A 112,583-nucleotide genomic window follows, 5' to 3' on the forward strand; every position below is an offset into this window, starting at 1 on the left:
CCGCGGCGGCGGCGGGCGGGGCGAGCCTGACCGGATCGATCGGCGACATGCTGTTCCAGCAGGCGGTGGAATACCAGTATCAGGCGATGTCGATCCGGGCCGAGGCCGGGATGCGCGCGCAGGGGTTGCGGCAACAGGCGCAGGGCAAGCGACGCGCGGGCGATGCGGCGCTGTTCGGCGGGGTGCTGCGCGCCGGCGCGAGCGCGATCGAGGGCGTGCGCGCCGAGCGATCGGCGTCGCGGCTGGAGGCGGCGGAAGCGCGAGGCCGGGCCAGTGCGCTGGCGCCGAGCGGATCGATCCCGGTGCCGCGCCAGACCGGGCCCTTCACGTGGAGCGACAGCGAGACCGGAAAATGGGGCGGGCCGGCGCGCCGCAGCCAGAGCGTGGGGATTCGCTGATGGCGCTGACCCCGCAGCTGGCGCAGGGGCCGCGCCTGGGTTCGATTCCGCTGCCCGAGCGCGGGCCGTCGATCGCCGAAGCCGCGGCGACGATCCCGCAGGCGCTGGCCAACGCTAATGCGCGCGACCGGCAAGTCGATGCTCGCGAAGCGCAGATCGCGCATGAGATCGCGTTGCGCGAACAGGCCGACCGGCGATCGACGCAGGTCAGCCAGGGCATCGTGGCGATGGAGGAAGGCCGCGTCGCGTTCGAGCGGCGGCGCGACGATCTGCGCAAAACCGGCGACCTGACGGGCTATCGCGGCGAGGCCGACAAGGCGTGGGGCGAGTGGTCGGCGGAATTTCTGGCCGCGCTGCCCGCCGATCCCGAGGTGCGCCAGCATTTCACCGCGCCGCTGGCCCGGATGGGCGCGACCTTTGCGCGCGACGACGATGCATGGCTTGGCGGGCAGAAAGCGGGGCTGGACGCGCAGGCGCTGACGCAGCTGGCCAATTCGCACGCGGTGGCGGCGATGGGCGGGTACAAGGATGCCGCCGCGATCGAGGAACGGCGCAAGACATTCGTCGAATTTCTGGACACCAAGCGGCTCGATCCCAACCGCCGCGCGCTGGCGCTCGACGCCTACGAAAAGGCGGTGCGCAGCTCGGTCATCGACGGGGCGGAGAATGCCGGGGACGTGGCGGCGATGCGCGCGTTCGGGGCCGATGCCAGCTTCATCACCGTGCTGGGCAAGGACTATGCGGACACTGTGAACGACCGTGCCGGGGCGGTCGAGCGCGCGCAGGCGGTGCAGGCGCGGGCGGCGGCGGCGGCGGCGGAAGAGAAGGCCGGCGAAGCGATGGCGGCGCTGTCGCAGACGATCGAGATCGGCGGCACGGTGGCGCAGAAGGATGCCGAGGCGGCGATCGCGGCGGCGCGCGCGGCGAAGGTGCCCGAGGATCGCATCATCGCGTTCCAGGGCAAGCTGGCGACGCAGAGCATCAACAAGGCGTTCGGCCCGGCGGCGGACCCCGATGGCAGCAGGACGCGGGCCGAGCTGATGTCGCTCAACCGCACCGCGCAGCAGCGCGAGCTGACCAGCGACGAGAGCATCCGGCATCAGCGGCTGACCGCGCTGCAGGGCAAGCGCCGCGCGGACGATGCCGCGCTGCTCAAGCCGATGGCGAACAAGACCGCGCAGGGCGATCTGACGGTGCTGGGCGAGCTGCGCGGGCGTAGCCGCGACGAGCGGTTCGCGGTGGCCGAGGAAGTGCGGCCGGGGCTCGGCTATATCGGGCTGCTCGATGGCGCGACGCGGCAGGCGGCGCTGGAAGGCTATTACGACCTCAAGGCCAATCCCGACCTGATCAAGACCAAGGGCAAGAATGGCGGGCTGACCGACCCGACCAAGGCGGCATTCCGCGCACATCTGGGCGTGACGGCGGGGCAGATGCCGGAAAGCGCGGTCGAATCCTATCGCGGCGTCGCCAACGCGATCTATGCCAAGCTGCAGAAGGATGGCGGGCAGAGCGGGTGGGATGCCCGGCTGTATGCGCATGCCGTCAACAAGGCGATGGGCGCGCGCAAGGGCGATGACGGCGTGTGGCGCGGCGGCATCGGGCTGGTCGGCAACCGGCACGTCTGGCTGCCCGATTGGGGCAGCGCACGCGATGTCGAGGCGATGATCGCGCGCAACCCGTTCGCCAATGCGACCTATGACGGCACGCGCGCGGTGGACAAGCGCGACGTGATGGCGAATTTCACGCCGGTGCTCGACGCGGGCGGCGGCCCCGGCGAGCCGGCCTATTATGTGTTCATCAACGCCGCCGGGCAGGAACTGAAGCGCAAGGGCACGCGCGAATCCTATCGCTTCATGCTCGTGCCGGGCGCGCGCTGATGGGCCTGCCTACGCAAGCCCGGCGGCTGCCGCGCAACCGCCCCGGTGCCGAACCGCCGCCGCCACCCGCACCGGGGTTTTTCGAAGGTGTCTATGCGTCGGCGCGCGCGCCCGATGCACGGGCGATGCGCAATGCCCGGATCGACGAAGCCGAACAGGATGCGATTGCCGATGTCGCGCAGCGGCTGATCGCAGAGGGCGTCGATCCGGCGAGCCTGCGCCGCCAGAATTGGGCCGAAGGGTTTCAGGACCGGCTGCGCGGCACGTGGTCGGTCGATGCGGTGCTGGGCGAAGCGGCGAAGCGCCGCACGTCGAACCCCAAGGTCTATGGCGCGATCGAGGTCGATCCGGTGAAGTTCCGCGCGGCGATCGCCGCGCCGATCGACCCGGACTATCGCGATGTGCTCGACACCGCCGAGCGCGCGACCACGGCGCAGTCGATCGTCGGCGGATTGTGGGGCGGCGCGGCGGAACCCGAGAATGTCGCGACGATGGGCATCGGTGCGGGCGGCAAGGCGATCGCCGAGACGATCGTGCGCAACGTGGTGCTGCAGAGCCGTGTCGAGGCGGTCAGCGCGGTGCCGCGCGCGCTCGACAAGGCGGCGCGGGGCGAGGACACCAGCACGGGCACGTTGCTGGCGGAAAGCGCTATGGGCATTGCCGGTGCGGGCGTGCTGTCAGGCGTGGGCAAGGCGGTCGAGCTGGGTGTGCCCAAGGCGGGCGACGCGCTGGCGTCGGGCCGCGAGCGCGCGATCGCGGCGCTGTGGGACCGGCTGCCCGAAACGGTGCGCGCCAAGTGGGGCAGCGCGGCGAAACTGCCCGACGACGAGCTGCCCGGCCTGGCCGAGCTGGTGATCGGGCGCGACAACCTGACCGTCGACGAAAAGGCCGCGATCGACGTGCTGACGCGCGAGGCGGAGATCGAGCGCGGCAACCCGTTCATTCCCGATGGCGCGGGGGTGGCGGCGCACCGAGAGGGGCTGGGCGAGGCGATGCGTCGGATCCTGTCGGCGATGCCGGATGCGCCGCCGGTCAAGCCAGCGCTGCCGAGTGGAAGCCCGGTGCCGCGGCTGCGCGGCGGAACGGCGATCGGCACGGGCACGGTGGGCGTCGAGGGCGGGACGGTGCTGAAATCGCGCATCCGCACGGTCGAGAGTGGCGGCAGCAATGTCGCGAAGAACCCGAACAGCAGCGCGCTGGGGCCGTATCAGTTCATCCGCTCGACGTGGCTGACGCTCTACAAGCAACGCTTCGGCGCGAGCGAGGGCGACGATGCGATCGCGGCGAAGCGCACCGATCCCAAGATCAACGAGCTGCTGATCGACGATCTGATCGGGCTGAACGCGCGGGCGTTGCAGCGCGCCGGTCATGCCGCCGATGCGGGCAACCTGTATCTGGCGCATTTCGCGGGCGAGGCGGGTGCGCGCAAGCTGTTGGGGGCCGATCCAAATGCGAGCGCGGCGAGCGTGCTGGGGGCGGGCGTGATCCGCGCCAACCCGTTCCTCGCCAGGATGACGGCGGGCGACGTGGTGCAGTGGGCGCATCGCAAGATGGGCGGAGCGCACGCCGATGTGGCGAGCGGCGCGCCCTCGATCCGCGACCGGGTGCAGGAGGAGCTGGAGGCGGCGGAAGCCGATCTGGCGCGGCTCGACGACGAAGCCGGGACCGCGCCCCAGATTCGCGACATCCTCGACGAGGTGGCCGACGAAGCGGCGGTGCCGGGGGACGATATCGATCTGCCCGTCTTAGACGGACCCGCTGTCGCGCCCGTGCAAGGCGTGCCGGTCGAAGTGCTGGCGACGATCCCGCCGCTGCGCGGCATCGTCAGGGACCGTTCGCGCTCGCTCGCGAAGATCGACGACATTGCCGCCGAGCTGGGCGTCACCAAGGATCAGGCGCGCACCGCGTTGCTGCACCTCGTCGGCCAGGGCGAGCTACGCCAGAACCGCAAGACGGGGCATTTCATGCGCCCGCCGGCCGAAGGGCCGCTGGACATCCTCAAATGGCTGGCGCGGCGCGGCGGGCTGCATCCGAGCGGGGCGCGCGGCGGCGGCGCAGGCGGCTTCGCGGGTCACGGGCTGGGCAAGGCACAGATCGTCAACGGCAAGCGCGTCGGCGGGCGCGACATGGACAGGTTCGTGCCCGGCGCGGGTCCGCTGCTGCGCGATAGCGGCATGGGGCTGGACGAAGCCGCCGAGCAGCTGTGGAGCGAAGGCTATTTTCGCCAGCGGCCGAGCGAGGCCGAGCTGATTGACGTGCTGGAAGATGCCGTTCAGCGCGGCAAGAAGTTCTATCCGATCGGCGACGAACCCGAGCTTCCCGCGCCGTTCATGGACAAGGACGGGTGGCAGCCGGGCGAACGCGAGTTCTATGAAGCCGGGATCGCGGACGCCGCCGACGAGCTGGGCGTGGCGCTGGATGACGACGCGGTGGCGGCGATCACACGGCTGCGGCGCGGGACCGACATCGATCCGGCCAGCGCGATCGCGCTGCACGTCAATCAGGAAATGGAAGCTGCCCGCTGGGACGCGCTGGCGGAATCCGACGAAATCGACTATGAGGCAATGTATGGCGACCTCGATCCCCAATCTCGAAGCGAAGGTGCTGATCGCGGAGAAGGCGGCGGCGGATTCGCGGCTGACGCCGGAGACGCGGGCGCGCAACGCGCGGGTGGCGACGATGGGGCGGCAGCTGCTCAACTCGGGCAAGCACGGCTAGCCGAGTTCGACGATCCGCACGGCAGCGGTGCTGATGCGCAAATCGAGAGCGTCGCGCATGACGTGCGCGCCGATCCCAATGTCGCCGCGAAGCTCAAGCAGCAGGCCGAGCTGAAGGCGGCGTCGCCGATGCAGGCGAAGGTCGATCAGGAAAGCACGATCGGCGCGCCGCTGTTCGATGCGGTCGATCAGTTCGGCTTTCGCCTCGACGACGAAGGCGACGTGATCAATCCCGCCGACCTGCTTGCCGACATCGATGCCGACGATGCGGCGCTCAACATCATCAAGGATTGCCTCAAATGAGCCTGGGCGTCTGCGTCCCCGACCTGATTGCGCGCGGCAAGATCGGGGAGAAACATGCGGGCGAAGTGCGCGCGCTCTACGACGATCTGCTGCGGCAATATGACGGGCGGATGGGGCGCGAGGCGGCGGAGGCGCTGGCGACGCAGCAGGCGCTGGCAGCGTGGGAAAAGGGGCTGAAACAGGGGCGGCGCGAGAAGCTGCTGCAGCTCAAGCGCCAGATGGCGATGCTGGCGGAAGCGCGCACCGGCTATCGCGGCGCGGACCCGCAGGGCGTGATCAGCGGCAAGGCGATGGAAGCGTTTCTCGCCTATGACGGGCGCGCCAGCTACGCCAATGTCGAGTATCGCGAAGAAGCGATCCGAAAGCTGGCGCTGGGGCAGCTCTATGGGCTGCTGGAACGGCATCGCGCGGACCTGCTGGGCAATGTCCGGCACAAGAGCGACCTGCTGGACGTGGTGCGCGAGCTGTTCGGCGGCGACACCGGCAACCTGAATGCGCGCGAGATCGCGGGCGCGTGGCGCGAGACGGCCGATGGCCTGCGCCAGCGCTTCAACGCCGCCGGCGGATCGATCGGCAAGCGCGAGGATTGGGGGCTGCCGCAGAGCCATGACGCGCAGCGGGTGGGCAGTGTGACGCCCGAGGCGTGGATCGGCGAGGTTCGACCGATGCTCGACCGCGCCAAGATGCTCGACGAGCGCACGGCGCTGCCGCTAACCGATCAGCAGCTCGATGTGCTGCTGCGCGACGTTTACGAGAACATCGTCAGTGAGGGCTGGGTCGGACGGCAGCCGGGGCGCGCGGGCGCGAAGATGCTGGCGAACCGGCGCGCCGAGCATCGCGTGCTGCATTTCAAGGATGCCGAGACGTGGATCGGCTATAACGACAAGTTCGGCCAGGCCAGCCCGTGGGATGCGATGATGGGGCATGTGCGCGGGATGAGCCGCGACATCGCCTTGATGGAGGTGCTGGGGCCGAACCCGGCCGCGACGGTGCGGTGGATGAAGGATGTCGCGACCAAGGACGCGATGACGCGCGGCACCAATGCGGACCGGCGCCGCGCCAAGAAGTCCGCCGACATGATCGACCGGCTGTATGGCGTGATCAGCGGCGATGCCGATCAGGTGGGCAGCGAGACGTTGGCGCATCTGGGGTCCGCGCTGCGCAACTGGCAGGCGGCGACGAAGCTGGGCAGCGCGGTGATCGCGTCGATGTCGGACGCCGGCACCGCGACGCTGACGCGCCGCATGAACGGGCTGGCGGCGCTGACGCAGCTGACCGACATGGCGGGGCAGCTGAGCCTGATCGATCCCAAGGCGCGGGTGACGGCGCGGCGTATGGGCATCATCGGCGACGAGTTCACGGGGCGCGCGGCCGGGGCAGGCCGGGTGATGCTCGACGAGCTGACCGGCGGGCGGCTTTCGACCAGCAGCGAGGGCGTGCGCGGGCGGATTCGGCACGGGGCGCAGCTGGCGAACGAGAGCACTCGGCGGCTGGCGGACGGCACGCTGCGCATCTCGGGCCTCAATGCCTGGACGCAGGCAGGCCGCGAGGCGATGGGCAAGGAGTTCGCCGCAACCTTTGCCGAGCGCGCCGACACCGCGTTCAATGATCTGCCCGAGGCGTTCCGGGGCTTCTTCGAGCGCTATGGCATGGGGTCGCGCGAGTGGGACACGCTGCGCGCGACCGCGCCGAACAAGGCGGGCGGCTATGACGCGATCTGGCCGGCGATGGTGGCCGACAAGGGCGTCGGCACGCGCGTGATGGAAGCGATGCTGACCGAGATCGATTTCGCAGTGCCGACCGGCGGGCTGCGGCAGCGCGCGATCGTCGGCGGCTACAAGCGCGGCACGATCATGGGCGAACTGGTCCGCACCGGATTCCAGTTCAAGATGTTCCCGGTGACGGTGATGGTGATGCACGGCATGCGCATGCTTGACCAACCGAGCGGCTGGCGCATGGCGAAATATGGCGTCGGCTTCCTTGCCGCTACGACGCTGATGGGCGCGCTGGCGGTGCAGGGCGCGGAGCTGGTCAAGGGCCGCGATCCGATCGCGCTGCTCGACGACGAGGGCGGGCTGCGCACGGATTTCTGGTGGAAGGCGATGCTCAAGGGCGGCGGGCTGGGCGTGTTCGGCGATGTCGTCAACGCCTCGACCAACCAATATGGGCAGGATGTCGGCGACCTGACCGCCGGGCCGGGTTTCGGGACGATCCAGAATGTCGCGGACCTCGCCTGGGGGCGCAAGGCCAAGGACGCCGAGGGCAACGATGTCCGCGTGCATGACGTGGCGCGCTTCCTCAAGCGCGAAACGCCAGTGATCGGCTCATTGTGGTACACGCGCGCGGCATGGGAGCGGATCGCGCTCGACCAGCTCGGCGAGCTGCAGCATGAAAGCTATGCCGACAGCTATGGGCGCCTCGAAAAGCGCGCGCGAGAGGATGGCACCGCTTATTGGATGCCGCCCGGTGTGCGCGGGCCGGTGCGTGCGCCCGATCTGCTGGGTGCATCGCCGGACGGCGAGCCGATTGACGGCGAAGAACCGCAAATGTAAACGCATAGTTGTTTTTAGGCGCGCGGTTTCCCCCCGGTCCAAGCGCCCTGACCGTGACAACGGGGGACGGGCATGGCGGTTGAAGTTGCCTACGAGCCGAAGGCTTACGTCTCTGACGGCAGCTTGACCGCACGAACGATCGAATGGCCGCTGCGCCAACCATCCGACTTGATCGTCACCGTCGATGACCACGCGCGAACGCTGAATGCCGATTTTGAAGTAAACGGAACGTATCCTTCGCAGCAGATCGTGCCGCTGGCAGGGTTCGCCGCCGATGGCGAGACGGTGCGCTATCGCCGCGCCACGCCGATCGAGCAGGGTTATGCGATCACCGGGCAGAGCCTGTCGCGCACCTCGCTGGAAGCGCAGCTCGACCTGCAGGCGATGGCCGCGCAGGAGGCCGCGGCTGACTTGTTGCGCGCGCCGCTCGCACCCTATGGCGGCGCGGGCGGAGGGTTGTTCCCGACCCCGGATGGCGATGGCGGGTGGGCGCTGACGCCAAGCGGTCCCGGCGCGGCTGGGCCGGCTGGGCCGACCTTTCTGACGCTGGCGGCGTTTCGCGCCGCGCCGGTCACGAACCGCAAGCAGGCGCTGCTCGATCCGGCCTACCCGTCCGGCGATTATTATTTCGAGACGGCGAACGCGCCATATGCCGAGACGCTGCCTCTCGTAATCAAGGCCGACAGCATGGCGTTGAGCGTCGGCGCGTGGGTGCAGCAGACCGACGAGTCGATCACGAGCCGAGACACGCGGTTTGAGCATGCACCCGCGCTTGCGTTGCGCAAATGGATTGAAGGCGGCGTCGTCAACGCCAAGCAGCAAGCGCTGCCCGCGAACTTCGATCACGATACGGACGATGCCTGGGAGCATCTGCAAGAGCTGGCCGAGGACATGGAAGCGCTCGGGTCGCGCAACACGATCCTGCTGCCGACAGCTGATACCTATCGGATCAGCCAGCAGCTCGCATTCGGCGCGAACAAGGGCAGCGGCATCATGGGGTTCGGCCCCGGAAAGCCGATCATCTCCTGGGTGGGCGCCACCCTTGATCCCGAGACGCAGGACGATGCGTCGGGCGCGATGATCACCTGGGGCGGTTCCGACCACGCCTGGGGCGGGATCAAGGACGTGGTGCTGTTCGCCAACAGCAAGGCCGTCCACTGCCTTTATGTCGAGGGCGACATCACGCCGGGGTTCAAGATCGACGATGTGCATGGTCAGCATGCGCTGCTCGATATCGTTTCCGTCGCGACCGCAGGTTCGTCGGCGTCGCCCGTCAACATGATCATCAATGCGTTGACGGCGTACCCCTACATCCCGACCGGGTTCGATGGCGTCAACGCGGTCTGCGGACGGAGCGTCCTGCGGTTCCGCCTCAACGGCAGCGTCGGCCAGATCACGGTGCGCGATGCGAACATCGACAACGGCGCATACAGTTTCGTGGATATCGATTTCCCTGATGACTTAGCAGGCATCGACTTCCTGTTCGAAAACAGCCGCTTCGAGCAGAACCGGTCCAACGGTGACATCATCACCTTGAATTACGCCAGCGGTGTCAGTGCGCCGGGCACCTTGACCTTCCGCAACTGCAAGCACGCGCTTGGGGCGGGCGGGTCGAGCACGACTAATTTTGTGCGCAATACCTCGGGTTCGGCAAAGCGCCCTGACATCCTGTTCGATCCGCTGCTGACGAACGATGCGCTGACGAACGTCTACAAGGATGATTTCGACAGCGGCAAGACCGTGCCCTACGCGCTCGCTGATCATTTCCGGAAGCGGTTCGAGATCGAGCATTCGCGCAGCGTGACGTCGGGCGCCTTTCCGTCGATCAGCCGGTCGCATGGCGTTGAGAACGTCATCGACGCCACCGCGACGCCGACCGCGATCACGAAATACGATCAGGACAAGCGCTTCACCAATGCGTTCGTCGGCGGGGGTGGTGCCATCACATTTACGCTGCCCGCCGTCGCGACTGTCCCGATCGGCTTCAAGCTCAGCTTCACCGCCGTCCTCGCCGCCGCGATCACGCTCGACGCCAACGCGTCCGAAACCATCAACGCAGGAACGACGCTCGTTTCATCCGGCAGCGTCGGGGACAGCGTGACGATCGAGCGCTCGGCCGGCGGCGGCTGGGTCACAACGGTCAAGGCGGGGTCGTGGACATGAACTTTATAGACTGCAAGGTCGTCGACGGCGCCGCTGGTGGGGCGACGATCCGCGTTCCTCTGACCGATGGCGCACCGTCCGCAACGTTGACACTCGCTGGCGACACCTACGAGCGCGTCGAAAACGCGTCCGGTGGTTTCGATTACCGCAAGGCCGGGCAGCCGGAAGATGGCTGACGTGAGCGGCAGCGACATGGCGATCGGCGGCGGCGCATTTGCCGCCAGCTGGGCCGGCCTCAAATGGCTGGCCGAGTTCCTAACGAATCGGACCGACAAGCGCGATGCCGATCGCGACGCGCGCGCCAAGCAGCGCGCTGCCGAACTCGATGCACGGGAAGCTAAGCTGGATGCGCAAGAGGCGGCCAAGGTGACGGCGCTGGAAGGCAGGCTCGAAGCCCTTGAGAAGAAGCAAGAGCAGCAGGGCGAAGAACTCGAACGCTATCGCCGCGTGATCGATATTCTGGTCGCGAAGGTGGCGCGCGAGGATCCTAACGCGCCGGAGCTGCGGCAGGTCGCATCGCTGCTAGGTCCGCTGTGGCCGATCCACCTGCACGCGCCGCCCGACATGGCGGACCTGATCGACAAGCTCAACAAGATCGACTGACGGGGAGACGGGGAATGGGCGCGTTCAATCATGCGGCGTTCATGCGGGAGTGGCGGCACCGGCAGGGGGTAATTCCCGCGCCGCTGTATCGCGACGTGATGGCAGCGCTCGAAGTGGGTTTCGGCACGGCGCTGCCGACCAGTGCGAGCGCGCATCCGAGCGACCCGCCATGGCTGGTCGAGGCGCGCAAGGACATCGGGCTCAAGGAAACGCCCGGCAAGGCGCACACGCCGCGCATCCTGCAGATGCTGGCATTCGTCTCATACCCGTTCAGCGACGACGAGACGCCGTGGTGCGGTACGGCCATGGCGGCCTGGATGAAGCAGGCCGGCATCGTGCCGCCAAAGCAGGGCTTTCGCGCCGCCAGCTGGACGGATTGGGGCGTGGCCTGCGCTGCCCAGCTGGGCGCGATCGGCGTCAAGAAGCGGCCCGGCGGGAACCATGTGTTTCAGATCGTCGGCGAGACGGCAGACAAGCGCTTTTTCAAGGCGCTGGGGGCCAACCAGAAGGACATGGTCAACATCATGGACGTGGCGAAGGCGGACGTTGACGCGATCCGCTGGCCCGCCGGTATCCCCGAACGCAACATCCCGCTGCCCGGCATGCCCAAGGGTGTGATCTCGAAGGACGAAGCGTGAGCGCGCGCCGCTGGCTGCCGCGTGACTGGCCGCCGCGCGACTGGCGGATGCTGCTGGCGCTGGTGTTCCTCGCGGGCGGCGGTGTCGCTGTGACACTGCTGGCCGGCGCCGCGCTATATTCGATCGGCTGGATGCAGTGGCCGGCGAAGGTCGCCCCCGAACGCATCCGCTGGCTAGGCTATTTCGGGCTCGTCGCGCTCGGCCTGATCGCGATCGTGCTGACCAGCTTCGGTTTCGTGCTCGGCCGGCGGGCGTGGAAGGTGAAGGCCGGCGCGTTCGACGCCTCGGCGGTCGGCGGCGAGGAAACGGCGCCAGCGGGCGCGATCGGGGGCGAGCGTGACTAGGCGTCCCGCCACGCTCGCCGACCGGCGCGCGGCGCAGCGGCAACAGGCCGCCGTCAGCACCGCCATCGTGCAGAGCGCCAGCGCTTCGGCGGTCGCCGCCGAGCAAGTCGAGACGCTCGGCGAAACCGTCAACACGGCACAGGCCGAGATTGCCGAGCTGCAGGGGCAATATGACGAACTGCGCGGACGGGTCGAAGAGTTGGAGCCGGATTGAGGATTCGAGTCCGCGCATGGGGCGCGGCCGGATGGGGAGAAACGAGATGAGGCGATTGCTTGTCCTGGCGTGCGTGGGCGCGCTGTTGACGGCCTGCACCACGGGTCCACCGCCAAAGCTGGCGGTCGATCCGGTGGCGATCGATGCGAAGATCGAGAAGGCGGCGCAACGGTTCGAGGCGGTGAAGGGTTTCGCCGAGCTGCTGCTGCCGTTCGTCGGCGACACGATGCAGGCCAATGTGCGTGCGGGCATCCGCGTGGTCGAGACGGCGATCGCCGCGGCGCGCGCCGCCAGCGATTCCGCAAGCCGGCTCGCGGAGATCGACCGCGCGCGCCGCGAAACCGAACGCATCGCCGGATTTGTGGGCGTGCCGCCCGACCAGTGACGCATGCCCGGCGCGCGAGGCGATCGCGCGCCGGGTTCTTCAATGAACAGCCAGCGCGGGGACGTGAACATGACGGCGAAGGTAGGCAATGAGCGCACCACGGATGCGCAAATGGTGGCGATCGGCACGGGCCGCGAAGGCGAGGACTTCAAGCCGCTGCTCGCGGGTGACGATTACGAGACGGTCGCAGCATCGCAGGCCAACCAGGTGCTGGGCGCAACGGGTGCGAGCGGCGACCTGCTTGCTGCCCTGACGATCGTGCCAGCAACCACGTCGCCGGGTGCGGTCAGCATCAAGGACGGCGATGGCGCGGCAATCACGCTGTTCGCTGGCGGGGCGGACAGTGTCGGCAGCCTGATCCCCTTCGCGGTCGCGCTGGGCATTAAGAGCACCGGCGGCGCGTGGAAGGTTACCACGGGCGCGAATGTGTCAGTTATCGCTGCAGGCGAGTTCAGCTGATGCGGCTGCTGGGGCGGGCTCGTATGTGGGCGGCCACGTCGGTGGCGGCGCTGGCGGCAGCGGGCGCCGCCCCGATCGTGCTGCTGCCGGCCGATCCGCCTGATCCCTATCAGAACGCCTCGCCCACGGCCCCGGACATCTACGATACGGGCGGGCTGGCGCATTATGTGCAGGCGAGGGGCAACGCCCAAAAGATCGGCGTCAACAACGTCGATAGCGACAACACCATTTTCCTGAACGCGCCCAATGGGGACGGCGGCTTTACTGTTGTCTATCGCAATGGCGGGAACGAAACCAATCTGATCGGTTACACCAGCATCAGCGGTGAAATTAACGGCACGATGCTGCGCGAATTTCAAATCGAGCGGCTTTCGCCCACATCCAATCGCTTCACCGCAGTGGTCAACGGTGTGTCGGCGACGATCACCGTTGGGGCATTGGTGATCGGCAACAGCACTGAGGCGGGCTTGATAGCTGGGGCGTCGGTAGTCGATCTGGAAATCGGCCAGCTCGACACGCCGCTGGCGATCACGGATGCGACCTTCAACGTCAACCGCACCGTGAGCGTCGATATCACCTATACCGGCGCGCCTGACAGCTACGAGTACCGCCTCAACGGTGCTGGCGCATGGGCGGACGCGACGAATGAGGCGAACCCGGAGGCTGGCGTTGCGACGATCACCATTCCGGCGCTCGACACTGGCCTTAACGGCACATCGCCTACCATAAATCTGCGCCAGAAGAACGACACGGGCGTGACGGCGGACACAAGTGTCTATGTCCCCGTCGCTGCCTCCTACGGCATGAACCTGAGCTACCCCGAAGTGGGCGGCAACGGCTATCAGGTCCGCAACGGGATGCTCTATGGCGCGTGGCAGGATGATGTTACCAACGATGTCTATAATGGCGTGGATCATCCCACCTACATCGGTCCTAATTACATGCCGCTCCAGATGCCGCCGACCGGCAATTGGCGGCACCTTATCCCGTTCATGGGGCCGAGCGGCACCCGCACCCGTATCCGCGCGAACAGCGCCTCCGCCGCGTTCAGCATCGAGAGCGGCGTCGGGCAGAACCAATCGACCGGCAGCGGTGGTGGCTGGAAGTGGATCGACTATGATCACACCTTTGCTGACCCCGCCGCGAGCGACGACAGCGCATATTTGACCTTGACGATCACCGACCTAGGCGGGGCTACCGAATGGGAGACCTATCCGATCGACGGCAGCGGCAATGCGCTGGAGAGCGGGTTTTTCACCGAGCAGTTTGAGGAGGATTGCTCGATCTATGAGTGCATCCGGTTCCTGAACTGGCAAAACACCAACGGCAATAATCTGACCGTTGTGGACTGGCCGGATCGCATGACCGGGACCGACTGGCGACTGACGAACGGCGCCATGCCGCTTACCCGCATGATCGAGCTATGGCAGGCGTGTGGCAAGGATGCGTGGTTCCATGTCCCGTGGAAAGCGACCAACGACTATATCGACGCCTTTGCCGATTTGCTTGCCGACAGCGTTCCGACCGGCCGCAAGGTCTATATCGAGCTGGCGAACGAAATCTGGAACAGCGGCTTCACCGCCAATTGGACCATGGTGAAGGATGAGGGCATCGCGTTGAGCGTGACCGCGCCGGGTGGCGGCACGCCGGAAAGCAACCATGACTATGTGCTTGCCCGGTATTCGCAGCGCCACGCGGAAGTGATGACCCGCGTGATTGCCCGCTTCGTCGCCAACGGCAATCGCGCCCAGCTGGTCACTGTCTGCGGCGTTCAGCGCCTGCCCGGAAACTTCACCTACGTCGCGAGCAACTATGGCGTAGATGCTGTGACCGACGCCTACGCCTGCGCCGCCTATATCGGCTTCAACGCCAATAACGACCCGACCGCAACCAGCGATCCGGCTGTCGTCCTTACCCGTTACCTGACCGGGAACAGCGTCAGCCTCGATACCGTGATGACCGACATCGCCCTGATGAAGGCGCTGGCGAACGCCCTCGGCAAGCGCTTTATCGCCTACGAAGGCTTTATCGAAAAGATGACCGGATCGTCGGCGGCTTTGCAGAAACTGGTCAACCGCGACCCAGAGATGAAGGACGTGATGGAAGCGCTGTTCGATGCATGGGAATCGACGGCGGGCGACCTGTTCAACGGCTATCGCGATGTGATGCGGATCACCGACTTTGGCGGCTATGGCCAGCAGGAATATTTCTTCCAGGATCGTGAGGACGCGCCCAAGTATGACGCGCTGCTGGAGGCGATGGGGCTGTGAGCTTCCGTATCGGAGCATTCCGACAAATGTTCGATTGAGGCCATTGCAGGAGGCCCCGCTTAAGGCAACCCACCGTAGCTTTTAGGAAATATGCCGCTGCGACATTGCAGGGCTATCGATGCAATGTCGCACAGGTTCTGCAAGTTAAGTGCTTGAAATACCCAAGCCGTCGAAAAACTTACCATTAGACGACAGGGCATCATCCGACCGAAGTCAGGCGGGCGCAGATAGGGAAGCCGCCGCAGAGGGTCAAGGGGAATCCTGAGGGGTCTTTGTGCGGTTCAGCAGAGCTGAACCGGTTGCGGCACCGCCCTCCGCAGCTTCCAGCGATCTTCGATCGCCGGAGCCTAGCTGCTCCGCCCGCTCCCCCACCCGGCCACCCTTAGAATACACTGGCGTTGGGTGGCCGGGTGGGGGAGCGGGCCGGTGCCGCCATCCAGCGAAGCTGGCTCACAGGGGCGCTCCTTGCCCCCATCCCATGCATGCGCTAGCCTTGCCTTAAGCACCGGCGGCCTATTCCGGCCGTGACGGAAGAACATAAGTGAGTGGTTGATGGGGGATGGCTCCGCCAGGATGCCGCGCCCGCCGGAATCGAAACCGGCCCGCCCGGCCCCTAATCCAGCTTCCGCCCCGCATGGGCGGGCACGCTGGCCCGAAGCGCGGCACTATGCCGCGCTGGATCTCGGCACCAACAATTGCCGCCTGCTGATCGCCCGGCCGCAGGGCGGCGGGTTCACCGTGGTCGACGCCTTTTCGCGGATCGTCCGGCTGGGTGAGGGGCTGGCGTCGAGCGGGCGGCTGTCCGACGCGGCGATCGAGCGCACCATCGCGGCGTTGCGCATCTGCGCGGACAAGCTCAGGCGTCGCCATGTCGCGCTGTCGCGCTCGGTCGCGACCGAGGCGTGCCGTCAGGCCGCCAACGGCCCGGAATTCATCCGTCGCGTCTATGCCGAGACCGGCATCGTGCTCGACATCATCACCGCAGAGGAAGAGGCGCGCCTGGCGGTGCTGGGCTGCCATGCGCTGCTCGAGCCGGGCGACGGCCCGGCTTTGGTGTTCGATATTGGCGGCGGCTCGACCGAGCTGGTGCTGGTCGACAATTCGGCCGAGCAGCCACGCATCCTCGACTGGCACAGCGCGCCCTGGGGCGTGGTGTCGCTGACCGAGGCGCGCGGGGTGACCGGCGATCAGGACGAACCGACGCGCACGGCTGCCTATGCACGCATGCGCGAGAGCGTGGCGGAGGCGTTCGCGCCGTTCGTCGCGCGGCTTCCCGCGATCACCGGCACGCCGCGGCTGCTCGGCACCAGCGGGACGGTGACGACGCTCGCCAGCGTGCATCTCGGGCTGCCTTCCTATGACCGTTCCGCTGTCGATGGCCTGATCGTGCCGACCGCGTCGATGCGCGCCGTCAGCCAGCGCATCGCCGGGCTCGATATGGCCGGCCGCTCGGCGGTGCCGTGTATCGGGGCGGAGCGCGCCGATCTGGTGGTGGCGGGCTGCGCGATTCTGGAGACGATCATGGAAATCTGGCCGGCCGAACGGCTCGGCATCGCCGACCGCGGCATTCGCGAGGGCATTTTGCGGCACCTGATGCGGGGCAGCCTCAAATGAGCCGGGGTGGTGCGCGGGGAACGACTCGCGTCCGCACGGCGCGCGGGCGTACCGCGCAATCGGTGCGCTGGCTCGAACGCCAGCTCAACGACCCCTATGTCAAAAAGGCCAAGGCGGAGGGCTATCGCAGCCGCGCCGCCTACAAGCTGATCGAGCTGGACGAGAAGTTCGACATGCTCAAGGGCAGCAAGCGCGTCGTAGATCTGGGCCTCGCGCCGGGCGGGTGGAGCCAGGTGGTGAGGCGCCAATGCCCCAAGGCGGCGGTGGTCGGCATCGACCTGCTGCCGGTCGATCCGATCGAGGGCGTGACGATCTTCCAGATGGACTTCATGGACGATGCCGCGCCGGAGCGGCTGATCGAGGCGCTGGGCGGCGCCCCCGATCTCGTCATGTCGGACATGGCCGCGAACACGGTGGGGCATCCGCAGACAGACGCGCTGCGCACGATGGGGCTGGTCGAAGCGGCATTCGACTTCGCCGTGCAGAATCTTGCGCCCGGCGGCACCTTCGTCAGCAAGGTGTTCGCGAGCGGCGGCGACGGCAAGTTCGTCGCCGAGATGAAGCGCGCCTTCACGAGCGTGAAGCACGCCAAGCCGCCGTCGAGCCGCAAGGGATCGGTCGAATGGTTCGTTGTGGCGCAGGGGTTCAAGGGGCGGCCCGAGGAGGGCGAGGCGGAGGACTGAAGCACGACGCGCAGCCGCGTGCTCCGGCTGCCGCGAATGTCCCAATGACGGCAGCTACGCCGTTCGAATCCTGACACTGGACTTGGCCGCGCGCCTCGTTACGCTTCCGCCCATCCTGCATCGGGGGGAGGGTCATTTGAAGCACCTCGCACGCGCCGCCGCACTCGTCGCTCTGGCGCTCGCGCCGATCGCGGTGTGGGCCGATGCCTCGCCGCAGGTGGTGCTCGCGACCCCCGGCATCGGCGATGGCGCGATCGAGCGCTTCACGATCCGGTTCAACCAGCCGATGGTGCCGCTGGGCGATCCACGCGCCGCCGCGCCGGTCAAGGTGACGTGCGCGATCGGCGGCGAGGGGCGCTGGGTCGATCAGCAGACCTTCGTCCATGAATTCGCGTCGCCACTGCCGGGCGGGACGGTGTGCGAGCTGACGCTGAACGAGAAGCTCAAGAGCCTCAGCGGCTATGAAGTGACGGGCACGCGGACGTTCAAGGTCGATGCGGGTGGCCCGGTGGTGAAGGGGCTGTTGCCCTCGCGCTATGGCGGCGAGATCGAAGAGGATCAGGTGTTCTTGGTCGGCACCAACATGCCGGCGACACGCGAATCGATCGCCTCGGGCGCCTATTGCGCGGTCGAGGGGCTGGGCGAGAAGATTCCGGTCGAAGTGCTGGGCGCCGATGTGCCCGGCAAGCTGATCCAAGACCTCGATCCCGAGCGCTGGGAGGTTCGGAACTTCCTCGATGATTCGGGGATCGCGCAGACCCTGCCGGCAAAGGCCGAGGACCGGGCGAAGGCGCTGGCCGGCGTCGTCGCGGTGAAGTGCGGCCGGCCCTTGCCGCCGGGGCGCGACGTCGCGCTGGTGTGGGGGGCGTCGGTGGCGGGCGCAGGCGGCAAGACCGCGGGCGCCGACCAGCGTTTCGACTTCACCGTGCGCAAGCCGTTCACCGCGCGCTTCGAATGCTCGCGCGTCAATCCGCAGGCGGGCTGCTCGCCGGTGCAGGAGGCGTGGGTGCGCTTCACCGCGCGGATTCCCAAGGAACTGGCCGAGCAAGTCCGCATCGAACTGCCCGACGGCAAGAAGCTGACGCCCGAGCTCACCGACGACGACAAGCGCGCCAATACGGTGAGCGATTTGAAGTTCGCGTCGCCGCTACCGGCCTCGACGACCGCCAGGCTGGTGCTGCCGGCGGGGATCAAGGACGAGAGCGGGCGCGTGCTGGCGAACGCCGAACGCTTCCCGCTGGAGGTGCGCTTCGACGAGGCGCCGCCGCTGGTCAAATTCGCCGCGAGCTTCGGCATCGTCGAGGCGAATGAGGGTGGCATCCTGCCGGTCACCGTGCGCAACGTCGAACCGGCGTTGCAGGGCAAGAATCTGGCCGTCGCGGGGCAGCACATGCGCGTCGATGCGTCCGATGGCGTGATCGCCAAGTGGCTGCGCACGATCGAAAAGGCCGACGATTATGAGGTCGACGAGGTCAAGCGCGGCGAAGAGACGATCCGGATCAACCAGACCGGCGCCAAGCCGATCCTGACGCCCAGGCTGGGCGCGCCGCTCAGCATTGGCCTGCCCGGCAAGGGCAAGGATTTCGAGGTCGTCGGCATTCCGCTCAGGAAACCGGGATTCTATGTCGTCGAGCTGGCCTCGCCGCAGCTTGGCCGCGCGCTGCTCGGGCGCGATGCGCCGCGTTATGTCGCGGCGGGCGCGCTGGTCACCAACATGGCGGTGCATTTCAAATGGGGACGCGAAGGCTCGCTCGCCTGGGTGACCTCGCTCGACAGCGGCAAGCCGGTCGGCGGCGCGGCGGTCAAGGTGACCGACAGCTGCACCGGGCAGGCGCTGGCGACGGGCACGACCGATTCCTCCGGGCGGCTGGCGGTGAATGCGGGGATTCCGCAACCGCAAAGCTGGGGCAGCTGCGACGCGGATTCGACCGACCATGTGCTGATGATCTCGGCGCGCAAGGGCGACGATATGAGCTTTACGCTGACCGCGTGGGGCGAGGGCATAAGGCCTTATGATTTCGACCTGCGCTATGGCTATGAGGCGGCGGGCGAGATCGTCCATACCATCTTCGACCGTGCGCTGGTGCGGCAGGGCGAGAGCGTCAACATGAAGCATGTGCTGCGCCGCCCGGTAGCGCAGGGCTTCGTGACGCCGGCGGGATTCAGCGGCACGCTGCGGCTGACGCATCGCGGATCGGACACGAAGTTCGAGCTGCCGCTCAGCATCGACGGCAGCGGGATCGGCGAGACCCGATGGGACGTTCCGCAAGGCGCGCCGATGGGTGATTATGACCTGTTGATCGTGCGGCCGGCTGCCCCAGCACGCCCCGGAGAGCCGCAGTCGATCGAAGAAGACACGATTTACACCAACCAGTCGATCAAGGTCGACGAATACAAGCTGCCGACGATGAAGGCGTCGGTGAGCGGGCCGAAGGAAGCGGCGGTCAAGCCGAAGACGCTGCCGCTCGACCTGTTCGCGGGTTATCTGTCAGGCGGCGGGGCGTCGAACCTGCCGGTCGAGCTGCGCATCGGCTATTATGAGGCGATCCCGCGCCCGTCGGGCTATGACGGCTATACCTTCACCGGCGCGCCGATGGCAGAGGGCACCAAGCCGATGAACGGCGATGGCGGCGAGGAGAATGTCGCGCTGCCACCGATGCAGACGCTCCCGGTGACGCTCGGCGCGGACGGCACCGCGCGGACCAGCGTGGACGTGCCGCAGACGCTGACCGGCAACAATTCGATGCGCGTCGAGATGGACTATCAGGATGCCAATGGCGAGATCCTGACCGCGTCGCGACGAATCTCGCTTTACGGCTCGGGCGTGCAGCTCGGCATCAAGACCGATGGCTGGCTGATGAAGGAGGACGATATGCGCCTCCGCTTCGTCGCGCTCGATACCGCGGGCAAGCCGATCAAGGGGCAGCGGATCAACGTCGCGGTGTACAGCCGCGAGATATTGACCGCGCGGCGGCGGCTGATCGGCGGCTTCTATGCCTATGAGAACAACATGCGGACGACCAAGCTGTCCGCGAGTTGCTCGGCGACCACCGACGAACTGGGCCTGGCGCAGTGCCAGGTCGATCCGGGCGCGTCGGGCGAGGTCTATGCCGTGGCCAGCACCGCCGATGCGCAGGGCAACACGGCTTACGCGCAGACCTCGGTGTGGCTGGCGGGCGAGGACGACTGGTGGTTCGGCGGCGACAATGGCGACCGCATGGACGTGGTACCCGAGAAACAGGATTACGCCTCGACCGACACCGCGCGCTTCCAGGTGCGCATGCCGTTCCGCGAGGCGACCGCGCTGGTGACGGTCGAGCGCGAGGGCGTGCTGTCGAGCTTCGTCACGACGCTGTCGGGCGACAATCCGGTGGTCGAGGTGCCGCTGAAGGGCGTGTACGCGCCCGACGTCTATGTCTCGGTGATGGCGGTGCGCGGGCGCATCGGCGGGTGGAAATTGTGGTGGGCCGACCTCGCGCGCAAATGGGGGCTGCCCTTCTTCTCGCGCGAGGGCGCATCGCCGACCGCGACGGTCGATCTCGCCAAGCCGAGCTTCCGGCTGGGTATCGCCAAGGTGAAAGTGGGCTGGGAAGGCCACCGCATGGCCGTGAGCGTCAAGGCCGACCGCGAACGCTATGCCGCGCGCGAAACGGCCAAGGTCGCCTTGCAGGTCAAGAATCCGGACGGCAGCGCGGCGCCGAGCGCGGACGTGGCGTTCGTCGCTGTGGACGAGGCGCTGTTGCAGCTCGCGCCCAACGAAAGCTGGGATGTGCTGACGGCGATGATGGGCGACCGGCCGATCTCGGTGGTCACCGCGACCGCGCAGACGCAGGTGGTCGGCAAGCGGCATTATGGGCGCAAGGCGGTCGAGGCCGGCGGCGGCGGTGGCGGCGACCTGTCGGCGCTCAACCGCGAGAACTTCCAGCCGGTGTTGCTGTGGAAGGGCAAGGTGCCGCTGGACGCGCAGGGACAGGCGAGCGTCGACGTGCCGCTGAGCGACGCGCTGACCTCGTTCAAGCTGGTCGCGATCGCATTGGACGGCAAGGGGCAGGCGTTCGGGACGGGCGAGACGAACATTCGCAGCGCGCAGGATCTGAGCATCTTCGCGGGCATTCCGCCCTTGGTGCGTGACGGCGATTTCTTCTCGGCGGGCTTCACGCTGCGCAACGGCTCGAACAAGCCGATGAAGGTGACCGCGAGCGTCGAATTGTCGCCCAAGGTCGCCGAAGGGCGGGACCTGACGGTCGAGATCCCGGCCGGCGGCGCGGTGCCGATCGCGTGGAACCTGACCGCGCCGCAGGGCTTCGACAAGCTCCAGTGGAAGGTGACGGCGAAGGACGCGAGCGGCAAGGCGGCGGACGCGATCACCGTGAGCCAGGAAATCGCGCCGGCGGTGCCGGTCGAAACCTGGGCGGCGTCGCTGGTGCGCGTCGGCGAGGGCGGGCCGGTGACGATCGCGCCGCCGGCGGGGGCGCTGCCGGGCCTAGGCAACGTCACCGTGCAGCTGACCGACACGCTGTCCCCGCCGTTGCAGGGCGTGCGCGACTATATGTCGGCCTATCCCTATGGCTGTTTCGAGCAGCGCACGTCGAAGGCGGTCGCGCTGGGCGATACCGGGGCGTGGAACCGCCTGGCGGGCGAGATGCCGGTCTATCTGGATAGCGATGGGCTGCTGAAGTATTTCCCGTCGGACAATCTGCGCGGGTCGGAGGCGCTGACCAGCTACATCCTGTCGATCACGGCGGAAGCGGGACTGCCGGTGCCGGACGGGCCGCGCGGACGCATGATCGAGGCGCTGAAAGCGGTGCTCGACGGGCGGCTGCGGCACGACGAATATGGCGATGTCCGCTTGCAGAAAGTCGCAGCCTTCGCGGCGCTGGCCCGGCAAGGCGCGGCGAGTGCCGCCATGCTCGGTCAGCTCGGGATCACACCGCAGGATATGCCGACCTCGTCGCTTGCCGATTATATCGCGGCATTGGGCAAGGTCGCGGGACTCGCCAATGGTGCGCAGCTACGCGCGGCGGCGGAGGGCGAGTTGAAGAAGCGGCTCGTCTATGAGGGCACGCGGATCGACCTGTCCGACAGCGCCAATTCGCCATGGTGGCTGATGGCGTCGGGCGATGAGGCGGTGATGAAGGCGCTGGCGGCGACGCTCGGCCGGCCCTCGTTCGCGGGCGAGGGTCCGAAGATGATGGTCGGCGCGGCACTTCGCCAGCAGCGCGGGCATTGGGACACGACCACGGCGAATGCCTGGGGCGTGGTCGCGGCGCGGCGGTTCCAGTCGCTTTATCCGGCGACGGCGGTGGCGGGGATCACCACCGCTTCGCGGGGCGGGCAGAGCGTGACGCGCAGCTGGCCGCTGCCCGATCCGGAGCGGTCGTTCGTGTTCGCGCTGCCCAGGGCGCAGGCGCCGCTGACGCTGAGCCAGTCCGGTGGCGCCGGGCCGTGGGCGATGGTGCAGGTGCGCGCCGCGGTGCCGCTCACGCAACCGCTCAGCGCCGGCTACACGCTGACCAGGAAGACCGAGGTCGTGCAGGCCAAGACGCAGGGCGTGCTGACGCGCGGCGATGTGATCCGCGTGACGCTGACCGTGGTGGCGACCGCCGACCGCAGCTGGGTGGTGATCAACGATCCGGTCCCGGCGGGCGCGACGGTGATCGGCTCGCTCGGCGGACAGTCGGAGATGCTGGCCGAGGGCTCGGGCAGCGGCGGCGCGAGCTATGTCGAGCGCGGGCGCGATGCCTGGCGCGGCTATTTCGCTTGGCTCCCGCGCGGGACGCACAGCGTGAGCTATACGATGCGGCTCAACGCGGCGGGCCGGTTGCAGCTGCCGCCATCGAGGGTCGAGGCGATGTACTCGCCCGAGATCCGCGCGGCAGTGCCGAACGCGGCGATGGTGGTGGCGCAGCGGTGAGGTGAGCGAACGCTTGTGGAGTGTGCTGCGTAACGCCGTCGGTCATATGCGGAATGCATGGACGCGCTTCGAAGCAACCACCCATCGCGCCTGGTGGAGCGGCCCGCGCATCGTCATCGCGGCGGTGCTGGGGATCGGCGCGCTCTACGCCGTTTCCAGCTACGCCACGCTGCCGCCGCCCTTGCCGTCGCACCGCGCGACCATGGCGGCGTGGAAGCCCTCCGAGGCGTGGCTGTACGACCGCGACGGGCGGCTGCTCGACAGCTCGCGAGTCGATTTCGCGGCGCGGCGGCTGGCATGGACGCCGCTGGACAAGGTCGCGCCCGATGCCGTGGGGGTGCTGGTCGCGGCGGAGGACCGGCGGTTTCGCGACCATGACGGGATCGACTGGTGGTCGGTCGCCGGGTCGATTCGCGACCGGATCGAGGGCAAGCGCGCGCGGGGGGCTTCGACGCTGTCGATGCAGGTCGCGGCCTATCTCGCGCCCGATCTCGCCGCGCCGGGATCGCGCAGCTGGCTCGACAAATTGCGCCAGATGCGCGCCGGCGCGGAGCTCGAGCGAGCGTGGTCGAAGGACCAGATTCTCGAAGCTTATCTCAACCTCGCCGGGTTTCGCGGTGAGGCACAGGGGATCGGCGCGGCGGCGCTCGGGCTGTTCGGCAAGACGCCCGATGCGCTGACGCGCGACGACGGACTGTTGCTCGCTGCGTTGTTGCCCAATCCCGGCGCAAGCGCGGGAGAGGTGGCGCGGCGGGCCTGCGCCTTGTCGAAAGAAGCCGATTGCGCGCGTTTCCCCGGCGCGGTGGCGTCGATGCTGGGTCCGGCTCGCAGCCTGGCGCTCGATCCGGGGCTGGCGCCGCATCTGTCGAACAAGCTGCTGACCGAGCCGGGCGTCAGGGTTGCGACGACGATCGACCTGCGCATCCAGCGGCTCGCGAGCCGCGCGCTGCGGCGGCAATTGATCGGGCTGGGCGGAACGCGCGCACGCGACGGGGCGGTGGTGGTGGCGGACAATGCCACCGGCGAAATCCTCGCCTGGGTCGGCGGGATCGGCGGGGCATCGACGGCGCCGTCGGTCGATGGCGCGTCGAGCTATCGCCAGGCGGGATCGACGCTGAAGCCCTTTCTCTACGCGCAGGCGATCGAGAAGGGATACCTCACCCCGGCCTCGATCCTCGACGATTCGCCGGTCCAGCTCGACACCGCGTCGGGCCTGTACGTGCCGCAAAATTACGACCGCGCGTTCAAGGGTCCGGTGAGCGCGCGCGCGGCGCTGGCGGGGTCGCTCAACGTGCCGGCGGTGCGCACCTTGCTTTTGACCGGGGTCGAGCCGTTCCGCGACCGGCTGTGGGATACCGGCTATCGCGGGCTGACCGAAAGCGGCGAATATTATGGCTACAGCCTTGCGCTCGGTTCGGCCGAAGTGACGCTGGTCGAACAGGTCGCGGCGTATCGCAGCCTCGCGCTCGGCGGGCTCTGGCGCGCGCTGCACGTTCGCAAGGGCGAAAAGGCGCCGCCGTCGCGCACCACGACCACGCCGCAGGCCGCGTGGCTGGTCGCCGACATGCTCGCCGATGCCAATGCGCGGGCAGGTACGTTCGGGATGGAATCGGCGCTGCGGCTGCCCTTTTGGGCAGCGGTCAAGACCGGCACCTCGAAGGCGATGCGCGACAATTGGTGCGTGGGGTTCAGCGATCGCTACACCGTCGGCGTATGGGTCGGGAATCTCGAGGGCGATCCGATGCGCGCGGTGTCGGGCACCAGCGGCGCGGCGCCGGTGTGGCGCGACGTGATGATGGCGCTTCATGCCGGGCAGCCGGGGCGAGCGCTGCCGATGCCGCGCGGTATCGAGGCGCGGACGATCAGCTTCGAGAACGGCATCGAACAGCCACGCCGCGAATATTTCCTCGCCGGCACGGGCATGACCCGCATCGCCGCCGCGCCTGCCCTGTCACGCCGGGCGAAGATCGTCAGCCCGGTGTCGGGCAGCGTCTATGCGCTCGATCCCGATATCCCGGTCGAGCGGCAGCGCATGGCGATTTCGGTGTCGGGCGAGGTCACGGGCCACCGGCTGCTGCTCGACGGGCGTGATCTCGGTGCTGCCGATTCGCGGCCGATGGTGCTGGCCGGACCCGGGCAGCATAAGCTGCGGCTGATCGCGCCGGGCGGACGAGTCGTGGATCAAATCCTGTTCACGGTCAGATGAACGGAAAGACGCCGGGCGCGCACCGCCAGCCCGCGGCTCACCAGAAGTTGCCACAGAGTCACAGGTCGGCAGCAAATGCGCCCGGCGCCAGCCGCAACGGACACGTGATAGAACCAAAGTTAATCATGTGCGTTGCGGTGTTCGGTCCTAATCCCTTTCGGGACCGGCTTCGTATTGGCCGCGCCGGCAGCTTATCCGCCGGCGCGGCCTTCTTTTCGGGTTACCAGAAGAAGTTGCGGATCACCCGGATCACGATGCCGCGGCGGACATCGACCAGCAGCACGTCGTCATAGTGACGCACCCAGCGCTGGTTGTAGCCGGTCGGCGGCAGGCGGTAGCGCCACGGATCGTTGATGTAATAGCGGCTGCCGAAATATTGCGGCGCGATGCGCACGCCCGAACGGAAGCCGTTATAGCGGAACGGCGCGCGCCAGCTGCCGCGGGCATAGGTGCCGCGGTTGCGGTCGCGCCAGCCGCGCCAGTCTTCATTGCCCCAGCGGCGGTTGCGGTCCTGAACCGAATCGCGCAGGTCGCGGCGGGCATCGCGCACGTCCTCGCGCTCGCGGCGCACGTCACGCGCGCTGCCATAGCGTTCGGCACGGCGCAGTTCGCGCTGCTCCTCGCGCAGGTCCTCACGGTCGCGGCGGACCTCGCGGGTCGTCTGGGCGATCGCAGCCGGCGCCATCGCGGGCATCGCCACGGCGGCCATCAGCGCGGTCAGCATGAGTTTCTTCTTCATCTTGCTCCTCCTTCGAGTCGCACCGGGGAGATCGCCCGGCGTCAAACATCCTCTATCCCCCGGCGACTGAACGCCCGGGGAATGAGGCTGTAAGCGAAATGAAAGCCAAGAGTTCCGAGTTCGTGACGAATCCGGAACGAATTTTTACGGCCCGTCGGGTCCCGGTCCGCCCGCGCCCGGCGCGCCGACCGTGCCGATATTGCCGAACAGATCCTCGAAGAAGCCGCGCTCGCGGCCCAGCGTCGGGGTCTTCTTGTCCGACGGGTTGATCGACGCGACCTGCTCCACGCCGGTACGGGTCACTTCGCTCACCGTGCCCTGCGCGTCGAAGCGGATACGCAGCGCGGTCTGCGCCTTCGCCTTGGGGTCGTTGAAGGCATAATTGCGGCTGTCGCGGCCGATATAATACCACTCGCCCTCGTTGAACTGGCTGGTCAGCGTCGGTTTGCCGAGCGTCGCCAGCACCGACTGGCGATTGTCGACGCCGACCTGAACCGAGTTCACCAGGTCCGCATCGACGACATAGCCCTGATAGCTGCGCAGCGGCGCGCAGGCGCCCGCGCCCAGCAGGGCGAGGCCCGCGGCAGCGGTGAACACGAAACGGGCGGAAATCATTCGGCACTCTCCGAAACGGACACAGACCCCAGTGACGCGCCCTGAAAGGACTCGGGGGCGGCGCGCATTGCATCGCACGCCATTCGCCTCAATATGCGCGCGCGCCCACTTGAACAAGCGGGGTCGAGCAAGCGGGCAAATGGAGCGTTAAGATGGGATTGTGGCAGCGATTGGCCGGACGCAAGGCGGAAAACCCCGCCGCGGCGCTCTATGCGGCGGTCGTGGCAACCGGGCGCGAGCCGGACTGGTATGTCGCGGGCGCCGTGCCCGACAGCGTCGACGGGCGGTTCGACACGATCGCGAGCGTGCTGGCGATCGTCATGCTGCGGCTGGAAGCCGAGCCGACTCAGGCGGCGGCCGAGGCGTCCGCGCGGCTGGTCGAATGCTTTGTCGAGGATATGGACGGCCAGCTGCGCCAGTTCGGCGTCGGCGACGTCGTCGTCGGCAAGCGGGTCGGCAAGATCATGGGGCTCGTCGGCGGGCGGCTCGGCGCCTATCGCGACGGGCTGGCGGGTGTGGCGAGTTTCGAGGACGCGCTGCTGCGCAACCTCTATCGTGGCGAACATCCGGGTGAGGCGGCACTGGCGCATAGTGCGGGCCGGCTGCGCGCGCTGCACGCGGCGTTGGCGGAGGTCGAGCTGGATGCGCTGCTGGCGGGGCGGCTTGCGTGATCACGCCTGAGTTTTCGCGCCCGCACCGGCTCGATGCGATCGGCGCGGGCGAGCGAGAGGTGCGGGTCGAGGCCGATGCGGGTGAGCGCGCGGCGCTGGCGCGGCGCTTCGGGCTGATGGCGATCGACCGGCTGGCGGCGGACTTCGCCATCCGGCGCGACGCCACCGGGGTCATCGCGCGCGGCACGCTGTCGGGCGCGGTGGTGCAGGCATGCGGCGTCACCGGCGAGCCGGTGCCGGCCAAGGTCGAGGAAGCGTTCGACATCCGCTTCCTGCCCGAGCCCGAAGCGGGCGCCGACGAGGTCGAACTGAGCGAGGACGAGTGCGACACCGTGTTCTACAGCGGCGGCGCGATCGATCTCGGCGAAGCGGCGGCGGAGACGCTCGCGCTCGCGCTCGATCCGTTCCCGCGCAGCCCCAATGCGGAGGCGGCGCTGCGCGAGGCTGGCGTGCTGAGCGAGGCGCAGACCGGGCCGTTCGCGGCGCTGGCCAAGCTTAAAAAGACCTAAGTCTCAGCCGATCGCCGTCAGCGGCGGCCGCTCGCCAAGATAGGCGCTCGCCGGATCGTCGAACGGGAACCCCTTCGCCGCGACCGTGCCGAGCAGGCGGCGGACATTCTGCAGGCTGAGCTGGGTGACCGCCTGCGCCGCCGGGTCGTCGAGCCAGGCGCGGTTGAGCACATAGCCGTCGCGTGACCGGCGCAGCTGGCCGGTGCGGGTCATCGCGGCGAGGTGCCGGTTGACCGTTGCCTGGCCGATGCCGATCGTGCGCGCCACCGCCGCCGCCCCGACCGGCCGCATCGCCATGCTCGGCGCCGGACCCAAGGGCTGGACGCGGCAATTGCCCGCGGCGACGGTGGAGAACAGCACCAGATCGAGCCAGCCGGCATGTTTTTCGCGATTGGTCTGGGTCACGGCGAGCATGATGTCGGCTGCCGCCTGCACGCCGGTGGCGGGATCGTAAATACCCGGCCGCCGGTCGGGCAGCGGCTCGCCCGACAGCGCAAGATGCTCGACGAAGCGCACGAACGCGTCGTGCGTCGCGCGCACCAGCCGCTCGATATGCGGGCGCTGAAGCCCCGGCTGGATCGCCCGGATGCGATTGTCCTCGCGCGCACACAGCCCGTCCGCCGCCAGCGCGTTGACGTGCCGCCGCACGGTTTCATAGGGCCGGCCGAGCGATCCGGCGAGCGCATGCACCGAGATCGGAGTCGCGGCATCGGGATCGGGCAGGCCGCTCAGCCGCGCGATCAGCGTGTAGATCACGAAGCGTTCGAGCCAGCCGTCGAACGCCCTCACGCCCTCGCTGACGATGCTGGTCTGCAATTCGGCGAGCGCACGAGTGATCGGCTGGACCAGCGCAGGTGGATCGGCGTCGGACATCAGCGGATCGTGGCAATCAGTCGCATGGCGGCGGGCAGATCTCGCAGGCGCTGTCGTCGCGCTGGCCCGCCGCGGCGCGCGGCCGTGTCGCGACGGCGGTCCCGGCAGCCGCGCTGGGTCGCGGCGTGCAGGCGGGCGCCGAGGGCGCGGGGGCCATGGCTGCCGGGGGCGGGGGAGGCGGCGGAGGAGGAGGTGGTGGCGGCGGAGGCGGAGGCGGTGCCGGCGGTGGCGGCGCCATGGTCTGGGGCGGGGCGGTGTCGGCTGCGGCGCACGACGGCGCCATGCTGACCGCCAGCAACGCCAGCGCGGCAAGTGCGAGGCGGCGTGCGCTCATTCGCATTCCGGCGGCTTGCATGTGGCGCAGGGCGTGTCCTCCTGCTTCTGGGTCCCGGCCTTGGGCGCGATGCTGCTCGCCTTGAGTGCCGCCCGCTGGCGCGCTTGCGCATAGGCGCATTCATAAGCGCGGCGGCGGTCGCTGTCGTCGTCACGACTCGCCGCCTTGGCTTCTTCCGCCTCCGCGCGGCGGGCCGCTTCGATCTGCGCACGGCGCGCCGCTTCGGCTTGCTCGTCCGGCGTGCTGGACTGTGCATAGGCGGCGAGCGGCATCAACGCCCCGATCGCCAGCCATGCGAACCGTTTCGGCATGCGCGTATTTCCCCGCGCGCAGCCTGCGCCCGATCAGCGGCGGAGTCAAAGCCGGGCCGCGGCAGCGCGCAGGTCCTCGACGAAGCGCGCATATTCCTTCGCCTTGCGGTCTTCCTCGGGGATGCGCAGCAGGAAGCTGGGATGCACCGTGATCCGCGCTTCGCCGCCCTCGGGGAGCGCAATCGCGTGGCCGCGCTCGCGCGCAATGGTGACGGTGCGGCCAAGCAGCGATCGCGCCGCCGTGGCGCCGAGCGCAACGACGACTTGCGGGCGAACCAGCAGCAGCTCCTGCTCGATCCACCAGCGGCAGGCGGTGATTTCGCCGGCATCGGGCTTACTGTGGATGCGGCGCTTGCCGCGCGGCTCGAACTTGAAATGCTTAACCGCATTGGTGAGGTACGCCGTGCCGCGGTCGATCCCGGCCTCAGCGAGCGCGCGGTCGAGCAGCTGGCCCGCGGGGCCGACGAACGGGCGGCCCGCCAGATCCTCCTGATCGCCGGGCTGCTCGCCGACCAGCATCAGTGGCGCATCCACCGGGCCTTCGCCGAACACGGTCTGGGTGGCGTGCTGATAGAGATGGCAGCGTGTGCAATGCGCCGCCTCATCGCGCAACGCTTCCCATGCCGCGAGGCTGTTGCGCGCCGGCGCCGCTCTTGCCGTCTTCACCATCGCCGTCTCCCGCGCGCGCGCGCCCTTGATCAGCTCAGGCACCAACGCGGTTTCGGGCATGTTTTTCCAGTATTTGCGCGGCATTTCCTTGAGCATCGCGCCGGTCTTCAAGCGCGCGGGGTTGAAGATCGAGGCGTAATAACTCTTCCACACCGCCTCGGTCGGGTCATCCTGCGGCGCATCGGTCTTGCTCGCGCCAGGGCCTTCGCTGAGCGTTTCGCCATCCCAGTGCAGCGAGATTTCGGGCGTCAGGATCGACCATCGCATCGAGTTGAAGCGGTCGACGAAGAAGCGCGCATTGGCGCGGACGATATGATGTTCGGGTTCGAACCACGCGACGAAACGTGCGCCGGCATCGTCGGTGACCTCGCGAAACCGCAGGAACGCGCGCATCTTGTGGATGTCGCGGCGCACACCCTTGGCCATGCGCTCGAGCCGCTGGAGCAAGGGGTCGGCGCTGTCATCGACAACATGGGGGTCGGCGGCAATGCGGGTGAGCAACGTGTAGAGCAAGGCGAAGCGTTCGGGATCGCTGTGCAGCACTACCTCGCGCGCCAGCTCGACGAAGCGGCGCGGGACGCGCAACGCGGCGTCGCTGCCGCCGAGCACCGCTTCGTCGCCAAACAAATCGGCGGGCGCGTCGCCGACTTGCCACACCACGTCATCCGCCGGCACCTGCGCCGCGGCGAGCGCGCGCGCGGCGTCGCGCCAGCCTTCGAAATCGTCTTCGGCGGCAAGGGTAACGACACGCATCGGCAGCAGTTACTCGCGCGCGTCGCCCGGCTGCTCTTCCTCGGCGCGCGCCAGCTCCTTCGGCTTGCGCTTCTCGAACACCGCGGCGAGCCGCGCCTTGGTCTCGTCGTCGAGATCCTTCGAGGCGGCCGGGAACATCTCTTCCTCTTCCTCGTCGATATGGTGGAGATAGCGGTGGCGCAGGTCCTTGAACGTCTTCGCCCAGGCATCGCTCGAGGGATCGGCCTCGACCAGCTCGCCGAGAAAATCGTCGATCTCCTTATGCTCCGACACCGAATGCCGCGCCTCGTCGCGCAGGTCCGGCTTGGCGAGCATCGTGGCGTAGAGCGATTCCTCTTCGGCCGCGGCATGCGCCTGAAGCTCGATGCGAAGCGCCTCGAACAGCTGCGCGCGCTCTTCGCTGTCGGGATCGCTTTCGGAAATACGGGCGAACAGGTCGCGGTGGCGGTCGTGATCGGCTTTGAGGTCTTCGAAAATGCGGTCGTCGGCCATGAAAGTCTCCTTTTGCACCCTAACCGCCGAAACGCCGGGCTTGTTTCACTCGCGAGTCGTTCTCACGCGGCGAACAATTCCATCTGTTCGCGCTTCGGCGCGACCAGCGGTCGCAGATCAGCACGATCGGCCAGCGTTACCGGGCGCCAGTCGTCGGCGATCAGGAAGGGGCGCAGCTTGGTCACCGACACGGTCAGCCGCCCGACATCGGCGAGGCTCAGTCGCCGCCAGCGCCGCGCGATCAGGATCTTGTCGATCGCCTTTACACCGAGCCCGGGCACGCGCAGCAGCGCCTCGCGCGGCGCGGTGTTGACATCGACCGGGAAGCGGTGGCGGTGCTTGAGTGCCCAGGCGAGCTTGGGATCGATGTCGAGCGGCATCATCCCCGTCGCGGCGTCGGCGGCGTCGGCGACCTCGTCGGGGCGGTAATCATAGAAGCGCATCAGCCAGTCGGACTGGTAGAGCCGGTGCTCGCGCATCAACGGCGGGCGCTGAAGCGGTAGCACCGCGCTGGCGTCGGGGATCGGGCTGAACGCCGAATAATAGACACGGCGCAGGTTGAAGCGGCCGTACAGGCTCGCCGAGCGGGTGACGATATCGCGGTCGGTTGCCGCATCGGCGCCGACGATCATCTGAGTGGATTGCCCTGCGGGGGCGAATTTCGGGGCTGAGCGATAGCGCTTCATGGCATCGGCGGTGTCGTCGATGTCGCGCCTGAGCCCGCGCATCGCGCCCTCGATCCGCGGCGCCGACTTTTCCGGCGCGAGCCGGGCGAGTCCGGCGAGCGTCGGCAGCTCGACATTGATCGACAGGCGATCGGCATGAAGGCCGGCCTGATGGATCAGCCCGGGATCGGCATCGGGGATCGTCTTCAAATGGATATAGCCACGAAAGTCATGGTCTTCGCGCAGCGAGCGGGCGACCTCCACGATCTGTTCCATCGTATAGTCGGACGAGCGGATGATGCCGGACGAGAGGAACAGCCCCTCGATATAGTTGCGGCGGTAGAAATCGAGCGTGAGCTTGACGACCTCCGCCGCGGTGAAGCGCGCGCGGCGGACGTTCGAGCTCTTGCGGTTGATGCAATAATGGCAGTCGAAGATGCAGCTGTTGGTCAGCAGGATCTTGAGCAGGCTGATGCAGCGGCCGTCGGGCGCATAGGCATGGCAAATGCCCATCCCCTCGGTCGATCCAATCCCCTTGCCGCCCGCCGACTTGCGCTTCGCGGTGCCCGACGACGAGCAGGATGCGTCGTACTTGGCCGCATCGGCGAGGATTTCGAGCTTTTCGCGCAAATCGAGTTGGGCCATATGTTCGATATATGTTCCATGCCGAGCGCTGTCGAGTCAAAGGCTTAGCTTTTCGCGGCGAAGGGAGAGGGCAAGCGCGATGGTGAGCAGGCTGGCGAGCGCGAGGTAGAGCCAGAGGCCCGGCCACGGCGTCCAGCCCCAGAACTCGCTCGGTATGGTGCGGAGCTGGCCGTTGACGAAAAGCCGCGACCACAGATGGTCGCGCAGCGGGTCCCGAATGTCGGCGGGCGCCATGATTTCGGCTGCTGCGATGACGAGGTTGATCGCGATGCTCGCCGCCAGCAGCAACGCCGCGAGTACGCGTTCCCAGCGGTCGGCGCTTGCCCATAGCGCGCCGGCACCAAGCGCGAGAAAGCCGAGCGCGGGCACGGCATGGCGCGGACCGGTCGAATTGCCGCCGTCCCAATAGATATAGGCGGCGTTGTAGAGAAATGCGGTGGCCGCGACGGCGAGCGCCATCACGGCGACATCGCGCGTTGCCGGTTTGCGGATCAGCGTGAAGAAACCGAACGGCGCGAGCAGCATGACCGGCGCGACCCACAGCATGCCGCGGCGGCTGCCGAAGGTGATTTCGTAGAGTATGTCGAGCTTGGGATAGGTCAGGCCGAACAGCCCCTGCCGCATCCCCTCGAACCCGACCACACCCGAATAGCCGAGCCGGAACGGTGTGCCGAAGGCGAGCAGGTTGTAGCCGATCAGCGGCAACAGCGCGGCGATCCCCGCAGCGGTCGCGAGGCCGTAAAGGCGCAACTTGTCAGGCGTGGTCCAGCGCCAAGTGCGCCACAGCGCCCATAGCCCGATGGGTGTCGCCATCAGCAGTGCGCTGTGTTCGACCACCAGCACCCAACCCAGCGCGAACCCTGCAAGAAGCGCGAATCGCCCGCGCTGCGGCGTATCCGGCTGCGTTCCGCGCCACACCGCCCAGGCGCCGATCACCAGCAATGCGGCAACCGGCGCATGGCCGAACAAGGTGGTCGACCAGCCCCATACCGGCGTACCCAGGCCATAGCACAGCGCCGCGAACAGCCCGGCACCACGGCTGCCGGTGACGCCACCGGCAAGATCGAACAGCGCCACCGCCGCCAGCGCGGTCAGGACGGCGATCACCATCGCCGTCACCACGCGCTGCCGGAGCGTCAGGAACCGGTCCATGCCCGCGCCCATGAAAGCGCGCTGGACCTGACTCGAATCGGTGCCGGTCACGGCATTGACCGCGGCTACCCACGGCACCGCCATCAGCGTCACGCCGGGCGCCTTGTCCGAATAGAAATGGCCGTCGAACCGCGCCTTGTCGATCGTCATGTCGGCAAAGCCGTCGATCTTCGCGTCACCGGTCTCGGCGATGGCGATGGCGGCGAACAGCCGGGTCGCGTTGTTGGGGTTGAACGCCCATGACCCGAACCACGCGCACGACAGCCAGACGAGCGCGAACAGCAACACCGGCACTCGCCAGCGAGCGCGCGCGCCACCCATCGCTCTGCCCCGCAACTCCGCCGCGACTCAGTCCGGCAGCACCTTCTCGGCTGCCTTGCGCCGGTCCGCCTCGGCCTTGCCCGCGCGGATCTCCTGCGCGGCGCAACCGATGCCGCCGCCCGGGCCGACGGTCGAGCAGCTGCCGATGCCGGTCGCGCCGACGCTCATCGCGTCCTGCTGGCGCACCGCCCAGCTCTCATTCTCGCGCTTGGTTTCCTGGTCGCGCAGGTCCTTGGGGATGCGGTAGCGTTCCTCGGCCGGCCGGCGGACGCACACCACGATCTCGTTGCCGTCGGCGTTGGTCGGGCATTTGTCGTCGCCATAGATGATCAGCACCCCATCGACGGGCGCCTCCTGCGCCGCGCTGGCCAGGCCGATCGCCAGCAGCGGCACCGTCGCGATACCCGCGATCGCCAGCAAGGTCGTCTTCATCGTCCTGCTCCTCAAATTCGCTTCGAGACCGCGATGGCGGCCCTGCACGCCAGCCGGATCGCGCCCGAGAGCAACGGATAGGCCGGCGCCATCTCCGCGCCTGCCGCCAGCGCCGAATCGCGATGTTCGAGCTCTTCCGCCCGGAACTCCGCGACCGCATCGGACAGCACCGGGTCGTTCTCACCCAGGGCCTCGAGCTGTTCGCGATAATGGAGGTCGATCTCGGTCTCGACCGCCACCGTGCATGCCATCGCCGCCGCCGGGCCGATCGCGGCCGTCGCCGCGCCCAGCGCGAAACCTGCGGCGTTCCACACCGGCTGCAACGCGGTCGGCCGCACACCGCGCTCTGCGATCAACGCATCGAAGAACTTGCGGTGCCGTTCTTCCTGGTTGGCCATGCCCGAAATCGCGCGCGCCGTGTCCGACCGGTCGCCCATCACGGCGAGCTGCCCGGCATAGATGCGCGTCGCGCCATATTCGCCGGCCTGATCGACTCGAATCATCGAGCGCGCGTCGGGGCGGGGATCGCCGGGCTTCCACTTCATGGCCGCCAATCCCGATTGCTGGGGGCCTTGCGCATCAGCACCGCGATCAGCAATGCGCCGCCCAGCGACACGATCGCGTTCCACCCCGCCAGCGAAATGCCGAGAAAATGCCACGGCGCGACGTCGCAGCGGATCAGCGGGGCGTTCATGATCGAATCGAGCGTGCTGCCCCCGCTAGCGCCGAACGTGGTAGCGCAGCGGGTCAGCCCTTCCCACCAGCCATATTCGACCCCGGCATGGAACGCGCCGATCGCCCCGCTCACCGCGATCAGCAGCGCGGCGAGCCAGATTAGCGGCACGCGCGCCGGTTTCGCGACGAACGACAGCAGCGCCACCACGATCGCCGCATAATGCGGCCAGCGCTGCCACATGCACATCTCGCACGGGTAGAGCCCGCCGAGATACTGGCTGCCCAGCGCCCCGGCCATCAGCCCGAGCGGGACCAGCAGCGCCAGCCATTGCGCGGACCGCTGCGGCGTCAAGTTCAGCGCCGCCCGCCGCTCTTGGGCGCGCCGCCGGCCATGCGCGCGGGGGCGGCGGTGCGTGCGATCGTCTGGAGCGCGTAATGCAGCTGGAAGTCCTCGACGCCCTTCTTCTTGAGCTCTTCCGGCGTCGCGGCGAAGCGCGGGTCGGTCTTGGTGTCTTCCTCGAGCACCGAATTGTCGACCTTGGTCTCGTTGATCAGGTGACGGCGCAGATCGGCCTCGCGGAACACCGGCCGCGTCTTGTAATCGGCGTCGGTGAGCTGCGGCACGGCCAGATCGGGTTCGATCCCGCCTTCCTGAACCGAGCGGCCCGACGGCGTGTAATAGCGCGCGGTGGTCAACCTGAGCGCAGTGCGCGGCCCCAGCTGGAGCAGCGTCTGCACCGATCCCTTGCCGAAGGTCTTCTCGCCCAGCACCAGCGCGCGGTGATGATCCTGCAGTGCGCCGGCGACGATCTCCGACGCCGAGGCGGTGCCGGCATCGACCAGCACGACCAGCGGGAGGCCGCGGGCGAGGTCGTCGGACTTGGCGTACCAACGCTCGATATCCGCCTTGTCCCGCCCGCGCTGGCTGACGATCTCGCCATGCGCCAGGAACGCGTCGGTGACCTCGATCGCCTGAGTCAGCAGCCCGCCGCCATTGGCGCGCAAATCGATGACATAGCCCTTGGGTTTGCCGCCGAGCTGCTTCTCGATCGCGGCGATGCCGGCGCGCATGTCGGACGCGGTGGTCGCGCTGAAGGTGTTGATGTTGAGGATGCCGACACCGTCCTTGACCTCCCACTTCACCGCCTTCTGGACGATGGTTTCGCGGGTCAGCGTGACGTCGAACGGCTTGTCGCGGCCGCGGCGGACGATGCGCAGCGCGATCTTCGAGCCCGGCTCGCCGCGCATCTGGCTGACCGCCTCGTCGAGCGTGCCGCCATAGATCAGCTTGTTGTCGATATGCGTGATGTAATCGCCGGACTTGATCCCGGCGCGCCAGGCGGGCGTGTCCTCGGTCGGGGTGATCACCTTGACCGCGCCGTCCTCGAGCGTGACCGACAGGCCGAGGCCGCCATAATTGCCCTCGGTCTGAAGGCGCATATTGTCGAACGCGACCGCATCGACATAGGAGCTGTGCGGATCGAGACTGGCGAGCATGCCGTCGATCGCGCCCTGCATCAGCTTCTTGTCGTCGACCTTCTCGACATAATCCGCCTTCACGCGGTTGTAGACGTCCATGAACGCGTCGAGCTCGCGATAGCTCGACGTCTCGACGCTGGCCATCGCGCCAGTGGTGACGGGGATCAGCGCAAGCGCGCCGACCGCGGCGGTGACCTGGAGAAGGGGACGGATCATGACGCTACTTTCTGCAAACAAGCTGAACTCAAGATAGACGAAAAGCACGCAAGGCGGAAATCAATCCAGCAATTGCGCGAGATCGACCGGGCGGCCCTGACGGCGCAGCTCGACCATCACGCGCGGGGCGTCTCCTTGCGGGGCGCGGCCGAGCGAGCTGCCTTGCACGAGTTGATCGCCGACGCGCACCAGCACGCGGTCGAGTCCCGCCACCAGCGAGGTCCAGCCCGCGCCATGGTCGAGGATCACGATGTTGCGGTAGCGGCGGAAGCGCCCGGCATAGATCACGCGGCCACCGGTGGGGGCAACCACCTGCGCGCCCGGCCAGGTGGCGAGCGTGAGGCCGCGCGAGCGCACGCCCTCGGCGGACAGCTCGCCAAGGCCGGTGACCACCTGTCCCGCGACGGGAAGCCGATAGGGCGGCGGCGCAGCGCTGCGAGTAACCGGTGCAGGTGCTTCCGCACCCTCGACGCCGGGGCGCGGCAGTGGGCCGGGCAGCGATTCGAGCGCGGCGCGGGTCTCCGCCGCCGCGCCCATCGTATCCATCAGATCGACCAGATCGCGCGCCTGCTCACCCAGCGCCAGCGCACGGTCGGATTCGAACATCGCGCCGCGGCGGTAATCGGCCGAGCGCAGGCTGTGCTCGGCTTCCATCTTCACCAAGGCCAGCCGCTCGTTCTGCAGCCGCGCGCGGCCGTCGCTCAGGCTGCGTTCGGCGAGCTGCGCGCCGTCGCGCAGGCGGCGGGTGCGCTCGACCTCGGCTCGAATCTCGCCGGTGCGCGCATGCACCACCGGCGCGACCGCGCTCAGCGCGGCGCGGACATGGACGATATCGGCGGTCGATCCCGGCTGGACCAGCCCGAGCAGCGCAGGGCGCCGCGCGAGCGATTGCAGCGCCGCGATCAGCCTTGCAACCGGCCCCTGCTGTTCGGCGAGGCGGACGCGCTGAAGCCCAAGCATGCGGTCGACGATATCGATCCGCGCGCGCGCGGCGGCGATCTGCGCTTCGGCGGCCTGAATGCGGGCTGCGACCGCGGCCTCGCGCGTGCGGGCACGCTTGGCTTCGTCACGCTCGCTGGCGGCGGCGGTTTGCAGCGACCGCGCGCGCGCGTCGGCGTCCTGCGCAGCCTTGTTGGCGCTGGCAAGCTGCGTTCGCTGGTCGGTCAGGCTCGGCGTCTGCGCCAGCAGCGTGCCGCCACAGGCCGCCCCGATCAGCGTTCCGGCGATGGCGATGGCGGCGAGGCGGTGCATTTGCCTAGCCTTCGCGGTGATAGGGGTGGTTGGCAAGGATGCTGGTCACGCGCCACAATTGCTCGGCGAGCATCGCGCGCGCCATCAGATGCGGCCAGGTCGCGCGCCCGAACGAGAGCAGCAGGTCGGCCTCGCGCCGTTCGGTATCGCCGAACCCGTCCGCCGCGCCGATCATGAAGCGGCACTCGCGCACCCCGTCGTCGCGCCACGCGCCAAGCCGTTCGGCCAGCACGCGCGACGGCAGGTTCTCCCCGGTCTCGTCCAGCAGGATGCGCCGCGTGCCGGGCGGCAGGTCGGGAATCTTGCCGCCGGTGTCGGGCAGTTCGGTGATCCTGTGCGGCCAAGTCACACGCTTCATATAGCGCGCCACCAGTTCAGCCTCGGGTCCGCGCCCGATGCGCCCGCGCGCGACAATGTGGAGTAGCATGTTTTAGTTGAGGTTTGCCGCACCAGCCCGCTCCCCCACCCGGCCACCCATAGGATACTGGCGTTGGGTGGCCGGGTGGGGGAGCGGGCTGGTGCGGCGCATCGAACGAAACTCAGGCGGTGCCGGAAGGTCCATCGCCGAACGCCCACATGCGCTCGAGATTGTAGAAGCTGCGCACTTCGGGGCGGAACAGGTGGACGATCACGTCGCCCGCATCGATCAGCACCCAGTCGGCGGTCGGCAGCCCCTCGATCCGCGGGTTGCGGCCGAATTCGGCCTTGATCTTCTCGGCGAGCTTCTGCGCCATCGACGCGACCTGGCGGGTCGAGCGGCCGCTCGCCACCACCATGTAGTCGGCGATGCTGCTCTTGCCCGCGAGCGGGATCGAGACGGTCTCGACCGCCTGATCGTCGTCGAGCGAGGCCAGGATCAGGCTGTGCAGCGCGTCGGCGTCGTCCCGCGCACCGTTTGCGGCGGGGGTCGGCGGCGACACGTGGGGGGATGCGTTCAAGGTGGCTCCTAGTCTGAGGTGTCGGGCGTGCTGTTTGTTGGGGACGGCGAAAAACGCCGATGCCAGGCAGGGTCGGCGGCGCGAAGGCGTGTCGCCGAAGTCGGATCAGGGCGGAAGCGCAGCAGCACCAGGGCCGGCAAACTCCAACTCGTCCAGTTCTTCGCCTGGCCTGCGGGCCGCACATAGCGCCGCAGCCAACCCATGGCAGGACTTGCATGGGCGTCGCGATCATAGCCCGGGCGCGCGATTACCGCAATCGGAACCTGCCGCGCGATCGTGCGCCAGCCCTTCCACCGGTCGAACTGTGCGAGATTGTCGGCACCCATCAGCCACACGAAGCGGTGCCTGGGGTAAAGCCGGGGCAATTTGGTCAGCGTATCGACGGTGAAGCGCGTCCTGAGCCGCTTCTCCACCGCGCTCGGCCGGATCGGCGCGTGCCTCGCCATCGCACGGGCCGAGGCGATGCGCGCAGCGAACGGCGCCATCCCCTGCGCCTCCTTGAGCGGATTGCCCGGCGACACCAGCCACCAGACTTCGTCGAGTTCGAGCGCGCGCAGTGCATGGAGCGAGATCGCACGGTGCCCGCGATGCGCTGGGTTGAACGACCCGCCGAGAAGGCCGATGCGTTTCAAGGCTCGACTTGCCAGTCCTCGCGCTCATGTTGCACGCGCAAGACCTGAACAACGCCATCGACGAGCCGGTACAGAATGATGTGTGGTGTATCGATCACGCGAAGCGCGCGGCTTCCGTGAGCGATCGGTCGACCGCCATGGGGAAAGTCTTCAAGGAATCGTGCCCGCCGGCGAATATGGATCAGCGTAACCAACGCAATCTCGGGACGGGCATGTTCGCTGAGCCATGCGTCGATCTCGCGAAGATCGGCCAGCGCGGGCGCAGTCCAGTCTAGTTGCGGCATCGCGCCTCATGCTTGGCGATCATCGCGTCCAGCTCAGCCATGACGACCTCATGGGGAATCAGGTCGCCGCGATCAGCAGCGTCGATACCGACCTGAACAAACGCCATGAAATCGGCTTCGCTTTCCGCCACACGACGGATTGCTTCGGCAGCGAAGTCTGCGCGGCTTCGCCCCTTGGCTGCTGCCAAGCGATCGACCAGATCGAGCGTGTCAGGATCAAGCCTGGCAGTGATGACGGCTGTCTTGCTCATAAAATACATGTATACAATTGTATTCAGAGATTCAAGGCCGGGTCTGACCGGTCCCCCGGACGACCCATTTGTACGTCGTCAGCCCCTCCAGCGCGACCGGGCCGCGGGCGTGCAGCCGTCCGGTGGCGATGCCGATCTCGGCGCCGAGGCCAAACTCGCCGCCATCGGCGAATTGAGTCGAGGCGTTCCACATCACGATCGCGCTGTCGACGCCGTTCAGGAAGCGCTCGGCGGTCGCGGCATCGCCGGTTACGATCGCGTCGGTATGGTGCGATCCATGCGCCGCGATGTGCGCCATCGCGCCCTCGACGCCATCGACCCGCTTCACCGAGAGGATCGAGTCGAGATATTCGGTGTCCCAATCCTCGGCATTGGCGGCCACGACGCGCGGCTCGATCGCGCGGATATCGGCATCGCCGCGCAGCTCGCAGCCGGTGTCGGCCAGCGCCGCCAGCATCGGCGCCGGATCGGCGAAGGCGCGGTCGATCAGCAGCGTCTCGGTCGCGCCGCAAATGCCGGTGCGGCGCATCTTGGCGTTGACCGCCAGCTCGCGCGCCATCGCCGGATCGGCGGCGCCGTCGATGTAGGTGTGGTTGATCCCGTCGAGATGCGCGAGCACCGGCACGCGCGCCTCCTCCTGCACGCGCGCGACCAGGCTCTTGCCGCCGCGCGGCACCACCATGTCGATCGCGCCATCGGCGCGCAGCATCGCCCCCACTGCCGCCCGGTCGGTGGTCGGCACCAGCTGCGCTGCGTCGGCGGGCAACCCGGCCTGCGCCAGCCCGGCGGCGAACGCCGCATGGATCGCGCGGTTGCTGTGCGCGGCTTCCGAGCCGCCGCGCAGGATCGCGGCATTGCCGCTCATCACGCACAATGCCGCTGCGTCGGCGGTGACGTTGGGACGGCTTTCATAGATGATGCCGATCACCCCGATCGGTACGCGCACGCGGCTGAGTTGCAAGCCGTTAGGCCGCTCGCTGCGGCTGATCGTGTCGCCCACCGGATCGGGCAAAGCCGCGACCGCCTCGACCCCTTGCGCCGCGCCTTCCAGCCGCGCCGGATCGAGCCGCAGCCGGTCGAGCAGCGCGCCCGACAGCCCGTTCGCCTCGCCTGCCGCGACATCCCTGGCATTGGCGGCGAGGATCGCGTCGGCCTGCGCCCGCATCGCGGCGGCGGCGGCACGCAGGCCCTCGGCCTTGCGCGCGGTCGGCAATCCGGCGAGCCTCCCGGCGGCGGTGCGGGCGCGCTGGCCCATCTCGGCGATCAGTTGTTCAGGATTCTGGTCCATGCCCGCCCGCTATCACGCCAGCACGGCAAAGTCCCTATCGCGCGCGCTTTGCATCGCGGATAGCATGGCTTCATGGGGGAATTCGACGCAGCCGGCGATGTCGTCAGCGGAGCCTTGCTCGGCCGCGCGGTCGAGCAGCGGCATGGCGAGGCGCATGCCGAGCATGGCGGCCTGTGCCTCAATTGCGGTACCGCGCTGGTCGGCCCGCACTGCCACCGCTGCGGCCAGGTCGGCCATGTCCACCGCACGATCGGCGCGATCGGGCACGAAATCCTCCACGGCGTCGTCCATTTCGACGGCAAATTGTGGCATACGCTGCCGCTCTTGTTCTTCCGCCCCGGCCAGCTCACGCGCCGCTACATCCATGGCGAGCGCGCCTATTTCGTCTCGCCGATGGCGATGTTCCTGTTCTCGGTTTTCACGATGTTCGCGGTGCTGCAGATCATGGGCATCTCACCGCCGGCGGAGATCGGCACTGATCAGTTCCGCCAGGGCCTCGTCTTCGCGACCAAGAAGACCGAGGACAAGCTCGCCGACGTCAAGGCCGCCCGCGCCACCGCCGAACCGGGCAGCGAGCGTGCCAGGCGGCTCGACCGTCAGGTCACGGGGCTGACCGACGAGCTCCAGCGGCTCAGGACCGCGCCGGTGTCGATCGGCAACACGCGCTTCATCGGCAACACCAAGACCGGCTGGGCACGGCTCGATAAGGGCATCGAAAAGGCCAGCAAGAACCCCGGTCTCGCGCTCTACAAATTGCAGACCAACAGCTACAAGTTCAGCTGGGCGCTGATCCCGCTGTCGATCCCGTTCGTGTGGCTGCTGTTCGCGTGGAAGCGGCAGTACAAAGGCTATGACCACGCGGTGTTCGTGACCTATTCGCTCGCGTTCATGTCGCTGCTGTTCATCCTGCTGACCTTGGCCGGCGCGCTGGGACTGAGCGGCGGCAACATCGCGCTGGTGGCGCTGACCGCGCCACCGTTACACATCTTCTTCCAGCTCAAGGGCGCCTATCGCCTGCGCGGGTGGAGCGCGCTGCTGCGCACGATCGTGCTGCTGTGGCTGATCACCTTCGTCGTGTTGATCTTCGGCCTGCTGCTGCTCACGCTGGGGCTGGTCGGCTGATCATTTACACGGATAGCGTTTGCGCATCATCGCATAGAAGGCCGTCTTGACGCTCATCCCGCGCTGCGCCGCCGGGATCGCCTCGAATTCGCTGAGCAGGTCCTTGCTGGTTAGCTTGGCCTTGCCCTTGGGCGGCGGGCAGCTGTGCGGGGTGCGCCCCGCCGCGCGTGCGCCCTCGATATCGGTGCGATAGGCTTCGCCGACCGCCTTCATCTCGGTGGTCAGCAGCTTGATGTCGGGCGAGCCCATCGCGAACAGCCCCTTGGCCTTGAGCCCGCTCACCTTGGCGAGGAATTCGGCCACGCTCATCGCCTGCGCGCTTGCCGGCAGGGCGACCAGCGCCGCGATCATCATCAGTTTCTTCATACGCTTACTCTCCGATACCGCGACCGATATCGACCGATTATGGCGGCATGCAGGCGCTTCACAGTCGCGCGCGGCCCGCTAAAGTCGCGGCGTTTTCCACGGGGGTTCGACGAATGATCATCGGCATCGACCTCGGCACGACCAACAGTGCCGCGGCGGTATGGCGCGACGGGGCGGCGGTGCTGATCCCCAACCGGCTCGGCCATGTGCTGACCCCAAGCGCGGTGAGCATCGGCGAGGAGGGCGAGGTCATCACCGGCCTCGCCGCGCGCGAGCGCATGGCGAGCCACCCCGACGTCACCGCCACCGCGTTCAAACGCTATATGGGCACGCGCCGCACCGCGACGCTGGGCAAGCGCAGCTTCAGCCCCGAGGAATTGTCCGCGCTGGTGCTGCAGAGCCTCAAGGCCGATGCCGAGGCGTATCTGGGCGAGACCGTCACCGAAGCGGTGATCACCGTCCCCGCCTATTTCAACGACAAGCAGCGCAAGGCGACGCATCGCGCCGGCGAACTCGCCGGCCTCAAGGTCGAGCGGCTGGTCAACGAGCCGACCGCCGCCGCGCTCGCTTATGGCATCCACCAGCTCGCTGACGAATCGCGCTTCCTGGTGTTCGATCTCGGCGGCGGCACGTTCGACGTCTCGATCGTCGAGATTTTCGAGGGGATCATCGAGGTTCGTGCCTCGACCGGCGACAATCATCTCGGCGGCGAGGATTTCAACGAGCTGCTGGTCGACCTGATGCGCTTCAAGCATGCCGACGCGTTCGGTGAGGCCGGGCGTGGCGAGGATGCGCTGCATCAGAAATTGCGCGAAGCGGCTGAGCGCGCCCGGCGCGGGCTGTCCAGCGCGTCGGAAGTCGAGATGCGCGTGGTATGGCAGGACGCCGAATATCGCCACACGGTCAACACCCAGGCATTCGAGGAAGCCGCCAAGCCGCTGATCGACAGGCTCCGCGAACCGGTGCTGCGCTCGATGCGCGATTCGGGGATCAAGAGCGCCGAGCTCAGCGAGATCATCCTGATCGGCGGCTCGACGCGCATGCCGCTGGTGCGCAGCGCCGTCACCCGCATGTTCGGGCGCTTTCCCAATGCCACGGTCAATCCCGACGAGGCGGTGGCGCTGGGCGCGGCGGTGCAGGCGGGGCTCAAATCGCGCGATTCGGCGCTCAAGGAAGTCGTCGTCACCGATGTCTGCCCCTATTCGCTGGGCGTGGAGGTCGCGCGGCGGCTGCCCGGCGGCGGGATCGAGGACGGGCTGTTCGCGCCGATCATCGAGCGCGGCACGGTGATTCCGGCAAGCCGCATCCACACTTTCTCCACCATGCACGACAACCACGCCAAGGTCGAAATGGGCATCTATCAGGGCGAGGCGCGGCTGGTGCGCGACAATGTCGAGATCGGCCGCACCGAGGTGCGCGTGCCGCGCGGCCCGGCGGGGCAGGTCGTCGATGTGCGTTTCTCCTACGACGTGTCGGGGTTGCTCGAGGTCGACATCGTCGTGCCGCAGACCGGCGAGAAGGTCAGCCTGACGATCAATGACGGCATGGCCGGCGACGCGGCGTCGCTCGAACGCGCACGCGCCTCGCTCGCCGCGCTCAAGACGCATCCGCGTGACGAGGCCGAGAACAAGGCGGCGATGGCGCGCGGCGAGAAATGCTACGAGAATTTCCTCGGCGACCAGCGTTACTGGGTCGGCGAAGTGCTCAGCCGCTTCACCGCCGCGCTGGAAACGCAGGACCCGCGCACGATCGAGGCGGCACGCAAGGAGCTGCACGGCGCGCTCGATTCGCTTGAGGGCGAGACCTTTCTTTGAAACCCTGGTGGGAGGTCCTCGGCATTCCGCGCGACAGCGATCGCGCGGCGAAGCGGCGTGCCTATGCGGCGAAACTCAAGCTCACCAACCCGGAGGACGACCCGCAGGGCTTCATGGCGCTGCGTCAGGCCTATGAGGCTTCGCTTCACTGGATCGACTATGGCGACGAGTGGGAGGACGAGGAGGAAACCGACTGGGATGCGGTTGAAATCACCGCCGCCGACGCGCCGGACGCCGCGGCGCGGCAGCCGTTCGTCGTCCCCGTCGCGGCCGAGCCCGCGCTCGGCCCCGATCCCGATCCGCATGCCGATGCGCGGACGGCGGACCATGCCGAGCTGCGCGAACTGACCGCCGCGCTCGAAGCCGGGCTGCGCGGACCGTGGTTCAAGGGCGACACCGAGCTCAAATTCTATCTCAGCCGCATCATCGCCGCGCCCGCGCTGATCGAGCTCGAAACGCGCGACGCCATCGAACATTGGCTCGCCGATCTGCTCGCCGACACCGTGCCGCGTAGCGATCCGATCCTGATGAAGGCGATCGAGACGTTCCGCTGGGATTCCGAAGGCGAACGCCCGCCGGCCGTGTGGCGCGTCCTCGGCCGCATCGACGAATGGCGCATGATCCAGTCGCTCGGCGAGGGCCGGCATGAGCTTGCTGCCGGCTGGCGCAGCTTGACGCGAAAGGATGAGCCGGTGTGGCAGCGCCGCATCGGCGCGCTGCGGCCCGGCGTGGCGGCGCAGGTCGGGCAATTGTTCGATCTCGCCGATTATCAGACGCCCGGCATCGTCCATTCGTTCGATGCTCAGGCTGCGGCGTGGTGGCGCGGCCATCTGGCGCAGCCGCGCTTCGGTTTCGTCGATCTCGCCATGCTGGCGGCTGCGCTGGCGGGTGCGCTTTTCGTGGCGATGTTCGCGGCCGATCCGATGGTCCGATGGGGCGGCGCTGCGGTGTTGCTCACAGCGGCGCTGTTTCCGGTGATCCGGCTGCGCATCGTCGCACCATGGCGGCGGCGGCGCGACGCCGACTATCTGCCGCCGGACTGGATCAGCCATGGCTGGCTCGGGCCATGGGCCGCGGCGCTGCTGTTGCTGATCTGGACGCCGGCCGGGCCATGGATGGCGGGGGCGACGGTCGCGCTCTCCGCCGTCGCCGGGCTGTGGATGGCGGTGACGGTCGGGCGCGAGCCGCGGATCGGCAATCCGCTGTGGCGCCTCGTCTCGTTCGGCGCGCTGGCGTTGCTCGGTGCCGCCGCTTTCCTGGCGCTGTCGGGCGCGGAACAGGCGGCGCTCGCGGCCTTTGCCATCGCGTCGCTAATCATTGCCGGCGCCGGTGCGAACGCCATCGCCGAACTGCTGTGGCGCGTCGGCGAGAAACCGGTGCTGGCGGCGAGCGTCGCCGCGCTGTTGCTGCTCGCCGCCGCCGCGGTGCGGATGGCGCTGCCGGCGGCGCCGCAGCCGCTGGTGCCGTGGGGCGCCGCCGCAATCGCGGGCATGATGCTGACGGTCGCGGTGCGCGAGCTGCACGACGGCAGTTTCATCGTGCGCTTCACCCCGCTGCTGCGCTGGGCGCTGTGGGTCGCGCTGGTGGTGTCGGCGATCCTGTCGACCCCGCCGGTGGAGAAAAGCGGGGCGCCGCCCATATCCGTCGGCTCGACCGATTCGATCGAACGTATCGAACCGGGCTTCGCCGCACTTAAGACTGGAAATCCGGCGCTTTACGCAGCGGCCGAGCGCATTCGGCGCGAAATCGCCGGTGAAGAACGTCAGGCAGCCGTCAAGCGCACGCGCACCGAAGGTTGGGCGGAGATCGACCGGCTGGTCAACGCCGCCTATCGCCAGCGTTTGCCGCTCGCGCCCGCCTCGCTGATCGCCGCCGAGATGGACATCCGCCTTGCGACGATGCGCGAGCAGCAGAAGCGCGACCCGCGCAGTTGCGCCAGCGAGACGGCTGCCGCGTCGTTCACCCCGAGCGAGGCGTTGCGCAAACGTCATTACCGTCATGCGCTTGCGGTCGCGGGAAGCACGCCTGAAATGCCGGGGCGGATGGGGGTGGGATCAAGGGTGCCGATGGACGAGTTGATCCGCGCCGCCACCAATGGTGATCCGCAGCGCGCGAAGGCCCTCTCGGATGCCTTTGCCGGCGCCGACGCGAAGGCCAAATGCGCCGCACAAATCGCCATGCTGGAGGTGCTGACTGCCCGGTCCGATCTCGACATCGCCAAAACGATGCGGCCCGGACTCATCGCCCGGGCCGCAGAGAAATCAGCGAAGAAAAGGCTCGATCAGGCGCCCTGAGGCGCAGGGTTCCCGAACGGTCCCTTGGGCCGCCGCGTCCTGGGGATCGAGGCGCCTGCGCTCACCACCGGCTTCGTGGCTGACCCCGGTTCGGGCCGGCCGATATCGCCATCGCTGAGCAGCTTCTTGATCTCGTCACCCGACAGCGTCTCGTACTCGAGCAGCGCGCCGGCCAGCTGGTGCAGCTGGTCGATATGTTCGGTCAGCACGTCGCGCGCGCGCTTGAGCCCGCCCTCGACCGTGGCGCGGATCTCATGGTCGATCAGTTGCTGCGTCTCGTTCGACATATGCCGCGGCTGCGACGAGCTGTAGCCGAGGAAGGATTCACCCTCGGGCTGCGAATATTCGACCGGGCCGACCTTGTCCGACATGCCCCATTTCGTGACCATGTCGCGGGCGAGGCCGGTGGCGTACTGGATGTCGCCCGACGCGCCCGACGAGACCTTGTCATAGCCGAAGATCACTTCCTCGGCGACGCGGCCGCCCATCGCCACTGCGAGGTTCGCGTACATCTTGTCGCGATGATAGCTGTAGCTGTCGCGCTCGGGCAGACGCATCACCATGCCCAGCGCGCGGCCGCGCGGGATGATCGTCGCCTTGTGGATCGGGTCGCTCGCCGGTTCGTGCAAGCTGACGATCGCATGGCCCGCCTCATGATAGGCGGTCATCCGCTTCTCGTCCTCAGTCATGACCATGGAGCGGCGCTCGGCGCCCATCATGACCTTGTCCTTGGCTTCCTCGAACTCCTGCATCGCGACCAGCCGCTTTGACTTGCGCGCGGCCATCAGCGCCGCCTCGTTCACGAGGTTGGCGAGATCGGCGCCCGAGAAGCCCGGCGTGCCGCGCGCGATCACGCGCGGATCGACGTCGGGCGCCAGCGGCACCTTCTTCATATGCACTTCGAGGATCTTGATGCGCCCCTCGATGTCGGGACGCGGCACCACGACCTGGCGGTCGAAGCGGCCCGGGCGCAGCAGCGCGGGGTCGAGCACGTCGGGGCGGTTGGTCGCGGCGACGATGATGATGCCTTCATTGGCCTCGAAGCCGTCCATCTCGACCAGCAGCTGGTTGAGCGTCTGCTCGCGCTCGTCATTGCCGTTGCCGAGCCCCGCGCCGCGATGGCGCCCGACCGCGTCGATCTCGTCGATAAAGACGATGCACGGCGCCGACTTCTTGGCCTGTTCGAACATGTCGCGCACGCGGCTCGCGCCGACGCCGACGAACATCTCGACAAAGTCCGAGCCGGAAATGGTGAAGAACGGCACGCCCGCCTCACCCGCGATCGCGCGGGCGAGCAGCGTCTTGCCGGTGCCGGGCGAGCCGACCAGCAGCGCGCCCTTGGGGATCTTGCCGCCCAGCCGCGCGAATTTGGTCGGGTCCTTGAGGAACTCGACGACTTCCTCCAGTTCCTCGCGCGCCTCGTCGATGCCGGCGACATCGTCGAACGTGACCTTGCCTTCCTTCTGCGTCAGCAATTTCGCGCGCGACTTGCCGAAGCCCATCGCGCCCGAGCCGCTGTTCTTCTGCATCTGGCGCAGCACGAAGAAGGCGATGCCGAGGAACAGCAGGAACGGCAGCGAATTGTAGAGGATGTACAGCCACACCGAAGGCTGTTCCTCCGGCCGCGCGCTGATCGTCACGCCCTTTTCGCGCAGCGTCGGGATCAGCTGCGGGTCGGGCACCGCATTGGTGCGGAACTTGCCGTCATTGCTGAACGTGCCGCTGATCACGCTCGGGCTGATGCTGACGTCCTTGACCGACCCTTCCTGCACCTTGTCGAGGAATTGCGAATAGGGAATCGTCGTGCCCGCGCTCTGCGTCGAGCGCGTGTCGAACATCGTCACGAACAGCGCCAGCGCGGCGAGGATACCCACCCAGATCAGCAGGCTCTTCATCCACGGGTTGCCGTTATTCTCGGGCCCTTGCGGCTTGTTGTCGTCGTTCATCGATTTCCGGGTGCCATGATTCCAGCTTAACATAGGCGCTGGCAGGTTAATGGCAATGGAACAGCTGTGTACTGGTCAGGAAATGCGCCGTGTGGCGCATGCAGCACCAGCCCGCTCCCCCACCCGGCCACCCAACGGCAGTTTACTCTATGGGTGGCCGGGTGGGGGAGCGGGCTGGTGCCGTCTTCAAAAATGCGCTGTTCCGCGCATTTTCAAAGGATGGCTCAGCGTGATTGGCGGGCCGGAGCGAGGCTGAATTGCCAGATTGGTCCGCGCGGTGTGACCATGACACCCGCTTGCGTGGCGGCGCGGCCTGCTTCGAGCGAATCGAGCAGCGCCTCGACATTGCTCGCGGCGGAGAAATGCGGCGCGGTCACGCCATGCGCGGTGCGGGTGTCGAGGATCGCCCGCCGCACCAGCCGCCGCTTGACCTCGCGCGGCAAGCCCGATGCGTCGAGCCGGCCCTTGGCGGCGGCCCAGCGCTCGCCGCCGATGCGGTCGGTCAGTTCGGCCAGCGCGGCATCGGTCTCCTCGATATGCGCGGCGGCGGCGGCGAGCGCGCCGGCCGACAGCAGCGACTGGCCGGCGAGGAATTCGCGGTAGCGCGTGCGGTCGTGGCGCGGATCGGCGTTGGACGGGTCCTCGACCCAGTTGACGCCCGTCGCCTGCGCCACCTCGCGCAGCTCGCGCCGCCGCCAGCGCAACAGCGGGCGCAGAACCAGCACATCGCCGCTCTGCCGAAACGGACGGATGCCGCTGAGGCCGGTCGTGCCCGACGCCCGGTTGAGCCGCATCAGCAGCGTTTCGGCCTGATCGTCGGCATGGTGCGCGGTCAGCAGCAGATCGATGTCCTGCGCCGCCATCCACGCTTCCAGCGCGGCGTAGCGCGCGGCGCGCGCCTGTTTCTGCAGGCTGCTGCCCGCGATCGGTTCAAGTGGCGCGAGCGTCACATGCGCCACGCCCAGCTCAGTGCAGAGCGAAGCGACCAGCGCCGCCTCGTCCGCCGCCTCCGCCCGCAGCCCATGATCGACCGTCGCCACGATCACGCGTCCGGGAAAGGTGGCGGCGGCGAGCATCAGCATCGCCATGCTGTCGGCCCCGCCCGACACCGCCAGCGCGATCCGGGCGTCACCGTCCAGCGGCGCGCCGGTCGCGCGCAGGATCAACGCGTTCAGGTCATTCCGAAACCGCTCGACCGCTTCCGGAGCGGGCGGCTTCAGCTCACTTGCACTTGCTGGCGGAGCGGCCGGTGGCGACATCCATCTTCATCGCTTCGCTGATGCGGTCGCCATAGACCTGCGTCAGTTCGTCATAGACCTTGCACACCTCGCTCGCCGGCTTCTTCATCTTCACCAGCGCCTGGGCGAGATAATAGAGCGAATCCGGCGCGCGTTCGCCGTTCGGCATCTTCTGATAGCTCTCGAAGAATGCGGTCGCGGCCATTGCCGGCTTGCCCTGGTCGAGCAGCGCGCGGCCGAGCAGATTCTGCGAATAGCTGGCGCGGCGGTGCTTGGGATATTTCTGGACGACGCTGCGCAGCTCGGTGATCGCCTTGTCATATTGCTTGGCCTGCCACAGGCGGAAACCATAGACATAGCCGTCTTCGGCCGCGTCGCTGGTGCTCGGCTTCTCGACCGCGGCGGCTGGCGTCGCGGGGGCAGGCACGGCGGGTCCGCCTTGCGCGGGGCGCGGCGGGCGGGTGGCACCGGTCACCGGTGCGGCCGGCTCGCTGCCGATCGAGGTGGTGGTCTCCTCCAGCGCCTTCAATCGCGCGTCGGTCGAGCGCTTGTAGGCGGTGAACGCGTCCTCGAGCTGGCGCAGCTTGTACTGGGTCTGCTCGACCTGCCCGGTGAGGCCCTGCACACCCGATTCCAGCGCGCTGACGCGGGCGGTGAGGTCGCTGACCACGCCGCTCGCCGGCTGGCCGGGCGAACCCTGTTGCGCGGGCGCGGTGATCTGCGGCTCGACGGTCATGCCGGCGCCGCCCGGAAACACCTTGCGTTGCACCGCGCGCATCTCGCGCTCGAGCCGGTCGACCCGGCCTTCGATGCCGTCGCCACGGCTGGTCTGTGCCGCGACCGGCACGGCGACCGCCGCAAGCGCGGCGATAGCCGTCATGGTAACCATCAAACGCATTTGGACACCCCCCGCAGGTGTAACGTACTGAACACCATATACATCACATAGTGAATCTGTCGCCACGCTTTACGGCGCGGTCGAATTATCCGCAAAGGCGGGCGGCAGCGGTTGTGGGCTGGGCCGTGAAGCCGGCGGGCGGCTCGTGGCGGCTGCCTTCGGGGCTGCGGCCGGCGCGCTGGGCGAGGGCGCCGCGGCGGGCGCAGGCGTCGCCGCGCTGCCGCGCGCCAGCAGCGCCTCGGCGCTGATCGGCACGTCCTTGACCGACTGCCCGGCGGGGCCGAGCGGCGCGACGTTTGATCCGTTGACCGTCACTTGCAGCGATTCCGGGCGGCCGACATTGATCATCGGGCCATTGGCCGTGGGCGGCACGTCGTACCGTTCGCCCGCCGCCATTTCCTTCTCGAACAGCCGCTGGCCGGCGGCGTCGTAGATGCGCACCCAGACCGGCTGCGTCGCGGTCAGCGTCACCTGCCCGCCGCTCGCCGGCACTTGCGGCGTCGCAGCTGCCGGTGTGGCGCTCGCCGTCGCGCTGGGTTGCGGCGCGGGCTCGGCGCCGCCGCGGAACCAGTCGGTGCCGTACCACAGCCCGACCGCCGCGAGCAGCAGCACCGCGATCACTGCCCCGGCCAGCGCCAGCCCGCTCGACGGTTCGCGCACCGGGTCCGCGGGATCGTAGCTTTCATAGACCGGGCGTTCGGCGAAGGTGCCGGCGGTCTCGGCGCGCAGCTCGCGCGCCAGCGCCACCTCGTCCGCCCCGACCGCACGCGCATAGGCCCGCACGAAGCCGACCGCATAGGTCGGTGAGGGCAGGCCCGAATAGTCCGAGGTCTCGATCGCCTGCAAATGGCGCAGCGGCACGCGCGTGCGCGCGGCGATGTCGGCCAGCTCCATGCCCTGCGCCAGCCGCGCATCGCGCAGCTTCTCGCCCACCTTCACGGGGAAGAGGCTCGCACTCTCGCCGGGTTCGCCGTCCATTCAAATCGCTCCGTGGGGGGTAGGAGGGTCAGGGCCGCGCGAGCGGTGTCCACCACCGCCCGTCCCCTGTCAACGCTGGCGCGGGCGAAAATGCTGCGATTGCGCGATGTTTCGGGTCCGGCGGTTCGGCAGCGCCCCAACGCTTGCCGATCCGGCGGCACCGGCCGGCCAATCAGGCGAGTTCTACGCCGTTGGTTTCCGCCCAGTCCTGCAACGCCGCGCGCATGTCGCGTGGCGGCTGGGCGAGCAGCTGCGTCATCGTGCCGGTCAGGCTGGCGCGGTCGAGCGAGCGCACCATCGCCTTGATCGGGCCGACCGCCGCCGGCGTGATCGACAACCGCTCGATGCCCAACCCGATCAGCGCCATCGCCTCGAGCGGCCGCCCGCCCATCTCGCCGCACACGGCGACCGGAATCCCGGCGGCATGCGTCTGGCTCGTGACCCGGTGGAGGAAGCGCAGGATCGATGGCGACAGCCAGTCGTAGCGCACCGCCAGCTTGGGATGCGCGCGGTCGGCGGCGAACAGGAATTGCGTGAGGTCATTGGTGCCGATCGACAGGAAGTCGAGATTGGGCAGCAGGATGTCGAGCACTTCGGCCAGCGCCGGCACTTCGAGCATCGCGCCATAGCGCACCTGCAGCGGCAATTTGTGCCCACGCGCCTCGAGCCAGGCGCGTTGCGTCTCGAACAGCGCGCGCGCCTGATCGAACTCCCACGGCTCCGACACCATGGGGAACATCACCGACAGCGTTCGCCCTGCGGCGGCCTCGAGCAGCGCGCGCGCCTGCACCTTCATCAGACCGTCGCGGTCGAGTGCCAGGCGCAGCGCGCGCCAGCCCATCGCCGGATTCTCCTCCTCGCCATTCTCGTCATGGTCGAGATAGGGCAGCGCCTTGTCTCCGCCGATATCGACGGTACGGAACACGACCGGCCGGTCGCCCGCGGCGTCGAGCACGTCCTTGTACAGCCGCCGCTGCGCCTCGCGCTGTGGCAACGTCGCGGAAATGAGGAACTGGAATTCGGTGCGGAACAGCCCGATCCCGTCGGCGCCGGTCAGGTCGAGCGCGGCGACGTCATCGCGCAGCCCGGCATTGACCATCACCGTCACGCGATGCCCGTCCTTCGTGATCGGCACCTCGCCCTTGAGCGCGGCGAAGGCGGCGCGACGCTTCTGCGTGACCAGCAGTTTGGCGTCGAACGCCTCTTCCATCGCCAGTGTGGGGCGGATCACCAGCGTGCCTTCGGTGCCGTCGACCAGCAGCCGGTCGCCCTCGGCTATCTGGCGGCGGATGTCCTTGACCCGGCCCAGCACCGGCACGCCCATCGCGCGCGCGACGATCGTGACGTGCGCGGTCAGCGAGCCTTCCTCGAGCACCACGCCCTTCAGCCGCCGCCGGTCATATTCGAGCAGTTCGGCCGGCCCCAGATTGCGCGCGATCAGGATCGAATCCTGCCGCAGCCCCATCTGCGCCGCGGTGCCGAGCTGGCCCGAGACGATGCGCAGGAGCCGGTTGGACAGATCCTCCAGATCGTGCATGCGGTCGCGCAGCAGCGGATCGTCGATCTCGCGCATCCGCATCCGCGTGCGCTGCTGGACGCGCTCGATCGCCGCCTCGGCGGTGAGGCCGCTATCGATCGCCTCGTTGATGCGCCGCCCCCAGCCCTCGTCATAGGCGAACATCTTGTAGGTCTCGAGGATCTCCTCATGTTCGCCGCCGACGCCGAACTCGGCCTGGCTGGTCATGCGGTCGATCTGCTCGCGCATCTTGTCGAACGCGGCATAGACGCGGTGGCGCTCGGCCTCGGTATCCTCGGCGACGGTATGCTCGATCGTGATGCGCGGCTGATGGAACACCGCCGCGCCCGCCGCCATGCCCTCGACCAGCTTGAACCCCGGCACGCGCGCCGTGGCGGTGGATTGCGGCCGCGTCGATCCGCCGCCGCCCGCCTCATCGACCAGCCCGGCGTTCGAGATCAGCTCGGACAGCACCATCGCCACGGTCTGCAGCGCCTCGATCTCGACTTCTTCATAGCGGCGCGATTCGGCATGCTGCACGGCGAGCACCCCGACCGCGCGCTCCTTGCGGATGATCGGCACGCCGGCAAAGCTGTGGAACGCCTCCTCGCCCGTCTCCGGACGATAGGCGAAGTCGGGATGCGCCGCCGCCTCGTCGAGATTCAGCGTCTCGACATTCTTGGCGATCATGCCGGTCAGGCCTTCGCCCAGCGCCAGCTTGGTGACGTGGACGGCTTCCTGCGCCAGCCCGCGCGTGGCGAACAGTTCCAGCACGCCTTCGCGCAGCAGATAGATCGAGCAGACCTCGCTATCCAGCGCCTCGCCGATGATGTTGACGACGGCGTTGAGCTTGGCCTGCGCCGCCGATCGCGACGCCATCACATCGTGCAATCGGGTCAGGATTTCACGAGCGGACGCGGCAGCGGAAAGGGTCATGGCACAGGGCTAACAGATTGCGCAGCCCCGCGCCATAATCTGGCTTGGATCAGGGCCAGACGGTCGCCGGTCCGGCCGACGCCACCGCGATCGGCGCGGCGCGCTCGCCCGGCATCACCACGCGGCCCGCGCGCCATTCGGCCAGCGCGAAGCGATAGGCGTCATAGTCGCGGTAGAAATCGAGGAACGGCGCTTCGAGCCGCGCGATCGCCTCGCCGGCAAAGCTCTCGAACCCGGCTTCGTCGATCAGCGACGCTTCGATCAGCACGTCATAGGCGACCGCGCAGAACGCCGCCTGCGCGGTCGGCTGCGCGAAATAATTGTACAGCCGCGTCATCGCGCCATCATGCTGGTTCTGCCACGCGGCGCCGTACCGCACCTTGTACACCCCCCGCACCGCGCTGTCGGCGGCGGCGAGCACGCGCTGCTTCTCGCGCAGCAGCCCGTTATAGGCAGCGATCCGCTCGCGCTCATATTCGTCGCGGCAGCTCAGCGCGGCGACGTTGAGCGCGGCGCGGACATGCCAGGTCGCCTCTTCGCGCGAGATGCCGAGGTTCGGCGTGACATAGCGCCCGGCGACGTCGCGCAGCGGAATGCGCTCATAGGCGGTGGCGCCCTTGGGCGGTTGAGGCGGCGCGTACTGCGCGAGCGCCGGAGTCGCGGCGAGCGCCAGAACGGCGCTGCCGAGCAGCTTTAGTGCGATCTTCATGAAATGCCCCCATTTCGGATGTATCCCCGTATGGGAAAATCCGCCTCGAGGGGCTGCCGCCGTCTTAAGAAATCAGGTCAATGCGTCGTGAATGACGTTCTTTCCGAAAGGCAATTCAACGGGTTGAACGAAACGTATCCGTAACGTTTCAATCGTTCGAGCGCTTCTCCAGCGCATGCGCGGCCTCGGCCATCAGCTGCGCGATGATCTCGGCGACCGGCTCTTCCTTGCTGACCATGCCGACCGACTGACCCGCCATCAGCGAGCCATTGTCGACATCGCCGTCGATCACCGCGCGGCGCAGCGCGCCCGCCCAATAATGCTCGATCTGCAACTGCGCTTCCATCATCGCGACCTTGCCCTCGTCGAGCGCCTGCGCGACTTCGCGCTGTTTCGCGGTGAACAGCTCGGACGAGGCGTTCTTGAGCGCGCGCACCGGAATCACCGGCAGCCGCGGGTCGATCTGCACGCTGGCGACGGCATCGCGGGCCGAAGCGCGGAAGAACGCCTTCTTGAAATTGGCATGCGCGATGCTCTCGGTCGCGCAGGCGAAGCGCGTGCCGAGTTGCACACCCGCCGCGCCCATGTCGAGATAACCGGCGATCGCCTCGCCGCGCCCGATCCCGCCCGCGACGAACACCGGCACTTGCGCCGCGACCTCGGGCAGGATCTCCTGCGCCAGCACGCTGGTCGACACCGGCCCGATATGCCCGCCGGCCTCCATCCCCTCGACCACCAGCGCATCGACGCCGGAACGGATCAATTTCTTGGCGAGGCTCAGCGCCGGCGCGAAGCAGATCAGCTTCGCGCCATTGCCCTTGATCGCGTCGAGCGAGCCGGCCGGCGGCAGCCCGCCCGCCAGCACGATATGCGTCACCTCATGCTTCGCGCACACCTCGATCAGGTCGAAAAGCTGCGGGTGCATGGTGATCAGATTCACGCCGAACGGCTTGTCGGTCAGCGTCTTGGTGGCCGCGATTTCGGCGTCGAGCAGCTCCGGCGTCATCGCCCCGCACGCGATCAGCCCGAAGCCGCCGGCGTTGGAGATGGCTGAAACGAGGTTGCGCTCGCTCACCCACGACATCGCGCCGCACAGGATCGCGGTCTCGCTGCCCAGAAACTCGACGCCGCGCGCCATGCGGCGTGCCAGCCGCTCTTCACCGATGCTCATGGGCACCGGGCCTAGCCGGGCCGGGCACTTTGAGGCAAGCAACAAGCGATGCCGCATGCGATCCATCATCTCCGGCCCGGCGACGAAGCGCTGTTCGGTGCGATGAACGCGCTGTTCGCGACCGAGTTCGACGATCCCGAAAGCTATGCCGGCGCGTCGCCGGGCGCGGCTTATGTCGCGGACTTGCTCGCCAATCCCGGTTTCATCGCGCTGGTGGCGGGCGATGGCGGCGTGCTGACCGGCGCGCTCGCGGCGTATGTCCTGCCCAAGTTCGAGCAGGCGCGCAGCGAGGTCTATATCTACGATCTCGCCGTCGTCGAAGCGCACCGCCGGCAAGGGATCGCCACCGCGATGATCGAGGCGCTCAAGCCGATCGCGAAGTCACGCGGCGCCTGGGTCATCTACGTCCAGGCCGACCACACCGATCCGCCGGCCATCGCGCTCTACACCAAGCTTGGCGTGCGCGAGGATGTGCTGCACTTCGATGTCCCGGTGGATTGAGAGGCGAGAATGGACAAGGATCGCTACCAGCCCGGCGGCGGCCCCGGTCTAAAGTGGGGCTGTGCAGCCACCCTCATCGCCGGACTCCCGTCGGGCTGTGCGGCGTTGACGATTAACGCTCTGGGTCACTGTGCACCAGATCGTTCATGTCTCTCGGATTCCGCGGTATTTGCGATCGCACTAGGCTTCACCGCGATCGTAGGATTGTGCGTCGGCATCATCGCGCGGGACTCCGCCAAGCGCGAACCCTGATGCGCGATGCAATCAGGCCGCGTCTTCCTCCGGCGCATCCAGCCCATAGGCCGTGTGCAGCACGCGCACCGCCAGTTCGGTCTCGTCCTCGTGGATCAGCACTGACACCTTGATTTCGCTCGTCGTGATCGCCTGGATGTTGATGCGGCGGTCGCCCAGCGTCTCGAACATCGTCGCCGCGACGCCGGCATGGCTGCGCATGCCGACACCGACCACCGAAATCTTGGCGACCTTGGTGTCGTGCAGCAGCTCGTCATAGCCGATCGGGCCCTTGGCCTTGCCGAGGATGTCGATCGCGCGCGCCAGCTCGGCGCGGGGCACCGTGAAGGTCACGTCGGTCGATCCGGTCGCATGCGCGATATTCTGGATGATCATGTCGACGTTGATCCCGGCCTCGGCCAGCGGCGTGAAGATATGCCCCACGGCGCCCGGACGGTCGGGCACGTTGGTGAGCGTCACTTTCGATTCGTTCTTGTCGTGCGCGATGCCGGTGATCAGCTGGCGTTCCACGTCGTCAATCTCCTCTTCGCCGACGATCAGCGTGCCGCGATGGCCGTCATCGTCGCGATTGTCCTCGAAGCTCGAAAGCACGCGCACGCGCACGCCTTCCTTCATCGCCAGCCCGACCGAGCGCGTCTGGAGCACCTTCGCCCCGACGCTCGCCAGCTCCAGCATTTCCTCATAGGTGACCTTGGACAGCTTGCGCGCCCTCGGCACGATGCGCGGGTCGGTGGTATAGACGCCGTCCACGTCGGTATAGATGTCGCAGCGGTCGGCCTTCATCGCCGCCGCCACCGCTACCGCGCTGGTGTCCGATCCGCCGCGGCCGAGCGTGGTCACGCGATTCTCGTCGGTCAGCCCCTGAAAGCCGGGGATCACCGCGACATGCCCGTCGGCCAGGCTGGCGTTGAGCGCGTCGGTGTCGATCGTGCCGATGCGCGCGCTCGAATGCGCGCTGCTGGTGTGGATCGGCAGCTGCCAGCCGAGCCACGAGCGCGCCGGCACGCCGATCGCCTGCAATGCGATCGCCAGCAAGCCGCTGGTCACCTGCTCACCCGACGACACCACCACGTCATATTCGCGCAGGTCGTAAAGCGGCGAGGCTTCCTTGCAGAAGCCGACCAGCCGGTCGGTCTCGCCCGACATGGCGGAGACAACGACCGCGACCTGGTTGCCCGCCTCGACCTCGGCCTTGACGCGGTTGGCGACGTTGCGAATCCGCTCGATGCCCGCCATCGACGTGCCACCGAACTTCATCACGATGCGTGCCATTGATTTTCTGCCCTCTTGGGTCGGTCCGGGCGCGCTGATAGGAGGGGGGGATGGCGATGACAAGCAAAGCAACCATTGACCCGCGTGAAGCTGAGCATTTCGGGCGGCTCGCGGCGGACTGGTGGAACCCCAAGGGGTCCTCGGCGATGCTGCACAAGCTGAACCCGGTGCGGCTGCGCTATATCCGTGAGGCGCTCGATCAGCACATGGATGCCGACCCTGAAGGTTTCACGCCGTTGAAGGGCAAGACCGCGCTCGATGTCGGCTGCGGCGCGGGATTGCTGTGCGAGCCGCTTGCCCGGCTCGGCGGGTCGGTCACCGGGGTCGATGCGGCGCCCGAGAATATCGGCGCGGCGCGTGCCCATGCAGCCGCCTCGGGTCTCGTCATCGACTATGTCGCGGGCGAGGCGGAGACGGCGGTCGCGGGGCGGACCTTCGATCTCGTTACCTCGATGGAAGTGATCGAGCATGTCACCGATGCCGCGGCGTTCATCGCGACGCTCGCCGCCGCGCTCAGCCCCGGCGGTCTGATGATCCTCTCCACCCCCAACCGCACGCCGCTCTCGCGCCTCGCGATGATCACGGTCGGCGAAGGGTTCGGCATGATCCCTCGCGGCACGCACGATCATGACAAGTTCCTGACCCCCGACGAGCTCACCGATCTGCTGACCGCTGCGGGGCTCGAGGTGTTCGATCTGCGCGGACTCAGCTTCTCGCCGATGGCCGGCTTCCACCTCTCCGACGACACCAGCCTCAACTATCTGCTGAGCGCGCGCCGATCGGCATAATGGTCAGGCAAGCGCGGCGAGCGGTGGATGCGGGCAAAGATGATCGCGGCCCGATCCTCGTCGCGGATCGGCGCGGGTGGCGGCTCGTCCGCCATCACGCGGTTCTCGACACGCGGAACAGCGTGCCCGCCACCGCCCACAGCCCGGTGTAAAAGCTGGTCAGCACGATCACGTCGCGCGGCCAGCCGCGCCCGTCGGTGCCGAGGTCGAGCGCCAAAGCGATTCCGCCGATCAGCAGTTGCGCCGCCGCCGCGCCGAACAGCGCGTTGCTCATGCCCTGCGCCTTGAACTTCGCCACGCACGCGCCGCCGACGATGATCGCGATCACCCCGGCAAACATCAGGTTCGAATCGTTATTCTCGCTACCGATGATGCCCACCGCCATGTTCATCCAGATCAGCAGGAACATGCCCAGCGTCGTCAGCACCGACGCCGCGCGATACGCAATGCTCGGCGCGCGGCTGGCGAGGAAATCATAGGCGCCGAGGATCATCGCGAACAACGCGCCCATGATCACGAAATCGCCCGGCGACCAGTCGAACCCGCTGTCGGGAAAGCGCATCGCCACCACCGGCACGCACAGCAGCAGCGCCGCGGCGCTCCACCGTGCAACCCGCCACCAGTTGCGCCTTGGTGCCTGTACCGTCGCCGTCATCTCGTGCCTCCTCATTCGGTTGAGGCATCGGCTTGGCGCAACGGGTCAATGAGCGTCATGAGCAAAGCCTGATCATTGGCTGAGCAATGGACGGGCGCGAGCGCTGGCCATTTTCCTACACCCCCGCCGATGTGATAGCTGGTCCGTCCGATGCTCGACCCGGACGCCTTCATCCGCACCGCCTCACGCCGGTCGCCGCGCCTCGCGCCTGCACGCGATGATGGCGGGACCTTTGTGACTTTCCGCGATTCCGTCGCTTCGCCGCCGCCCCCTGCTGCTCGCGATGGATGTCGGGACCTTTGTGACTTTTCAGAACAGTCGCCCGCCGTTCGGCACCGCGACACTCGGCGAAATCAGCACGACCTTGCCGTCCGCATCGGGAAAGCCGAGCGTCAGCACCTCCGACATCATCGGCCCGATCTGGCGCGGCGGAAAGTTGACGACCGCCGCGACCTGCCGCCCGGGCAGATCCTCAAGCGCATAATGTTCGGTGATCTGCGCCGAGGATCGCTTGATCCCGATCGCCGGGCCGAAGTCGATCGTCAATTTATAGGCGGGCTTGCGCGCCTGCGGAAACGACTCGGCGGCGACGATCGTGCCGACGCGGATATCGACCGTCAGGAACTGATCGAACGAAATCTCCGCCGCCGGCTCGGCGTCCACATCATGGCTCACATGCATGGGTCAGAGGCTCGCGCCGTCGAACTTGTGGATCGCCAGCGCGTCGAGATCGATGTCGTCGGCGCAGCGCAGATTGATCGCTGCCATCTTCTTGCCGTCTGGCCCGGTGCCCTTGCCATAGGGCGCGCAGCCGCAGGTCTTGCAGAAGGTGTGCTCGATATTGTGCTTGTTGAACTGATAGACGGTGACCGCATCGGCATCGCAGCTCAATTCCAGCGCCTCGAGCGGCGCGAAGTGCAGCAGATAGCCCTTGCGGCGGCAGATCGAGCAGTTGCACGTCATCGCCGTGTCAGGCGCATCGCCCTTGAGCGTGTAGCTGACCGCGCCGCAATGGCAGCTTCCGGTGACGGGCATCGCGATTCTCCCTTGATTGATCGCCTGTGGTTCGCACAGACGGCCTCCAAGGGGAATGGGATGACCGTGAAGCTGCATGCACGCTGGCTCGAACCGCTGCAAAAGGAATTCGACAGCCCGTACATGGCCGATCTGCGCGCCTTCCTCGTCGCCGAAAAGGCGGCGGGCAAGCGGATCTTCCCCAAGGGCGCCGACTGGTTCCGCGCGCTCGACCTGACCCCGCCCGAAGCTGTGCGCGTCGTGATCCTGGGGCAGGACCCCTATCATGGCGAGGGGCAGGCGCATGGCCTGTGCTTCTCGGTCCAGCCCGGCGTCCGCGTGCCGCCGAGCCTGGTCAACATCTACAAGGAATTGCAGACCGATCTCGGCATCGCGCCCGCGCGCCACGGCTTTCTCGAACATTGGGCAAAGCAGGGCGTGCTGCTGCTCAACAATTGCCTGACGGTCGAGATGGGGCTGGCGGCGTCGCACAAGGGGCGCGGGTGGGAGAAGTTCACCGATGCGGTGGTGGCGCACGTCAATGCCAGCGACAAGCCGACCGTGTTCATGCTGTGGGGCAGCCATGCGCAGAAAAAGGCGGCGGCCGTCGCGTCACGCCATCTCGTGCTCAAATCGGTCCACCCCTCGCCCCTCTCGGCGCATGGCGGCTTTTTCGGCTGCCGTCATTTCTCGAAGGCGAATCAATTTCTGGAAGCGCAGGGAAGGGGAAAAATCGATTGGGCGCTGCCCCCGCTTTAGGGTTGGGAGCAGGGGGCAGCGCCCGGGGGCAACCTCAGAAGCTGATCCGCGCCGCCACGCGGATGTCGCGGCCGGTCAGCGGCACGAAATCCTTGGTGAACGAAGCGTGCCGCCGCGCCTCGACATCGAAAAGGTTGTTCGCGGAGAGAATGAGGGCGGTCTCGCGCTTCTCACCGAACGGGTGCCAGGTGAGCGAGGCGTTGACGAGCGTGAAGGCGGGCGTTTCGGTCTCGAACGCGGCGACCTGGGACTGGCGCGTGACATGCTCGACCTCGACCCGGCCGCCGAAATCGCCCTGGCTGGCGTCGAGCCCGGCGAGGATGCGGAAGGGCGGGATGCGCGGCACCGCGCTGCCATCCCCCAATGTGGCGCGGACATAGTCGGCGACGATGTTGCCGCCTAGCGTGAAGCCGCCCTTGTGCAGCAGCGTCGCGGACACTTCGCCCTCGACGCCGATATAGCGGGCGTCGGCCTGCCGGTACTGGAACACCGGCAGCCCGTCGATTTCGAGGCCGGTCTCGGTCTCGTAGATATAGTCGGTGAACCAGTTGGCGTAGCCCGCAACCTGGAACTTGACCGAGCCGATCGCGCCGCGGGCATAGACTTCGCCGCCCCAGCTCTTCTCGGTGCGGAAGGCGGGGTCGCCGACTTCATAGGCCGAGGTGGCGACGTGCGGCCCGTTGGAGAACAGCTCCTCCGCCGACGGCGCGCGAACCGCGCGCGAGGCGTTGACGCCGATCTTCACCCGCGGCCCGACCTCGTAAGACAGCCCGACCGCGCCCGAGAACGCGTCGAAATTGCGGTCGACCCGGCCGACCGGCGAATCCTCGTCGAGGCCGAACTTGACCGAGTTGGACGAGACATTGGTGCGCTCGTACCGCAGCGCGCCTTCGAGGCCGAGGCTGCCGAGCTTGACCTCCTGCAGCGTGAAGATGCCATACTGGTCGGTGACGTTGGGCGGCACGAACGCCTCGGCGCCGACCGCCGAGAATTCGCGAGTGAAGCCCTGAAAGCCGGTGACGCCGCGCCAGCCGTTGCGGTCGGCCTGGACCAGCTCGAGCCGGCCCTCGATCCCCTGCGAGAAGAAGACGGTGCCAACCTCGTCGCCTTCGAACTCGGTGTGCTGATAGTCGGAGAAGCCGGCGCGCATGCGAATTTTGTCGAGGAAGCCGCCCTCGACATTCACCTCGCCGCGCAGGTCCGCGCGCCACTGCTTGAGGCCGATCGTGACCGGGCCTTCGCCATGCTCGTGGCCGCCTTCTTCCGCCTCGGCATGGGCGGCGGGCGGACGCGTCGGGATGCCGTAGTTGGTGTCGTAATAGCCGACCGAAAAACCGAGGCTGCCGCCCTCGTTGATCAGCGCGACGCCGGCGCCTGCGGTGTAGGTGCGCGTGCCGCTATTGGGCAGGCGACCGCGCAGATTGGCGAGCTCGACCGCTTCGGCCGCCTCGTCGGCATGGCCTTCCTCCAGTTCGTGCCCGGCACGGTGAAGCTGCTCGGCGCGAAGGTTCGGGCTGAGCACGAAACCGCCGACGCGGACATCGTCGGTCTTGCGGTAGGTGCCGTCGACATGCAGCACGATCTGCGAACTCAGCGCGACATCGACCGCCGCGCCGCCGCTGCGCTCGTCCGCCGCCGAGCCATAGGTGCCGACTGCGTCTACGTGAAAGCCGTTCTCCGGCACCGCGCGCGGGATGCGGCGGTCGAGCACGTTGACCGCGCCGCCGATCGCCTGGCTGCCGAACAGCAGCACGGCGGGACCGCGCAGCACCTCGATCCGCTCGGCAGTAAGCGGATCTATCGACACGGCATGGTCGGTCGAGGTGTTGGAGACGTCGAGCGTGCCGAGCCCGTCGGAGAGCACGCGGACCCGCTCGCCCTGGAAGCCGCGCAGCACGGGCCGCGACGCGCCCGCCGCGAACGAGGTCGCCGAAACGCCGGGGACGCGCGTCAGCGAATCACCGATCTGCCCGCGAATGTCGCGCACCAGCTCGTCGCCGGTCACCACCGAACTGCCGGCAAGCAGGTCGAGATCGGCGACATAGGGCGCGGTCACGACGATGCCCTCGTCATCCTGCGCATGGACGACGCTCGTGCTGCCGCGGTCGCGATCCTCATGCTCGGCAGTTTGGGCGAGCGCAGGCAGGGCGAACATGGTCGAGGCAAGCAGAAGGGCGGCACGCGTCATCGGTCACACGATCCTTTGGGATGGGAACGCCGCGTCCTTAACTGCAATGTTACATCATCACAAGCGCCAGCGCAGAAAAACGGCATGGTCCAAGGATCGGGCACGATGAACGGATCAGAGCGCGGCTTCGTCCAGCGCGATTCCGGCATTGCGGTGCGCGGCGACCAGCGTGTTGCGCAGCAGGCAGGCGATGGTCATCGGCCCGACGCCGCCCGGCACGGGGGTGATCGCGCCAGCGACCGAGGCGGCGCTGTCGAACTCGACATCGCCGGTCAGCGCGCCATCGACCCGGTTGATTCCGACATCGATCACGGTCGCGCCGGGCTTGAGCCACTCGCCCTTGACGAAGCCGGCGCGGCCGACGGCGGCGACCACGATATCGGCGCGCGAGACGTGGCCGGGCAGATCCCTGGTCCGCGAATGCGCCAGCGTCACGGTGCAGCTCGCCGCGGTCAGCAACGCCGCCATCGGCTTGCCGACGATGTTCGAGCGGCCGATCACCACCGCCTCCTTGCCGCTCAGATCGCCGAGCTGGTCCTTGAGCAGCATCAGGCAGCCGAGCGGGGTGCACGGCACGAAGCCGGGCATGCCGGTGGCGAGCCGCCCGGCATTGACCGGATGGAAGCCATCGACGTCCTTGTCCGGACTGATCCGCAGCAGCACCGCCTGCTCGTCGAGATGCTTGGGCAGCGGCAGTTGAACGAGGATGCCGTCCACTTTCCCATCGGCATTGAGCCGGTCGACCAGCGCGATCAGCGTCGCCTGATCGGTGTCGGCGGGCAGTTTGTGTTCGAAGCTCGCCATGTTGGCGGCGAGCGTCGCCTTGCCCTTGCTGCGGACATAGACCGCCGAGGCAGGGTCCTCGCCGACCAGCACGACCGCGAGGCCTGCCTTGCGCCCCGCTGCCGCCTCGAACGCAGCCGCCACGTCGCCCACGCGCGCGCGCAAGCCTGCCGCGAAAGCCTTGCCGTCGATGATCTCAGCCGTCATGCGCCGCGCCATAGCGATGCGGAGCGATTCCCGCCAGCGTCACATCGCCGAAGCGGCGATCGCGGGGCCGACATAGCGCGAGATCAGCATGTCGAAGATCGCCAGCAGGATCAGCACCACGAACGGCGCGAAATCCATCGGCCCGGTATCGGGCAGGATGCGGCGGATCGGGCGATAGATCGGCTCGGTCAGCGTGTTGAGGCCGCGCCACAGCGAGCTGACGAAATCGTTATAGGTGTTGATCACGTTGAACGCGATCAGCACCGACAGCACGGCCTGCACGACGATGATCCACCACAGCACGTTCAGCAGGATCTGAACGATATCGAACGTGATCGCGAGAAACGTGCCCAACAGAACCTCCGGCGTTTTCGTGGCTTTACGGGATGGACCGTAGAAGCGGCAACTGTGTTGGCGATATAGGACGCCTCAACGGTGAACCAAGGTGCCAGCGCCCTGTGTCGTGAAGATCTCGAGCAGCATCGAATGCGGCACGCGTCCATCGAGGATGACGGCGGCGTCGACTCCGGCATCGACCGCGGCGACGCAGGTTTCGACCTTGGGAATCATCCCGCCGCTGATCGTGCCGTCGGCCTTGAGCGCGGCGATCCGGCCGGGGTCGAGATCGGTGAGCAGCTGCTTGTCCTTGCTCAGCACGCCCGGCACGTCGGTCAGCAGGAAGAAGCGCGATGCGCCGAGCGCTCCGGCGATCGCGCCCGCCATGGTGTCGGCGTTGATGTTGTAGGTGTGGCCGTCGGCGCCCATCGCGATCGGCGCGATCACCGGGATGAAGCCCTGCGCCGACAAGGTCGTCAGCACCGACGCATCGACCGCCACCGGCTCGCCGACGAAGCCGAGATCGACATGCCGTTCGATCCCCTGCAGCGGATCGGCTTCGGATCGTGTCACCTTGCGCGCGGTGACGAGGCCCGAATCCTTGCCCGAGATGCCGATCGCCTTGCCGCCCGCGGCGCCGATCCACGACACGATTTCCTTGTTGATCGATCCGGCCAGCACCATTTCGGCGATCCGCGCGGTCTCCGCATCAGTGACGCGCAGCCCGCCGACGAACTGCGATTGCACGCCCAGCCGCTTGAGCATCGCGCCGATCTGCGGCCCGCCGCCATGCACCACCACCGGGTTGATGCCGACCGCTTTCAGCAGCACGACATCTTCCGCGAAGTCGCGCGCCAGCTCGGGATCGCCCATGGCGTGACCGCCATATTTCACAACAAAGGTCTTGCCGGCGTAGCGCTGCATGTACGGCAGCGCATCGGTCAGCGTCTCGGCCTTGGCGAGCATCCGGGGGTCGGGGGCATGATCGGTCATGCCCGGCCCCTTAGTTGGCGGGGGGCGTCTGGTCCAGCCTGCGGCCCAGCGCGACGACGGCGGTGATCGCGAATGGCACCAGGACGATCGAGAGTACCACTTTCGTGATCATCTGTCCGATCATCAGGTCGAGAATAGGCCGCTCGCCGAGAAACGAGATTGTGATGAACAATACTGTATCGACGATCTGCGAGATCACGCTTGCGATCATTCCGCGCAGCCACAACACACGGCCTTCCCCTTGGCCCCTCAGCTTCGAGAAGATCATAACGTTCAAAGTTTGCGAAATGCCATAGGCGATGAAACCGGCAAGCATCATCCGCACGCTCTGACCGACCACGATTGGGAATGCGCCGATCGCCGGCGGATACATGCCGCTGTCGTGCGGCAGCGCAAGCACGATCTGGATCAGCGCTGCGGATACGAACAACGGTACAAATCCGAGCCGCACCAGCGCGGTCGCTGTTTTCTGACCGTGTAATTCGGCGACCGCGCTCGAAAGGATAACGAGGATCAGGAAGCCGAAGATTCCGGCTTCGACCGCCAGCGGGCCGAGCGCCACCTGCTTTACGCCCAATACGCCGGAGATGCAGACCATTCCCCCGTACAGAATCGAAAAAATGAAGAGCGAGCGCGTCAGCGGAGCCGGTGTGGTCATGGCGTTTGCTAGCCAAGTTTCAGCGGTTACGGAAGCACCTAGCAGTCACCGTTCGCTACGCTATGCTGCGTCCCCGACGCCGCGCACGAGACGCGGTCATAAGGGGCGACCAGTTGAGCAATTTCCCGATCGGCATCTTCGGCATCCTGGCGATTCTCGCCATCGCCTTCCTGCTTTCGTCGAACCGCCGCGCGATCAGGCTGCGCGTGGTCGGCGCGGCGTTCGCGTTGCAGGCCGGAATCGCCTTCCTCGTGCTCTACGTGCCTGCGGGGCGCGCGGTGATCGAGGCCATGGCGAAGGGCGTGTCGGCGCTGCTCGGCTATGCCCAGGCCGGCACCGACTTTATCTTCGGCCCGCTCGCCAAGCCCGAGATCGGCGGCCAGTCGTTCGCGATCGCCGCGCTGCCCGTGATCATCTTCTTCGCCGCGCTGGTGTCGATCCTCTACTACCTCAAGATCATGCAGTTCCTGGTGCGCTGGATCGGCGGGGCGATCGAGTGGGTCGTCGGGGTGAGCAAGGTCGAGTCGCTGTGCTCGGCCGCCAACATCTTCGTCGGCCAGAGCGAATCGCCGCTGGTGATCCGGCCCTATCTCGTTAGCCTGACCCCCGCGCAGCTGTTCGCGGTGATGAGCGTCGGCATGGCCGGCGTCGCGGGCACGATCCTCGCGGCCTATGCGGCGATGGGGATCAACATCCAGTATCTGCTCGCCGCCAGCTTCATGGCCGCCCCCGGCGGCTTGCTGATGGCCAAGATCATCATGCCCGACGAACCCGTGAAGCAGCCCGAACTGCCGCTCGAAGGGGAAATGGTGGGCGAGGATGCGGTGATCCGCGCGGTCGAGCATGAGATCGAGGAGGAAAAGGCCTCCAACATCATCATGGCCGCCGCGATGGGCGCGCAGACCGGCGTCAAGATCGCGGTGGCGGTGGGCGCAATGGTGCTGGCGTTTGTCGCGCTGGTGGCGCTCGCCAATGGCCTGCTCGGCGGGGTCGGCAGCCTGTTCGGCTATCCCGGCCTGACCTTCCAGGGGATCATCGGCACGGCCTTTGCGCCGGTGATGTACCTGATCGGCATTCCCTGGGCCGAGACCGGGGCGGCGGGCGGGCTGTTCGGCACCAAGATGGTGCTCAACGAGTTCGTCGCCTTCCTCAACCTCGGCGCGACGCCTGGACTGTCGCCGCGCAGTGTCGCGATCATCACTTTCGCGCTGTGCGGTTTCGCTAATTTCAGCTCGATCGCGATCCAGATGGCCGCGACCGGCAGCCTCGCGCCGAATCAGCGGCCGATGATCGCGAAGCTGGGAATCAAGGCGCTGCTCGCGGGGAGCCTGGCGAATCTGATGAGCGCGGCGCTGGCCGGGTTGCTGCTGCCCTGACGCCAAACATTGCAAACGTTGCTCACAGCGGCGGCGGCGATCGAGGCGAACGTGACAAAGGTTGCGCCACCTTTGCCACGTTCTCGCTACGCGATTTCTTCGGTTGTCAAAGAGCGCCGCGATCATGGCAGATCGCGGCGCTGTAGGAAAATGTCAGCGCGTCGGAACCGGCTCGGCGCCCGAATAGTCGTAGAAGCCGCGCCCGGTCTTGCGGCCGAGCCAGCCGGCTTCGACATATTTGACGAGCAGCGGCGCCGGGCGGAATTTGGGGTCGCCGGTGCCCTCGTGCAGCACGCGGCAGATCTCGAGGCAGGTGTCGAGGCCAATGAAGTCGGCGAGCGTGAGCGGACCCATCGGGTGATTGAGGCCAAGCTGGACCGCGGCGTCGATGTCGGGGATCGTCGCCACGCCTTCGCCGAGCGCGAAGCACGCTTCGTTGAGGAACGGCAGCAGCACGCGGTTGACGATGAAGCCCGGCGCGTCATTGGCGTGGACGATGCGCTTGCCCAGCGTCTTGCCATAGGCTTCGACCGCGGCGACGGTGGCGTCCGAGGTGGCGAGGCCGCGGATCAGCTCGATCAGGCCCATGACGGGCACCGGGTTGAAGAAATGCACCCCCATGAAGCGCGCGGGATCGGGCGAGGCCTGCGCCAGCCGCGTGATCGGGATCGACGAGGTGTTGCTGGCGAGGATCGCTTGTGGCGACAGCACCTTGCCGACAGTCTCGAAGATCTGGCGCTTGATCGCCTCACGCTCGGTCGCGGCCTCGATCACCAGATCGCACGGCGCGAAGGCGTCGGTCCCGGCGACGCAATCGATATTGGCGAGCGCGGCGTCGAGCGCCTCGGCGGTGATCTTTTCCTTTTCGACCGCGCGGGCGAGCTGCTTGGCGATGCCAGCCTTGCCCTTTTCGGCACGCGCGACGTCCATGTCGGACAGCAGCACGCGATAGCCGGCCTGCGCCGACACCTGTGCGATGCCCGCCCCCATCTGTCCCGCGCCGATTACGCCGATCGTCTTCATGCTTGCCTCCCGAGCTGAATATGGCGAGCCTCCTACTCACTGATTCCGCAAAGGGCTAGGACCGGGGGCTATGCTGACACTCGCGCTTTTCTTTGCCGCTCAAGCTGCGCCGGTGGCGGCGCCGAGGCCCGGGCCGATCAAGGCGTTCGGGGCGTGGGTCGCGGCGTGCGACAATACGCGCTATTGCGAGATGACGTCGATCTGGCCCGAGGATTCGCTGCCGGACGGGTCGCCCTATGAGGCGATGTCGGTGTCGATCGACCGCGCGCCCGGACCGGCGGGCGGGTGGACGGTCGAGATCCAGCTGCCCGCCAATGGCGGGAACGATACGCTGCGGGTGACGACCGAGCGCGGGCTCGATGTGCGCGGCAAGCCGAGCAAGGATCTGCTGCGCTTTGCCGGCGCCGATGCGGCGAGGATCGTGGCGGGGATGATCGAGGGCGCGGATTTGCGGGTCGGCGACGAGACCTCGGTGATGGGCATGGCCTCGCTCAAGGGCTCGTCGGCGGCGCTGCGCTTCATCGACGCCGAGCAAGGGCGGGCGGGGACGGTGACGGCGGCGGTGGCGAAGGGCGCGAAACCGGCAAGCGCCGTACCGGGGCCGCGTCCGGCGCCGCAGATCGGCTTTGTCCGGCCGGCAGGGGCGGCGGCGGCGTTCACCCCGGCGATGCGCAAGGCGCTCGACAAGAGCAGCGAATGCGGCAGCGTCTATGAGGGTGGCACCGGCGAACTGCCGCAGGCCGAGGTGGTCGCGCTGGGTGGCGGCAAGACATTGGTGCTGCTGCCGTGCGGGAGCGGGGCGTATAACTATTCGACCGAGCCGTACATCCTGAGCGCCGGGGCCAAGCCGGTGCTGGCCAAGTTCGATTCTCCGGTCGGATTCAGCGAGGCGGATGACGGCAAGCCGTCGCTGGTCAACGCCGATTTCGATGCCAGAACCGGGCGGCTGGAAAGCTATTCCAAGGGCCGCGGGCTGGGCGATTGCGGGTCGGCCGAGGCGTTCGTGTGGGACGGCGCGGTGTTCCGGCTGGTCGAGGCGCGGTCGATGCCCGAGTGCCGCGGGTCGGTGAACTGGCTGACGACCTGGCGCGCGCAGGCAGTGGCGAAATAGCGATGTTCCAGCGGATGAAAGCGGCGGTCATCGAGCTGTGGACCGACTATTCGGTCTATGTGATCATCCCCTTCGGCATTCTTGCATGGTGTGTCGTCGTCTACCTCATGTTTCACGACATGCTTTAGGGTGCGGCGGCGACCGGTCTGGCCTCGGCAAGATAGAGCGCGAACAGGTCGGCCGGGTCGGTCCATTCGCGGGTGACGGTCCAGCCGCCCGCGGCGAGCAGCAGGCGGGCGTCGCGCGAGCCGTATTTATGGCTGTTCTCGGTGTGGATCGTCTCGCCCGCTCGGATTTCGAACGGACGGCCATCGACTTCGAAGGCGGCGTCGCGCGTCGCTTCGAGGTGCATTTCGATCCGCGCGAGTTGGTCGTTCCAGCGCGCAGCGTGGTGGAAGGCGTCGAGCGGGATGCTGCCGTCCAGCTCGCGGTTGATGCGCTCGAGCAGGTTGCGGTTGAAGCGCGCGGTGATGCCCTGCGCGTCGTCATAGGCGGGGATGAGGATGCCGGCCGCCTTGATGCGGTCGATGCCGATCAGCAGCGACGATCCTTCGCCCAGCGACTGACGCATCGCGCGCAGCAGATCGACCGCAGCGGCGGGCGCCATGTTGCCGATGGTCGAGCCGGGGAAGAAGCCGAGCCGGGGCAGGCCGCCGATGCCGGCGGGGAGCTTCAAGGGTTTGAGGAAATCGCCCTCGACCGGCTGGACCGCGATGTCGGGGAAGGCGGCGGCGAGGGTACGGGCGGAGTCGCGCAGGAACTCGCCCGAAATGTCGATCGGGACATAGGCGGCGGGGCGGACGGCGCGCAGCAGGATCGGGGTCTTGGCCGAGGAGCCCGAGCCGAACTCGACCACCGCGCCACCCTGTCCGAACGCAGTAGCGACCAGCGGGCAGACGGTTTCGAGCAAGGCGGTTTCTGTCCGTGTCGGATAATATTCGGGCAGGCGGGTGATCGCCTCGAACAGTTCGGAGCCGCGGCGGTCGTAGAACCAGCGTGCGGGAATGGCGCGGGGGCGGGCGGCGAGGCCGTTGAGCACATCGGCGCGGAAGGCGGGGTCGGCGAGCGATTGCTGGCCGTCTTCGAGTTCCTGCTTGAGCATCACAGATCCCTCGCCAGCCGCACGCCGGTGAACTGCCAGCGCTGGTGCGGGTAGAAGAAGTTGCGGTAGCTCGGCCGGACATGGCCGCGCGGGGTGGCGCAGCTGCCGCCGCGCAGCACGAACTGCCCGCTCATGAACTTGCCGTTATACTCGCCGACCGCGCCCTCGGCGGGGCGGAAGCCGGGATAGGGGCGGTAGGCGCTGCCGGTCCATTCCCAGACATCGCCGAAAAAGGCCGGGCCGGACGTGGATGGGCGCGGCTCGACCGGGCCGGGGGTGTCGAGCTGGTTGCCAGCGAGTGGATCGTGCGCGGCGGCGGCGGCTTCCCATTCGGCCTCGGTCGGCAGGCGCGCGCCGGCCCAGCTGGCATAGGCGTCGGCCTCGAAGAAGCTGACATGGGTGACCGGCGCCGCAGGGTCGAGCGGGCGGCGGCCGTCGAGGCCGAAGCGAGTCCATATGCCGTCGCGCTGCGCCCAGTAGAGCGGCGCGGCGATGTCTTCGCGCTGGACCCATGCCCAGCCATCGGACAGCCAATGCGAGGGCATGCGGTAGCCGCCGTCCTCGATGAACGCGATCCATTCGCCATTGGTGACGGTGCGGTCGGCGATGGCGTGGGGGTGGAGTTGGACGGCGTGGCGCGGGCCTTCGCAGTCGAAGGCGAAGTTACTGAACGCGTCCGTTCCGTTAGTTGACGAAGTTGACGGTAACGCCCCGATGTCGTGTGCGCCGGTCTTGCCCTCGATCCAGCCGATTGGACCCGGCATCGCGACCGGAACCTTGCGATCGCCGGGCCACAGCGGGGGTTCGAGCGGGTTCTGCGCGAAGAGGTGCAGGATATCGGTGAGCAGCAGTTCCTGATGCTGTTGCTCGTGCTGGCAGCCGAGCTCGACCAGCGCGCGGGCGGGTTCGGGCAGGCCGGGCAGCGCGTCGAGCAAGGCGGCGTCCACGGCGGCGCGGTAATCGAGCACCTGCGCGAGCGACGGACGCGTGAGCATCCCGCGGCGAGGGCGGGCGTGACGCTGGCCTTCGGTCTCGTAATAGCTGTTGAACAGGAACGGCCAGGCTTCGTCGTGGAGGCGATAGCCGGGGACATGGTCGCGCAGCACGAAGGTCTCGAAGAACCAGCTCGTGTGCGCGAGGTGCCATTTCGCGGGCGAGGCGTCGTCCATCGACTGGACCGTGGCATCGGCGTCGGAGAGCGGTGCGGCGAGCCCTCGGGTGAGCGCACGGATCGCATGAAAGCGCGTTTCCAGCGCTGTGGAACGCGCGGCGGGACTCGCCTTTGTTCGCATTCTGTTCTCCTAGACCAGAACGCGCGCGAAGCCAAGGCGTTTCGCTAGCGGTGGGCTCCTGGTTTCCAGAGAACGTCCCCGCCCGCGGAAAGGTTCACCGCGCGGCAGAGCACGAAGAGCAGGTCGGAGAGCCGGTTAAGATATTGAAGTGCCTGCGGGTTGAGCGGGACCTGGGCTGAAGCGGCGACCGCGCTGCGCTCGGCGCGGCGGGTGATCGCGCGGGCGAGGTGGAGCGCGGCGGCGGCGGGGGTGCCGCCGGGCAGGATGAAGCTGCGCAACGGTTCGAGCGAGTCGTTGGCGGCGTCGATCGCGGCTTCGAGCCGGGTGACCTGCGCGGGGACGATGCGCAACGTCATCTCGCCGGGGGTGAAATCTTCGCCCGGCGTGGCGAGATCGGCGCCGAGGTCGAACAGGTCGTTCTGGATCGTTTCGAGCAGCGCTGCCGGATCGGCGCCGGCGAGCGCGGCAACCGCGACGCCGATCGCGCTGTTGGCCTCATCGACATCGCCGATCGCGGCCATGCGCGGGTCGGACTTGGGCAGGCGCGAGCCATCGGTGAGGCCGGTGGTGCCGTCGTCACCGGTGCGAGTGTAGATCTTGTTGAGCTTGACCATCGATGCCGCGACGGCGGCTCAGCTCGAGCTGGCGAGCAGCAGAAGCAGCGCGACGATCGCGATGGCGATGCCCTGGAACAGGATGCGCTGCTGCATCATCTTGTTCGACTTGAGCGCGGCCTGGCTGGGGCCGGTGCCGCCTTTCAGATCGGCCTCGGTCACCTTGAGGAAGGTGATGATGCCGCGGACGAGGGCGACGACCGTCGCGATCATCGCGGCGATGAGGAGCAGGATCAGAAAGAGCTTCATGGCGGCGCTGTTACGCCTTTGCGGCGGCGAATCCAACCGGGAGTTCGCCGCGGCGGAGCGCCTCGGCGAAGGCGCGGCCGTCGGCGCCGGACTCGCGCAGCGCGGCGAGGGTGGGCGCGCCGTGGCGCTTGGCGAGCCGCTCGCCATCGGGGCCGAGCAGCAGCGCGTGGTGGTGGTAGCGCGGCGTGGGCAGGCCGAGCAGCGCCTGCAGCAGGCGGTGGACGTGGGTGGCGGCGAGCAGGTCGTCGCCGCGGACGATGTCGGTGATGCCCTGCGCGGCGTCGTCGAGCGTGACGGCGAGGTGGTAGGAAGCGGGGGCGTCCTTGCGCGCGAGGACGACGTCGCCGTGTTGGGTCGGGTCGGCGTGGATGAGGCCATGGCGGGAGTCGTGGAAGGAGAGGGATTCGGAACCGGATGCGGCGAGCGCTTTCGCCATGTCGAGCCGCCAGCAATGCGGTTTGGACAGGTCCGGCGCATCGAGGTTGCGGCAGGTGCCGGGATAGATCGCGCCTTCGGGACCGTGCGGCGCGGTGAGGCTCGCGGCGATGTCGGCGCGGGTGCAGAAGCAAGGGTAGAGCAGGCCCATGCCGCGCAGGCGGTCGAGCGCGGCTTGGTAACTCGCGAGGCGCTGCGACTGGAACACGACCTCGCCGTCCCAGCCAAGCCCCAGCCATTCGAGGTCGCGCAGGATCGTCTCGACATGCTCGGGCCGGCTGCGCGTGCCATCGATATCCTCGATCCGCAGCAGGAAGCGGCCGTCCCGCTCGCGTGCGAAATCATGCGCCATAATCGCCGAGAAAGCGTGGCCCGGGTGCAACCGTCCTGTCGGACTGGGCGCGAAGCGCGTAGAGACGTTCATCTCACCCCTTGACCGCGAGTCACGGCATATGGTGTCATGACGACGTAACGCTTCGTGGCGAGAGGCGTTGGCACGATACGGGCACGAGGGGGACCATGTACCATCCCGATCTGATCCGCCATCCTGACGGGTGCCCCGCGCTCGTCCTGAACGCCGATTATACGCCGCTCTCCTATTATCCGCTGAGCGTGTGGCCGTGGCAGACCGCGATCAAGGCGGTGTTTCTCGATCGCGTGGACATCGTCAGCCATTATGAGCGCGAGGTGCACAGCCCGAGCGCGTCGATCAAGCTGCCCAGCGTCATCGCGCTCAAGCAATATGTGAGGCCGTCGCAATTCCCGGCTTTCACGCGCTTCAACCTGTTCCTGCGCGACAAGTTCGAATGCCAATATTGCGGGACGCCGAAGGATCTGACCTTCGACCATGTCATCCCGCGTGCGCAGGGCGGGCGGACGACGTGGGAGAATGTCGCGACCGCCTGTGCGCCTTGCAATCTCAAGAAGGGCGGGCGCACCCCGAAACAGGCGGCGATGCCACTGCATGTCGCGCCGATCCGGCCGACCAGCTGGCAGTTGCAGGAACATGGGCGGAGCTTTCCGCCCAACTATCTGCACGAGACCTGGCGCGACTGGCTCTATTGGGACATCGAGCTGTTGGCGTAATTCGCCGCCCCCGCTAGGTCTGACGCGTCAGCCTGTGGAGTAGCGGATGAGCGGATTGGTGGACCGGCGCGGCGTATTGGCGCTCGGTGTGGGCGGGGCGAGCGCGCTGGCGCTGCCGGGCTTGGCACAGACCGCAGCGGCGCCGCTCGACGCGGCGATCGACGAGATCGTCCGCAATTTCATGCGCGCCTTCTTCACCCCCGGCATCGGTGTTGCGATCGTGCGCAAGGGGGAGGCACCGTGGCTCAAGGGCTATGGCGTGCGCACGATGGACCGGCCCGGGAAGGTCGATGTCCATACGCGCTTTGGCATCGCGTCCAATTCGAAGGCGTTCACCGCCGCGGCGCTGGCGATGCTGGTCGAGGAGAAGAAGCTGGGCTGGGACGATGCGGTCACGAAGCATCTGCCCGAGTTCAGGATGGCCGACCCGGCGGTCACGGCGATGTTCACGGTGCGCGACCTGCTGGTGCACCGCTCGGGGCTGCCGCTCGGCGCGGGCGACCTCATGTATTTTCCGCGGTCGAGCGCGGACGCGGCGCAGGTGATCCGCGCGCTGCAATATCTCAAGCCCGTGCGCGGGTTCCGCACCGGCTATGACTATGACAACATCCTCTACATCGTCGCCGGCGTGCTGATCGAGCGGCTGTCGGGGCTGAGCTGGCGCGACTTCGTGACGACGCGCATCCTCCAGCCGCTGGGGATGGCCGATGCGGTGGCGTCGCTCGAGCTGCTCAAGACCGACAATGTCGCCGGACGGCATGCGAAGCTCGGGCCGCCGGTGCGTGGGGTGGGGCCGCTCAAGGTGATCCAGCCCGATGAATCGCCTTTGGTCGATGCCGGCGCCGGGATCAACGCCAGCGTCACCGACATCGCCAAGTGGCTCGACGTGCAGCTCGCGCTGGGGACGCTGCCGGACGGCAAAAGACTGTGGAGCAAGGAAGCGGCGGCGGAGATGTGGAAGCCGCAGGTGATCACCTCGTCGAGCGATGGCGGGACCGAGCTCAACCCGGCGCGCGCGGTGATCGCGGGTTATGCGCTCGGCTGGGGCGTGCAGGATTTCCGCGGGCGGCGGCTGATCAGCCATTCGGGCGGGCTGTCGGGACAGGTGACGCAGACCGCGCTGATCCCCTCGGCGGGGATCGGCGTCGCGGTGTTCAGCAACACCGAGGACGGCGTGTCGGGCGGCATCCGCAACGCGATCCTCGATCATCTGCTGGGCGTGACGCCGGCCTATGACTGGGTGGCGAGCTATGTCGCGCGCAACAAGCTGGCGCAGGAGAATGCGGTGGCTTCGATGGCCGGGGGCGATGCCGCCAAACCGCCCGAAGGCAAGCCGAGCCTGCCGCTCGCCAGCTATGCCGGGCGCTATCGCGATGCCTGGTATGGCGACATCGTCGTTTCGGTGAAGCGCAAGCAACTGCACATCGACTTCGTGCCGACGCCGCAATTCGCGAGCGTGCTGGAGCCGTGGGGCACCGACAGCTTCCGCACGCGGATCAAGCCGGGGGCGGGCGAGGACGCGGTGGTGAGCTTCGAGGTGAAGGACGGCAAGGTCGCGGGGGTCAGGATGAAGGCGCTCTCGCCGCTCGCCGATTTCAGCTATGACTTCCACCATCTCGACTTCGTGCCGGTGCGCCGAGGCGGGTATGCGGTTGAACCTGCTGTCATATTGAGATAATACAGTCCCGGCCGATGCGCTACGACACCCTCTATCCCCAGGTCACCGATTCGCGCGCGCCGGCTGCCGCCGCGCCGCCATTCGCGCTCGATGATGGTCTTCCGCCCGAACCGCCCAAGCGGCGGCGGCGGATCAACTGGCGCTGGGTGAGCCGTGGCTTCGCCGCGCTGATCGTGCTGCTGATCGTCGCGATCGCCTGGCTGGTGTTCACCGCGCCGCTCAGCAAGTCGCTCGAGCCGCCAGTGCCGCCGTCGATCACCCTGCTGTCGGCCGAGGGTACGCCGATCGCACGGACCGGCGCGATCGTCGGCAAGCCGGTCGATTCGACCAAATTGCCGCAGCATGTGGTGGACGCGTTCGTCGCGGTCGAGGACCGGCGCTTCCGCTCGCATTGGGGGATCGACCCGCGCGGCATCCTGCGCGCCTTCGTCAACAACGTCTTCACCAGCGGCAGCTCGCAGGGCGGCAGCACGATCACGCAGCAGCTCGCCAAGAACGCGTTTCTGAGTTCGAAGCGGACGCTGGGGCGCAAGTTTCAGGAAGTGCTGATCGCCTTCTGGCTCGAGGCGTGGCTGACCAAGGACGAGATCCTCTCGCGTTACCTGTCGAACGTCTATTTCGGCGACAACCAATATGGCCTCGACGCGGCAGCGCGGCATTATTTCAGCCGGCCGGCGGTCGACCTGACCACCGGGCAGGCGGCGATGCTGGCGGGGCTGGTCAAGGCGCCGTCGCGGCTGGCGCCGTCGGGCAACCTCAAGGGTGCACAGGCGCGGCAAAAAGTGGTGATCGGCACGATGGTCGATGCAGGGCTGCTGACCAAGGCCGAGGCGGCGGATATCGGCCCGGCGCGGCTGCGGCTGGCGCGGACCAGGGCGCTGCCGACCGGCACCTATTTCGCCGACTGGGTGCTGCCCGAGGCGCGCGACATGGCGGGCGAGCTGGCGACCGAGGCGACGGTCACGACGACGCTGGAAAGCAAGATGCAGCGCGCCGCCGAGCGCGCGGTGCGCAATGCCGGCCTGCGGCAATCGCAGATCGCGATCGTCGCGATGCGGCCCGACGGGCGCGTGGTGGCGATGGTCGGCGGCAAGAATTACGGGGAATCGCCGTTCAACCGCGCGACGCAGGCGCGGCGGCAGCCGGGATCGACGTTCAAGCTGTTCGTCTATCTCGCGGCGCTGCGCGCGGGGATGAGCCCGGATTCGACCGTGCTCGACGAGCCGGTGACGATCGGCGAGTGGAGTCCCAAGAACAGCGACGGCAGCTATCGCGGCGAGATCACGCTGCGCCAGGCCTTTGCAAGGTCGAGCAATGTCGCGGCGGCGCGGCTGATCAAGGATGTAGGACCCGACGCGGTGATCCGCGCCGCACGCGACCTCGGCATCACCACGCCGATCGCCAGCGAGGCGTCGATCGCGCTCGGCACCTCGACCGTATCGCTGCTCGAGCTGACCGCCGCCTATGCCGCGATCGCGCAGGGCGATGCGCCGGTGCGGCCGCGGGGGATCGCCAAGACCGACGAGCCGGGCTGGCTCGACCGGCTGAGCGACTTGAAGCGCCCGCTCGGTTCGCGGCAGCTGGAGGGGATGCGCGACCTGCTGTCGGCGGCGGTGAACGAGGGCACCGGGCGCAGCGCGGCGCTGTCGGTCGAGACGTTCGGCAAGACCGGCACGACGCAGGACAATCGCGACGCACTGTTCCTCGGCTATGCCAATGGCATCGTCGCGGCGGTGTGGATGGGCAATGACGACAACACGTCCAATCCGGGGCTGGCCGGCGGCGGCGCACCGGCGCGGGTGTGGCGCGACTTCATGAGCCAGGCGCTCGGGGTTGCGGCCAAGCCCAAGCCGGTGGTCGAGGACGTGGGCAACGAGAGCGACTTCATGCTCGACGAGGGCGGCAACTTCATCGACGAGCCGATCGAGCTCGAGGGCAGTATCGGCGGGCAGGGGATGGGCGTGCGCGTCAACCGCGACGGCAGCATCGAGATGACCCGGCCGGGCGAGGAGGAGCAGCTCGACGCGCCGCCGCCCGAGCGCGACCGCCGCCGCCGCGAGCCGGTGCCGGAGGATGAGGGGCTCTAGGCGCGGATTAACGGCGCGCCGGGTTGTGCCAGGCTGAAACGGCGGATTTCCACGGGTTGAGGTGACGTCGGATTCGAGCGATCACCTGCGCCATGTCAGCGCGCGGTACATGGATTCGGACAGGGATTGCGGGCGGTATCCTGCTCGCCGCGCTGGGTGGGGGTGCGACCCTGCTCGTGGCGCGCCCGGTTGTTGCACCCGCGCCGGCTCCGGCGGTGAAGGCGCCCGTTCCGGTCAAGGCGGTCGCCGCCAAGCCTGCCCCCGCACCGTCGCCGACGCCCGAGCCGCTGGTGGTCAAGCGCATCCTCGCGATCGACGGGCCGATCAGGTTCGGCGACTATTTCTGGGACACGGCGGGGATTCCCGCGGAAGGCGCGCTGGTGATCACTGTCGATCTCGAAGCGCAGACGATGTCGGTGTTCCGCGACGGTTACGAGATCGGTGCGACCGCGATCATCTATGGCGCGGACGAGAAACCGACCCCGCTCGGGCTGCACACGATCACGCAGAAGAAGGTTCACCACATCTCGAACCTCTATGGCGCGCCGATGCCGTACATGATGCGGCTGACCAATGACGGCGTCGCGATCCATGCGTCGGAAAAGATCGACGGCGGCTATGCGACGCATGGCTGCATCGGCGTGCCGCTGGCGTTCGCCAAGCTGGTGTTCGCGCAGGCGAAGCTCGGCGACCGCGTGATCATCACGCGCGGCAAGCGGCTCGGCATGGGCGGGACGATCGCCGCGAGCTGAGCGCGGCTACTCGCTGATCCGTAGCGGTTTCCCGACCGCAGCCTTGGCCACCGCGTCCGGGTTGAACGGGAAGCGCACCCATTGCTTCTGCGAATAGAGCTTCGTCTGGTCGGCGTACCAGGGCGAGGCCGGGTCGGGCGATTGCGAGTAGCTGAGCACCGTGTCGGCGACCGGGCCGGCATCGTCGAAGCCGACCACCTGGACATAGCTCGACCCATGGACCGGGCTGAACCCGCCGCCGCCGGGCGCAGGGTCCGAGATCTGCACGTTGAGGATGCCGAGCGAGCCGTTGCCGCCATGGATCGGGATGCGTTCGGCGCCGCGCTGCGCGAACTGGACATCGCCCCAGCGCGCGTCGAGCGCGATGCCCTGTTGCCTGATCTCGTCGATCGCGGCCTTGAGCGCCGCGACCAGCTTCTCACCGATCTCGGTGCTCTGCACCGGCAGGCGCGGGGTGTTGACCGGGTCCTTCGGGTCGAACGGCACCGACCACAGACCGGGGATCGCCGCCGCCTTGCGCCAGAAGCGGTCGAACAGGAACGGACCGCGGTGGTTCGAGTCATAGACCCGGTCCCAATTGCCGAGGATGGTGCAGGCCGTGCCGATCTCGGGCCGGCCCTTGCACTGCACCAGCAGCGAATCGAGCGCGAGGTCGGCGGCGAGGCTCTTGTTGGCGAAGGTCATCGCCTTCGCGCGCTCATGGTCGACCTTGCCGCCCGCGATCAGCGCGTCGGTCTCGATGAAGCCCGAGCGGGTGCGCAGCGACACCGGCTGGCCGTGCGCGCCGAGGATCGGGGAGAGTGGGGTGTGAGGTGCGCGCGGATTGCTCAGCCAATAGCTGTCGTTCATGTTGGCGACGTAATCGCGGCGCTGGTTGATCGCCTGAGCGGTGGCGGGCATCAGGCCGGGGAGCGGCGTGCCTCGCGCGACGTCCCAGCCGCAGGCCGATTTCGAGCCGTCGAGCAGCGTGATGGTGCGCGCGACCATCGGTGAGAGCGGGGTGGCGCAGGCCTTGATCTTGTCGGCGGAGACGTTGGGGACGGCGGTGACGTCGGCGTGGAGCGCGTCGCCGTTGCGGTCGGCGGCGAGGGTGTTGACCCACGGGATACCGAGCGTCTCGGTCACCGCCGCGCGCACCTCGCCGACATTGCGCGCGCGGGCGATCCGCATCCATGCGCCGATGCCGCGCTGGTTGCCGCGATTGGCGTCGCGCATCGCGAACGCCATCGCCTTGGTCCATGGCGCGCCGGCGGCGGGCAGCGCGATCACCGGCCCCCAGCGGGTCGAATAGAGCGTGCGGGTCGCGGTTTCGCCGCCGGGCAGCGGCACGGTGACGGTCTTGCGCGCCATCGCCTCGCGCTTGCCATCGACGAGATAGGCGGTGGGGTCCGCCGGGTCGAGCTGGAGCTGATAGGCGGTGAAATGGCGCGCGGCGGTGACGGTGTGCGTCCAGGCGATGTCGCGGTTGAAACCGAGCGTCGGCAGCGGCGTGCCGGCGATGCCGACGCCCGCTGCGTCGAGCTTGCCGGGAATGGTGACGTGCATCTGCCAGAAACGGCTGGGGCCGTGCCAGGGGAAATGCGGGTTGCCGATCACCATGCCGCGGCCATTGGCGGTGACGTCGCCCCCGAACGCCCAGCCATTGCTGCCGATGCCGAGCTGGTCGGCCTGCGGCAGGCTGCCGGTGCTTCCGGTGGTGACGCCGGGCGGGGCGGCGTTGGCGATCGCAGGGGCGAGCGCGAGCGAGCTCGCCAGCAGCATCTGCTTTTCGTTGAGGCGCAGCGTGTCGTCGGCGGTGATCGGGCGCACCCAGGGCTTGCCGCCGCATTCGGCGGGGACGCCAGCGGGGCCGATGTCGCGCAGCCAGCGGTTGTAACCCGCGACATAGCCCTGGATCAGCTGGAGCGCCTCGACGCCCTGTGCGCGGGCGCCACGGCGCAGCGCGGGGAGATCGACCGCGCCGCGGAAGAAAATGTCGGAGGCGAGGTTATCGACTTTCTGGAAACCGAGCGTCGCGCTCGCCTTCGGCCCGAAATGCAGCGAGCGCTCGCCGGCGACGGTCGCGAACTCCTCGGCGATCAGGCAGAGATTGTCCTGCGCATAGGCATAGCCCACGCCATAGCCCGCGCCGCGCCAGTCCTTCGCGGTGATGTGCGGGATGCCATGCGCGGTGCGGACGATGGTCGCGTCGTAGCGCTCGGCATGGGCGGGGAATGCGGCCAGCGCCAGACCTGTCGCACCTGTGAGCAGCCACCGCCTCATGCTTGTCCCCTCTCACTTCGCCTTCCTGCGTTCGCGGGTATGACGGGAGCGTTGTAGCGTGACGCTTACGTTTACGGCAACTGTCGTGGCCGGGTAACGCCCGCCTCGACTTGGGCGAAGCGGGCAGGCTAAGGCAGCGCGTATGACCGATCTCCCCACGCCGCCCGTCGCCGCCACCCGTCCCTACAGCTTCGAGCGCCACGGCGTGACGGTGGACGACCCGTGGCACTGGCTGCGCGATCCGGGCTATCCCGAGGTCACCGACAAGGACGTGCTGGCCTATCTCAAGCAAGAGAACGCCTATTTCGAGGCGGTGATGGCGCCGCTGAAGCCGCTCGCCGACACGCTGTTCGCGGAGATGCGCGGGCGGATCAAGGAAGACGATGCGACCGTGCCGCAGAAGGACGGCGCCTATGTCTATTGGAGCGATCACGAGACCGGCGCGGAATATCGCCGCTGGTGGCGGCGGCCGGTGGCTGGCGGCGAGGACGAGCTGTTCCTCGACGAACCCAGGCTGGCGGAGGGCAAGGAATATTTCCGGTTGGGCGGGCTGTCGGTCAGTCCCGACGACCGTTTTCTCGCCTATGCGATCGACGACACCGGGTCGGAGCGGTTCGTCGTGCGGGTCAAGGACCTGACGACCGGCGAATTGCTGCCCGATACCATTGCCGATGTGCTGTCGGATCTGGTGTGGACGTCGGATTCGAAGGGATTCCTCTACGGCGTCGCCAATGCGCAGTGGCGGACCGACAATGCCCGCTGGCACAAGCTCGGCGAGCCGGTCGAGAGCGATATCGAACTCTATCACGAGGATGACGAGGGCTATCGCGTCGGCGTCGGGGAGACGCAGTCGCGCGAATGGCTGGTGATCTCGACCGGCGACCATGTGACGAGCGAGGTACGGCTGGTCCCCGCCGACAATCCGCTGGCCGAGCCGATCCTCGTCGCGCCGCGCAAGACGGGCCGCGAATATGATGTCGAGGAGCATGACGGCACGCTCTACATCCACACCAACGACACCCACACCAACTGGCGGCTGGTGACGGCGTCGCTGGACAAGCCCGGCGAATGGGTCGAGCGGATCGCGCCGTCGGACCATTTCTACATGACCGGGGTGACGACCTTCGCCGACTATTTCGTGGTCGAGGGGCGCGAGGACGGGCTCGATCAGATCGAGATTCATTCCTACGATGGCGGCGCCGATAATGGGGGGGGCAAGCGCATCGCCTTTCCCGAGGCGAGCTATGTCGCGGGGCTGGGCGACAATCCCGAATACAGGATGGACAAGCTGCGCATCGGCTATGAGTCGATGGTCACGCCGGGCACGGTGTACGACTATGACGTCGCGACCGGCGAGCTGGAGACGCTCAAGGTCCAGATCATCCCGTCGGGTTACGACGCGAGCAAATATGCGACCGAGCGGCTCAAGATCACCGCGCGCGATGGCACGCAGGTGCCGTGTTCGATCGTCTATCCCAGGGACTTTCCGCGCGACGGGACGGCGAAGCTCTACCTCTACGCCTATGGCGCTTATGGCTATGCGATCCCGCCGGGCTTTTCGACCTCGCGCATGTCGTTCCTCGACCGCGGCGTGGCCTTTGCGATCGCGCATATTCGCGGCGGCGACGATCTGGGGCAGCAATGGTATCTGGACGGCAAACTCGAGAAGCGCGCCAATACCTTCAACGATTTCGTCGATGTCGCGAAGGGGCTGATCGAGCGCGGCTTCACCCACAAGGGCGGGATCGCGATTGCCGGGCGCTCGGCCGGCGGCGAGCTGATGGGGGCGGTGGTCAACAGCGATCCTGATTTGTGGGGCGTGGTGGTGGCGGACGTGCCGTTCGTCGATGTGCTCAACACGATGCTCGACGACACGCTGCCGCTGACGCCGGGCGAATGGCCCGAATGGGGCAATCCGATCGAGGACAAGGCGGCGTTCGAGCTGATCCGCGGCTATTCGCCCTATGACAATGTGAGCGCGCAGGCCTATCCGCCGCTGTTCATCTCGGGCGGACTCAACGATCCGCGCGTGACCTATTGGGAGCCGGCGAAATGGGGTGCCAAGCTGCGCGCGACCAAGACCGACGACAATGTGCTGGTGATCAAGACCAATATGGGCGCGGGCCATGGCGGCAAGTCGGGCCGCTGGGAGAGTTTGAAGGAAGCGGCGGAGGAGAATGCCTTCGTGCTGTGGCAGCTGGGTGTGACGAACGCGGGCTGATGCTCACCTCGCCTTGGGCAGCCAGCTCAGGTCGAGGCCCTCGTAGCGGTCGACATAATTGGCGGCGCGGGCCAGTGCGCGTTCGTCGATCAAGGTGACGCGGCCCGAGCCGCGGCCGATCAGCCCTTCCTCTTCCAGCTGGCGGAGCATGCGGTTGACGTGGACGGCGGTGAGGCCGGTGGCGTCGCCGATCTCCTCCTGCGTCAGCCCGAGCGCGAACGCCTTGTCGATCGACTTGTCGGTGCCGCGCAGCCGGTTGCGCAGGTCGAGCAGCAGCGCCGCGACGCGCGCCTTGGCCGAGGTGCGACCGAGCGCGGCGAGGCGGTCGGTCAGCGCGACGCGCTCGATCTGGCTGAACACCAGGATCAGCGCGGCGAGGCGCGGATGTTCGGTCAGCAATTCGCTGAACGCGGCATGGTCGAACGGGCACACCACGCAATCGGACAGCGCGCACAGCGTTTCGGGCGATTCGCGGTAGATCATGCTGGAAATGCCGAGCATGTCGCCGGGAAACAGGAAGCGCAGAATCTGGCGGCTGCCGTCGTCGAGCAGCACATAGGACATCATCAGCCCCTTGCGCAGGACGAACAGCTCGCCGCCGGATTCATTCTCGCGCAGCAGGATCGCGCCGCGCCGGATATGGCGCTGACGCTCCTCCAACCGCTCCAACGCGGACTTTTCGGCCGGCGTGAGCTCAACCCGCTCGCCGAGAACGTCCGCCAAACAACTCCCTGACACGATGGTCCCTTCCCCCACTCGGGGCATGCAAAGCAGTCCAATGAAATCAGCGCATTAACATCGATCAATGCGCCCGGCGGTCGGCCGCGCCCACGCGGCGTCAAGCAGTCCGCTTGCGCGGGCGTGCCGAAGCGGTAGAAGCCCGGAAATGGACCGTATCCTCATCCGCGGCGGCAAGCGCCTGTCAGGCAAGATCGCGATTTCCGGCGCCAAGAACGCTGCGCTGACCCTAATGCCGTGCGCGTTGCTCACCGATGAACCGCTGACGTTGCGCAATCTGCCGCGGCTGGCGGATGCCGACGGCTTCGGGCATTTGCTCAACGAGCTCGGCGCATCGACCGCGATCGAAGGGACGCGCCCGGCCGAATTCGGGCGCGTGCTGACGGTGCGCGCGACGGGGTTGACCTCGACGGTCGCGCCCTATGACATCGTTCGCAAGATGCGCGCGTCGATCCTGGTGCTGGGGCCATTGCTGGCGCGCGCGGGCGAGGCGACGGTGTCGCTGCCCGGCGGCTGTGCGATCGGCAACCGCCCGATCGATCTTCACCTCAAGGCGCTCGAGGCGCTGGGCGCGGAGATCGAGCTGGCCGCGGGTTACGTCAAGGCGACCGCGCCGGGCGGGCGTCTGCCGGGCGGGCGCTATCGCTTTCCGGTGGTGTCGGTCGGCGCGACCGAAAATGCGCTGATGGCGGCGGCGACGGCGAAGGGCACGAGCGTGCTGGAAAATGCCGCGCGCGAGCCCGAAATCGTCGATCTGTGCAATCTGCTGGTGGCGATGGGCGCGTCGATCGACGGGATCGGCAGCGAGACGCTGACGATCGAGGGGCGCGAGCGGCTGCACGGCGCGACCTATTCGGTAATGCCCGACCGGATCGAGGCGGGCAGCTATGCCTGCGCCGCGGCGATCACCGGCGGCGACATCGAGCTGAGCGGGGCGTGCGCGGCGGACATGCGCGCGACGCTCGATGCGCTGATCGAGGCGGGGGTGACCGTCGAGGAGAAGAAGGGCGGCATCCGCGTCGCCGCGGACGGCCCGCTCAAGCCGATCACGCTTTCGACCGCGCCCTATCCGGGCTTTGCCACCGACATGCAGGCGCAGTTCATGGCGATGCTGTGCAAGGCCGAGGGTGCGAGCGTGCTGACCGAGACGATCTTCGAGAACCGCTATATGCACGTCCCCGAGCTGGCGCGGATGGGTGCGGACATCCAGGTGTCGGGGCGCTCGGCGATCGTGCGCGGGGTCGACCGGCTGATCGGCGCGCCGGTGATGGCGACCGATCTGCGTGCGTCGATGAGCCTGATCCTTGCGGGACTGGTCGCGGAAGGCGAGACTCAGGTCAGCCGCATCTATCACCTCGACCGCGGCTATGAGCGGCTTGAGGAGAAGCTTCAGGGTGTCGGTGCGGACATCGAGCGCGTGGGCGACGGCTGAGGCCCCGGCGCGTTCGTGCGAGGAATGTGCGCCTTCGTCTCAATGACGATTCACCCCGTCACATTGGCCTGATATCGATGGCCCACGAATCGGGGGAGCCAAGTCGATGAAAGCAATCGCGTTTCTGACCGGGGCGCTGGCGCTGGCGGGCTGTTCGGCGCAGCGCGCCGAGGTGGCGCGGGCTGACGCGCCGGTGACGGTCAAGGTCATCGCGTTCAACGACTTCCACGGCAATCTGGAGACGCCGGGCCGGCCGATCGACGTGCAGGCGCCGGACGGCAGCGTGGTCAAGGTGCCGGCGGGCGGCGCGGCCTATTTCGCGACCGCGGTGCAGCGGCTCAAGGCACGGGCGACGCACAGCGTGGTGGTCGCGGCGGGCGACCTGACTTCGGCAAGCCCGCTCACCTCGTCGCTGTTTCTCGACGAGCCGACGGTCACCGCGATGAACATGATCGGGCTGGAGATCAACGCGGCGGGCAATCACGAATTCGACCGCGGCACCGCCGAGCTGCTGCGGCTGCAAAAGGGTGGCTGCGAGAAGCTGACCAATCGCGAACCGTGCCAGCTGGAGCCGTTCAAGGGCGCCGCCTTCACCTATCTCGCCGGCAACACGGTGCGCGCCGATGGCGGCAGCCTGCTCCCCGGCACGACGATCAAGACCTTCGGCAGCGGCAGGCGCGCGATCAAGATCGGCTTTATCGGGCTGACCACGCGGATGACCAGCACCTATGTCGATCCGGCAGGGATCAGGGGCTATCGCTTCGCCGACGAAGCCGAGACCGCGAACAAGCTGGTGCCGCAATTGAAGGCGCAGGGAGCCGATGCGATCGTCGTGCTGATCCATGAGGGCGGCTATCCCAAGCGCAGCGATCAGCCGAACCAGTGCGACGGGCTGACCGGCGAGATCATCGACATCGTCAAGCGGCTCGACCCGGCGGTCGATCTCGTCGTGTCGGGGCATACGCACAAGGCCTATGTCTGTGACTTCGCCAAGATCGACGCGGCGCGGCCGGTGCTGTTGACCAGCGCGGGCAATTACGGCGCCTTCGTCACCTACATCACGCTGACCTTCGATCCGGTGAGCAGGAAGCTGACCGGCAAGACCGCGAGTCAGGTCGTGGTGCAGGGCGAGGGCAATCTGAGCGCTGCCGGACCGGTCAAGCCGGCCGCGGCATTCCCGGCGCTGCCAGCCGATCCGGCGGTCGCGGCGCATGTCGCCAGATACGCGGCCGCCGCCGGGCCGCGGGCGAAGCGCGTCGTTGGGCGTGCGTCAGCGCCGATCCTGCGCGACGAGGACAGCGAGATCCGCGAATCCCCGCTCGGGCTGCTGATCGCCGACGCGCAGCTCGCCGCGACGCGCAAGGATGGCGCGCAGCTCTCGCTGATGAACCCCGGCGGGGTGCGCACATCGATCACGCCGGCGGCGGACGGGACGGTGACGTTCGGCGACCTCTATGCGGTACAGCCGTTCGGGAATAATCTGCAGGTGAAGGAGTATAGCGGCGCGCAGCTGCGCGCGGTGCTCGAACAGCAATTCACCAATATCGACGGGCCGCGCGTGCTGTTCGCCTCTGGCCTCAGCTACAGCTTCGACCGGTCCCGGCCCGCCGGGCAGCGGATCATCGCGCCGCTGGTCGAGGGCAAGCCGCTGCGCGACGAAGCGGTGTATCGCGTCGCGATGAGCGGCTTTCTCGGCGGCGGCGGCGACGCGTTCGACACGCTGGCGGCGGGCAAGGTCGTTGCCGGTGGCGTGCTCGACCTCGACGCGCTGGAGGCGTGGTTCGCGCGCGGGCAGGTGATCGATCCGCCGGCGCTGGGCCGGGTGAAGGATGTGACGCCGGCCGGGTGGAAGGCGAACTAGCTCCGCACTTCCTTCGCGATCGCGTCGAGCAGGCCGTTGACGAAGCCCTTTTCACGCCGGTCGTAGAACGCCGCGGTGACGTCGAGATATTCGCTGATCGCAGCCCCGGTCGGCACGTCGTTGCGCGCGAGCAGCTCGTAGGTGCCGGCGCGCAGGATCTGACGCATCGGGCGGTCGAGCCGATCGAAGCTCCAGTCGGCGGCGAGCTTCGAGGCGATCAGCGCGTCGATCTCGTCGCGCCGGGCATCGACGCCCTTGACGATGTCGTCGAAGAAATTGGCGTCGGCATCGGCATATTCGACCTCCTCGATCGTCGCGCCGAGGCGATGCTGGTGGAACTCGGTCAGCAGGACGGGCAGCTTCGTGCCCTCCATCTCCTGCTGGTAGAGCGCCTGAACAGCGGCGAGCCGCGCGGCGGCGCGGGCCTTGGATCGGGATTTTGCGGTGTGGCTAGGCATTATTCTGTTCCAAACGCACGGCGACCGATTTCGCATGCGCGGGCAGGCCCTCGGCCTGCGCCAGCGCCACCGCGGCCGGGCCGATCGCGGCAAGGCCGGTCTCGTCGAGCGCGAGGAAGCTGGTGCGCTTCATGAAATCGAGCACCGAAAGGCCGCTGGCGAAACGCGCGCGGCGGCCGGTGGGGAGGACGTGGTTGGGCCCGGCGACATAATCGCCGATCGCCTCGGGCGTCATGCGGCCGAGGAACACCGAGCCGGCGTGGCGGACGCGCGCGAACAGCGTGTCGGGATCGTCGCAGGCGAGTTCGAGATGCTCGGGCGCGAGCTTGTTGACCAAAGGAATCGCCTCGTCGAGCGAGCCGGTGATGATGATCGCGCCATTGGCATCCCAGCTCTGGCGAGCGACGCCCTTGGTCGAGAGCGTGCCGATCTGGCGGTCGACCGCGTCGGCGACCTTGCCGGCGAAGATCGCGTCGTCGGTGAGCAGGATCGACTGGCTGGTGGGATCGTGCTCGGCCTGGCTGAGCAGATCGGCGGCGATCCATTCGGGGTCGTTGCGGCCATCGGCGACGACGACGATCTCGCTGGGGCCTGCGACCATGTCGATGCCGACCACGCCGTAGAGCTGGCGCTTGGCCTCGGCCACCCAGGCATTGCCGGGACCGGTGATGACATCGACAGCGGCGATGCGCCCGGTGCCATAGGCGAGCGCCGCGATCGCCTGTGCGCCGCCGATCCGCCAGATCTCGTCTACGCCGGCGATTTCGGCGGCGGCGAGGACGAGCGGGTTGATCTCGCCCTTCGGCGTCGGCGTGACCATGACGAGCCGGTCGACGCCCGCGACCCGCGCCGGGATCGCGTTCATCAGCACCGATGAGGGATAGGCCGCCCGGCCGCCGGGGACATAGACGCCCGCCGCCTCGACCGCGTTCCAGCGCGCGCCGGTGCGCACGCCGGCGGCATCGGTGGTGTCGCTGTCAGTGGGCCGCTGCTTCTCGTGATAGGCGGTGATGCGGTCGGCGGCGAGCTGGAGCGCGGCACGCAGGTCCGGCGCCAGCGCATCGAGCGCGGCGGCGCAATCGGCCTTCTCGATCCGCCAGCCGGTATCGTTGAGGTCGTGCTTGTCGAACTTTTTGGTGAAGGCGTGAAGCGCGGGATCACCCTCGTCGCGGACGCTGGCGACGATCGTGCGGACGTCGCGCGCGACATCGGCATCGGCCTCGCGGCGGGCATCGACCAGCTCGCGGAACGCCTGCGCGAAGCCGGGTTCGGAGGTGGAGAGCTTGATCACGCCGTTTCGCGCTCGACCGCGCGGCGGAACGCGTCGACCAGCGGCACCACTTCGCTGCGCGTCTTGAACGCGGCGCGGTTGGCGACGAGGCGGCTGGTGACCTGGGTGATCACCTCGACCTCGACCAGGCCGTTCTCCTTGAGCGTGCGGCCCGACGAGACGAGATCGACGATGCGCGGCGCGAGGCCGAGCAGCGGGGCCAACTCCATCGCGCCGTTCAGCTTGATGCACTCGGCCTGCACGCCGCGCGCCTCGAAATGGCGGCGGGTGAGCGAGGGATATTTGGTGGCGACGCGGACATGGCTCCAACCACGCGGATCGTCGGTCGCGGCGAGCTCGGCCGGTTCGGCGACCGACAGCCGGCAATGACCGATGCCCAGATCGACCGGGGCGTAGAGTTCGGAATAGGCGAACTCGTCGAGCACGTCGGACCCGACGATGCCGAGCTGCGCCGCGCCGTGCGCGACGAAGGTGGCGACATCGAACGCGCGCACGCGGATCAGGTCGATATCCGCCCGGTTGGTCCTGAAGCGCAGCGCGCGGCTGCCCTCATCGGCGAACGCCGGTTCGGGGATGATTCCCGCATGCGCGAGCAGGGGCAACGCCTCTTCGAGGATGCGTCCCTTGGGCACGGCGAGGATGATCGGGTCCGACATAGGTGGCGCGCCTTTACTTGCCGTGGGGGGTAGGCGCAACAGAGCGCGAGGAGATTCGCATGACCGACCTGATGGCGCTGGACGATCCGCGCGACGCCTTTGCCAACCAGATCGACTATTGCCGCGCCAATGGCGCGCCGCTGACCGCGCGGGTGGTCGAGGCGATCCTGGCCAATTTCGATGGTCCGGGCGCGTTCGTGGCGAAGCTGCGCGGCTGGCCGGGCAAGCCGATGGCCGACGCGCTGCCGCTGCGCGCGGCGGGGGCGTTGCATGCGCTGCATTTGTCGGGCGCGGAACCGTCGCTGGCGCCGCTCTATGCCGGGGAAGAAGCGGCGCTGGCCGATGCCGAGGCGCTGATCGGGGCGGCGATCACGCGGCACGATGCGGCGCTGCTGCCGTGGCTCGACGGGCCGCCGCAGACCAACGAGGCGGGGCGGTCGGCGGCCTATATGGCGGCGCTGCTATGGCTCGGCGCGCAGGGCCTGCCGACGCGCTGGGACTGTATCGAGATCGGGTCGAGCGCGGGCATCAACCTGATGATGGACCGCTATCGCTATGATCTGGGCGGTGTCGGCGCCGGGCCGCCGCAGTCGGACATGTGGATCGCCCCCGAGTGGCGCGGCCCGCCGCCGCCGGATGCGGCGCGCGGCAAGACGCTCGCGACCTGGCGGTTCGAATCGATGCGCGGCTGTGACGTCGCGCCGCTCGACCTGACCGACCCGGCGCAACTGCTGCGGCTGCGCGCCTATACTTGGCCCGAGCATCGCGAACGCTTCGCGCGGCTCGACTTCGCCGCCTATTCGGCCGCGGTCGAGCGGCCCGACCTGGTGCAGGCCGATGCCGCGCAGTTCGTCGCGGCGGCGCTCGCGCAGCCACAGGCGGCGGGCACGACGCGCGTGCTGATGCACTCGGTCGTCTGGCAATATCTCGGCGCCGAACGGCAGGCGGCGATCACCGCGGCGATGGCCGCGGCGGCGGCGCGAGCAACGTCCGACCGACCGCTCGCCTGGATCGCGCTGGAGGCCAACCGCGCGACCTTTCGTCACGAGCTGACCGTGCGCTACTGGCCGGGCGACGGAGACGCGAACATGCTCGCGCACGCGCATGCCCATGGCGCGTGGGTGGAGTGGCTCGCCTAACCGAGCCAGCCGAGCATCGTGCCGGTGACTTCGGCGGGTTTTTCCCATGGCACGAAATGCCCCGCTTCGACCTTCACGACGGTGAGATCGGGCACCAGCGCGCGCAGCCCGTCAAGCTGTACCGGCAGCAGCGCCGTATCGCCCATGCCCCAGATCACCAGCACCGGCATCTTGAGCGGCGGGAAGGGCGCGTCGAGAAAGGCGGGACGCTCGGGCGTCTCGTCCATCGCCGGCACCACCACGGCGCTCGCGCGGTACCAGTTGAGCATCGCGGTCATCGCGCCGGGCTGACCCCATTCGTCGAGATAGGCGTCGCGCTCGGGCGCGAGCAGCGCCGGGTCGGCATGGCTGGCGAAGCTGGTGTCGAAGAAGGCGCCGAGGCCAATGCGGTCGATATGCGCTTCGAGCCCGGGGTTGCGGAAGGCGCGGATATATTGGCTCGCCGCGCGCTGCGCCATGTCGTCATAGAGCGATTTCTGGAAGACGAACGGGTGCGGCGCGTTGACGATGATGAGGCGCTCGATCCGGTCGGGGTGCTGCAGCGCCGCCATCCACGCGATCGCGCCGCCCCAGTCATGGCCGACCAGTGTGAATCGGTCCTTGCCGAAATGCGTGGCGAGCGCGAGCAGGTCGGCGACGGGCTTGTCGGGCGTATAGTGCTCGACGCCCGCGGGCTTGGACGAACGAGCGAAGCCGCGCTGGTCGGGCGCGATGACGAAGAAGCGTTTCGCCAGCGCGGGGATCTGGTGGCGCCAGGTGCGATGCGATTCGGGGAAGCCGTGGAGCAGCAGGATCGCGGGCGCGGCGGGATCGCCGGCGGTGGCGACATCGAGTTCGACCCCGGTGGGCAGGGCGATGCGCTGGAGGTCGGTGTCCGGCATGGTCTCTCCTCAACGCTTGCGCGAGATCGCTTTCAGGGTTGCACCCGGCTTCAGCAGCGCGCGCCAGTTGGGGGCATAAGCCTCGATCGCGCGGGTCTGGCGGCGGCCGCCGACGACCTCGGCCGGATCGAGCTTCTCGCGCCACGAGCCGACGACCATCGTGTAGGCCGGCCCCTTGGCGATCCAGCAGCGCCCGGTCCATGCGTCCGCCGCACGCGCCGGTACCGCGCCGTCACGGTTGAGCCGAGCCTTGAGCGGCGATTTCGTGCGCGCAATCAGCCGCTCGACATTCGCCGCGAAAATGCCGTGCATGTCGGCAGCGACGTCACGGTCGAATACGGGCGTGACCATCACGGTGTTGGCGTTCTGGTTGCTCAGCGCACATTGCACTTGGCGGAACTCGGGCTCGCTGCCCGGAAGGGTCTGGGCGAGTGCCAGCAGCAACGCTGCGATCGAGATCATGGATAGCTGACCGTCTTGGGCACTTCGGGGATCGGGATGAATTCCTTGTCGTCGCCCGGCACGGTCGGGAACAGGCCGGCCTTCCAGTCCTGTTTGGCCTGATCGATGCGGCCGCGGTCGGACGAGACGAAGTTCCACCAGACATGGCGCGGCGTCGCGAACGCTTCGCCGCCGCACAGCATCACACGCCCGCCGATGCGCGAGTAGAGCTTTGCGGTGGTGCCGGGGCGCAGCACGTAGAGCGTCTGCGGCTGGAGCGGCATGCCGTCGAGCGAGGCTTCGCCGGTGGCGAGATAGATGGCGCGCTCGTCGGCTTCGGCATCGATCGGCACGCTGCCGTCAGAGTCCAGCACGATGTCGGCATAGATGGTGCCGGCATAGGTGGTGGTCGGCGCGGTCGCGCCCCATAGGCTGCCCATGATGATGCGCGCTTTCGCCTTGTGGGTCTCGATCACCGGCAGGTCGGCGGCGGCGACATGCTCGAACGCCGGGTCGATTTCCTCATAGCGTTCGGGCAGCGCGAGCCAGGTCTGGATTCCGGACAGCTCGGGTCCGGTGTCGCGCTCGGATTGCGGCGAGCGTTCCGAATGGACGATGCCGTTGCCGGCGGTCATCAGATTGACCGCGCCCGGCTCGATCGTCGCGAAGGTGCCGAGGCTGTCGCGATGGTCGATTGCGCCGGCGAAGAGATAGGTGACCGTGGCGAGGTTGATGTGCGGATGCGGGCGCACGTCGATGCCGGTGCCGGTTTCGAGATGCGCCGGACCCATCTGGTCGAAGAAGATGAACGGGCCGACCATCGTGCGCGGGCGCGAGGGCAAGGTGCGGTGGACCTTGAACCCGCCGAGATCGTGCGTGACCGGCGTGATGATCTGGGTGAAGCGGTCGTCGCTCATGCTTCACCTGGCGCGGTGGCGCGGATCGCCATGGCGTGGACTCGTTCGGCCATCAGGTCGCCGAGCGCGCGGTTGACCATGCGCTGGCGCTCGACGCGCGACTTGCCGGCGAAAGAGGGACTTTCGATCGCGACGGTGAAGTGCGATTCGCCGCTGCCATCGTCGCCGCTATGGCCGCGATGTTTGGCGCTGTCGTTGATCACGTCGAGGCGCGACGGGGCGAGGGCTTGCGTCAAGCGCTCGGCGATTTCGCGGGCTACCGGCCCGGTGGCGATGTCGGTCATGGCGCCTATATAAGCGGCTTTTGCGCCGGAGTTCGAGTGTCTCGTCAGCCGCCGAAGGATCGTCCCAATTCGCGCTTTCACGGGCGAGTGGAAGCGCCCGGGCGGCTATGCGCCGAGCCGGGCTGCAGCGAGCCGGGCGAGTTCCGCGCGCCGGCGGGCAGCTTGCGTCCGAGCGATCGGCCCGGCGACTATCGCTGGCTGTGCCTCGACCATGTCCGCGCGTTCAATTCGAGCTACAACTTCTTCACCGGGATGACGCCGGACGAGATCCATGACGCGCAGCGGCCGCTGGCCGGATGGGAGCGCGAGACGCGCGCCTTCGCCTCGACCGGCGGCGCCGACCGGCCGCCGCGCTGGGCCGATTTCAGCGATCCGCTCGACGCGATCGGCGCGCGCTGGCGCAATGCGATGCGGGCCGAGCGCAAGGACGGGCGGCCGCTGTCGGGCAAGGACCGCGAGGCGTTGAAGGCGCTGGCGCTGGATGTGGATGCGGACCGCATGGCGCTGCGCAGGCGCTATTCGGAGCTGGTGCGGAAATACCACCCCGACCGTAATGGCGGCGACCGCAGTCATGAGGGGTCGCTGCAGAAGGTGATCGAGGCGTATCAGCAGCTCAAGGGTTCGCCGGCGTTCGCGTGACGGTTTGGGGTTGCGGCTATCCCTCCCGCGCCCATTTCTCGCGCCGGGCGAGTTCCTGCGGCGACGGATCATCGGTCGCGAATGACCCGGTTTCGACCGGGCCTGCGGGTTCGTAAGTCGACATGACGATGCCGGTGCTGCCGGTGCGCTGCTCGATCAGCTTCCACGTGCCCGGCCCGGAATGGTCGCCGAACAAGCGCTTGCCCTGGCCCAGCACGACCGGCGCGACCATCAGCACGAGGCGGTCGATCAGGCCGCGTTGGAGCAGCTGCGGATAGAGCGTCGAACTGCCCTGGATGACGATGTCCGGGCCGTCGCCGGCCTTGATCGCGGCGAGCGCATCGATGTCGGGCACGCGCTCGCTGTTGTTCCAGTCGAGCGCCATGTCGCCCCGTGTCAGCACATATTTGCGGCAGCGGTTGAACGGCTCGGCGATCTCCGGCGCGTCGGTGTTGAACGGCCAGTGCGCGGCGAAGATCTCATAGGTCCGCCGGCCGAGCAGCAGGTCGTAAGGCTGCCTGAACACGCTGTCGATCTGGTGGCCGAGCGCCTCGTCGCCGAGCGGGGCGAGCCAGCCTTCGAAGGGAAAGCCGCCGCTCGGGTCCTCGTGCGGGCCGCCCGGCGCCTGGATCACGCCGTCGAGGCTGACGAACGCCGCGCCGATGATCCGCCGGCTCATTTGGGCGCGACCAGCCCGAACACCGCACCGTGCGGATCGGTGGCGTGGAACACGCGCTCGCCGCCGGGGACCTCCATCGGATCGCTGAGCGGGGTGCCGCCGAGTTCCTTCACCCTGGCATGCGCCGCCTCGATATCGGGGACGCGGAAGTAGAAGGTCCAGCCGACCGGATGCTCGGGCTTTTCGCGCGGCATCATCGCGCCCCAGACGGCATCCATCGCGTCGCCCGCGCCCTTGTTGCGCAGAAAGGCATATTCGCCCCATGGCATCGGCATGCCGCCGGCCTTCTCCCAGCCGAACAGGCCATTGTAGAAGGTGAACGACGCGGCATCGTCGCTGGTCTGCAACTCGTTCCAGCTGACATGGCCCGTCGCCATCCGGCCATAGGCATTGCTGTCCTCGTCGCTGGCGCCGCGCATGACGTAGAAGGGGACGCCCTGCGGGTCGGCGACCATCGCGAAGCGGCCGACATCGGGGATGTCCTGCGGCGGCAGATGGACGCTGCCGCCCGCGGCCTTGAGCTGCTCGACTGTCGTATCGACATCGTCGACGCCGACATAGCCGAGCCAGCAGGGGCGAGCGCCGCCCGCGAGCATATCGGCGTCGAGCGTCATCACCCCGCCGGCCTGGCCATCAGCGGCGTGGATCATGCGGTATTCCATGCCGGGCATCGCGGATTCAGCGTCGATCTTCCAGCCGACGACGCCTTCGTAAAAGGCGCGCGAAGCTTGCGCATCGGGGGTCATGAGTTCGTACCAGATCCAGCTGCCATGGGGGTTGGTCATGAAGGGTCTCCCTGTCGAAATGGTCTCGCTCCCCCTCTTCGTCTCCCCGGCCTTGTGCCGTGGGCCACCGTGCGGCGGCCGGTGAGGCCGATCGGGAGGGCATTGTTCGGGGCACCGTGGACCCCGGCACAAGGCCGGGGTGACGGTTGGTGGTGGACGTCAGCCCTTCGCCGTGTCGAGGATGGGTGCGAAGCCGCCCCACATCATGCGCTTGCCGTCGAACGGCGGCTGCTCGGGCGGGTTCATCCGCTCGTCTTCCATGATCTTCGCCCAGCCGGCATCGCGCGTCGCCTTGTCGGGCCATTCGATCCAGCTGTAGACGACCTTCTCGTCGTCCTTCTTGTGCGTCGCGCGGTTGTAATCGGTGACCTGACCGTCGGGCGTGTCGTCGCCCCACGCCTCGACCACGCGCAGCGCGCCGAATTCCTGGAACAGCGGCACCATCTTTTCGGCGACCTCGCGATAGGCTTCCTTGTTCGCCGCCGGAACGGGCAGGACATAGCCGTCGATATAGCCGGTGCCGTCGCCCTTGCCGGCCTCGACGATCGGCTCGAACCCGGCATAGATCATGCGGCTGCCGTCGAACGGCATGTCCTTCATCATCTCCGACGCATTGGGATCGTTCATCATCTTCTCGTTGGCGGCGTCGCGTGTCGCCTTGTCGGGATATTCGAGCCAGCTGAACAGCACGGTCTCGTCGTCCTTCAGGTTCACCGACTGTTTGAGGTCGTTGAGCTTGCCGTCGGGCACGTCGTCGCCCCACGCCTCGACGAAGCGAGTCGCGCCGAGACCCTTGAACAGCTCGACCGCGCTCTCGGCGTGCTTCTGATACTCGGCCTTGTTGGCGGTGGGGACGGGGGTCAGGAATCCTTCGACATAGGTCATTGGCTCTCTCCTTGCTTTCCGGTCACGAAACGGGTTCGGGCATCGGCTTGAAATCGGCGAGTTGCGCGGCAAGCGCGGCCTTGAACGCGGGCCGGGCGATCGATCGTTGCAGATAGGCCATCAACACCGGGCGATCCTCGATCAGCCCGCTGCCCTCAGCCTGACGCAAGACGGTCGCCATCGCAATATCCGCCACGCTGAATTGCCCCGCCAGCCAGTCGCGCCCCGCCATCGCCGCGGCGAGCCGGTCTAAACGCTGGCCGGCAAAGGCCACCAGGCTGGGGCGGCGCAGCTCCGCCCATTGCTCGCCCGCGGCGAAGATTTCGATATTGGCGAGCTCGAACATCAGCGGCTCGACGCTGTTATAGGCGGCGAACAGCCAGCTGATCGCCAGCGTCCTTCCGTGCGGGTCGCGCGGCAGCAGGCGTTCGTCCTTTTCGCCGAGGTGGAGCAGGATCGCGCCGCTCTCGAACATGCACAGGTCCTGGTCGCGGTCGGACAGCACGGGTACCTGGCCCCAGGGCTGTTCGGCGAAATAGCTGTCGGGCTTGTTGCGCACGTCGAGCAGCCGCATCTCATAAGGCAGGCCGATCTCCTCGCACGCCCAGCGCGGGCGCAGATCGCGCACGAAGCCCTTGGCGAAATCGGGAACCCAGTCGAAGCCGGTGATCTCGACCGGCGCATTGTTGGTGTCGGGCATCGAATCTCTCCAGTCAGTAGCCGGGTGGCCAGTCGAATGGTGTGCCGTCGCGATAGGGGCGGGCTTCGTCGATCACGCGGGCGAAGGACGGGCGGGCGCACAGCCGTTCGAACCAGGTGGTCAGCCGCCGGCGCTTGCCGATCGGCACCTTTAGGTTGGCGTAGAACAGCGCGGGGCCGGCGGCGCAGTCGGCGAGGCCGAAATCCGGGCCGGCGCCCCATTGGCGCCCGTCGAGCCGTGCTTCGAGGAAATCATAGGCGGTCGCGATCGTCGCCATCTCCGCCGCTTCGTCGATCGCGCGGCCGGTGAAGCTCGCCACCACGATTCGAGCGAGCGGATCGGCGATATAGTTGTCGATCACGCGTTCGAGCATGCGCGGTTCGAGACCGGCGATGCGCTGCTCCGGCACCAGCGGCAATCGGCGCGGGGCAAGCGAGTCGAGATATTCGACGATCACCCCGGATTCGCCGAGCACGGTGCCGTCGCCGGCCTCCAGTGCCGGGAATTTGGTGAACGGCCACACGGTGGTGAGCGCGGCGCGTTGCCCGGGATCGCCCAGGTCCACCACCACCCGTTCGAACGGCAGGTCATGCTCGTACAGCGCGATCAGCACCTTCTGGCAATATTGCGCGAACGGATGATAGTGGAGGCGGAGCATCGCGTTACGCCTCGCCCGCTGCGGCGGCTTCGACCCTGGCGATGTCGATCTTCTTCATCGTCAGCATCGCTTCCATCGCGCGCTTGGCGCTGGCGGGATCGGGATTGTCATAGTTGAGTTCGAGCAGGCGCCTCGGCGTGATCTGCCAGTTGACGCCCCATTTGTCCTTGCACCAGCCGCACATGCTCTCGCGCCCGCCATTGCCGACGATCGTGTTCCACAGCCGGTCGGTCTCTGCCTGATCCTCGGTCAGGATCATGAAACTCACGGCCTCGGTTTGCGGGAAGATCGGGCCGCCGTTGAGCAGGACATAGTCGTTTCCGCCGAGGTGGAATTCGACCACGATCACGTCGCCCTTCTTGTTCGAGGGCGTGTCGGCGGGGGTGCGCATCGTGCGGGTGATGCGGCCGTCGGGCAGCAGGGTGACGTAGAAATTCGCCTGTTCCTCGGCGGTCATGTCGCTCCAGATGCAGGTGGTGATCTTGCTCATTTCGGCTCTCCTTCGCCGGCTCAACTTATGTCGGGCGGAGTCGTTGCGGTTCAGGCGGGTTCGTGCGCCGGACCGTCGGGGAAAGCGGCCATTGCGGCCTCCATGTCCATGAACATCGGCTCGTAGATATGGCCATCGAGGTCCTCGAAGGTGCGACCGTACATGAAGCCCATGTCCTGCGGCTCGCGGATATCGGCCTTGCCGCCGGCGGCCGCGGCCTGTTCGGTGATCGCATCGACCGCCGCGCGGCTGTCGAACGACAGGCAGATCAGCACCTCGTTGGTTGCGGACGAGTCGGCGATCGTCTTGTGGGGGATGAAGCTCTGGTAGAAGTCGTGGCCGAGGATCATCACCGTGATCTCGTCCGACCAGTTCATCGCGCTCGCCATCTCGTTGCTGAAGCGCGCGTCTTTGGTGAAGCCCAGCGCCTCGTAAAAGGCGGTCGATGCGGCCACGTCCTTCACCGGCAGGTTCACGAAAATCATCTTCGCCATCGGTCTTCTCCTGATGCTCGTTCGTTGAAACGCTGTGTTCCGAATCGCTTGCTTGATCTTGATGCCGTCTTGAGTTAGTAAAAGCAACTATGAAGTTAGAAAAAATGACTCAAGATGGCCAAGTTATGGAAAAGGCGCCAAAAAAACAAAAGCGCCGCTGGTATGACGATGCCTGCGGCACCGCGCTCGCGCTGGAGCTGGTGGGCGAGCGCTGGGCGTTGATGGTGGTGCGCGAACTGATGTTCGGGCCTCGCCGGTTCAGCGAGATCCGCAATGCGCTGCCGGGCTTGAGCGCCAACGTGCTGACGCAGCGGCTGGAAGGGCTCGAGGAATCGGGCATATTGGTGAAGCGCAAGCTGCCGCCGCCCGCCAGCGCGCAAGTCTATGAGCTGACGCCGTGGGGCTATGAGGCGGAAGTCACGTTGCAGGTGCTCGGCCGCTGGGCGGTGCGCTCGCCCGAGCATGATCCGACGCTGGGGCTGTCGGCGGCGTCGGCGATGATGTCGCTGCGCACGATGCATAATGCGCAGCAGGCGGGCGACCTCGACTTCACGATCGGCTTTCGCATGGGCGAGGGCGACGAATTCGTCGGCCGCTACAACCGCGACGGCATCGACGTGCATCGCGGATCGGCGGAAGGCGCCGATGTGATCTTCACCGGCCCGCCGCCCGCAATCGCCGGTGCGGTCTATGGCGGCGCGCTGGACGAGCTGGAGGCGGCGGGAATTTTGCGCATCGACGGCGACCACAGCCTCGCCGAAGCGTTCGTCACGCGCTTCCCGCTGCCGCGTAAATGGACCGAGGACGCATGACGCGGATCGCGCCCGGGGTGGATGTCGCGGGCCGCTGGATCGCGGCATCGGCGGATGCCGTCTATCGTGCGCTGACCGATGGCGCGGTGGTCGCGCAATGGCTGCCGCCCGAGGGCATGACCGGCGAGGTTGCCGCGTTCGATGCGCGGCCCGGCGGGTGCTATGACATCACGCTGCATTATGCTGAGGCCGGGCCGGGCAAGACCGATGCGGGCAGCGATCATGTGCGCGGGCGGTTCGTGGAGCTCGTGCCCGGCGCGCGCGTGATCCAGACCGGCGAATTCGATTCTGACGATCCCGCCTTTGCCGGCACGATGCGCATGACCTGGACATTGACGGCCGAGGCCGGCGGAACGCGGGTCGAGGTTCGCGCCGAGGGCGTGCCGTCGGGCATCGGCGCGGACGATCATGACGCCGGGCTGCGTTCGTCGCTCAACAATCTCGCCGCCTTCCTCGCCTAAAGCTTCTCGACTTCGCATCTGCACAAGGTCTAGGGACACGGCGACTCAGTTAAGGCCCGACCATGACCGACATCCCCAACACCCAGCCCGACAGCCGGGAAACCACGATCCTCGCCGCGCCCGACAAGACGGTGAACGTGCGCGACGTGTTCGGGATCGACATCGACATGGAAGCGCCCGCGTTCAGCGAGGCGGACGAGCGCGTGCCCGATCTCGACCCGGCCTATGTGTTCGACGCCGACACCACGCTCGCGGTGCTGGCGGGCTTTGCGCACAACCGCCGCGTGATGATCCAGGGTTATCACGGCACCGGCAAGTCGTCGCATATCGAGCAGGTGGCGGCGCGGCTCAACTGGCCATGCATTCGAATCAACCTCGACGCGCATATCAGCCGCATCGACCTGATCGGCCGCGACGCGATCGTACTCAAGGACGGGCAACAGGTCACCGAGTTCCGCGAAGGGCTGTTGCCCTGGGCGCTGCAGACGCCGACGGCTCTGGTGTTCGACGAATATGACGCGGGCCGGCCCGACGTGATGTTCGTGATCCAGCGCGTGCTGGAGACCGAGGGCAAGCTGACATTGCTCGACCAGAATCGCGTGATCCGCCCGAACCCGTGGTTCCGGCTGTTCTCGACCGCCAACACCGTGGGCCTCGGCGACACCAGCGGGCTGTATCACGGCACGCAGCAGATCAACCAAGGGCAGATGGACCGCTGGAACATCGTCGTCACGCTGAACTATCTGCCCGCCGCGACCGAGGCGCAGATCGTGCTCGCCAAGAGTGGCGAATATGACAAGCCGGGCGGCAAGGAGCTGGTCGAAAATATGGTGCGCGTCGCCGACCTGACGCGGCGCGGTTTCATCAACGGCGACATCTCGACCGTGATGAGCCCGCGCACGGTGATCACCTGGGCGCAGAATACCGAAATCTTCAAGGATGCCGGTTTCGCCTTCCGCCTCTCGTTCCTCAACAAGTGCGACGAGGCGGAGCGCGCGCTGGTTGCGGAATATTATCAGCGCGTGTTCGGCAAGGACCTGCCCGAGAGCGTGGTGGGGAAGGCGTAAGCCGGGCCGCTGATGCCCAACGATTCCCCCCTCGATCAATTCCGCAACGTGCTCGCGGGCACGGCGCGCGCTCTGGCGCATGAGCCGGAGGTCGAACTCGCCTTCACCGCCGACGCGCCGGTGCAATCGGGAAAGCACATCAAGGTGCCGATGCCGGGCCGCGCGCTCGCGCCCGAGCATGTCGCCGAGGCGCGCGGCTTTGCCGACGGCTTCGCGCTGCGCATGCGGTTGCACGACAGCGCGACGCACCTGAAGGCGGCGCCGAAGGAAGCCGTCGCACGCGCTGTATTCGACGCGGTCGAGACGGCGCGGGTCGAGGCGCTGGGCTCGCGTGGCTATGCCGGGATCGCCGACAATCTCGACCGTGCGCTCGAGATGAAGATGCGCTCCGACCCGATCAGCCGGGCGCGGACGCGGGACGAGGTGCCGCTGTCGACCGCGATCCAGCTGCTGGTGCGCGAGCGGCTGACCGGGCGCGAGGCGCCCGCCGATGCCGCGATGGGGCTGGCGCTGGTGCGCGACTGGATCGAGGACAAGGGCGGCGCCGATCTCGACGCGCTGGGCCTGGCGATCGACGATCAGGCGGCGTTCGCCAGGCTGGTCGGCCATCTGCTCGAGGATCTCGAGCTGACCGAGGGCGAGCTGATCCCCGACGAGGCCGATGAGGGCGGCGGCGAGGACGAGGGCACCGATCAGCAGGAAGACGAAAACGGCGAGGAGGGCGAGCGCGACAGCGAGTCGGGCGACGGCGAGATCGAGGCGCGCGGCGAGCAGAGCGAAGGCGAGACCGAGGACGGCGAGGACAGCGAGCAGGAACAGGGCGAGTTCGACGACGCCGATGGCGAACCCGGCGACGAGGGCGAGGAGGGGATGATGCCCGTCCGCCCCAACCGCCCCTGGTCCGACCTGCCGCCGCAATTCGAATATGGCGCCTTCACCACCGCCTATGACGAAGTGATCGCCGCGACCGAATTGTGCGACGAGGAGGAGCTGGAGCGGCTGCGCGCCTATCTCGACCAGCAGCTCGTGCATTTGCAGGGCGTGGTGACCAAGCTTGCCAACCGGCTCCAGCGCCGGTTGATGGCGCAGCAGAACCGCAGCTGGGATTTCGATCAGGACGAGGGGCTGCTGGACGCCGCGCGGCTGGCGCGCGTGGTGGTCAATCCGATGCAGTCGCTGTCGTACAAGATCGAGAAGGACACCGAGTTCAAGGACACGGTGGTGACGCTGCTGATCGACAATAGTGGTTCGATGCGCGGGCGGCCGATTTCAATTGCGGCGATCAGTGCTGACATCCTTGCGCGCACGCTCGAGCGAGTCGGGGTCAAGACCGAGATTCTGGGCTTCACCACGCGCGCGTGGAAGGGCGGGCAAAGCCGCGAGAAATGGCTCGCCGAGGGCCGCCCGCCGCAGCCCGGCCGCCTCAACGACGTGCGCCATATCGTCTATAAGCAGGCCGACGAACCGTGGCGGCGCGCCAAGAAGTCACTCGGGCTGATGATGCGCGAGGGGCTGCTCAAGGAGAATATCGACGGCGAGGCGCTGCTCTGGGCGCATCACCGGCTGATCGCGCGGCAGGAAGACCGCAAGATCCTGATGGTGATCAGCGACGGCGCGCCGGTCGACGATTCGACGCTGAGCGTGAACAGCGGATCGTACCTCGAACGCCATCTGCGGCAGGTGATCGGCTGGATCGAGCAGCGCTCGCCGGTTGGCCTCGTCGCGATCGGCATCGGACATGACGTGACGCGCTATTACAGCCGCGCGGTGACGATCATGGATGTCGAGCAGCTTGCCGGGACAATGATCGAGCAGCTCGCGTCGCTGTTCGACCTGGAAACGTGATCGAGGCCCCGCCGGGCGGGTTTGCCGGGCCGGTCAAGCGGTCGATCACCATTGCCGGGCATTGCACCTCGATCAGCCTGGAGCCGGCCTTTTGGTGGGCGCTGGAGGATGCGGCGGCCGCGCGCGGGCTGCCGCTCAGCGCGCTCGTCGCGCAGATCGATCATCTGCGCATCACCGCGTCCGACCCGCCCAATCTCGCCAGCGCAATCCGCAGCTGGCTCTTTGCTGCGATCGTTTCGCAAGAAACAAATGAAAATGATTCGCAACAGCGTTGACTCTGCGAACGCTTCGCAATAGCTGCGGCCCCGACAGCAAAGGGGCTCAGCATGACTCATTCTTCGATCGATGGCCGCAAGGCCGCGCCCGCCTTTCTCGCGCTCGCCGTGGTCGGCTTCGTCGCCACCGCGCCCTCGGCCTATGCCGCCGATCCCGTTCCGGCCGCCGCCAGCGACGCGGATAGCAGCGACCGCGACCAGATCGTGGTGACCGGGGAGCAGGGGGACGGCGAAGTCGCCGATCCGCGCGCGACTGCCCCGCTGCTCGACACGCCGCAGACGGTGACGGTGATCAGCGACCAGGTGATCCGCAAGCAGAACCTCCAGACGCTGCGCGATGCGTTGCAGACGATCCCCGGCATCACCTTCGGTGCTGGCGAGGGCGGTGGCGGCTATGGCGATTCGATCAATTTGCGCGGCTATTCGGCGAACAACGACATCACCATCGATGGCGTGCGCGACGGCGCGCAATATACCCGTACCGATCCGTTCAACCTGCAGCAGATCGAAGTGTTCAACGGCGCCAATTCGGTGTTCAACGGATCTGGCTCGGTCGGCGGCACGATCAACCTCGTCACCAAATCGCCGCAGCCCGATGACCTCACGATCGTTCAGGGCGCGATCGGCACCGACGATTATTATCGCGGCGCGATCGACGGCAACTGGCGGCTGAACGAGCTGGTCGCGGTGCGGCTCAACGGCGCCTATCACGAGAATGGGGTTGCGGGCCGTGATGTCGAGAAATTCAGGCGCTGGGGCATCGCGCCGTCGGTGACGATCGGCGTCGGTTCGCCGACCAGCCTGACGCTGAGCTATTCGCATCAGGAGGACGAGAACACGCCGATCTATGGCGTGCCCTATTTCAGGAGCCTGGTGAATGCCGGCCCGCTGCCCGGCGTCGATCCGAGCGACTATTTCGGCTATCGCAACCTCGACCGGCAGGACACGACGGTGGATCGTGCGACCGCGATCTTCCGTCACAAGTTCAGCGACGCCGTCAGCGTCCGCAACCTGTCGCGCTGGCAGCGCGTCGCGCAGTACAGCCAGACGAGCGCGCCGCAGGGGACCTTCTGCCTTGCCAACGGGCTTCAGCCGGTCGGTGCGAGCGGCAGTTCGACAGTCGGCATCGCTTGTCCAGCCGGACTTGCGACGGGCTTCTACGCTCCGTCGGGGCCGCGCGGCACGGTGCGCGATCAGGAGAACCAGCTGCTCCACAACCAGACCGACCTGCGCGTCGTCACCGGCAAGCAGGGCGGCATCCGCAACACGCTGGTGGTCGGCATGTCGGCGACGGTTGAGGATTATTCGATCGCTTCGGGCTCGCTGCTGCGCAACGCGGATGGGTCGGCCGTGACGGCATTCCCCGCGATCAGCCTGGCGAACCCGAACACCGTCTATGCCGGCCCCAACAACCTCGTGATCACGTCGCGGTCGAAGGCCGAGACGACCAATTTCGCGCTCTACGCCTTCGACACGATCGAGCTGGGTTCGATGTTCGAGATCAATGGCGGGGTGCGCTGGGAATCGAACCGGGCGGATTTCCGCAACATCCCGCTGCTCAGCCCGCCGCCGGGCACCGCCGCGCTCACCGATCTCCAGCGCCGCCCGCAGGTCAGCGACGAGACGTTGTTCTCCTATCGCGTGGGTGCGGTGTTCAAGCCGACCCCGGCCACCAGCATCTATGCGGCCTACGGCAACTCGAAGACGCCGTCCTCGGCGACGGTGCGGCTCGGCTGCGGCGTGCTGTCCGCGGTCGGCGCGGCGGACCCGTGCGCGGTGGCGCCCGAATCCGCGAAGAATTATGAGATCGGCGCGAAGGCCGACCTGTTCGGCCGCCGGCTTCAACTGACCGCGGCGGTATTCCGCAACGAGCGCACCAATTTCCGCGTGCCCTCGAACGATCCGGCCCAGCCCGGCGCGCTCCAGGTGCTCGACGGCCGCGCGCGGGTCGATGGCGTCACGCTGGGCGCGAGCGGCAATGTCACGCCCGAATGGACGCTGTTCGCCAACTACACCTATCTGAACGGCAAGGTGAAGCAGAGCGTGTCCGACTTCTGCCTCGCCAACCCGAGCGCGGCGTGCGGCAACAGTGCGGCGATCCGCGACGTCCAGTTCGACCAGGATCTGCTCCAGACCCCTGAGCATTCGGGCAGCCTGTTCACCACCTACAAGCTGCCGTTCGGGCTCGAGATCGGTTATGGGCTAAGCTATCAGGGCAGCTTCGCGCTCAACAACCGCGTGCTCGTGGCGGGCGCGGTGACGCCGCAGTTCCGCTCCGACGATTACCTCATCCATCGCGCGTTCCTCGGCTACACGTTCGGCAATGGCCTGACCGCGCAGCTCAACATCCAGAATTTCACCGACGAGCAATATTACACCGGCATCCGCAACAATGTGAGCGCCACGACCGGTGCGATCAGCGGCGGCTGGGCAACGCCCGGGGATCGCCGCTCGGCGGTGCTCAGCCTGTTCTACAGCTTCTGACCAGGGGGAGGCGCGGGTGGCCGGCCACTCGTCCCCCGGCCCGCCGCCCGCGCCTCAATACTGCGAAAGACCGATGCCATGATGATCGCGATACCGGAGCTGCTCGACGCCAAGCAGGTTGGCGTGGTGCGCCAGATCATCGATGGCGCCGACTGGATCGACGGCAACGCCACGTCGGGTCACCAGTCAGCATTGGCCAAACGCAACGAGCAGCTGCCCGAGGGCAGCGTGGCAGCGCGCGAGGCCGGCGGCATCGTGCTCGATGCGCTGGGCCGTTCGCCGCTGTTCTTCGCGGCGGCGCTGCCGCTCAAGGTGTTTCCACCATTGTTCAACCGCTATGGCGAGGGGCAGACTTTCGGGACGCATGTCGATAACGCAATCCGCATCCAGCGCGGCACCGACTTCCGCCTCCGCAGCGATCTGTCGGTCACACTGTTTCTCGAGGACCCGGCGGCCTATGATGGCGGCGAACTGGTGGTCGAGGACCGGTTCGGCGTGCAGCAGGTGAAGCTGCCCGCGGGGCATGCGGTGGTCTATCCCTCGTCGAGCCTGCACCATGTGACGCCGGTGACGCGCGGGGTGCGGGTGGCGAGCTTCTTCTGGTTGCAATCGATGGTGCGCGACGATGGCGCGCGTTCAATCCTGTTCGACCTCGACCAGAATGTGCAGCGGCTGACGGGGCAGCTGGGCGGTGAGGACCGGTCGGTGATCGAGCTGACCGGTGTGTATCACAATCTGCTGCGGCGCTGGGCGGACGCCTAGTCAAGCAGCGCCTGAAGGGCTGGCGACAGCCGCTCCCCGGATGGCGTCAGCACATGCGCCGCGAGTCCTTCGCGTCCGGCCAGCGCCATGCCCGCCTCTGGCCCCAGCACCGTGAGCGCGCTGGCCCAGGCATCGGCGAGCATGCAACTGGCGTGGAGCACGCTGACCGACGCCACGCCGTTCGCTGACGGACGCCCGGTGCGTGGGTCGATCGTGTGGCTGCCCTGCGCCGATGTCCGGCGGTAGTCGCCGCTGGTGGCGATGGCGAGGCCGTGGAGCGCGACGCGCAGTGGCAGCATCGCGATGCCCGGCGGCGCTTCGACATCGACCCACCAAGGCTGGCCATCGGGTTGAATGCCCGCGCCGGTCAGCTCGCCGCCGATCTCGACCAGGAAATCGCGGCAGCCCAGCGCGCGCAGGATCGCGGCGACGGCATCGACCGCATAGCCCTTGGCGATGCCCGACAGGTCGAGCCGGGCGGGGCGGGTGCGGCGCAGGCGGAGCAGCAGCGGGTCGAACTCGACCGCGTCATGGCCCGATGCGGCGAGCGCGGCGGCGATCTCCGCATCGCTCGGGATGCCGTGCCGGGGACCGGGCGGGCCGAATCCCCACAGATCGACGGCAGCGCCGATCGCCGGATCGAACGCGCCCCCGCTGCGGGCGGCGATGTCGAGCGCGGCCGTCATCACCTCGGCGAATTCAGGCGCGATACGGTGCCAGCCGCCGGCAGCCGCCGCGTTGAAGCGGCTGAGCTGCGACGATGGCTGCCAGTGACTCATCTGGCCGACGATGTCGTCGAGCGTTGCCGCGATCATGCGCTCGACGCCGTGCGGCGGATCGACGATCGCCGCCGACCAGCTCGTCCCCATCGTCGCACCGCCGAACCGGCGCACAGACGCGTTCGCCCGCCGCCGGTGAAAGGCTGCCGGCGACAAGGTGGCCGGGATGGCCACACGCGCTGGGAACATCGTGGCCGTCAGGGGGCCATCACCTCGACCGTCGTGACATAGCTGGCGCGGCGGGTGCCGGGTGCCGGCGGGCCTTCGGTCTCACCGGCGGGGCGCGGGGTGGTGACGTTGATCCACGTCATGCCGGGATCGCTCCACTTGATCGTGACCTTGCCGTCGGCGCCGGTCTTGAGGTCCTGCTGTCTGAGCTGGTCGCGGTAGCGGATGCCGCCGGGAATGACGGTGACCGGCAATCCGGCCGCGGGCTTGCCGTCGAGCAGGAACTGGAGGGTCGCGTCCTCGCCCATGACGAGGTCGTTGGGATGGGTGACGGGCACGAGCTCGATGCCCTTGCCGGTCGGCTTGAACACGGTGTTCGAGGGCTCGCCCGCGGTGACGAAGATCTCGTTGCGGTTGCTGCTCTCGCTGGTGCGGACATCGGTCGCGCCGGCGGGGATCGCCTGGGCGAGATTGGCGGTGGTGGTGCCGCGCGGCAGGCGCTTTTCCTCGCCATTGAGCTTGTAGCTGCCGATCACCCCGTCGGTCGCATAACAGATCTTGTAGGTGCCGCGCTGGCTGATCTGCACGTCGAAGGTCGTGCGGTAGCGGCCCTGCGCCTTGTTCTTGACCTCGCCCGGCGACCCGTCGGGCAGCAGCACGCTGACATCGGCGCGCAGCGGCTGATGCTCGAAATAGAAGAGGTCGTTGGAGACCGCGGCGTCGACCGTGACCCATACGTCCTCGCCCTCGCCCGAGACGACGGTCATCGACGGGAGCATCCATTGGCGGTGCGCCTGAACGGTGGCGGGGATGGCGATGGCGATCGCCGCGGCGGCGATCAGCGTGTTGCGGAGCTTCATGTGATTCCCCTCGGGTCAGCGTTTGACGGTGAGCGCGACGGCGCCGAGCTCGGACGAACCGGCGGCTCGGGTGGTGCCGCCCTTGGGCAGTGAGAAGGGCAGCCGGACCAGCTCGCGGCCGCCGACTTCACGTGCGGCCTCGACGACCAGCGTGTAATTGCCGGGGCCGAGCTGCGGCTTGAGACTGAGCTTGTGCGTGCCCGGTGCTTTGGTCGCGCCGCTGACGCCGGCTGCCGGGAATTTCATCGCGCGGCCCGAGGCGCGCCACCATTGCCGCACGTCGCGCAGCCATTTGGTGCCCTCGTTCGCCTTCATGTCGTCGTCGTACCAGACGGCCAGCGTCTTCGGCGCCGCGCCCTCCTGCTCGAGCCAGATCGCCACATAGGGCCGATGATATTCGGCGACGGTCAGCCGCGGGATCGTCACGCTGATATCGAGCGTCTGCGCGTGCGCGAGGCCCGGCGCGAACAGGCCGGCGCCGATCGCGCTGGCGGTCAATCCGGTGATGCGAAGCTGCATGGGCGGTTTCCCCTAGTGGATGAAATAGATCGCCAGGATGGCGGGAATGGCGAGGCCGGCTGCGACCAGCGGCCAGGTACTCGGACGGTGGCGGGCGTGGAGCTGGAGGAGGACGAGTCCGGTCAGCGAGAAAACGACGCAGGCCAGCACGAAGATGTCGATGAACCACTTCCACACCGTGCCGGCGTTGCGGCCCTTGTGGAGATCGTTGAGCCAGGCGATCCAGCCGCGGTCGCTGGTCTCGTTGGTGACTTCGCCGGTTTCGCGGTCAATCGCGACCCAGCCGTCGCCACCGGGGCGGGGGAGGGCGAGATAGATTTCCGAAGCGGACCATTCGGCGGCGGCGGTGGCGCGTTTGACCGGGAGATTGGTCTCGACCCAATCTGCAACCGGGGCGGGCAACGGCCTTTTCGCGTCCGGCGCATCGTCGGGTTTGATCGTGGCGAGCAGTGGCGCGGGCAGCTGCGCCTTCTTCTCGATCGTCTGCGGCGAGCCTTCGATCTCGGCGGCGTGGTTGAGCGTGAAGCCAGTGACCGCGAACAGCAGTAGTCCGATCAGGCTGACTGCCGAGCTGACCCAATGCCAGGTGTGGAGCTGTTTCAGCCAGAACGTTTTCCGGCTTTTCTTGCGAGGCGCCGGTCGGGCAGTTCCGTGCATGGGGGAAGGCATTCCAATTGCGAGTCGTTCGCGGGATTACCGAGAACGATTCGCAATTGCAATGTGCCGAGCGATCAGTTTTGCGCGGTCAGCGCCCCAGAAGCACGCGTGCTTGTCCCGCGATCTGCGCCAGCATCGCGGCATTGGGCGCGGGTGCCTTGCGTGCGCGATCGATCAGGGCGGCGAACTGCGCGACGCGCGGGCCGTGCGTGGCGAGCCAGGCATCGACATCGGCGCGCGGATCCTTGCCCTGGCCGCGCGCGAGGAATTCGAGCCGCAGCTGCTGGAAGTCGCGCGCGAGGCCCGCGATCAGCAGCCGTTCCCACGGATCGCCCGCGACGATGCGTGCCGCCACCGCCTGCGCCCAGTCGAGCCCGAGCGCCTGGCCGAGCTGGGTGAAGGCCTGAGTCAGCTCGGTCTCGTCGATCTTGCGCCGCTGGCCGAGGTCGGCGAGTCCGACCGCGCCGTCGAGCTCGAAGATGCGCACGATCTTGGCGGCGAGCTCGGGCGGCGCGCCGGCTTCCTCGAGCTTGGCGGCGATGCGGCTCGACTGCGCGCGCGCCTCTTCCTTGAGCAGCTTCTTCGCCTGTCGGTCGAGCGCGGCGATGCCGGGCTGCAACCGCGCGAGCAGGTCGCCCGGCCCGTCGCCGGGACGGCAGACGCGCAGCAGGTCGGCGATCTGCGAGCGGGTGGCGACCGCCACCTCGTCGAGTAGCGCGAGGCGGGCGCCTTCGCTGATCGGCGCGGTCTCGATCGCCTGCCAGATCGCGGGCAGGCCGAACAGCCGCTCGGCGACGACAAACATCGCCGCGATGTCGCGCAACGCGGCGCCTTCCTCTTCGGCCAGCTCGAACGGGTGCAGCACGCCGAGCCGGTTGACGATGCGGTTGGCGAGCTTGGTCGCGACGATCTCGCCGCGCAGGCGATGGTCCTCGATCGCCTTGCGGAACTTGGTCTGCATCGCCGAAGGGAAGGCGGCGAGCAGGTCGGGCAGCAGCTCGGGGTCGGTACCCAGATCGCCATCCTCGATCGCGTCCTGCAGCGCGAGCTTCGAGGTCGCGAGCAGCACGGCGAGCTCGGGCCGGGTGAGGCCGCGGCCATCCTGCGCGCGGCGCAGGAATTCCTCGTTGCTCGCCAGCCCCTCGACCGCGCGGTCGAGCCGGCCCGAGGCTTCGAGGATCTCGGTCAGCCGCACGAAGCTCGGCACCGCGACCGGCCCGTCATTTTCGAGGAACGACAGCGCGAGCGTCTGGAGGCGATTATCCTCCAGCACGAGATGCGCGACGTCGTCGGTCATCGAGGCGAGCAGCGTGTTGCGCGCCTCCATCTCCAGCCGGCCTTCGATCACCTCGCGGTTGAGCGCGATCTTGATGTTGACCTCGTTGTCCGAGCAATCGACGCCGGCCGAATTGTCGATGAAGTCGGTGTTGAGCCGACCGCCGCGCATCGAAAAGGCGATGCGCGCCGCCTGCGTGACGCCAAGGTTCGCGCCCTCGCCGATCGCGCGCGCGCGCATCTCCTCGGCATTGACGCGCAGGCGGTCGTTGGCGGGATCGCCGACCTCGACATGCGCTTCGGATGCGGCCTTCACATAGGTGCCGATGCCGCCGAACCAGATCAGGTCGACCGGCGCCCTGAGGATCGCCGAGATCAGCGCGCCCGGCTCGATCTCCTCCGCCTCGATGCCCAGCACCGCGCGGATTTCGGGCGAGAGCTTGATCACCTTCTCGGTGCGCGCGAACACGCCGCCACCCTTGGAGATCAGCGCGGGATCATAGTCCGCCCAACTCGACCGTGGCAGATCGAACATGCGGCTGCGCTCGGCCCAGCTGCGCGCCGGGTCGGGATCGGGATCGAGGAAGATGTGGCGGTGGTCGAACGCCGCGACCAGCTTGATCGCCTTGGACAGCAGCATGCCGTTGCCGAACACGTCGCCCGACATGTCGCCGCAGCCAGCGACGCGGATGCTCTCGGTCTGGACGTCGGTGCCCATTTCGAGGAAGTGGCGCTGGACGCTGACCCATGCGCCTTTGGCAGTGATGCCCATCGCCTTGTGATCGTAACCGACCGAGCCGCCGCTGGCGAAGGCGTCGCCGAGCCAGAAGCCGCGCTCGATCGCGATCGCATTGGCGACGTCGCTGAAGGTCGCGGTGCCCTTGTCGGCGGCGACCACGAAATACGGGTCCTCGCCGTCATGGATGACGACATCCCTGGGGTGCACGACCTTGCCGCTGACGATGTTGTCGGTG

General features: G+C 67.7%; 107 protein-coding genes (2 of these 107 running past the window's edge). 44 read left to right on the forward strand and 63 right to left on the reverse strand.

Going from position 1 to position 112,583, the window contains the following annotated elements:
* The 17 genes from M9978_RS08375 to pbpC all read left to right on the forward strand — a co-directional run.
* On the forward strand, positions 1 to 398 hold the 3' portion of the coding sequence (locus M9978_RS08375; RefSeq protein WP_254292572.1) for a hypothetical protein. It extends 190 nt beyond the left edge of the window; 398 of the gene's 588 nt are visible here — the last part of the coding sequence; its start codon lies beyond the left edge, outside the window; its stop codon occupies positions 396 to 398.
* Positions 398 to 2,275, forward strand: coding sequence for a hypothetical protein (locus M9978_RS08380; RefSeq protein WP_254292573.1), 1,878 nt, complete (start codon positions 398 to 400; stop codon positions 2,273 to 2,275). The genes M9978_RS08375 and M9978_RS08380 overlap by 1 nt, the downstream gene beginning before the upstream one ends.
* Positions 2,275 to 5,295: a hypothetical protein gene (locus M9978_RS08385; RefSeq protein WP_254292574.1), complete on the forward strand. Its 3,021-nt coding sequence runs from the start codon at positions 2,275 to 2,277 to the stop codon at positions 5,293 to 5,295. Before M9978_RS08380 ends, M9978_RS08385 begins: the two co-directional genes overlap by 1 nt.
* On the forward strand, positions 5,292 to 7,847 hold the full coding sequence (locus M9978_RS08390) for a hypothetical protein (RefSeq protein ID WP_254292575.1): 2,556 nt from the start codon (positions 5,292 to 5,294) through the stop codon (positions 7,845 to 7,847). The genes M9978_RS08385 and M9978_RS08390 overlap by 4 nt, the downstream gene beginning before the upstream one ends.
* Positions 7,848 to 7,919: 72 nt before the next feature.
* Positions 7,920 to 10,010, forward strand: a complete 2,091-nt coding sequence (locus M9978_RS08395; protein WP_254292576.1) for a hypothetical protein — start codon at positions 7,920 to 7,922, stop codon at positions 10,008 to 10,010.
* Positions 10,001 to 10,186 (forward strand): hypothetical protein, encoded by a 186-nt coding sequence (locus tag M9978_RS08400; RefSeq protein ID WP_254292577.1) that lies wholly within the window; start codon positions 10,001 to 10,003, stop codon positions 10,184 to 10,186. Before M9978_RS08395 ends, M9978_RS08400 begins: the two co-directional genes overlap by 10 nt.
* Positions 10,179 to 10,613, forward strand: a complete 435-nt coding sequence (locus M9978_RS08405; protein WP_254292578.1) for a hypothetical protein — start codon at positions 10,179 to 10,181, stop codon at positions 10,611 to 10,613. The genes M9978_RS08400 and M9978_RS08405 overlap by 8 nt, the downstream gene beginning before the upstream one ends.
* 14 nt (positions 10,614 to 10,627) lie before the next feature.
* The gene (locus tag M9978_RS08410; protein WP_254292579.1) at positions 10,628 to 11,251 is read left to right on the forward strand and encodes a TIGR02594 family protein; all 624 of its coding nucleotides are present in this window, start codon (positions 10,628 to 10,630) and stop codon (positions 11,249 to 11,251) included.
* Positions 11,248 to 11,595 carry a hypothetical protein gene (locus tag M9978_RS08415; protein ID WP_254292580.1) on the forward strand — a complete coding sequence of 116 codons (348 nt, stop codon included), beginning with the start codon at positions 11,248 to 11,250 and terminating at the stop codon, positions 11,593 to 11,595. Before M9978_RS08410 ends, M9978_RS08415 begins: the two co-directional genes overlap by 4 nt.
* The gene (locus tag M9978_RS08420; protein ID WP_254292581.1) at positions 11,588 to 11,809 is read left to right on the forward strand and encodes a hypothetical protein; all 222 of its coding nucleotides are present in this window, start codon (positions 11,588 to 11,590) and stop codon (positions 11,807 to 11,809) included. The genes M9978_RS08415 and M9978_RS08420 overlap by 8 nt, the downstream gene beginning before the upstream one ends.
* Positions 11,810 to 11,855: 46 nt before the next feature.
* Entirely contained in the window at positions 11,856 to 12,194 is a 339-nt protein-coding gene (locus M9978_RS08425; protein ID WP_254292582.1) for a putative periplasmic lipoprotein, read from the forward strand.
* A gap of 69 nt (positions 12,195 to 12,263) precedes the next feature.
* Positions 12,264 to 12,653 carry a hypothetical protein gene (locus M9978_RS08430; RefSeq protein ID WP_254292583.1) on the forward strand — a complete coding sequence of 130 codons (390 nt, stop codon included), beginning with the start codon at positions 12,264 to 12,266 and terminating at the stop codon, positions 12,651 to 12,653.
* A 23-nt stretch (positions 12,654 to 12,676) separates the two neighbouring features.
* Positions 12,677 to 14,923: a hypothetical protein gene (locus tag M9978_RS08435; protein WP_254292584.1), complete on the forward strand. Its 2,247-nt coding sequence runs from the start codon at positions 12,677 to 12,679 to the stop codon at positions 14,921 to 14,923.
* 552 nt (positions 14,924 to 15,475) lie between these two features.
* On the forward strand, positions 15,476 to 16,537 hold the full coding sequence (locus M9978_RS08440; protein WP_436977174.1) for a Ppx/GppA phosphatase family protein: 1,062 nt from the start codon (positions 15,476 to 15,478) through the stop codon (positions 16,535 to 16,537).
* On the forward strand, positions 16,534 to 17,220 hold the full coding sequence (locus tag M9978_RS08445; protein ID WP_254292586.1) for an RlmE family RNA methyltransferase: 687 nt from the start codon (positions 16,534 to 16,536) through the stop codon (positions 17,218 to 17,220). Before M9978_RS08440 ends, M9978_RS08445 begins: the two co-directional genes overlap by 4 nt.
* Positions 17,221 to 17,356: 136 nt before the next feature.
* Positions 17,357 to 23,134: an alpha-2-macroglobulin family protein gene (locus M9978_RS08450; protein ID WP_254292587.1), complete on the forward strand. Its 5,778-nt coding sequence runs from the start codon at positions 17,357 to 17,359 to the stop codon at positions 23,132 to 23,134.
* Positions 23,135 to 23,180: 46 nt separating this feature from the next.
* Positions 23,181 to 25,340 (forward strand): penicillin-binding protein 1C, encoded by a 2,160-nt coding sequence (gene pbpC / locus M9978_RS08455; protein WP_254292588.1) that lies wholly within the window; start codon positions 23,181 to 23,183, stop codon positions 25,338 to 25,340.
* 220 nt (positions 25,341 to 25,560) lie between these two features.
* Here pbpC and M9978_RS08460 read toward each other — a convergent pair whose 3' ends face one another.
* Together M9978_RS08460 and M9978_RS08465 are read right to left on the reverse strand one after the other, a co-directional pair.
* Complete coding sequence (locus tag M9978_RS08460; RefSeq protein ID WP_254292589.1) at positions 25,561 to 26,079, reverse strand: RcnB family protein; 519 nt, start codon at positions 26,077 to 26,079, stop codon at positions 25,561 to 25,563.
* A gap of 144 nt (positions 26,080 to 26,223) precedes the next feature.
* The gene (locus M9978_RS08465) at positions 26,224 to 26,694 is read right to left on the reverse strand and encodes an outer membrane protein assembly factor BamE (RefSeq protein ID WP_254292590.1); all 471 of its coding nucleotides are present in this window, start codon (positions 26,692 to 26,694) and stop codon (positions 26,224 to 26,226) included.
* Between the two features lie 152 nt (positions 26,695 to 26,846).
* Between M9978_RS08465 and M9978_RS08470 the strand changes: the two genes are divergently transcribed.
* Both M9978_RS08470 and M9978_RS08475 read left to right on the forward strand, forming a co-directional pair.
* On the forward strand, positions 26,847 to 27,365 hold the full coding sequence (locus M9978_RS08470; protein ID WP_254292591.1) for a ubiquinol-cytochrome C chaperone family protein: 519 nt from the start codon (positions 26,847 to 26,849) through the stop codon (positions 27,363 to 27,365).
* Positions 27,362 to 27,874, forward strand: coding sequence for a YceD family protein (locus M9978_RS08475; RefSeq protein ID WP_254292592.1), 513 nt, complete (start codon positions 27,362 to 27,364; stop codon positions 27,872 to 27,874). The genes M9978_RS08470 and M9978_RS08475 overlap by 4 nt, the downstream gene beginning before the upstream one ends.
* A 3-nt stretch (positions 27,875 to 27,877) precedes the next feature.
* On the opposite strand, the gene M9978_RS08480 is transcribed toward M9978_RS08475, so the two are convergent.
* From M9978_RS08480 to M9978_RS08560, 17 genes are all read right to left on the reverse strand, one after another.
* Positions 27,878 to 28,747 (reverse strand): hypothetical protein, encoded by an 870-nt coding sequence (locus tag M9978_RS08480; protein WP_254292593.1) that lies wholly within the window; start codon positions 28,745 to 28,747, stop codon positions 27,878 to 27,880.
* A 330-nt stretch (positions 28,748 to 29,077) separates the two neighbouring features.
* Entirely contained in the window at positions 29,078 to 29,392 is a 315-nt protein-coding gene (locus tag M9978_RS08485) for a hypothetical protein (RefSeq protein WP_254292594.1), read from the reverse strand.
* Positions 29,393 to 29,437: 45 nt separating this feature from the next.
* Positions 29,438 to 30,814, reverse strand: a complete 1,377-nt coding sequence (locus M9978_RS08490) for a UdgX family uracil-DNA binding protein (protein ID WP_254292595.1) — start codon at positions 30,812 to 30,814, stop codon at positions 29,438 to 29,440.
* Positions 30,815 to 30,823: 9 nt separating this feature from the next.
* Positions 30,824 to 31,306 (reverse strand): hemerythrin domain-containing protein, encoded by a 483-nt coding sequence (locus tag M9978_RS08495; RefSeq protein WP_254292596.1) that lies wholly within the window; start codon positions 31,304 to 31,306, stop codon positions 30,824 to 30,826.
* Positions 31,307 to 31,368: 62 nt separating this feature from the next.
* Positions 31,369 to 32,616, reverse strand: a complete 1,248-nt coding sequence (locus tag M9978_RS08500; RefSeq protein WP_254292597.1) for a putative DNA modification/repair radical SAM protein — start codon at positions 32,614 to 32,616, stop codon at positions 31,369 to 31,371.
* Positions 32,617 to 32,652: 36 nt separating this feature from the next.
* Complete coding sequence (locus tag M9978_RS08505; RefSeq protein WP_254292598.1) at positions 32,653 to 34,089, reverse strand: hypothetical protein; 1,437 nt, start codon at positions 34,087 to 34,089, stop codon at positions 32,653 to 32,655.
* A gap of 27 nt (positions 34,090 to 34,116) precedes the next feature.
* On the reverse strand, positions 34,117 to 34,521 hold the full coding sequence (locus M9978_RS08510) for a hypothetical protein (protein WP_254292599.1): 405 nt from the start codon (positions 34,519 to 34,521) through the stop codon (positions 34,117 to 34,119).
* An 11-nt stretch (positions 34,522 to 34,532) separates the two neighbouring features.
* Positions 34,533 to 35,066: a demethoxyubiquinone hydroxylase family protein gene (locus M9978_RS08515; RefSeq protein ID WP_254292600.1), complete on the reverse strand. Its 534-nt coding sequence runs from the start codon at positions 35,064 to 35,066 to the stop codon at positions 34,533 to 34,535.
* Positions 35,063 to 35,494, reverse strand: a complete 432-nt coding sequence (locus M9978_RS08520) for a disulfide bond formation protein B (protein ID WP_254292747.1) — start codon at positions 35,492 to 35,494, stop codon at positions 35,063 to 35,065. The genes M9978_RS08515 and M9978_RS08520 overlap by 4 nt, the downstream gene beginning before the upstream one ends.
* Positions 35,495 to 35,550: 56 nt before the next feature.
* Positions 35,551 to 36,891: a S41 family peptidase gene (locus M9978_RS08525; protein ID WP_254292601.1), complete on the reverse strand. Its 1,341-nt coding sequence runs from the start codon at positions 36,889 to 36,891 to the stop codon at positions 35,551 to 35,553.
* 60 nt (positions 36,892 to 36,951) lie between these two features.
* The gene (locus tag M9978_RS08530) at positions 36,952 to 38,142 is read right to left on the reverse strand and encodes a murein hydrolase activator EnvC family protein (RefSeq protein WP_254292602.1); all 1,191 of its coding nucleotides are present in this window, start codon (positions 38,140 to 38,142) and stop codon (positions 36,952 to 36,954) included.
* Positions 38,143 to 38,146: 4 nt separating this feature from the next.
* Positions 38,147 to 38,569 carry a 23S rRNA (pseudouridine(1915)-N(3))-methyltransferase RlmH gene (locus tag M9978_RS08535; RefSeq protein WP_254292603.1) on the reverse strand — a complete coding sequence of 141 codons (423 nt, stop codon included), beginning with the start codon at positions 38,567 to 38,569 and terminating at the stop codon, positions 38,147 to 38,149.
* A 112-nt stretch (positions 38,570 to 38,681) separates the two neighbouring features.
* Positions 38,682 to 39,062 carry a ribosome silencing factor gene (gene rsfS, locus M9978_RS08540; protein ID WP_254292748.1) on the reverse strand — a complete coding sequence of 127 codons (381 nt, stop codon included), beginning with the start codon at positions 39,060 to 39,062 and terminating at the stop codon, positions 38,682 to 38,684.
* A 26-nt stretch (positions 39,063 to 39,088) separates the two neighbouring features.
* Positions 39,089 to 39,712, reverse strand: a complete 624-nt coding sequence (locus M9978_RS08545; RefSeq protein WP_254292604.1) for a nicotinate-nucleotide adenylyltransferase — start codon at positions 39,710 to 39,712, stop codon at positions 39,089 to 39,091.
* On the reverse strand, positions 39,709 to 39,996 hold the full coding sequence (locus tag M9978_RS08550; RefSeq protein ID WP_254292605.1) for a type II toxin-antitoxin system RelE/ParE family toxin: 288 nt from the start codon (positions 39,994 to 39,996) through the stop codon (positions 39,709 to 39,711). The genes M9978_RS08545 and M9978_RS08550 overlap by 4 nt, the downstream gene beginning before the upstream one ends.
* Complete coding sequence (locus tag M9978_RS08555; RefSeq protein ID WP_254292606.1) at positions 39,984 to 40,247, reverse strand: CopG family ribbon-helix-helix protein; 264 nt, start codon at positions 40,245 to 40,247, stop codon at positions 39,984 to 39,986. Before M9978_RS08555 ends, M9978_RS08550 begins: the two co-directional genes overlap by 13 nt.
* 31 nt (positions 40,248 to 40,278) lie before the next feature.
* Positions 40,279 to 41,535, reverse strand: coding sequence for a glutamate-5-semialdehyde dehydrogenase (locus tag M9978_RS08560; RefSeq protein ID WP_254292607.1), 1,257 nt, complete (start codon positions 41,533 to 41,535; stop codon positions 40,279 to 40,281).
* A gap of 72 nt (positions 41,536 to 41,607) precedes the next feature.
* Here M9978_RS08560 and M9978_RS08565 point away from each other — a divergent pair, with 72 nt between their 5' ends.
* Entirely contained in the window at positions 41,608 to 42,657 is a 1,050-nt protein-coding gene (locus M9978_RS08565) for a DUF3667 domain-containing protein (protein ID WP_254292608.1), read from the forward strand.
* Here M9978_RS08565 and M9978_RS08570 read toward each other — a convergent pair whose 3' ends face one another.
* Positions 42,658 to 43,023, reverse strand: coding sequence for a hypothetical protein (locus M9978_RS08570; protein ID WP_254292609.1), 366 nt, complete (start codon positions 43,021 to 43,023; stop codon positions 42,658 to 42,660). It lies immediately after the preceding gene.
* Between the two features lie 113 nt (positions 43,024 to 43,136).
* Between M9978_RS08570 and M9978_RS08575 the strand changes: the two genes are divergently transcribed.
* On the forward strand, positions 43,137 to 44,837 hold the full coding sequence (locus tag M9978_RS08575) for an Hsp70 family protein (RefSeq protein ID WP_254292610.1): 1,701 nt from the start codon (positions 43,137 to 43,139) through the stop codon (positions 44,835 to 44,837).
* Complete coding sequence (locus M9978_RS08580; protein ID WP_254292754.1) at positions 44,834 to 47,131, forward strand: hypothetical protein; 2,298 nt, start codon at positions 44,834 to 44,836, stop codon at positions 47,129 to 47,131. The genes M9978_RS08575 and M9978_RS08580 overlap by 4 nt, the downstream gene beginning before the upstream one ends.
* Here the strand turns inward: M9978_RS08580 and ftsH are convergent.
* The 7 genes from ftsH to M9978_RS08615 form a co-directional block, all read right to left on the reverse strand.
* Complete coding sequence (ftsH, locus tag M9978_RS08585; protein ID WP_254292611.1) at positions 47,119 to 49,077, reverse strand: ATP-dependent zinc metalloprotease FtsH; 1,959 nt, start codon at positions 49,075 to 49,077, stop codon at positions 47,119 to 47,121. The two genes, M9978_RS08580 and ftsH, sit on opposite strands and share 13 nt — an antisense overlap.
* A 224-nt stretch (positions 49,078 to 49,301) precedes the next feature.
* Positions 49,302 to 50,243 carry a tRNA lysidine(34) synthetase TilS gene (gene tilS, locus M9978_RS08590; protein ID WP_254292612.1) on the reverse strand — a complete coding sequence of 314 codons (942 nt, stop codon included), beginning with the start codon at positions 50,241 to 50,243 and terminating at the stop codon, positions 49,302 to 49,304.
* A 55-nt stretch (positions 50,244 to 50,298) separates the two neighbouring features.
* Entirely contained in the window at positions 50,299 to 51,213 is a 915-nt protein-coding gene (locus tag M9978_RS08595; protein ID WP_254292613.1) for a tetratricopeptide repeat protein, read from the reverse strand.
* A 69-nt stretch (positions 51,214 to 51,282) separates the two neighbouring features.
* The gene (locus M9978_RS08600) at positions 51,283 to 52,191 is read right to left on the reverse strand and encodes a helix-turn-helix domain-containing protein (protein ID WP_254292614.1); all 909 of its coding nucleotides are present in this window, start codon (positions 52,189 to 52,191) and stop codon (positions 51,283 to 51,285) included.
* 172 nt (positions 52,192 to 52,363) lie between these two features.
* Entirely contained in the window at positions 52,364 to 54,643 is a 2,280-nt protein-coding gene (ptsP, locus tag M9978_RS08605; protein ID WP_254292615.1) for a phosphoenolpyruvate--protein phosphotransferase, read from the reverse strand.
* Positions 54,644 to 54,692: 49 nt separating this feature from the next.
* Entirely contained in the window at positions 54,693 to 55,352 is a 660-nt protein-coding gene (locus tag M9978_RS08610) for a hypothetical protein (protein WP_254292616.1), read from the reverse strand.
* A gap of 148 nt (positions 55,353 to 55,500) precedes the next feature.
* A complete protein-coding gene (locus M9978_RS08615; RefSeq protein WP_254292617.1) occupies positions 55,501 to 56,523 on the reverse strand; it encodes an NAD(P)H-dependent flavin oxidoreductase in 1,023 nt (340 codons plus the stop codon).
* A 48-nt stretch (positions 56,524 to 56,571) separates the two neighbouring features.
* On the opposite strand from M9978_RS08615, the gene M9978_RS08620 reads away from it, so the two are divergent.
* Entirely contained in the window at positions 56,572 to 57,024 is a 453-nt protein-coding gene (locus M9978_RS08620; RefSeq protein WP_302053884.1) for an AAC(3)-I family aminoglycoside N-acetyltransferase, read from the forward strand.
* 264 nt (positions 57,025 to 57,288) lie between these two features.
* On the opposite strand, the gene M9978_RS08625 is transcribed toward M9978_RS08620, so the two are convergent.
* The gene (locus M9978_RS08625; RefSeq protein ID WP_254292618.1) at positions 57,289 to 58,548 is read right to left on the reverse strand and encodes an aspartate kinase; all 1,260 of its coding nucleotides are present in this window, start codon (positions 58,546 to 58,548) and stop codon (positions 57,289 to 57,291) included.
* A gap of 50 nt (positions 58,549 to 58,598) precedes the next feature.
* Between M9978_RS08625 and ubiG the strand changes: the two genes are divergently transcribed.
* Positions 58,599 to 59,336, forward strand: a complete 738-nt coding sequence (gene ubiG, locus M9978_RS08630) for a bifunctional 2-polyprenyl-6-hydroxyphenol methylase/3-demethylubiquinol 3-O-methyltransferase UbiG (protein WP_254292619.1) — start codon at positions 58,599 to 58,601, stop codon at positions 59,334 to 59,336.
* Between the two features lie 94 nt (positions 59,337 to 59,430).
* On the opposite strand, the gene M9978_RS08635 is transcribed toward ubiG, so the two are convergent.
* The 3 genes from M9978_RS08635 to M9978_RS08645 form a co-directional block, all read right to left on the reverse strand.
* Positions 59,431 to 59,991, reverse strand: coding sequence for a hypothetical protein (locus M9978_RS08635; RefSeq protein WP_254292620.1), 561 nt, complete (start codon positions 59,989 to 59,991; stop codon positions 59,431 to 59,433).
* Between the two features lie 309 nt (positions 59,992 to 60,300).
* The gene (locus M9978_RS08640) at positions 60,301 to 60,672 is read right to left on the reverse strand and encodes a tRNA-binding protein (protein ID WP_254292621.1); all 372 of its coding nucleotides are present in this window, start codon (positions 60,670 to 60,672) and stop codon (positions 60,301 to 60,303) included.
* 3 nt (positions 60,673 to 60,675) lie between these two features.
* Entirely contained in the window at positions 60,676 to 61,026 is a 351-nt protein-coding gene (locus M9978_RS08645) for a GFA family protein (RefSeq protein WP_254292622.1), read from the reverse strand.
* Positions 61,027 to 61,086: 60 nt separating this feature from the next.
* On the opposite strand from M9978_RS08645, the gene ung reads away from it, so the two are divergent.
* Positions 61,087 to 61,764: a uracil-DNA glycosylase gene (ung, locus tag M9978_RS08650; RefSeq protein ID WP_254292623.1), complete on the forward strand. Its 678-nt coding sequence runs from the start codon at positions 61,087 to 61,089 to the stop codon at positions 61,762 to 61,764.
* 34 nt (positions 61,765 to 61,798) lie between these two features.
* Here the strand turns inward: ung and M9978_RS08655 are convergent, their stop codons facing one another.
* The 5 genes from M9978_RS08655 to M9978_RS08675 form a co-directional block, all read right to left on the reverse strand.
* A complete protein-coding gene (locus M9978_RS08655) occupies positions 61,799 to 63,919 on the reverse strand; it encodes a TonB-dependent receptor (protein WP_254292624.1) in 2,121 nt (706 codons plus the stop codon).
* 147 nt (positions 63,920 to 64,066) lie between these two features.
* A complete protein-coding gene (gene folD, locus M9978_RS08660; RefSeq protein WP_254292625.1) occupies positions 64,067 to 64,942 on the reverse strand; it encodes a bifunctional methylenetetrahydrofolate dehydrogenase/methenyltetrahydrofolate cyclohydrolase FolD in 876 nt (291 codons plus the stop codon).
* Positions 64,943 to 64,981: 39 nt separating this feature from the next.
* On the reverse strand, positions 64,982 to 65,296 hold the full coding sequence (locus M9978_RS08665) for a YggT family protein (protein WP_254292626.1): 315 nt from the start codon (positions 65,294 to 65,296) through the stop codon (positions 64,982 to 64,984).
* A gap of 75 nt (positions 65,297 to 65,371) precedes the next feature.
* Entirely contained in the window at positions 65,372 to 66,271 is a 900-nt protein-coding gene (gene argB / locus M9978_RS08670; RefSeq protein ID WP_254292627.1) for an acetylglutamate kinase, read from the reverse strand.
* Positions 66,272 to 66,281: 10 nt separating this feature from the next.
* A complete protein-coding gene (locus tag M9978_RS08675; protein ID WP_254292628.1) occupies positions 66,282 to 66,929 on the reverse strand; it encodes a queuosine precursor transporter in 648 nt (215 codons plus the stop codon).
* Positions 66,930 to 67,042: 113 nt separating this feature from the next.
* Between M9978_RS08675 and M9978_RS08680 the strand changes: the two genes are divergently transcribed.
* Entirely contained in the window at positions 67,043 to 68,305 is a 1,263-nt protein-coding gene (locus tag M9978_RS08680) for a NupC/NupG family nucleoside CNT transporter (protein ID WP_254292629.1), read from the forward strand.
* A 153-nt stretch (positions 68,306 to 68,458) separates the two neighbouring features.
* Here the strand turns inward: M9978_RS08680 and M9978_RS08685 are convergent, their stop codons facing one another.
* Entirely contained in the window at positions 68,459 to 69,328 is an 870-nt protein-coding gene (locus M9978_RS08685) for a 3-hydroxybutyryl-CoA dehydrogenase (RefSeq protein ID WP_254292630.1), read from the reverse strand.
* 70 nt (positions 69,329 to 69,398) lie between these two features.
* Between M9978_RS08685 and M9978_RS08690 the strand changes: the two genes are divergently transcribed.
* Both M9978_RS08690 and M9978_RS23070 read left to right on the forward strand, forming a co-directional pair.
* Positions 69,399 to 70,439, forward strand: a complete 1,041-nt coding sequence (locus M9978_RS08690) for a DUF1176 domain-containing protein (protein WP_254292631.1) — start codon at positions 69,399 to 69,401, stop codon at positions 70,437 to 70,439.
* Positions 70,440 to 70,441: 2 nt separating this feature from the next.
* Positions 70,442 to 70,567, forward strand: coding sequence for a hypothetical protein (locus tag M9978_RS23070; RefSeq protein WP_302053885.1), 126 nt, complete (start codon positions 70,442 to 70,444; stop codon positions 70,565 to 70,567).
* Here M9978_RS23070 and egtD read toward each other — a convergent pair.
* The 5 genes from egtD to gluQRS are packed head-to-tail and all read right to left on the reverse strand — an operon-like array spanning position 70,564 to position 74,555.
* Positions 70,564 to 71,541 (reverse strand): L-histidine N(alpha)-methyltransferase, encoded by a 978-nt coding sequence (egtD, locus tag M9978_RS08695; RefSeq protein WP_254292632.1) that lies wholly within the window; start codon positions 71,539 to 71,541, stop codon positions 70,564 to 70,566. The genes M9978_RS23070 and egtD overlap by 4 nt on opposite strands.
* Complete coding sequence (gene egtB, locus M9978_RS08700; RefSeq protein ID WP_254292633.1) at positions 71,541 to 72,833, reverse strand: ergothioneine biosynthesis protein EgtB; 1,293 nt, start codon at positions 72,831 to 72,833, stop codon at positions 71,541 to 71,543. The genes egtD and egtB overlap by 1 nt, the downstream gene beginning before the upstream one ends.
* 44 nt (positions 72,834 to 72,877) lie before the next feature.
* Positions 72,878 to 73,447: a cob(I)yrinic acid a,c-diamide adenosyltransferase gene (locus M9978_RS08705; RefSeq protein ID WP_254292634.1), complete on the reverse strand. Its 570-nt coding sequence runs from the start codon at positions 73,445 to 73,447 to the stop codon at positions 72,878 to 72,880.
* An 18-nt stretch (positions 73,448 to 73,465) separates the two neighbouring features.
* Positions 73,466 to 73,696: a twin transmembrane helix small protein gene (locus tag M9978_RS08710; protein ID WP_254292635.1), complete on the reverse strand. Its 231-nt coding sequence runs from the start codon at positions 73,694 to 73,696 to the stop codon at positions 73,466 to 73,468.
* Positions 73,697 to 73,706: 10 nt separating this feature from the next.
* Positions 73,707 to 74,555, reverse strand: a complete 849-nt coding sequence (gluQRS, locus tag M9978_RS08715) for a tRNA glutamyl-Q(34) synthetase GluQRS (protein WP_254292636.1) — start codon at positions 74,553 to 74,555, stop codon at positions 73,707 to 73,709.
* Between the two features lie 95 nt (positions 74,556 to 74,650).
* Between gluQRS and M9978_RS08720 the strand changes: the two genes are divergently transcribed.
* The 4 genes from M9978_RS08720 to M9978_RS08735 all read left to right on the forward strand — a co-directional run bounded on the left by M9978_RS08720 (position 74,651) and on the right by M9978_RS08735 (position 79,734).
* On the forward strand, positions 74,651 to 75,217 hold the full coding sequence (locus tag M9978_RS08720) for an HNH endonuclease (protein ID WP_254292637.1): 567 nt from the start codon (positions 74,651 to 74,653) through the stop codon (positions 75,215 to 75,217).
* A 46-nt stretch (positions 75,218 to 75,263) separates the two neighbouring features.
* Complete coding sequence (locus M9978_RS08725) at positions 75,264 to 76,895, forward strand: serine hydrolase (protein WP_254292638.1); 1,632 nt, start codon at positions 75,264 to 75,266, stop codon at positions 76,893 to 76,895.
* Between the two features lie 14 nt (positions 76,896 to 76,909).
* Positions 76,910 to 78,982, forward strand: coding sequence for a transglycosylase domain-containing protein (locus M9978_RS08730; RefSeq protein ID WP_254292639.1), 2,073 nt, complete (start codon positions 76,910 to 76,912; stop codon positions 78,980 to 78,982).
* 92 nt (positions 78,983 to 79,074) lie between these two features.
* Positions 79,075 to 79,734, forward strand: coding sequence for a L,D-transpeptidase family protein (locus M9978_RS08735; RefSeq protein ID WP_254292640.1), 660 nt, complete (start codon positions 79,075 to 79,077; stop codon positions 79,732 to 79,734).
* A gap of 6 nt (positions 79,735 to 79,740) precedes the next feature.
* Here the strand turns inward: M9978_RS08735 and M9978_RS08740 are convergent, their stop codons facing one another.
* Positions 79,741 to 81,996, reverse strand: coding sequence for a penicillin acylase family protein (locus M9978_RS08740; RefSeq protein ID WP_254292641.1), 2,256 nt, complete (start codon positions 81,994 to 81,996; stop codon positions 79,741 to 79,743).
* 142 nt (positions 81,997 to 82,138) lie between these two features.
* Here M9978_RS08740 and M9978_RS08745 point away from each other — a divergent pair, with 142 nt between their 5' ends.
* A complete protein-coding gene (locus M9978_RS08745; protein WP_254292642.1) occupies positions 82,139 to 84,217 on the forward strand; it encodes a S9 family peptidase in 2,079 nt (692 codons plus the stop codon).
* A 3-nt stretch (positions 84,218 to 84,220) separates the two neighbouring features.
* On the opposite strand, the gene M9978_RS08750 is transcribed toward M9978_RS08745, so the two are convergent.
* A complete protein-coding gene (locus M9978_RS08750) occupies positions 84,221 to 84,982 on the reverse strand; it encodes a Crp/Fnr family transcriptional regulator (protein ID WP_254292643.1) in 762 nt (253 codons plus the stop codon).
* Between the two features lie 121 nt (positions 84,983 to 85,103).
* On the opposite strand from M9978_RS08750, the gene murA reads away from it, so the two are divergent.
* A complete protein-coding gene (murA, locus tag M9978_RS08755) occupies positions 85,104 to 86,387 on the forward strand; it encodes a UDP-N-acetylglucosamine 1-carboxyvinyltransferase (protein WP_254292644.1) in 1,284 nt (427 codons plus the stop codon).
* Between the two features lie 106 nt (positions 86,388 to 86,493).
* Entirely contained in the window at positions 86,494 to 88,248 is a 1,755-nt protein-coding gene (locus M9978_RS08760) for a bifunctional metallophosphatase/5'-nucleotidase (protein WP_254292645.1), read from the forward strand.
* On the opposite strand, the gene nusB is transcribed toward M9978_RS08760, so the two are convergent.
* The 3 genes from nusB to hisG are packed head-to-tail and all read right to left on the reverse strand — an operon-like array spanning position 88,245 to position 90,653.
* Positions 88,245 to 88,706: a transcription antitermination factor NusB gene (nusB, locus tag M9978_RS08765; RefSeq protein ID WP_254292646.1), complete on the reverse strand. Its 462-nt coding sequence runs from the start codon at positions 88,704 to 88,706 to the stop codon at positions 88,245 to 88,247. The genes M9978_RS08760 and nusB overlap by 4 nt on opposite strands.
* The gene (hisD, locus tag M9978_RS08770) at positions 88,699 to 89,997 is read right to left on the reverse strand and encodes a histidinol dehydrogenase (RefSeq protein WP_254292647.1); all 1,299 of its coding nucleotides are present in this window, start codon (positions 89,995 to 89,997) and stop codon (positions 88,699 to 88,701) included. Before hisD ends, nusB begins: the two co-directional genes overlap by 8 nt.
* Complete coding sequence (gene hisG, locus M9978_RS08775; protein WP_254292648.1) at positions 89,994 to 90,653, reverse strand: ATP phosphoribosyltransferase; 660 nt, start codon at positions 90,651 to 90,653, stop codon at positions 89,994 to 89,996. The genes hisD and hisG overlap by 4 nt, the downstream gene beginning before the upstream one ends.
* 59 nt (positions 90,654 to 90,712) lie before the next feature.
* On the opposite strand from hisG, the gene M9978_RS08780 reads away from it, so the two are divergent.
* The gene (locus M9978_RS08780) at positions 90,713 to 91,792 is read left to right on the forward strand and encodes a DUF2332 domain-containing protein (RefSeq protein ID WP_254292649.1); all 1,080 of its coding nucleotides are present in this window, start codon (positions 90,713 to 90,715) and stop codon (positions 91,790 to 91,792) included.
* Here the strand turns inward: M9978_RS08780 and M9978_RS08785 are convergent.
* The 4 genes from M9978_RS08785 to M9978_RS08800 are packed head-to-tail and all read right to left on the reverse strand — an operon-like array spanning position 91,789 to position 94,315.
* On the reverse strand, positions 91,789 to 92,673 hold the full coding sequence (locus M9978_RS08785) for an alpha/beta fold hydrolase (RefSeq protein ID WP_254292650.1): 885 nt from the start codon (positions 92,671 to 92,673) through the stop codon (positions 91,789 to 91,791). The genes M9978_RS08780 and M9978_RS08785 overlap by 4 nt on opposite strands.
* A gap of 9 nt (positions 92,674 to 92,682) precedes the next feature.
* Positions 92,683 to 93,135 (reverse strand): hypothetical protein, encoded by a 453-nt coding sequence (locus M9978_RS08790; RefSeq protein ID WP_254292651.1) that lies wholly within the window; start codon positions 93,133 to 93,135, stop codon positions 92,683 to 92,685.
* Positions 93,132 to 94,031 carry a pirin family protein gene (locus tag M9978_RS08795; protein ID WP_254292652.1) on the reverse strand — a complete coding sequence of 300 codons (900 nt, stop codon included), beginning with the start codon at positions 94,029 to 94,031 and terminating at the stop codon, positions 93,132 to 93,134. Before M9978_RS08795 ends, M9978_RS08790 begins: the two co-directional genes overlap by 4 nt.
* Positions 94,028 to 94,315: a BolA family protein gene (locus M9978_RS08800; RefSeq protein WP_254292653.1), complete on the reverse strand. Its 288-nt coding sequence runs from the start codon at positions 94,313 to 94,315 to the stop codon at positions 94,028 to 94,030. Before M9978_RS08800 ends, M9978_RS08795 begins: the two co-directional genes overlap by 4 nt.
* 36 nt (positions 94,316 to 94,351) lie before the next feature.
* On the opposite strand from M9978_RS08800, the gene M9978_RS08805 reads away from it, so the two are divergent.
* Positions 94,352 to 94,954, forward strand: coding sequence for a J domain-containing protein (locus M9978_RS08805; protein ID WP_254292654.1), 603 nt, complete (start codon positions 94,352 to 94,354; stop codon positions 94,952 to 94,954).
* A 16-nt stretch (positions 94,955 to 94,970) separates the two neighbouring features.
* On the opposite strand, the gene M9978_RS08810 is transcribed toward M9978_RS08805, so the two are convergent.
* From M9978_RS08810 to M9978_RS08845, 7 genes are all read right to left on the reverse strand, one after another.
* Positions 94,971 to 95,633: a dihydrofolate reductase family protein gene (locus tag M9978_RS08810; RefSeq protein WP_254292655.1), complete on the reverse strand. Its 663-nt coding sequence runs from the start codon at positions 95,631 to 95,633 to the stop codon at positions 94,971 to 94,973.
* Positions 95,630 to 96,418, reverse strand: a complete 789-nt coding sequence (locus M9978_RS08815; RefSeq protein WP_254292656.1) for a VOC family protein — start codon at positions 96,416 to 96,418, stop codon at positions 95,630 to 95,632. The genes M9978_RS08810 and M9978_RS08815 overlap by 4 nt, the downstream gene beginning before the upstream one ends.
* A gap of 159 nt (positions 96,419 to 96,577) precedes the next feature.
* On the reverse strand, positions 96,578 to 97,303 hold the full coding sequence (locus tag M9978_RS23515) for a DUF1428 domain-containing protein (RefSeq protein ID WP_436977175.1): 726 nt from the start codon (positions 97,301 to 97,303) through the stop codon (positions 96,578 to 96,580).
* Positions 97,304 to 97,325: 22 nt separating this feature from the next.
* Positions 97,326 to 98,003, reverse strand: a complete 678-nt coding sequence (locus tag M9978_RS08830; RefSeq protein ID WP_254292657.1) for a glutathione S-transferase family protein — start codon at positions 98,001 to 98,003, stop codon at positions 97,326 to 97,328.
* Between the two features lie 13 nt (positions 98,004 to 98,016).
* On the reverse strand, positions 98,017 to 98,661 hold the full coding sequence (locus tag M9978_RS08835; protein ID WP_254292658.1) for a glutathione S-transferase family protein: 645 nt from the start codon (positions 98,659 to 98,661) through the stop codon (positions 98,017 to 98,019).
* 4 nt (positions 98,662 to 98,665) lie between these two features.
* Entirely contained in the window at positions 98,666 to 99,151 is a 486-nt protein-coding gene (locus tag M9978_RS08840) for a VOC family protein (RefSeq protein ID WP_254292659.1), read from the reverse strand.
* Positions 99,152 to 99,201: 50 nt separating this feature from the next.
* The gene (locus M9978_RS08845) at positions 99,202 to 99,645 is read right to left on the reverse strand and encodes a VOC family protein (RefSeq protein ID WP_254292660.1); all 444 of its coding nucleotides are present in this window, start codon (positions 99,643 to 99,645) and stop codon (positions 99,202 to 99,204) included.
* Between the two features lie 104 nt (positions 99,646 to 99,749).
* Here M9978_RS08845 and M9978_RS08850 point away from each other — a divergent pair, with 104 nt between their 5' ends.
* The 7 genes from M9978_RS08850 (at position 99,750) to M9978_RS08880 (ending at position 107,351) form a co-directional block, all read left to right on the forward strand.
* Positions 99,750 to 100,457 carry a winged helix-turn-helix transcriptional regulator gene (locus tag M9978_RS08850; protein WP_254292661.1) on the forward strand — a complete coding sequence of 236 codons (708 nt, stop codon included), beginning with the start codon at positions 99,750 to 99,752 and terminating at the stop codon, positions 100,455 to 100,457.
* The gene (locus M9978_RS08855) at positions 100,454 to 100,918 is read left to right on the forward strand and encodes an SRPBCC domain-containing protein (RefSeq protein ID WP_254292662.1); all 465 of its coding nucleotides are present in this window, start codon (positions 100,454 to 100,456) and stop codon (positions 100,916 to 100,918) included. The genes M9978_RS08850 and M9978_RS08855 overlap by 4 nt, the downstream gene beginning before the upstream one ends.
* Positions 100,919 to 100,980: 62 nt before the next feature.
* A complete protein-coding gene (cobS, locus tag M9978_RS08860) occupies positions 100,981 to 101,985 on the forward strand; it encodes a cobaltochelatase subunit CobS (protein WP_254292663.1) in 1,005 nt (334 codons plus the stop codon).
* Positions 101,986 to 101,997: 12 nt separating this feature from the next.
* The gene (gene cobT / locus M9978_RS08865) at positions 101,998 to 103,830 is read left to right on the forward strand and encodes a cobaltochelatase subunit CobT (RefSeq protein ID WP_254292664.1); all 1,833 of its coding nucleotides are present in this window, start codon (positions 101,998 to 102,000) and stop codon (positions 103,828 to 103,830) included.
* Positions 103,827 to 104,105, forward strand: coding sequence for a ribbon-helix-helix domain-containing protein (locus M9978_RS08870; protein WP_254292665.1), 279 nt, complete (start codon positions 103,827 to 103,829; stop codon positions 104,103 to 104,105). Before cobT ends, M9978_RS08870 begins: the two co-directional genes overlap by 4 nt.
* A 51-nt stretch (positions 104,106 to 104,156) precedes the next feature.
* Positions 104,157 to 106,589 carry a TonB-dependent receptor gene (locus M9978_RS08875; protein ID WP_254292666.1) on the forward strand — a complete coding sequence of 811 codons (2,433 nt, stop codon included), beginning with the start codon at positions 104,157 to 104,159 and terminating at the stop codon, positions 106,587 to 106,589.
* Positions 106,590 to 106,667: 78 nt separating this feature from the next.
* Complete coding sequence (locus M9978_RS08880; protein ID WP_254292667.1) at positions 106,668 to 107,351, forward strand: Fe2+-dependent dioxygenase; 684 nt, start codon at positions 106,668 to 106,670, stop codon at positions 107,349 to 107,351.
* On the opposite strand, the gene M9978_RS08885 is transcribed toward M9978_RS08880, so the two are convergent.
* From M9978_RS08885 to M9978_RS08905, 5 genes are all read right to left on the reverse strand, one after another.
* Positions 107,348 to 108,244, reverse strand: coding sequence for an FAD:protein FMN transferase (locus M9978_RS08885; protein WP_254292668.1), 897 nt, complete (start codon positions 108,242 to 108,244; stop codon positions 107,348 to 107,350). The two genes, M9978_RS08880 and M9978_RS08885, sit on opposite strands and share 4 nt — an antisense overlap.
* Before the next feature lie 83 nt (positions 108,245 to 108,327).
* Positions 108,328 to 109,158 carry a DUF4198 domain-containing protein gene (locus M9978_RS08890; RefSeq protein ID WP_254292669.1) on the reverse strand — a complete coding sequence of 277 codons (831 nt, stop codon included), beginning with the start codon at positions 109,156 to 109,158 and terminating at the stop codon, positions 108,328 to 108,330.
* Positions 109,159 to 109,173: 15 nt separating this feature from the next.
* A complete protein-coding gene (locus tag M9978_RS08895) occupies positions 109,174 to 109,677 on the reverse strand; it encodes a DUF2271 domain-containing protein (RefSeq protein ID WP_254292670.1) in 504 nt (167 codons plus the stop codon).
* A 12-nt stretch (positions 109,678 to 109,689) separates the two neighbouring features.
* Positions 109,690 to 110,334, reverse strand: a complete 645-nt coding sequence (locus M9978_RS08900; protein ID WP_254292671.1) for a PepSY-associated TM helix domain-containing protein — start codon at positions 110,332 to 110,334, stop codon at positions 109,690 to 109,692.
* Between the two features lie 88 nt (positions 110,335 to 110,422).
* Positions 110,423 to 112,583, reverse strand: the 3' end of a protein-coding gene (locus M9978_RS08905; protein ID WP_254292672.1) for an NAD-glutamate dehydrogenase. Its footprint extends 2,456 nt past the window's final position; 2,161 of the gene's 4,617 nt are visible here — the last part of the coding sequence; its start codon lies off the right edge, out of view — the gene reads right to left on this strand; it ends in the stop codon at positions 110,423 to 110,425.

This window comes from Sphingomonas tagetis (genome assembly GCF_024211275.1).
Lineage (GTDB): Bacteria > Pseudomonadota > Alphaproteobacteria > Sphingomonadales > Sphingomonadaceae > Sphingomonas > Sphingomonas tagetis.

What these genes read in the sequence shown, in the direction of transcription:
- M9978_RS08380 (WP_254292573.1), top strand. Translation starts at nt 398, where the DNA reads ATGGCGCTGACCCCGCAGCTGGCGCAGGGGCCGCGCCTGGGTTCGATT.
- M9978_RS08385 (WP_254292574.1), top strand. Translation starts at nt 2,275, where the DNA reads ATGGGCCTGCCTACGCAAGCCCGGCGGCTGCCGCGCAACCGCCCCGGT.
- M9978_RS08390 (WP_254292575.1), top strand. Translation starts at nt 5,292, where the DNA reads ATGAGCCTGGGCGTCTGCGTCCCCGACCTGATTGCGCGCGGCAAGATC.
- M9978_RS08395 (WP_254292576.1), top strand. Translation starts at nt 7,920, where the DNA reads ATGGCGGTTGAAGTTGCCTACGAGCCGAAGGCTTACGTCTCTGACGGC.
- M9978_RS08405 (WP_254292578.1), top strand. Translation starts at nt 10,179, where the DNA reads ATGGCTGACGTGAGCGGCAGCGACATGGCGATCGGCGGCGGCGCATTT.
- M9978_RS08410 (WP_254292579.1), top strand. Translation starts at nt 10,628, where the DNA reads ATGGGCGCGTTCAATCATGCGGCGTTCATGCGGGAGTGGCGGCACCGG.
- M9978_RS08425 (WP_254292582.1), top strand. Translation starts at nt 11,856, where the DNA reads ATGAGGCGATTGCTTGTCCTGGCGTGCGTGGGCGCGCTGTTGACGGCC.
- M9978_RS08430 (WP_254292583.1), top strand. Translation starts at nt 12,264, where the DNA reads ATGACGGCGAAGGTAGGCAATGAGCGCACCACGGATGCGCAAATGGTG.
- M9978_RS08435 (WP_254292584.1), top strand. Translation starts at nt 12,677, where the DNA reads ATGTGGGCGGCCACGTCGGTGGCGGCGCTGGCGGCAGCGGGCGCCGCC.
- M9978_RS08440 (WP_436977174.1), top strand. Translation starts at nt 15,476, where the DNA reads ATGGGGGATGGCTCCGCCAGGATGCCGCGCCCGCCGGAATCGAAACCG.
- M9978_RS08445 (WP_254292586.1), top strand. Translation starts at nt 16,534, where the DNA reads ATGAGCCGGGGTGGTGCGCGGGGAACGACTCGCGTCCGCACGGCGCGC.
- pbpC (WP_254292588.1), top strand. Translation starts at nt 23,181, where the DNA reads ATGCGGAATGCATGGACGCGCTTCGAAGCAACCACCCATCGCGCCTGG.
- M9978_RS08460 (WP_254292589.1), bottom strand. Translation starts at nt 26,079, where the DNA reads ATGAAGAAGAAACTCATGCTGACCGCGCTGATGGCCGCCGTGGCGATG.
- M9978_RS08465 (WP_254292590.1), bottom strand. Translation starts at nt 26,694, where the DNA reads ATGATTTCCGCCCGTTTCGTGTTCACCGCTGCCGCGGGCCTCGCCCTG.
- M9978_RS08470 (WP_254292591.1), top strand. Translation starts at nt 26,847, where the DNA reads ATGGGATTGTGGCAGCGATTGGCCGGACGCAAGGCGGAAAACCCCGCC.
- M9978_RS08480 (WP_254292593.1), bottom strand. Translation starts at nt 28,747, where the DNA reads ATGTCCGACGCCGATCCACCTGCGCTGGTCCAGCCGATCACTCGTGCG.
- M9978_RS08485 (WP_254292594.1), bottom strand. Translation starts at nt 29,392, where the DNA reads ATGCCGAAACGGTTCGCATGGCTGGCGATCGGGGCGTTGATGCCGCTC.
- M9978_RS08490 (WP_254292595.1), bottom strand. Translation starts at nt 30,814, where the DNA reads ATGCGTGTCGTTACCCTTGCCGCCGAAGACGATTTCGAAGGCTGGCGC.
- M9978_RS08495 (WP_254292596.1), bottom strand. Translation starts at nt 31,306, where the DNA reads ATGGCCGACGACCGCATTTTCGAAGACCTCAAAGCCGATCACGACCGC.
- M9978_RS08500 (WP_254292597.1), bottom strand. Translation starts at nt 32,616, where the DNA reads ATGGCCCAACTCGATTTGCGCGAAAAGCTCGAAATCCTCGCCGATGCG.
- M9978_RS08505 (WP_254292598.1), bottom strand. Translation starts at nt 34,089, where the DNA reads ATGGGTGGCGCGCGCGCTCGCTGGCGAGTGCCGGTGTTGCTGTTCGCG.
- M9978_RS08510 (WP_254292599.1), bottom strand. Translation starts at nt 34,521, where the DNA reads ATGAAGACGACCTTGCTGGCGATCGCGGGTATCGCGACGGTGCCGCTG.
- M9978_RS08515 (WP_254292600.1), bottom strand. Translation starts at nt 35,066, where the DNA reads ATGAAGTGGAAGCCCGGCGATCCCCGCCCCGACGCGCGCTCGATGATT.
- M9978_RS08520 (WP_254292747.1), bottom strand. Translation starts at nt 35,494, where the DNA reads ATGGCCGGGGCGCTGGGCAGCCAGTATCTCGGCGGGCTCTACCCGTGC.
- M9978_RS08525 (WP_254292601.1), bottom strand. Translation starts at nt 36,891, where the DNA reads ATGATCCGTCCCCTTCTCCAGGTCACCGCCGCGGTCGGCGCGCTTGCG.
- M9978_RS08530 (WP_254292602.1), bottom strand. Translation starts at nt 38,142, where the DNA reads ATGCACCGCCTCGCCGCCATCGCCATCGCCGGAACGCTGATCGGGGCG.
- M9978_RS08535 (WP_254292603.1), bottom strand. Translation starts at nt 38,569, where the DNA reads ATGCTACTCCACATTGTCGCGCGCGGGCGCATCGGGCGCGGACCCGAG.
- M9978_RS08550 (WP_254292605.1), bottom strand. Translation starts at nt 39,996, where the DNA reads ATGCCGCAACTAGACTGGACTGCGCCCGCGCTGGCCGATCTTCGCGAG.
- M9978_RS08555 (WP_254292606.1), bottom strand. Translation starts at nt 40,247, where the DNA reads ATGAGCAAGACAGCCGTCATCACTGCCAGGCTTGATCCTGACACGCTC.
- M9978_RS08560 (WP_254292607.1), bottom strand. Translation starts at nt 41,535, where the DNA reads ATGGACCAGAATCCTGAACAACTGATCGCCGAGATGGGCCAGCGCGCC.
- M9978_RS08565 (WP_254292608.1), top strand. Translation starts at nt 41,608, where the DNA reads ATGGGGGAATTCGACGCAGCCGGCGATGTCGTCAGCGGAGCCTTGCTC.
- M9978_RS08570 (WP_254292609.1), bottom strand. Translation starts at nt 43,023, where the DNA reads ATGAAGAAACTGATGATGATCGCGGCGCTGGTCGCCCTGCCGGCAAGC.
- M9978_RS08575 (WP_254292610.1), top strand. Translation starts at nt 43,137, where the DNA reads ATGATCATCGGCATCGACCTCGGCACGACCAACAGTGCCGCGGCGGTA.
- ftsH (WP_254292611.1), bottom strand. Translation starts at nt 49,077, where the DNA reads ATGAACGACGACAACAAGCCGCAAGGGCCCGAGAATAACGGCAACCCG.
- M9978_RS08595 (WP_254292613.1), bottom strand. Translation starts at nt 51,213, where the DNA reads ATGCGTTTGATGGTTACCATGACGGCTATCGCCGCGCTTGCGGCGGTC.
- M9978_RS08600 (WP_254292614.1), bottom strand. Translation starts at nt 52,191, where the DNA reads ATGGACGGCGAACCCGGCGAGAGTGCGAGCCTCTTCCCCGTGAAGGTG.
- ptsP (WP_254292615.1), bottom strand. Translation starts at nt 54,643, where the DNA reads ATGACCCTTTCCGCTGCCGCGTCCGCTCGTGAAATCCTGACCCGATTG.
- M9978_RS08610 (WP_254292616.1), bottom strand. Translation starts at nt 55,352, where the DNA reads ATGAAGATCGCACTAAAGCTGCTCGGCAGCGCCGTTCTGGCGCTCGCC.
- M9978_RS08615 (WP_254292617.1), bottom strand. Translation starts at nt 56,523, where the DNA reads ATGAGCATCGGTGAAGAGCGGCTGGCACGCCGCATGGCGCGCGGCGTC.
- M9978_RS08620 (WP_302053884.1), top strand. Translation starts at nt 56,572, where the DNA reads ATGCCGCATGCGATCCATCATCTCCGGCCCGGCGACGAAGCGCTGTTC.
- M9978_RS08625 (WP_254292618.1), bottom strand. Translation starts at nt 58,548, where the DNA reads ATGGCACGCATCGTGATGAAGTTCGGTGGCACGTCGATGGCGGGCATC.
- ubiG (WP_254292619.1), top strand. Translation starts at nt 58,599, where the DNA reads ATGGCGATGACAAGCAAAGCAACCATTGACCCGCGTGAAGCTGAGCAT.
- M9978_RS08635 (WP_254292620.1), bottom strand. Translation starts at nt 59,991, where the DNA reads ATGACGGCGACGGTACAGGCACCAAGGCGCAACTGGTGGCGGGTTGCA.
- M9978_RS08640 (WP_254292621.1), bottom strand. Translation starts at nt 60,672, where the DNA reads ATGCATGTGAGCCATGATGTGGACGCCGAGCCGGCGGCGGAGATTTCG.
- M9978_RS08645 (WP_254292622.1), bottom strand. Translation starts at nt 61,026, where the DNA reads ATGCCCGTCACCGGAAGCTGCCATTGCGGCGCGGTCAGCTACACGCTC.
- ung (WP_254292623.1), top strand. Translation starts at nt 61,087, where the DNA reads ATGACCGTGAAGCTGCATGCACGCTGGCTCGAACCGCTGCAAAAGGAA.
- M9978_RS08655 (WP_254292624.1), bottom strand. Translation starts at nt 63,919, where the DNA reads ATGTTCGCCCTGCCTGCGCTCGCCCAAACTGCCGAGCATGAGGATCGC.
- folD (WP_254292625.1), bottom strand. Translation starts at nt 64,942, where the DNA reads ATGACGGCTGAGATCATCGACGGCAAGGCTTTCGCGGCAGGCTTGCGC.
- argB (WP_254292627.1), bottom strand. Translation starts at nt 66,271, where the DNA reads ATGACCGATCATGCCCCCGACCCCCGGATGCTCGCCAAGGCCGAGACG.
- M9978_RS08675 (WP_254292628.1), bottom strand. Translation starts at nt 66,929, where the DNA reads ATGACCACACCGGCTCCGCTGACGCGCTCGCTCTTCATTTTTTCGATT.
- M9978_RS08685 (WP_254292630.1), bottom strand. Translation starts at nt 69,328, where the DNA reads ATGAAGACGATCGGCGTAATCGGCGCGGGACAGATGGGGGCGGGCATC.
- M9978_RS08690 (WP_254292631.1), top strand. Translation starts at nt 69,399, where the DNA reads ATGCTGACACTCGCGCTTTTCTTTGCCGCTCAAGCTGCGCCGGTGGCG.
- M9978_RS23070 (WP_302053885.1), top strand. Translation starts at nt 70,442, where the DNA reads ATGTTCCAGCGGATGAAAGCGGCGGTCATCGAGCTGTGGACCGACTAT.
- egtD (WP_254292632.1), bottom strand. Translation starts at nt 71,541, where the DNA reads ATGCTCAAGCAGGAACTCGAAGACGGCCAGCAATCGCTCGCCGACCCC.
- egtB (WP_254292633.1), bottom strand. Translation starts at nt 72,833, where the DNA reads ATGCGAACAAAGGCGAGTCCCGCCGCGCGTTCCACAGCGCTGGAAACG.
- M9978_RS08705 (WP_254292634.1), bottom strand. Translation starts at nt 73,447, where the DNA reads ATGGTCAAGCTCAACAAGATCTACACTCGCACCGGTGACGACGGCACC.
- M9978_RS08710 (WP_254292635.1), bottom strand. Translation starts at nt 73,696, where the DNA reads ATGAAGCTCTTTCTGATCCTGCTCCTCATCGCCGCGATGATCGCGACG.
- gluQRS (WP_254292636.1), bottom strand. Translation starts at nt 74,555, where the DNA reads ATGAACGTCTCTACGCGCTTCGCGCCCAGTCCGACAGGACGGTTGCAC.
- M9978_RS08720 (WP_254292637.1), top strand. Translation starts at nt 74,651, where the DNA reads ATGTACCATCCCGATCTGATCCGCCATCCTGACGGGTGCCCCGCGCTC.
- M9978_RS08725 (WP_254292638.1), top strand. Translation starts at nt 75,264, where the DNA reads ATGAGCGGATTGGTGGACCGGCGCGGCGTATTGGCGCTCGGTGTGGGC.
- M9978_RS08730 (WP_254292639.1), top strand. Translation starts at nt 76,910, where the DNA reads ATGCGCTACGACACCCTCTATCCCCAGGTCACCGATTCGCGCGCGCCG.
- M9978_RS08735 (WP_254292640.1), top strand. Translation starts at nt 79,075, where the DNA reads ATGTCAGCGCGCGGTACATGGATTCGGACAGGGATTGCGGGCGGTATC.
- M9978_RS08740 (WP_254292641.1), bottom strand. Translation starts at nt 81,996, where the DNA reads ATGAGGCGGTGGCTGCTCACAGGTGCGACAGGTCTGGCGCTGGCCGCA.
- M9978_RS08745 (WP_254292642.1), top strand. Translation starts at nt 82,139, where the DNA reads ATGACCGATCTCCCCACGCCGCCCGTCGCCGCCACCCGTCCCTACAGC.
- M9978_RS08750 (WP_254292643.1), bottom strand. Translation starts at nt 84,982, where the DNA reads ATGCCCCGAGTGGGGGAAGGGACCATCGTGTCAGGGAGTTGTTTGGCG.
- murA (WP_254292644.1), top strand. Translation starts at nt 85,104, where the DNA reads ATGGACCGTATCCTCATCCGCGGCGGCAAGCGCCTGTCAGGCAAGATC.
- M9978_RS08760 (WP_254292645.1), top strand. Translation starts at nt 86,494, where the DNA reads ATGAAAGCAATCGCGTTTCTGACCGGGGCGCTGGCGCTGGCGGGCTGT.
- nusB (WP_254292646.1), bottom strand. Translation starts at nt 88,706, where the DNA reads ATGCCTAGCCACACCGCAAAATCCCGATCCAAGGCCCGCGCCGCCGCG.
- hisG (WP_254292648.1), bottom strand. Translation starts at nt 90,653, where the DNA reads ATGTCGGACCCGATCATCCTCGCCGTGCCCAAGGGACGCATCCTCGAA.
- M9978_RS08780 (WP_254292649.1), top strand. Translation starts at nt 90,713, where the DNA reads ATGACCGACCTGATGGCGCTGGACGATCCGCGCGACGCCTTTGCCAAC.
- M9978_RS08785 (WP_254292650.1), bottom strand. Translation starts at nt 92,673, where the DNA reads ATGCCGGACACCGACCTCCAGCGCATCGCCCTGCCCACCGGGGTCGAA.
- M9978_RS08790 (WP_254292651.1), bottom strand. Translation starts at nt 93,135, where the DNA reads ATGATCTCGATCGCAGCGTTGCTGCTGGCACTCGCCCAGACCCTTCCG.
- M9978_RS08795 (WP_254292652.1), bottom strand. Translation starts at nt 94,031, where the DNA reads ATGAGCGACGACCGCTTCACCCAGATCATCACGCCGGTCACGCACGAT.
- M9978_RS08800 (WP_254292653.1), bottom strand. Translation starts at nt 94,315, where the DNA reads ATGACCGACATCGCCACCGGGCCGGTAGCCCGCGAAATCGCCGAGCGC.
- M9978_RS08810 (WP_254292655.1), bottom strand. Translation starts at nt 95,633, where the DNA reads ATGAGCCGGCGGATCATCGGCGCGGCGTTCGTCAGCCTCGACGGCGTG.
- M9978_RS08815 (WP_254292656.1), bottom strand. Translation starts at nt 96,418, where the DNA reads ATGACCAACCCCCATGGCAGCTGGATCTGGTACGAACTCATGACCCCC.
- M9978_RS23515 (WP_436977175.1), bottom strand. Translation starts at nt 97,303, where the DNA reads ATGACCTATGTCGAAGGATTCCTGACCCCCGTCCCCACCGCCAACAAG.
- M9978_RS08830 (WP_254292657.1), bottom strand. Translation starts at nt 98,003, where the DNA reads ATGCCCGACACCAACAATGCGCCGGTCGAGATCACCGGCTTCGACTGG.
- M9978_RS08835 (WP_254292658.1), bottom strand. Translation starts at nt 98,661, where the DNA reads ATGCTCCGCCTCCACTATCATCCGTTCGCGCAATATTGCCAGAAGGTG.
- M9978_RS08840 (WP_254292659.1), bottom strand. Translation starts at nt 99,151, where the DNA reads ATGAGCAAGATCACCACCTGCATCTGGAGCGACATGACCGCCGAGGAA.
- M9978_RS08845 (WP_254292660.1), bottom strand. Translation starts at nt 99,645, where the DNA reads ATGGCGAAGATGATTTTCGTGAACCTGCCGGTGAAGGACGTGGCCGCA.
- M9978_RS08850 (WP_254292661.1), top strand. Translation starts at nt 99,750, where the DNA reads ATGACTCAAGATGGCCAAGTTATGGAAAAGGCGCCAAAAAAACAAAAG.
- M9978_RS08855 (WP_254292662.1), top strand. Translation starts at nt 100,454, where the DNA reads ATGACGCGGATCGCGCCCGGGGTGGATGTCGCGGGCCGCTGGATCGCG.
- cobS (WP_254292663.1), top strand. Translation starts at nt 100,981, where the DNA reads ATGACCGACATCCCCAACACCCAGCCCGACAGCCGGGAAACCACGATC.
- cobT (WP_254292664.1), top strand. Translation starts at nt 101,998, where the DNA reads ATGCCCAACGATTCCCCCCTCGATCAATTCCGCAACGTGCTCGCGGGC.
- M9978_RS08875 (WP_254292666.1), top strand. Translation starts at nt 104,157, where the DNA reads ATGACTCATTCTTCGATCGATGGCCGCAAGGCCGCGCCCGCCTTTCTC.
- M9978_RS08880 (WP_254292667.1), top strand. Translation starts at nt 106,668, where the DNA reads ATGATGATCGCGATACCGGAGCTGCTCGACGCCAAGCAGGTTGGCGTG.
- M9978_RS08890 (WP_254292669.1), bottom strand. Translation starts at nt 109,158, where the DNA reads ATGAAGCTCCGCAACACGCTGATCGCCGCCGCGGCGATCGCCATCGCC.
- M9978_RS08895 (WP_254292670.1), bottom strand. Translation starts at nt 109,677, where the DNA reads ATGCAGCTTCGCATCACCGGATTGACCGCCAGCGCGATCGGCGCCGGC.
- M9978_RS08900 (WP_254292671.1), bottom strand. Translation starts at nt 110,334, where the DNA reads ATGCACGGAACTGCCCGACCGGCGCCTCGCAAGAAAAGCCGGAAAACG.